The organism is Bacillus sp. EB V-12 (assembly GCF_056158125.1).
Genome location: NZ_JBUXJL010000001.1, coordinates 457,750 through 573,092 on the forward strand (window position 1 = coordinate 457,750; position 115,343 = coordinate 573,092).

The following is a 115,343-nucleotide window of genomic DNA, read 5'->3' on the forward strand; positions in this document are numbered from 1 at the left end:
AAAAGCTTCAGCAACAGAAAAGAATAAAGCGAAAGAAAATTTTGATGCCATTACGACAATGGAAACGAAGCAAGAATTACTTGAGACAGTAATTAAATCTCAAGGAGGATATCCAGATGCTCTTGTAAGAGCTGATGGCACTGATATTAGAGTAACGGTTAAAGCGGCAAAACATTCACAGAAAGAAGCAAATAAAATTATTCAACTTGTAAGAAGTGAAGGCGGATCAAAAGATGTAGGTGTGAAATTTGATCCACCAGCGAAATAAGTGAAACTTTAATCCGTAGGGATTTCCCTGCGGATTATTATCTTTTACTAAGCAAAGGGTATGCAAATAGTAAAATAGAGTATGTAAGTAAATGTGTGAATAGAAAAAAGCTATCATTTTCGATAGCTTTTTTCTATGTCGTCTTTGTAATTATTTTTACTATGTTCAACTCGGAATGGAGAAACACGTTGTGAGTAAAAGATTAATGGTTCATGGTACTGATGATTACTTTTTCCGGATTTGACGTGGATGAAAAGAACGCATGCCCAAACGATTACGGCAGGTAAAAAGAGAATGAGCCATATCATATTTCCACACCTCAACACAATATATTTTCTACACTTTGAACATACTATTCTTATATGAAGGAATGATGAACGGCGTGTAAACAAAAAAATAATATTTGGTAAAAATATGTTATTGACTATAGGTGTGGTGAAGAGTGAGGAGGGAATGGCATGTTTGCTTTGTAACGTTTTGCAAAAGTAGTGAATGTTTTTTAAGAAGTGGTCTTGCCAATTTCATGTGAAACTTGGTATTATTACTAGGTATTAAATTTTTATTGGAATAATATTTTTACAGGAATTTCGATTTATTATAAAGAAATATAAATTGGAATGTTTAAAAAATTTATCGTAAGATGGAAATAGTAAATATTTCTATTAGTTAATGAAATATATTTTCTAATAGAGTACATCGTATTTTTACAGTCAATCTAGTTTTCGTGACGAGAATCTGTAAAAACGGGACAAACAAGAGTATGGGAGTGGATTTTACATGTTTAAAATTCAAGAAGTTCGTGAATTAATTAAATTAATTGATAGCTCTAATATTGATGAATTTGAATACAAAAAAGACGGTACAACAATCAAAATGAAAAAGCGTGGTAATGAAGTTGTTGCTGTGCAAGCACCTGCAGCAAAACAAGCTATGCAACCAGTAGCGCCTGTTGAAGTTGAAACGACAGTAGCAGCAGCGCAAGCAGAAGTGCCAAAACAAGAAGAGAAGAAGGTTGTTCAAAATGAAAACCTACATAAAATCACATCACCGATGGTAGGTACATTCTATTCTTCTTCTTCGCCTGATACACCTCCATATGTAAGTGTTGGGGATAGAGTATCGAAAGATTCTATCGTATGTATTGTCGAGGCTATGAAGTTATTTAACGAAATTGATGCTGATGTAGAGGGCGAAATTGTTGAAATTCTTGTTAATAACGGACAGCTTGTTGAATATGGACAACCGCTATTTCTTGTAAAAGCGTAATAAGGGAGTCTTTGTGATGATAAAAAAAGTATTAATAGCCAATCGTGGGGAAATTGCTGTACGAATTATTCGTGCTTGTAAAGAAATGGATATTGAAACAGTTGCAATTTATTCAGAAGCAGATAAAGAGTCACTTCACGTACAGATTGCAGACGAGGCGTATTGTGTAGGACCAACGATTTCGAAAGAAAGCTATTTAAATTTGACAAACATTATTAGCGTTGCGAAGTTAACAGGCTGCGATGCTATTCATCCGGGATACGGATTTTTAGCAGAGAATGCAGATTTCGCAGAGTTATGCCGTGAATGTAACTTGATTTTTATCGGTCCAAGTCCAGAAGCTATTTCAAAGATGGGCACAAAAGACGTTGCTCGTGATACAATGAAAGAAGCAGGGGTTCCGATTGTACCAGGTTCACAAGGGATTATTAAAAATACCGAAGAAGCGATTGAGCTTGCTAATCAAATTGGATATCCAGTTATTATTAAAGCGACTGCAGGTGGCGGTGGAAAAGGTATTCGTGTTGCACGCCATGAAGAAGAGCTTATAAAAGGAATTCAAATTACACAGCAAGAAGCTAGTACCGCTTTTGGGAACCCTGGTGTATACTTAGAAAAGTACGTTGAAGATTTCCGCCATGTTGAGATTCAAATAATGGCAGATACACACGGAAATGCCATTCATTTAGGAGAGCGTGATTGTACAATTCAGCGCCGTTTGCAAAAACTATTAGAAGAAAGTCCATCACCTGCACTTGATGAAGAGATTCGCAAGCAGATGGGTGAAGCGGCAGTTAAAGCGGCGGTAGCGGTTGATTATACAGGTGCTGGTACGGTTGAGTTTATTTATGAATATAAAACGAAAACCTTTTACTTCATGGAGATGAATACGAGAATTCAGGTTGAGCATCCGGTTACTGAAATGGTAACAGGAATGGACTTAATTAAAGAACAAATTCTTGTTGCTTCAGGAGAAAAGTTATCGTTACAGCAAGAAGAAGTACAATTTAATGGTTGGGCAATTGAATGTCGAATTAATGCGGAAAACCCTGCCAAAAAATTTATGCCATCTCCAGGTAAAGTAGAAATGTACTTACCACCAGGAGGATTTGGTATTCGCGTCGATTCAGCTGTATATCCGGGATATTCAATCCCACCTTTCTATGATTCGATGGTTGCTAAATTAATTGTTCACGGAAAAACACGTGAAGAGGCAATTGCAAAAATGAAGCGCGCACTTAGTGAATTTGTCATTGAAGGCGTACATACAACAATCCCGTTCCATTTGCAATTGCTAGATCATCCTGATTTTGTAAAAGGTGAGTTTAATACGAAATTTTTGGAAGAGCATGAACTTGTGACGCAGTGATACATTAAAGGAGGTTTTTTTCATGGCTGAACATATGTTAGATATGGGTCAAGATACAACTCTTGGTAAAGTAGAAATTGCACCAGAAGTAATTGAAGTAATTGCAGGTATTGCAGCTGCTGAAGTAGAAGGTGTAGCGGCAATGCGCGGTAATTTTGCTACAGATGTTGTTGAGAAGTTAGGTAAGAAAAATCATGGTAAAGGTGTAAAGGTTGAATTAGCAAACGAAGATATTATCGTTGACCTTTATGTTGTAATGTATTTTGGTGTAGCAATTCCAGTTGTTGCACAAAAGATTCAAGACAATATTCGCCAAGCACTCTTTACAATGACAGGACTTGAGCCAAAAGAAGTGAATGTTCACATCGTTGGCGTAACATTCGAAACACAAAAAACAGAAATCGAACCAGTGTAAGAATGAAAAGGTGCCTAGTAACATAGGCATCTTTTTTATCGTTTCATTTCTTCACAAATTACAACCCTCTAATTATTATACTATTTCAAAAAATAAGAAATAAACAAGAAAATGTGTCGTTTTTCCAAAAAACGTACATTGTGATAAGATATGGAACTTGAAGTTAATCTTTTTATTATTTTTCAGCCTTGTAACCCGTGTGTGAAACGATAAATTGTGTTATTATCATTGTATTATAAGGTTGGAAAATCAATGAAAACTGTAAGAGTAAGTGAATTGACGGCTTATAAATTATAATAATATAACAAAGTATAAGGAAAGACTTGAAGCATAAAGGAGAGTTACAATGAAACGTAGGACGGCTAGAGAAAGAGCAATGCAAGCATTATACCAAATGGATATTACAGGTGAATTAGAACCGAAAGTAGCAGTGGAAAACACGCTAGATGAAGGCGAAGAAACAAATGAGTTTCTAGAGTCACTTGTAGTAGGTTTTGTAGAAAATAAAGAAGCAATCGATGAAGCGATTCGTCAAAATTTAAAAAAGTGGAAGCTTGAGCGTATTAGTATTGTTGATCGCAGTATTTTACGTGTAGCTGTGTATGAAATGAAATACATGGAAGAAATTCCACACAACGTAACAATTAACGAAGCAATTGAAATTGCTAAAACATTTGGGGATGAGGAATCTCGTCGTTTTATTAACGGCGTTTTATCTAATATAAAAGATACACTGTAAATTCTTTAAGGGGGAATCTTAAAATGGTAGCAGTAATCATCAAAGGAAATGAAGTTGCGGAGAAAAAACGAGCACAATTAACAGAAGAAGTTGTGAAGTTGAAAGAGCAAGGTATTGTACCAGGATTAGCAGTTATTTTAGTTGGAGAAGATCCAGCATCTCGTTCTTATGTGAAAGGAAAAGAAAAAGGCTGTGAACAAGTAGGGATTTACTCAGAGCTAATTGAACTTCCTGAAACAATTACTGAGGAACGTTTGCTTGCTGAAATCGATCGCTTAAATGGCGATGACCGTATTAATGGCATATTAGTGCAATTACCTTTACCAAAACATATTGAAGAAAAAGCTATCATTGAAAGAATTTCACCAGAAAAGGATGTAGACGGATTTCACCCAATCAGCGTGGGACGTATGATGACGGGACAAGATACATTCCTTCCATGTACACCGCATGGTATTGTAGAATTAGTAAAAGAAACAAATCTTGATATTTCTGGAAAACATGTAGTAGTAATTGGAAGAAGTAATATTGTCGGTAAACCAGTGGGGCAATTGTTTTTAAATGAAAATGCTACTGTCACATATTGTCATTCTAAGACGCAAAATATGAAAGAGTTATCGAAGTTAGCTGATATTTTAATCGTAGCTGTTGGACGACCTAAAATGATAACAGCGGATTATATTAAAGAAGGGGCGGTTGTAATTGACGTTGGTGTTAACCGTTTAGAAACAGGAAAACTTTGTGGTGATGTTGACTTTGACAACGTGTTAGATGTTGCGGGTTACATTACACCTGTGCCAAAGGGTGTTGGTCCAATGACAATCACAATGCTTCTTCATAATACTGTTGAATCTGCCAAACGTGCAGGTGTCGTTTGTAAATAATTTGAGTCGGCTATGAGGAGAGAGAAATGGAGAAGCAATATTTAACCGTTACAGCGTTAACACGCTATATAAAAACAAAAATAGAATATGATCCGCATTTGCAGTCTGTTTGGTTAAAAGGTGAAATTTCCAACTTTAAAAATCATAGCCGTGGCCACATGTATTTTACATTGAAAGATGAAAATGCAAGAATCGCAGCGGTTATGTTTGCGGGCCATAATCGTAATATTAAATTCAAACCTGAAAATGGGATGAAGGTACTCGTGAAAGGAAAAATCTCTGTTTACGAGGCGAGTGGTTCTTATCAAATTTATATTCAAGACATGCAGCCTGACGGAGTCGGAAATTTACATTTAGCGTACGAACAGTTAAAAGTTCGTTTAGAAGAGGAAGGACTTTTTTCTCAAGTTTATAAAAAAGCGATTCCTCCTTACGCTAAAACAATAGGTGTGATTACGTCGCCAACAGGAGCAGCGATTCGTGATATTATAACAACGATTAAACGTCGTTATCCAATTGGGAATGTTATTGTATTTCCGGTACTTGTACAAGGGGAGTCAGCGGCTCCCTCGATTGTACAAGCGATTCGTACAGCGAATGAAATGGGAGAGATAGATGTACTAATCGTTGGTCGTGGTGGAGGTTCTATTGAGGAATTATGGGCTTTCAATGAGGAAATGGTTGCAAGAGCAATCTTTAAGAGTGAAATTCCTATTATTTCGGCAGTAGGCCATGAAACAGATTTTACAATTGCAGATTTTGTTGCAGATTTACGCGCGCCAACACCGACCGCAGCAGCTGAGCTGGCAGCACCTAATATTATAGAGTTACAAGAAAAGGTATTACAAAGAACTCTGAGATTGCAAAGAGCGATGAGAGAGTTAGTACATAAAAAAGAAGAAAAACTACAAGTGTTGCAAAAATCGTATGCGTTCCGTTATCCAAGACAAGTATATGAGCAAAAGGAAGAGCAATTAGATAGAGCGCTAGAACAGCTTGTTTTAGCGAAAGAGCGCTATATTGATAAAAAGGTGAATCAGTTAAAGCAACTTTCATTTTATTTAGAGAAGCACCACCCATCTCAAAAAATTATGCAAACGAAGGTAGCTGTGGAAACGTTGCAAAAGCAATTACAACGTGAAATGCAAACGTTACTTCAAACGAAAGAATTTGCCTTTGTAAGAGCTGCTCAAAAACTTGAAGCATTAAGTCCGCTTAAAGTAATGATGAGAGGGTACGGGCTTGTATATGATGAAGAGAAGCAAGTGTTAAAAAGTGTGAAAGATGTAAGCCTTGGAGATGCTGTTTCAGTTCAATTACAAGATGGAATACTAGATTGTAGCGTATCAGGCATAGAGGAGCGTGAATTGAATAATGGAAAATAAATTAAGCTTTGAAGAGGCAATTTCGCAACTTGAGCATCTTGTTTCTAAGCTAGAACAAGGTGACGTACCTTTAGAAGAAGCGATTTCTTATTTTAAAGAAGGTATGGAATTATCTAAGCTTTGTGATGAGAAGCTGAAGAATGTACAAGAACAAATGGCAGTTATTCTTGGGGAAGATGGAGAGCTTGAACCGTTTACTGCTTTAGGAGATGAAGCATAGTGACGATTGCTTTTGATACTTTTTTGAAAGAAAGTAAAACTTTCGTAGAAGAAAAACTTGTAAGCTATGCAAATGGATTACAATGTCCAAATGTACTTCGTGAAGCGATGGCATATTCTTTGGAAGCGGGTGGAAAACGTCTCCGCCCGTTACTTTTGTTTGCAACATTACAAGCGTTTGGGAAAGAAAGAAATCTTGGAGTAGGTGCAGCTTGTGCTCTTGAAATGATTCATACATATTCGTTAGTTCATGATGATTTACCTTGTATGGATGATGATGATTTAAGAAGAGGAAAGCCCACAAATCACAAAGTATTTGGTGAAGCGATGGCAGTTTTAGCAGGAGATGGCTTATTGACATATGCTTTTCAAGTTATTATGGCATATGAGCAAAAAGAAATTTCTGCTGAAAAAAAAGTAAGACTTGTACTTGAACTCGCAAAAGCAGCAGGACCAGAAGGAATGGTTGGCGGACAAGTGGCAGATATGGAAGCGGAAGGGAAACGCCTTACGATTGATGAATTGGAGTACATCCATAAACATAAGACCGGAAAACTACTTGAATTTGCTGTACTTGCGGGTGCGATACTTTCTGATGCGACAGAAGAGCAAGAAGAAAAGTTGCTTACGTTTGCCAAATATATCGGTCTAGCTTTCCAAATTCGAGATGATATTTTAGATGTGGAAGGAACTGAAGAAGAGATTGGAAAACCGATTGGTAGCGATCTTTCTAATGAAAAGAGCACATATACGACGTTGTTTACTGTAGATAGAGCAAAGGATATTTTAGAAGAAACAATTGCAGAAGCAAAAGGTGCGATTAGCTCCTTGCAATTACAAGATGAATATTTACTATCTATTTGCGATTTGATTGCAAAACGTAATAACTAATATAACAGCGTTTTCATTTGTTGAGTCATTCATCATTTTATGATATAAATGTAGGAAAAGGTTTTTCTTTTCTTGTTATTGGCAAAAATATATGTAGATTACATTGCCGTTATCACTTTGTGTTAGCGGCTATTTTTTTCATCGCCTGAAGAAATATGGTTTATAATAGGATTAAGGCGCAATAGACTGGTTAATAGCGGGACAAGACGAAAAATAGAAAAGAGAATTTCTTGTTTTGTGTAAATGTTTTTTATAATATTTGACATGTTGACAGATTATGAAATGAAAGTGAGTGATCCATGTGGATCTAACGCAAATTCAAAACCCTAGTTTTTTGAAAGATATGTCTATCAGTGAACTAGAGGGATTGAGTGAGGATATTCGTAAGTTTTTAATTGAAGAGCTCTCTCAAACAGGTGGACATATTGCACCTAATTTAGGTGTAGTAGAACTCACAATTGCTCTGCACAAATTATTTGATAGCCCGCAAGATAAATTTTTATGGGATGTAGGACATCAATCCTATGTACATAAAATTTTAACTGGACGCGCGAAAGAGTTTGGTACATTAAGGCAATATCAAGGTCTATGTGGTTTCCCGAAACGTTGTGAGAGTGAGCACGATGTATGGGAAACTGGTCATAGCTCGACTTCGTTATCGGCTGCAATGGGAATGGCTCTGGCACGTGATTTAAAGAAAACGAAAGAATATGTTATACCAATTATTGGAGATGGTGCTTTAACAGGCGGAATGGCTTTAGAAGCATTGAACCATATTGGACATGAAAAAACAGACATGATTGTTATTTTGAATGATAATGAAATGTCAATTGCACCAAACGTTGGTGCGCTTCATAATGTGCTCGGTCGTTTACGTACCGCAGGAAAATATCACTGGGTAAAAGATGAATTAGAGTATATATTAAAGAAAATCCCAGCAGTTGGCGGGAAAGTGGCTGCGACAGCAGAGAAAATAAAAGATAGTCTTAAATATTTACTAGTATCTGGTGTATTTTTCGAAGAGTTAGGCTTTACATATTTAGGTCCAGTCGATGGACATGATTATGAAAAGTTATTCGAAACGTTGCAATATGCAAAGAAAACAAAAGGCCCAGTACTCGTTCACGTTATTACGAAAAAAGGAAAAGGTTATAAACCGGCTGAGAGTGACGTTATTGGAACTTGGCATGGAACAGGACCTTATAAAATTGAATCAGGTGACTTCGTTAAGCCGAAAGAAGTTGCACCAGCATGGAGTGCTGTTGTTAGTGAAACAGTACTTAAGCTAGCGAGAGCAGATGAGCGTATCGTAGCAATTACACCTGCAATGCCTGTTGGATCAAAACTTGAGAAATTCCAAAAAGAATTCCCAGATCGTATGATTGATGTAGGTATTGCAGAACAGCATGCTACAACAATGGCAGCAGGTATGGCAACGCAAGGAATGAAGCCATTCTTAGCGATTTATTCAACATTTTTACAAAGAGCATATGACCAAGTTGTTCATGATATATGCCGCCAAAATTTAAATGTTTTCATCGGAATAGATCGTTCGGGATTAGTAGGAGCAGATGGTGAAACGCATCAAGGCGTATTTGATATCTCATTCTTACGTCACTTGCCGAATATGGTGCTTATGATGCCGAAAGATGAAAATGAAGGGCAACATTTAGTTTATACGGCGATGCAATATGAAGATGGACCAATCGCATTGCGTTATGCGCGCGGTAATGGACTTGGCGTTCATATGGATGAAGAATTAAAGGCGATTCCAATCGGTACGTGGGAGACGTTAAAAGAGGGTACACAAGCAGCTATTTTAACGTTTGGTACGACAATACCAATGGCAATGGAAGCAGCTGAGCGTCTTGAAAAAGCTGGGGTTTCAGTGAAAGTAGTGAATGCTCGCTTTATTAAACCAATGGATGAAGCATATTTACATGATCTTCTAGGAAAGAATATACCGATTTTAACGATTGAAGAAGCTTGTTTAATCGGTGGTTTTGGAACAGGAGTAGTTGAATTTGCATCTGAAAATGGTTACCATAGTGCATTAGTTGAACGAATGGGTATTCCAGATCGCTTCATAGAGCACGGGAGTGTAACAAAATTATTAGAAGAAATTGGTTTAACGACAGATGCTGTTGTAGACCGTATTCATACAATGATTCCATCAAAACAAAAAAGGGCGTAACAAATGAGCGTAAAAAAAGAAAGAGTAGATGTACTATTAGTAGAGCGAGGACTTATAGAAACGCGTGAGAAAGCAAAGCGCGCCATTATGGCCGGACTCGTATATGCGAATGAGATGAGACTTGATAAGCCAGGAGAGAAAATCTCGCAAGATACTGAGATTACGGTGAAGGGACAAGTTATGCCGTATGTAAGTCGTGGTGGTTATAAACTTGAAAAGGCATTAGAGACATTTCATCTTGATTTACAAGATAAAGTTATGATAGATATTGGTTCATCAACTGGTGGCTTTACAGATTGCGCGCTTCAAAATGGAGCGAAATTATCTTATGCATTAGATGTAGGATACAATCAACTAGCGTGGAAATTACGTCAAGATGAGCGTGTTGTTGTAATGGAACGAACAAACTTCCGTTACGTGACACCAGCAGACTTAGAACGTGGTTTACCTCAATTTGCAAGTATTGATGTTTCATTTATATCATTAAAGCTTATACTGCCAGTTTTAAAAACAATGCTTATGCCTAACGGAGATGTAGCAGCGTTAATTAAACCGCAGTTTGAAGCTGGAAGAGAGCAAGTTGGGAAAAAAGGTATCGTTCGCGATAGAAAAGTACATGAAGCTGTTGTAGAAATGATTGTCGAGTTTGCTTTAAAAGAAGGCTATGATGTGGAAGGTTTAACATTCTCACCAATTACGGGTGGGGATGGTAATATTGAATTTTTAATTCATCTGAAATGGCATGGTGAACGTGAGAATGGCGAAAATCATTCTCCGATTTCTATAGAGCAAGTTGTTACAGAAGCGCATGAAGTTCTAAAACAAAAAGGGAAAGGGGAATAACATATGTTGTTCCTCTTTTTGCTGTAATTGTATAATGATTGTAAAAACAATTGTGTACAAGAAACGAATTATAAGTTAACATAAATAAGTGAAGTATACCAATGTTTAAACTATGGTAAGAGATAGTGTGAGGTGCAAATGTATGAATAAAGGTCAGCGCCATATTAAAATCAGGGAAATTATTGCAAACAAAGAAATTGAAACACAAGATGAATTAGTTGATATTTTACGTAATGAGGGATTTAATGTAACGCAAGCAACAGTATCGCGCGATATTAAAGAACTGCACTTAGTGAAGGTGCCATTACATGATGGGCGCTATAAATATAGCTTGCCAGCAGATCAACGATTTAACCCGTTACAAAAATTAAAACGAAATCTAGTGGATTCATTTGTAAAATTAGACACGGCAGGACATATGCTTGTGCTAAAAACATTGCCTGGTAACGCTCATTCACTTGGAGCACTTATTGATCATTTAGAGTGGGATGAGATCATCGGAACCATCTGTGGTGATGATACTTGCTTAATTATTTGCCGTACACCTGACGATACAGGTGTTGTCTCTGATCGTTTCTTAAATATGTTGTAACAAAAAATCTTGTTTGCTTTCCATCGTAAAGTGGAAAGTGAACAAGATATTTTTATTGGTTAAAAATATGAATTTTCAATTGTAATATAATATTTTGTTTGCATAAAGTTAGAAAATAGATGGATTGACCCGTAAAACAAATGTTTGGTACAATGAAGCGGGTTAGAAGAGTATATACATACAAATATATAGCATGATTATTTGAATGAAGAACTGAGAAAATCCTTTAGTAAGGGATTATTTTATAACGAGGTGAATGGGGCATTGTTATCGGAATTATCGATTAGAAACTTTGCTATTATTGAAGCATTAAATATTTCTTTTCAAAAAGGTTTAACGGTTTTAAGCGGTGAAACAGGGGCCGGAAAATCGATTATTATTGATGCAATTAGTTTACTTGTAGGTGGCCGTGGGTCAGCAGAATTTGTTCGATATGGAACAGAAAAGGCTGAGATTGAAGGGCTATTTTATGTTGAAGATGAGAAGCATCCATGTATTGAAAAGGCAGAAGAGTTAGATATAGAAATAGAAGATGGCATGATTATTTTAAAGCGTGATATTGCTGCGAACGGGAAGAGTGTATGTCGTGTAAATGGGAAGCTTGTTACACTTAGCATATTAAAAGAAATTGGGAAAACACTTGTTGATATTCATGGACAGCACGAAACGCAAGATTTAATGAATGAAGAACGACATCTGTTTATGCTTGATCACTTTGATGGGGATCGAATCGTTAAACAATTAGACATATATCAAAACGTATACGCTGACTATGAAAAATTAAAAAAACAATTGAAATCGTTAAGTGAAAATGAGCAACAAATGGCACATCGCTTAGATTTAATTCAATTTCAGCATGAAGAAATTCGCAAGGCGGATTTAAAGATGGATGAAGAAAATGAATTAACTGAGGAACGATTGCAAATTTCTAATTTTGAAAAGATTTATAAAGCGTTAGGTGATGCATATCGTTCGTTAAGTGCCGACGGACAAGGGTTAGATAATGTAAGAAGTGCAATGGGGCAAATGGAAAGTATTACACATTTAGATGAAGTGTATCAGGAAAATCATGATTCAATTGCAAATAGCTATTACTTATTAGAAGAGGTTGCCTATCAACTGAGAGAAAAGCTCGATATGATGGAATATGATCCAAATCGTTTAGATGAAATCGAAACACGTTTGAATGAAATTCGTATGCTAAAGAGAAAATATGGAAATACTGTAGAAGAGATTTTAGCGTATGCTGATAAAATTGAACAGGAAATTTTTACGATTGAAAATAAAGACGTTCATATTGAAACGACGAAGAAACAGTTGAAGGAATTAGAAAGTGTTATTCTGAAAGAAGCAACGTTGTTAAGTAATATGCGTCATGAACTTGCAGAACACCTTACAAATGCAATTCATCAGGAATTAAAAGAATTATATATGGAAAAAACGAAATTTGAAGTGAGAATTATGAAGAGAGAAGGAAATGCAGAAGAGCCCCTTGTGGAAGGTGCGCCGGTAAGACTTACGGCGGATGGTTACGATCATGTGGAATTTTATATTTCAACGAACCCAGGAGAGCCGCTAAAACCACTTTCAAAGGTTGCTTCTGGCGGAGAGTTATCTCGTATCATTTTAGCTTTAAAAAGCATTTTTTCTAAGCATCAAGGAGTTGCATCTGTTATTTTTGATGAAGTGGATACGGGTGTAAGTGGCCGGGTCGCGCAGGCTATTGCGGAAAAAATTTATCGAGTATCAGTAAACTCGCAAGTACTTTGTATTACGCACTTACCTCAAGTAGCTTCAATGGCAGATTCACATTTATTTATTCGAAAACAAGTAGCGAATGATCGGACAATTACATCAGTTACTGTTTTAACTATGGAGGATAAAGTAACAGAAATAGCTCGAATGATTTCTGGTGTGGAAATCACAGATTTAACGACGGAGCATGCGAAAGAATTACTTACGCAAGCACATCATTTTAAACAGACAGCAGAGGCTATCCAGTAATGGATAGCTTTTTTTCTCAAATGACGATTTCTTAATTCTTCCGGTTATAAATAAAGCACTGCAAGGAGAGATTAAAAAGTGAAGCCAAGAGGCTGAATGTGGGGTAGGAGCGAGGAGAGTGAACAAGTTGAAATTAGAAAAATTTCGAAAAATAATAGGTCTTTGTCTCCTTGTTTCTTTAGTTTTTATTGGATGTTTTAAACCGCTTCGAACGTTTATTTCATCACCGAAACAACTTGTTGTTTTTGAGGGACAACAATCAGAAATATCATCATTACCAGTTTTCAAAGCTTCATCCACAAATCGTCATGTATTTACAGTGAGTTCGAATGAACAAAAACAAGGACTTATGGTAAATTCTCATCAAAATGGTGAAGCTGATATGGTATTTCAGCTTGCTGGTTTTCCAGTGAAAAAAGTAAATGTGAAAGTGTTAAAAGATTTTAAAGTGATTCCAGGTGGACAATCAATTGGTGTGAAATTAAATACAAAAGGTGTACTTGTTGTAGGCCATCATTTAATTCAAACTGAAAAAGGTAAAATATCTCCTGGTGAAATAGCAGGTGTACAAATTGGAGATATGATTACTGAAATTAATGGTAAAACAATTGAAAGAATGAGTGATGTAGCACCGTTTATTCATAATAGTGGAGAAACAGGTGAACCGCTTAATCTTGTATTGTTAAGAGATGGAAAATATATTCGTACGAAGCTAACTCCACAAAAAGACAACGGTGAATCGTCTTATCGAATTGGCTTGTATATCCGTGATTCGGCAGCTGGAATTGGAACGATGACATTTGTTCATCCAGATTCTATGAAATATGGGGCACTTGGTCATGTTATTTCTGATAATGATACGAAAAAGCCGATTCAAGTCGAAGATGGACAAATTATGCGCTCGACAGTTACATCAATTGAAAGAGGTAGTCATGGGAATCCAGGGGAGAAATTAGCAAGATTCTCACCAGACCGTGAAGTGATTGGCAATATTACAATTAATAGTCCATATGGTATTTTTGGAAAATTAAATACGAATATGAAAAACGGTATAATGGATAAAGCGATGCCTATCGCATTATCTCATCAAGTAAAAGAAGGACCGGCAAAAATATTAACAGTTATTGATCAAGATAAAGTAGAAGCGTTTGATATTGAAGTTGTTAGTACAGTGCAACAAAAATTCCCAGCCACAAAGGGTATGGTAATAAAAGTAACAGATAAACGTCTATTAGCGAAAACGGGCGGTATCGTACAGGGAATGAGTGGAAGTCCAATTGTACAAAATGGAAAAGTAATTGGTGCTGTTACACACGTATTTGTAAATGATCCAACATCAGGATATGGTGTTCATATTGAATGGATGTTACATCAAGCTGGAATTAATATTTATGATCAAGAGAAAAAAGCGAGCTAATATATATTATTAGCTCGCTTTTTCTGTTGAAAAATTCGTTGAAATTTTGTAAAAGCTCCGCAAGAGGTGTTTTTTGTTGTAAAATAAAAGGAAAGGGTTGAACGTTTCGTTGTATTTCTATGATGGAATGTGTTGCGAAAGGGAATAAATGAACGATAAACATATTTTTTTGTGATTTTATCGGAAAGTAAGAAACTTTAAAAGGGAATTTTCACACAATTGTCGAACAATTCATGTAGCCTAGAAGGATACACATGTCGGAGAATCGATTCGGTAAGGGAGGAAAAGCTGTGGAGAAAATTAAAGTATGTCTTGTGGATGATAATAAAGAATTAGTATCAATGTTAGAGAGCTATGTAGCCGCTCAAGATGATATGGAAGTAATCGGTACTGCTTATAATGGTCAAGAGTGTTTAAACTTATTAACAGATAAGCAACCTGATGTACTCGTTTTAGACATTATTATGCCACACTTAGATGGTTTAGCTGTATTGGAAAAAATGCGACATATTGAAAGGTTAAAACAGCCTAGCGTAATTATGTTGACAGCATTCGGGCAAGAAGATGTGACGAAAAAAGCAGTTGACTTAGGTGCCTCATATTTCATATTAAAACCATTTGATATGGAGAATTTAACGAGTCATATTCGTCAAGTGAGTGGTAAAGCAAACGCTATGATTAAGCGTCCACTACCATCATTCCGATCAGCAACAACAGTAGATGGAAAACCGAAAAACTTAGATGCGAGTATTACGAGTATCATTCATGAAATTGGTGTACCCGCTCATATTAAAGGATATATGTATTTACGAGAAGCAATCTCCATGGTATACAATGATATCGAATTATTAGGATCGATTACGAAAGTATTGTATCCAGATATCGCAAAGAAATATAATACCACAGCAAGCCGTGTGGAGCGCGCAATTCGTCACGCAATTGAAGTAGCTTGGAGCCGTGGGAATATTGATTCTATTTCGTCCTTATTCGGTTATACAGTATCCATGTCAAAAGCAAAACCTACGAACTCTGAGTTTATCGCAATGGTTGCGGATAAGCTGAGACTTGAACATAAAGCTAGTTGAGAGTAAAAGTAGTAAGGGATTTAAGCTTTAGTAAAGCTTAATAATTCTTGAAATTGATACTCGATATCAAATTTAAAGCCAATAAACTTTTTAATGAAAGACCAATGAATGTTATAATTCGTTGGTCTTTTTATTTTGTTGAGAAAAAGAGATTATTTGATAGTGTGGAAAATAAAACCTATTTTCAGTAATATTACATGTAAGTGAGTTTTTTATAAGGCAATAAAATAGATATAGATAGGGAGAAGGGGAATGGAAAATAAAATTTCAACTTGGCTAGGAATAGTAGCAGCTATGGGAGTTCTTGCTATTGCAGTTACATTTGGAATGTTAGAACTTGCAGATAATCCAGTAGATAAAGAAGTGAGCGCTCAAATAGATAAAAAAGAAGACCAAACAATAGTAGGTAGAGAGGTGGATGGGGTCTTTGTTGATGTGTATGTTACTGAAAATTCTACTGAAAGCGAAGTCATTACAGCGATGCATCGCATGACTCATCAAAAAGTGGTGGCAGAACGAAAATCGGGCTCTATCCCAATGATTCAAAGTAATGCTAAAAAATTAAAAGAAATTATAAATAAGAGTAGCTTTACGAAGAAAAATGAACTTTTAGCAATTGCTGATAGATGGGAGAAAAAAGATTTTAGTAAAATTGTAGAAGATCACAATTATTTCTCGGATGCTCAAGAAGATAGCGTTTGTAAAGTAACTAGAGCAATGGATGCGTTAGAAGAGCAACATTATATTTTAACTACATTCGGGGAGGGAAAAGCGAAAGAACTATACGAATCAGGGGATGCTCCGCACGTTCAATAAAAAATAATATAAAGGGCTTCTAGTTTTTTTATGATCGTGTTTTTAGAACGCAATGGGGACTTATAAATAAATAGTCTGCTTTCTTTATGACGTGTAACAAAAAAAGAAAAGATGTGATTCATTATTAAATGATGAAGGACCGGCTAAATCACATCGTAGTACATCTGTTAAAGGATTTTAGTAGGAAAGGCATCCGTGATATAATAGAAAATAATAAAAAGTCCTGCAAAACAGGACTGTATTATTCTTCGTCTTTATTTTGTTTTTCTAATTCAACTAGCTTTTGAATTAAAATGTGCTGCGGCATATGCATGAGTTGTTCAAGTGGAACACCTAGTGCTTTTGATAAGCGGACTGCAGTATCTGGAGAGATTTGTAATGGTCTCATAGAAGTACCTCCTTTTTCGTATAGTATAGCATAAGATTGGGGGAGTGAGGATGACTCTTATATTTGCACATCGTGGTGCGGCTGGAACGTACCCAGAAAATACAATGATTTCATTTGAAGCGGCTGAGTCTTTTAGAGCGGATGGAATTGAACTTGATGTTCAATTAACGAAAGATGGAAAAGTTGTCGTCATTCATGATGAAACGGTGGACCGGACAACAAATGGAAAAGGCGCGGTTCGGAATTATGTATATGAGGACTTATGCAAGTTAGATGCAAGTTATAAATTTGGTGATAAAGTAGGTTTTTGTAAAATACCACTTTTAGAAGAGGTATTAGAATGGCTTGAACAAACGAGTTTGCTACTTAATATTGAACTTAAAAATAATAAAATTCCATACAGAGGTTTAGAGGAAGAAGTTATAACGCTTGTGCGGAAATTTAGTCTAGAGGATCGTGTTATATTTTCTTCGTTTAATCACTACAGTATGAAACGGTGCCATATGATGGCTCCTGATATTCAAACAGCAATTTTATATCGCGAAGGTTTGCATAGTCCGTGGGCATACGCGAAAAAAATGGGGGCTACAGCAGTACATCCGAATTATCGTTACCTTCAAGATGCTATTGCCGAACTAACGATGGAAAGTGGTGTAGAGGTTCGCCCTTATACAATTAATGAAGAAACGCTTATGCGTAAATATTTTGATATGAATATATCGGCGATTATTACTGATTACCCTGAAACGGCAAGAACGTTAATGCCAATAAAAAAATGAGACCGCGTGTAACGGTCTCATTTTTTTATTTATAAATAGTGGGGCATTCCTATCTTCTAAAGCGAGCTTGTACTTTATTTCGTTTACGGTCTCGGTGCAAGACGAAGCCACCGAAGATATAAAACCCGAGCCCGAAGCAGAGAGCGCCGATTAAAAATTGTAACCACAGTATAGAGATTGGTGGAAATAGAATCCCGAATACAGTATCTCTCATTAACTTTATACCAAACACAGCTAATGAAATAGGGATGAGTGCTAATAGTAGAGCAACGTAACGCTGCATACATAACGCTCCTTTTCAGATTATTTCGTATATTTTAATGATGTTATAGGGAAAGGGGGTTTGTCAAGAGGGTGCTGAACGAGTAAGATAAAAGTGTGAAAAAATTTGCAGAGTTACTTCGAGAGGAAGTGGGATATATGAAACAAAAAGTATTAATTGTTGGTGCAGGTGAAGGCGGGAGCGCACTGCTGAATCTGTTACAAAGTTCGAATATATTTCAAATTATAGGGATTATTGATATAAATCCGTTGGCAAAAGGACTACAAATTGCTAAGGAATACGGGATTGCAATTGGAGAAAGTGTAACTCCATTTCTTTCTATGCATATCGATGTAATATTTGATATGACAGGTGAAGATGATGTGCATAAGGTTTTATTGGAAAAAAAGAAAAAAGACACTCTTCTTATACCAGGTGATATCGCAAAAATTGTTACAGGATTAGCGCATGAGAAGGAAGGGCTAATTGGGCGATTAGAGGAACAAACGCAACAAGGAGAATTAATTTTAAATTCTACACATGATGGCATGATCGTAATTGATCGAGAGGGACAAGTTCGTCTTTTTAATAAAAGTGCAGAGCGTATTATCGGATATAAAAAAGAAGAGGCGATAGGAAAATATATTTTAGAAGTCATTCCAACTAGTAAATTACTTCGCATTATACGTACGAAACAAATAGAAGTAAATTATGAACTAACATTAGAGAATGGAAAGAAAATTATTACAACGCGTATACCGATATTAAAAGAGGGCGGAGAGGTACAAGGGGCATTTGCAATTTTTAAAGATATAACAGAAGTTGTAGATTTAGCGGAAGAAGTTACAGATTTAAAGGAAATTCAAACACTATTAGAGGCAATTATTAACTCATCTGAAGAAGCAATTTCGGTTGTGGATGAAAAAGGAAGAGGTTTAGTCATTAACCCGGCATATACGAAATTAACGGGTTTAACAGAAGAAGATATTATTGGGAAGCCTGCTACAACTGATATTGTAGAAGGCGAAAGTATGCATATGAAAGTACTTCGAACGCGTCGTGCGGTGCGCGGAATACATATGAAGATTGGGCAAAAAAAGCGCGATGTAATTGTAAACGTGGCACCAGTCATTGTGGATGGAATATTGAAAGGAAGCGTCGGCGTTATCCGTGACGTGTCGGAAATTCAAAAGTTAACAAATGAATTGAATAGAGCAAGGCAAATTATTCGCACATTAGAAGCGAAATATTCATTTGATGATATTGTCGGGAATTCAGATGAAACAACGGCAGCTATCGAACAGGCGAAGCTAGGAGCAAATACACCAGCAACAGTACTGTTACGCGGTGAATCTGGGACTGGTAAAGAATTGTTTGCACATGCAATCCATAATGGAAGTAATCGAAAATACAATAAGTTCGTCCGTGTAAACTGTGCGGCCATTTCGGAGACGTTGTTAGAAAGTGAATTATTTGGTTATGAGGAAGGGGCGTTTTCTGGAGCGAAAAGAGGCGGGAAACGTGGGTTCTTTGAGGAAGCAAATAACGGTAGTATTTTTTTAGATGAAATAGGGGAGTTATCTGCAAATACACAAGCGAAACTCCTTCGTGTACTGCAGGAAAAAGAAATTGTAAAAGTTGGTGGAACGAAAGCGATACCTATTAATGTTCGAGTAATTGCAGCGACGCATGTGAATTTAGAAAAGGCTATTCTAGAAGGGAAGTTTAGGGAGGATTTATATTATCGATTAAATAAAATCCCAATTCAAATTCCATCTCTTCGTCAACGTAAAGGAGATATACCGACAATTGCGGACAGATTGATTCAAAAAATTAATCAAGATTACGGTCGTAATGTAGAAGGGCTCACTGATTCAGCCATTTTATATTTACAATCATACGAATGGCCAGGGAATGTGAGGGAACTTGAAAATATTCTGGGAAGAGCTATTATCTTTATGAATTATAACGAGACCTATATTGATGTACACCATTTACCGCCATTACATAACGAAGAGCAGGTGGAGTCAAAGCAATCTCATTTATTACCTGAATTAGAAGAAAAGCCACTTGAACATTTAGTGACAGAGTTTGAAGGGAATATTATTCATGAATATTTGGAGAGATTTGATGGGAATAAAACGCAAACTGCAAAAGCGTTAGGAATTTCCGTTCGAAATTTATATTACAAGCTAGAAAAGTATAACCATGCAAAAAATAGCATGCAATAAATTGCGTACCGTGCAATTTATTGCATGGTATACAAAAAGCGACAAAATAAGACAGAATCTTTTGTTATTTTCCAAAGTATTGATTTTACTGCATTTTGAATGCGTTTTCATTATTGGTAAGACCACTTTTAAAAGTTGGCACGGTATTTGCTTTATAAATAGACGAGGGACGACGGAAAGGGTTGATTACAAAATATGAAGTTAGAATACTTAATTGATCAAGCAGCAGGGCAGCCTAAAAAAACTGTAGCTGTAGCAGTAGCTGAAGATCATGAAGTAATTGAAGCTGTAGCGAAAGCAATTAAATTACAGTTAGCTCAATTTCGTCTATATGGAAATCAAGAAAAAATAATGGGGATGCTACAAGAACATGGTTTACAAACTTCAGAACATGTTGAAGTGATTGCAGCAATGTCTAGTGCAGAGGCTGCAGAACTTTCTGTTAAAGCTGTGAGAAATGGTGAAGCAGACGTGCTTATGAAGGGGAACATCCCAACAGCGAATATTTTGAAGGCTGTGTTAAACAAAGAGTGGGGCCTACGTAAAGGTAGCGTACTTTCACATGTAGCAGCATTTGAAGTTCCAAATTACGATCGTCTTATTTTCGTTACAGATGCAGCGATGAACATCGCACCTGATGTAACACAAAAAGCTGCTATTATACAAAATACTGTAGAAGTTGCCCGGGCAATAGGAATCGACTTGCCAAAAGTGGCACCAATTGCAGCAGTAGAAGTTGTGAATCCAGCGATGCAGGCGACAATTGATGCAGCGATGTTAACACAAATGAATCGCCGCGGACAAATTAAAGATTGTATCGTTGATGGACCACTTGCTTTAGATAATGCAGTATCACAAATTGCAGCAGAGCATAAAGGCATAGTAAGTGATGTAGCAGGTAAGGCAGATATTTTACTCGTCCCAACGATTGAAGCTGGAAATGTGCTATATAAATCACTCGTATACTTTGCGGATGCAAAAGTAGGAGCAATGATTGCTGGCGCAAAAGCACCGATTGTTTTAACATCTCGTGCTGATTCAGCAGAAACAAAAGTATATTCATTAGCATTGGCAGTTGCGACTGCTTCAAAATAAACCAAAAAGGGTAAAACATTAGGGGGAAACGACAATGACATTAGAAATCTTCGAATACTTAGAAAAATATGATTATGAGCAAGTAGTATTTTGTCAAGATAAAGAATCTGGTTTAAAAGCAATTATTGCAATTCATGATACAACACTTGGACCGGCTCTTGGTGGAACAAGAATGTGGACATATGATTCTGAAGAAGCGGCGATTGAAGATGCATTGCGTCTTGCAAAAGGGATGACATACAAAAACGCAGCAGCTGGTTTAAACTTAGGTGGTGCGAAAACAGTAATTATCGGTGATCCTCGTAAAGATAAGAGCGAAGCAATGTTCCGTGCACTAGGACGTTATATCCAAGGACTAAACGGACGTTACATTACAGCTGAAGATGTTGGTACAACAGTAGATGATATGGATATTATCCATGAAGAAACTGACTTTGTAACAGGTATCTCACCATCATTCGGTTCTTCTGGTAACCCATCTCCGGTAACGGCATACGGTGTTTACCGTGGTATGAAAGCAGCTGCAAAAGAAGCTTTCGGTACTGACAATTTAGAAGGAAAAGTAATTGCTGTTCAAGGCGTTGGTAACGTAGCATATCACCTATGCAAACATTTACACGCTGAAGGAGCAAAATTAATTGTTACAGATATTAATAAAGAAGCTGTACAACGTGCTGTAGAAGAATTCGGTGCATCAGCAGTTGAACCAAATGAAATTTACGGTGTTGAATGCGATATTTACGCACCATGTGCACTAGGCGCAACAGTTAATGATGAAACTATTCCACAACTTAAAGCAAAAGTAATCGCAGGTTCTGCAAATAACCAATTAAAAGAAGATCGTCATGGTGACATCATTCATGAAATGGGTATTGTATACGCACCAGATTATGTAATTAATGCAGGTGGCGTAATTAACGTAGCAGACGAATTATATGGATACAATAGAGAACGTGCACTAAAACGTGTTGAGTCTATTTATGACACGATTGCAAAAGTAATCGAAATTTCAAAACGCGATGGCATAGCAACTTATGTAGCGGCAGATCGTCTAGCTGAAGAGCGCATTGCAAGCTTGAAGAATTCTCGTAGCACTTACTTACGCAACGGTCACGATATTATTAGCCGTCGCTAATCATTCATATATAACTTTTACAAAAGGTGTGGTTACCTCTTATGAGGTTTCCACTTCCTTTTGAATTTATTAGTGGAGGTAGCAACATTGTCTGTAAATCGAATTCTTGTTATTAACCCAGGTAGTACATCCACAAAAATTGGTGTTTTTGATAATGAAAGACCCGTTCTAGAAGAAACGATTCGTCATGACGTAGAACAGATTGGAAAATATAAGAGAATTATCGACCAATATGAGTTTCGAAAAGAAACGATTTTAGAAGTTCTACATTCTCATGGTATTAACATTTCAAAATTAAACGCTGTTTGTGGGCGTGGTGGATTACTTCGTCCAATCGAAGGCGGTACGTATACAGTAAACGATGCGATGTTAGAAGATTTGAAAAATGGCTTTAGCGGTCATCACGCTTCAAACCTTGGAGGCATTTTAGCATATGAAATTGCTTCTGGATTAAACATTCCTGCATTCATTGTAGATCCTGTCGTTGTAGATGAGATGGAGCCGGTTGCTCGTATAAGTGGCATTGCTGGTATGGAACGCAAAAGTATCTTCCATGCATTAAATCAAAAAGCAGTTGCTCGTAAAGTAGCTGAACAGTTAAATCACAAATACGAGGATTTAAATTTATTAGTTACACATATGGGTGGCGGTATTACAGTTGGTGCTCATAAAAAAGGAAGAGTAATCGATGTGAATAACGGTTTAAACGGAGAAGGACCATTTAGTCCAGAGCGCGCTGGTACAGTACCAGTAGGGCAACTAGTAGAAATGTGTTTCTCTGGTGAGTATTACCGTGATGAAATGATTAAAAAACTTGTCGGACAAGGTGGACTTGTAAGTTTAATCGGTACAAATGATGCGATTAAAGTAGAGCAAATGGTTGAAAAAGGTGATCCTGAAGCAACTCTTATTTATAAAGCAATGGCATATCAAGTTGCAAAAGAGATTGGCGGAGCTAGCGCTGTACTTCACGGGAAAATCGATGCAATCGTATTAACTGGTGGACTGGCATACAGTAAAATTCTTGTCGATGAAATAAAAGAGCGAGTGGACTGGATTGCAGATGTTATCGTACATCCAGGCGAAGATGAGTTAGAAGCGTTAGCAGAAGGAGCACTTCGTGTATTACGTGAAGAAGAAGCTCCAAAAGAATACGTTGTACGTGAAAAAGAAACGGTAGCTAGGGGTTGAGATAATGGCAAAAGAATATGATTTAGTCATCGTTGGCGGCGGTACTGGTGGATATGTTGCTGCAATTCGTGCATCACAACTAGGGTTAAAAACTGCACTAGTCGAAAAAGAAAATCTTGGTGGTACTTGTTTACACAAAGGATGTATTCCTAGTAAAGCTCTTTTACGTAGTGCGGAAGTATATGCAACTGCTAAAAAAAGCGAAGAGTTCGGAGTTATTGCAAGCAATGTAGAACTAAACTTTGCGAAAGTACAAGAGCGTAAAGAGAAGATAGTAACGCAGCTTCATAAAGGCGTTCAACATTTAATGAAACAAGGTAAAATTGATGTGTTTGAAGGTATTGGCCGTATTCTTGGCCCATCTATTTTCTCTCCGATGCCAGGGACAATTTCAGTTGAACTTGCAAGTGGAGAAGAGAATGAAATGTTAATTCCAAAAAATGTACTTATTGCAACAGGTTCTCGTCCAAATTCATTACCAGGTTTAGAATTAGACGGAGAGTACGTAATGTCTTCAGATCATGCTCTAAAAATGGAAACGCTTCCTAGTTCGATTATTATCGTTGGTGGCGGTGTAATCGGTATTGAGTGGGCATCTATGCTTGCTGACTTCGGTGTAGAAGTTACAGTATTAGAGTATGCGAAAACGATATTACCACTAGAAGATCAAGACGTTTCAAAAGAAATGCAACGTCTATTCAAGAAAAAAGGTATTAAAGTGGTAACTGGTGCAAAAGTATTACCAGAAACATTGGTAAAAGATAATGGAGTAACAATCCAAGCTGAACACAACGGTGAAAATAAAGAATTTAAAGCAGAAAAAATGCTTGTATCTGTAGGAAGACAAGCGAATACGCAAAATATTGGCTTAGAGAACACAGATATCGTTGTGGAAAAAGGATACATTCAAACAAATGAGTTTTATCAAACGAAAGAATCGCATATTTACGCAATTGGAGATGTAATCGGTGGCCTGCAACTCGCTCACGTTGCTTCTCACGAAGGAATTGCTGCAGTAGAACATATTGCAGGGAAAGAAGTTACACCAATCGATTACTCTATGGTATCAAAATGCGTATATAGCAGTCCGGAAGTTGCTTCTGTCGGTTTAACAGAACAAGAAGCGAAAGAAAAAGGCTATAAGTTAAAAGTAGGTAAGTTCTCATTCCGCGCAATCGGAAAAGCACTTGTATACGGAGAATCAGATGGTTTCGTAAAACTTGTAGTTGATGAAGAGACAAATGACATTCTTGGTGTTCATATGATTGGACCGCATGTAACAGATATGATTTCTGAAGCGGGTCTTGCAAGAGTACTTGATGCAACACCTTGGGAAGTAGCACATACAATTCATCCGCATCCATCATTATCTGAGGCGATTGGTGAAGCAGCACTTGCTGTAGATGGAAGAGCGTTACACGCATAAAAATGTGGATTTAGGAGGTTATGAAAAATGGCAGAAGTAAAAGAAAAGCGCCATGAAGAGCTTGGCTTAAGTGATGAGCAAGTATTAGAAATGTTCCGTACGATGTTACTTGCACGTAAAATAGACGAACGTATGTGGTTATTAAACCGTGCTGGTAAAATTCCATTCGTAATTTCTTGTCAAGGACAAGAGGCTGCACAAGTTGGAGCGGCGTTCGCTCTTGATAGAGAGAAAGATTATGCATTACCATACTACCGTGATATGGGTGTTGTACTAGCATTTGGTATGACAGCTAAAGAGCTTATGTTGTCTGCTTTCGCGAAAGCTGGAGATCCAAACTCTGGTGGTCGTCAAATGCCTGGTCACTTCGGTCAAAAGAAAAATCGTATTGTTACAGGTTCATCTCCAGTAACAACGCAAGTACCACATGCAGTTGGTATTGCATTAGCTGGAAAAATGGAGAAGAAAGATTTAGTAACGTTCGTTACATTTGGAGAAGGTTCTTCAAACCAAGGTGACTTCCATGAAGGGGCAAACTTTGCTGGTGTACACAAACTACCTGTTATTTTTATGTGTGAAAATAACAAATATGCAATCTCTATTCCAGTTGAAAAACAATTAGCATGTAAAAACGTATCAGATCGTGCGATTGGTTACGGTATGCCTGGATATACAATAGACGGAAACGATCCGCTTGCAGTATATAAAGCTGTAAAAGAAGCAGCAGATCGCGGTCGTCGTGGTGAAGGCCCAACTTTAATTGAAACAGTATCATATCGTTTAACAGCACATTCTAGTGACGATGATGATCGTGTTTATCGTGATAAAGAAGAAGTAGAAGAAGCAAAGAAAAAAGATTCAATTATAACATTCGCGGCTTATTTAAAAGAAGCTGGTGTATTAACTGAGGAATCGGAAAAACAAATGTTAGACGAAATTATGCATATCGTAAATGAAGCAACAGAATATGCAGAAAATGCTCCGTATGCAGCACCTGAAGATGCATTGAAGCACGTATACGCAGAATAGGGGGGAACGTTTCATGGCTGTAATGTCTTATATTGATGCTATTACATTAGCAATGCGCGAAGAAATGGAACGCGATGAGAAAGTATTCGTTTTAGGAGAAGATGTTGGTAAAAAAGGTGGCGTGTTTAAAGCGACACACGGTTTGTATGATCAATTTGGTGAAGATCGTGCGCTTGATGCACCGCTTGCAGAATCTGCAATTGCTGGGGTAGCAATTGGTGCGGCAATGTATGGTATGCGTCCAATCGCTGAAATGCAGTTTGCTGATTTCATCATGCCAGCAGTAAACCAAATTGTTTCTGAGGCAGCAAAAATTCGTTATCGTTCTAATAATGATTGGACTTGTCCAGTTACAATTCGTGCACCATTTGGCGGGGGTGTTCACGGTGCATTGTATCATTCACAATCTGTAGAAGCGATGTTTGCAAACCAACCAGGTTTAAAAATCGTTATCCCTTCTACACCATATGATGCAAAAGGCTTATTAAAAGCAGCCATTCGTGATGAAGATCCAGTATTATTCTTCGAACATAAACGTGCATATCGTTTAATTAAAGGTGAAGTGCCGGAGGATGACTACGTATTACCAATCGGAAAAGCAGATGTAAAACGTGAAGGTGATGATATTACAGTTATCACGTACGGATTATGTGTTCATTTTGCTCTTCAAGCGGCTGAAAAGTTAGCACAAGATGGCATCTCTGCACACATTCTTGATTTACGTACTGTATATCCATTAGATAAAGAAGCAATCATTGAAGCAGCTTCTAAAACAGGTAAAGTTCTTCTTGTAACAGAAGACAATAAAGAAGGAAGCATTATGAGTGAAGTGGCAGCAATTATTGCTGAAAACTGTCTATTTGATTTAGATGCGCCAATCGCACGTCTTGCAGGTCCAGACGTTCCAGCAATGCCATATGCACCAACAATGGAAAAATTCTTTATGGTAAATCCAGATAAAGTTGAAAAAGCAATGCGTGAACTTGCGGAATTTTAATCGGGGGGACTATACATGGCTGTAGAAAATATTACAATGCCTCAGCTCGGGGAGAGCGTTACAGAGGGCACAATTAGTAAATGGCTCGTTAATGTTGGCGATCACGTAAACAAGTATGATCCGCTTGCAGAAGTAATGACTGATAAAGTAAATGCTGAAGTACCATCTTCTTTCACGGGGATTGTAAAAGAGTTAATCGCTGGTGAAGGTGATACGTTAGCTGTAGGTGAAGTAGTTTGTGTGATTCAAGTAGAAGGCGCAGATGAAGTAGCAGCAACAGCTGTTGAAGAAAAAACGAAAGAAGAACCAAAGGCAGAAGTAGCTACGTCTGAAAAAGCACCGAAAGTAAAACAACCAACTGATGGAAAACCACGTTTTTCACCAGCTGTGTTAAAACTTGCGGGTGAGCATAACGTTGATTTAGATCTAGTAGAAGGTACGGGAGCAAACGGCCGTATCACTCGTAAAGATATTTTAAAGCTAGTGGAATCTGGAAATATTCCGCAAGCAGGTGCAGCGAAGAAAGAGGAAGCTGTAGCGGCAGTAGTAGAAGCTCGCCCAGAAGCACCAAAAGCAGCACCAGTAGCGCAAAAAGTAGAAGCTGCGAAACCAGTTTCTGTACCTACAATGCCTGGAGATATCGAAATTCCAGTAACAGGTGTGCGTAAAGCAATCGCAGCAAACATGTTACGTAGTAAACATGAAGCACCACATGCTTGGATGATGATTGAAGTAGATGTGACAAACCTTGTGTCATACCGTAACTCAATTAAAGGTGACTTTAAGAAGCGTGAAGGCTTTAACTTAACGTTCTTTGCTTTCTTCGTAAAAGCAGTAGCACAAGCGTTAAAAGAGTATCCTCAAATTAATTCAATGTGGGCTGGCGATAAAATTGTTCAGAAGAAAGATATTAACCTTTCTATCGCTGTTGCAACAGAGGAAGAACTATTTGTACCAGTAATTAAGCAAGCGGACGAGAAAACAATTAAAGGTATCGCTCGTGAAATTACAGAACTTGCAGGAAAAGTACGTACGAAATCGTTAAAAGCAGACGAAATGCAAGGTGGAACATTTACAATTAATAACACAGGATCATTCGGTTCTGTTCAATCTATGGGTATTATTAATTACCCACAAGCGGCTATTCTACAAGTTGAATCAATTGTAAAACGCCCAGTAATTATGGATAACGGTATGTTCGGTGCTCGTGATATGGTTAACTTATGTTTATCACTTGATCACCGAGTACTTGATGGTTTAATTTGTGGTAAGTTCTTAGGACGTGTTAAAGAAATTTTAGAAAACATGTCAGAAAACAATACATCTGTATATTAATAAAAAGCTCGCTTATGCGAGCTTTTTATTATCTTATTTCTTCATCTACATCCTACTATATGTATAAATACCTTTCCCAGTAATCTTACAATAAACGATTATGTATTAGGAATTTACGAAAATACATTGCTGATATATGGTATATGGATATAAAATAAGAAAAGAATAATTTTTTTGGCAAATCTTACTGATGAAACTGTAGTATAATATATTGTATTGTATGAAAAAGAGAGTTATTCTATATAAGTGTTTTATAGATAATGTGTAATCAGTCGTCAAAACATGAAGAATGTTGACTCCTGGTTTTTTATTTTTGCCGTAACAATGTTTCAGGAGGATGTCATGAAAAGAAGTACCGAGTTTCTAAAAAGTTTAGATGTAAAATTAATTTTAATTTTGTGTGCACTATGTGTGACGAGTATAGCTGCTATATATAGCAGTCAGCAAACGGGACAGTATGGAGCTGCAAACTTTGCTATGAAACAAGGTGTTAACTACATAATTGGGGTTGTATTGTTACTTCTTGTTGCAAGCATCGACTTAGATCAATTGCAAAAATTGTCTTGGCCACTTTATATTGCCGGGTTTGCTTCACTTATTCTTTTGAAAGTATTACCACCATCAGGTTTTACACCTGAAAAATTAGGTGCAAAAAGATGGTTTGTTTTCCCAGTATTTGGACAAATTCAGCCGTCTGAGTTTTTCAAAATTGCATTGCTACTTGTAGTAGCGAGTATAGCAGTAAAACATAATGCACAGTATATGGCAAGGACATTCCAAACAGATTTAAAGCTAGTAGGTAAAATTATGCTAGTGTCACTTCCACCTATGGCGGTTGTATATAGTCAACCTGATACAGGTATGGTGTTCTTATATGCTGCTGCTATTGCATGTATTTTATTTATGTCAGGTATTCAAAAGAAATTGATAGCATTATGTACAGTTATTCCGTTGACCATATTATCTGCTTTAATATTTATTTTCTTTAAGTATCAAGATTTTTTCTATAATAATTTAGTTACTTTACTAAAACCTCACCAACAGTCGCGTATTGTAGGTTGGTTAAATCCATTTGAAAATGCAGATCAAGGTTATCAAACGCAACAATCGATTTTAGCTGTAGGTAGTGGAGGAATGGAAGGTAAAGGGTTTGGGGGAGGAAGCGTCTATATCCCAGAGAAGCATACTGACTTTATTTTCGCTACAATTGCCGAAGAAGGTGGATTTATCGTAGCAGCCTTAGTTGTCTTCTTGTTCCTATTACTACTATATCGAACAATTATTATTGGTTATTCCGCTGATAATTTATTTGGTACATTATTATGCGCTGGATCGATCGGTATATTAACAGTTCAAATATTCCAAAACATCGGTATGATCGTTGGATTAATGCCTGTAAAAGGTATTGCATTACCTTTCTTATCGTATGGGGGAAGTTCCTTATTCTCGAATATGATTATGATGGGGCTCATACTATCGGTACGGAAAACGTATAAAAAATATATGTTTTCAGTTAAGTAAAAAAAGCTGGTTCGTTTTTAAACGAACCAGCTTTTTTACATATATGCTCATAAACGTTGCAAACTAAAACAGGATAGCAGTTTGAGACGGGTAAGGAGTGCAAAGTGATGCATATGCATATTTTTGAAGGAGCACGGCATCTTTCTAATAGTGAATGGGTTATTCGGGCTATTATAGCATACATATTTTTAATATTAGTTGCGAAAGCGATGGGGCAAAGGTCTATCGCACAACTTCGTTTTTTAGATGTTGTATTAGTGTTATTGCTTGGTGGGAATATTTCTAACGCATTGTCTGATGAAAAAGTAGGGTTACTGGGCTCGATGATTACAACGTTCATACTCGTTGTACTTCATATTATAAGCTCAGTTTTAATGCTGAAATGGGATAGATGGAGACGTTTTTTAGAGCCAGCACCTATCATTCTTATACATAATGGTTCCATTGATTTTAGCAATTTGAAAAAGGCGAGAATTACCGTGGAATATTTGTTTTCGGAACTTCGTATGCGAAATGTGAGCGATATTCAAACGATTAAATTAGCATTATGGGAAGCGAACGGTGTCGTTTCTATATTTCGGTATCCAGAATATGAAGCAGTTTCACGGCTTGATCTTAAAGTGGCGGGAAAAAAATCTCCAGTTTCTTTTGTATTAGTAAAGGATGGGAGGATACAGAAAGATGTTCTTGCATTATTAGGAAAAACAGAAGCGTGGGCGAGAAAATTTCTAGAGGAGAGTACAGAAGTCGAATCCATTATGTTAGCTACAGTAGATGAATCACATAAAATAAATATTTTGTTAAAAAAATGAAAAATATACGCATTTTGTCGTTTCGTACATATGATACAATAGTGTGGACAACGAAAAAGGAGGCGATACGGTGGGATATGTAGAAGAATTACGAAAAATAGTTGGTCATCGCCCTTTAATTTTAGTTGGTGCTGTTGTACTCGTTATAAATGAAAATGGATATGTTTTATTGCAGCAGCGGACAGAGCCGTACGGAAAATGGGGACTACCTGGTGGGCTAATGGAGCTTAGTGAATCACCAGAAGAAACAGCTTATCGTGAAGTATATGAAGAGACAGGAATAAAAGTGAAGAACTTGCAACTAATCAATGTATTTTCTGGAGCGAACTACTTTACAAAATTAGCAAACGGTGATGAATTTCAATCTGTAACAACCGCCTATTATACAGATGAATACGAAGGGGATTTTGTTATGAATAAAGAAGAAGCAGTTCAGCTTAAATTCTTTTCAGTAACAGAACTACCTGACTATATTGTAGGATCGCATAAAAAAATGATTGCTGAATATATGAAGATTATGGAAAAAAAGATATAATCATAGTGAAAGAAATACAAAAACACAGTTCTGGTTGGTAGTCCAGACGCATGATTTCATGTCAGTAACCTTCCCCTCCGGGATGTCCCGTATTTCTAATCTTTTAAAGGAGGGGCTGTCAATGGATTTGACAGTATATCACGATGGCCAATTTTTTGTTGGAATCATTACATGCAAAGAAAAAGGGAAATTGTATGGAGCGAGGTATATTTTTGGGGCGGAACCGTCAGATGAAGAAGTGCTTATGTTTGTGAATAGTTCACTTTTAGAGCATTTTCAGCACTTTGCAAAATGTGGTGTAGAAATTAAAGAAAAACAGCGTCCTAAAAACATAAAGCGTACCATACGACAAGCAGCAAAAGAAATAAATATTAAACGTTTTACTAAGGCGCAAGAGGCGATTAGTTTATCTTATGAATTGCATAAACAAGAAAAGAAAGTGCAGTCTAAAGAGAAGCGAGAAGCTGAAAAAGAAAGAAGACGTTTAATGAAAGTACAAAAAGCAAAGCAAAAACATCGTGGTCATTAAAGAAAAGGTGTTAGAGCAAGAGCTCTAACACCTTTTCTATACTTAAATACAAGTAAACTTACTTGTATTTCATAAACATTAACTGGTAAGATACAAATAGGTAGTTTTAGAGGAGGGAAAAGAGTGATTAATTTTAACTTTTTTATGAATGATGTTGTCCGCCAAGCGCGTGAAGAGATTGTCTCTGCTGGATATACAGAATTGACGACGCCAGAAGCGGTAGAAGAAGCGTTTAAAAGAAATGGAACAACACTTGTAATGGTAAACTCTGTATGTGGTTGTGCAGGTGGTATTGCTCGTCCTGCTGCTGCGCATTCCGTACATTATGATAAACGTCCTAACCACCTTGTAACGGTGTTTGCAGGGCAAGATAAAGAAGCGACAGCAAGAGCGCGTGAATATTTCGAAGGGTACCCACCTTCTTCTCCATCATTTGCTTTATTAAAAGATGGAAAAATTGTAACGATGGTAGAGCGTCATGAAATTGAAGGTCATGAACCGATGCAAGTTATTGCCAAACTACAATCATATTTCGAAGAGAATTGTGAAGAACTATAAAAAATAAGAGAAAAGGCGGCACGTCCACAATCAAGTGGATGTGCCGCCTTTTTTATTTATTATTAAAATTTCTGAGATATGCATAGTTGTGTTATTTTATGCATTTTTTTATACATAAAAAACAGCGTTTATATTGTTTGTTTATTTATTTTTATTTTATATATTGCATAAAAATAAAAGTGCTGATACAATACAAACATCGAATAAATATTCTATTAAACTTTTAAATATACATTATTAGGGGGAAGAAAGATGAAGAAGTTAGTATCAATATCGTTTGCACTTATTTTAATTTTAAGTATGTTCAGCGCTTGTAGTAATGGGGAATCGAAAGAAACAAAAGGAAATAAGAAAGTACTCGTAATGGGAACTTCAGCAGATTATAAACCATATGAATACGTAGAAGCTTCAAAAAGTGATGAAATTATCGGCTTTGATGTTGATGTTGCTAAATATATCGGAAAAGAACTTGGGTATGAAGTGAAAGTGAAAGATATGGATTTTGGTGGTTTATTAGCATCTCTTAGTTCAGGAAAAGTTGATTTCGTAATGGCAGGCATGACGCCAACTGCAGAGCGTAAAAATAATGTTGATTTTACAGATATTTATTTTGTTGCGAAAAATATGGTCGTTTCTAAAAAGGATTCTAACATTCAATCTGTAGAGGGTTTAAAAGGGAAAAAAGTAGGGGTACAAACAGGGTCTATTCAAGAAGAGAAAGCAGCAGAATTTAAAAAACAAGTAGATTTCCAAGTTGAGGGACGTGACCGTATACCAGAAATCGTACAAGAAATTAAAGCTGGTCGTTTTGACGCTGCAATTATAGAAGACACAGTTGCTAAAAATTATTTAGAGAAAATGAAAGATTTACAAGGAATTGAAATTAAAGAAGCACCAGAAGAAGTTGGAGCAGCAATTGCCCTTCCGAAAAACAGTGATAAAACAGCAGAATTTAATAAAGTAATTAAAAAAATGCAAGAAAATGGAGAAATGGATAAATTAGTGAAGAAATGGTTTGGCAGCGGAAAATAAGCTGCCTTTCACTTTTCTGTGAGGGGAATGAAAAGAATGAACTTAGATTTTTCGGCGATTACGCCTTCGATACCATATATACTAAAAGGTTTAGAAGTTACTTTGAAAATTGTAGCAGTATCAGCTTTAGCAGGATTTATTTTAGGAACGCTATTAGCACTTTGTAAAATTGCTAGAATACGAGCATTAAATATAGCAGCAGATTTTTATACATCAATTTTTCGTGGTACACCCCTTGTATTGCAATTAATGATTATTTATTTTGGTGTCCCGCAAATAATTGGTTATGAAATACCAGCATTCTTAGCTGCTGTACTTGCATTTAGCTTGAATTCAGGTGCATACATGTCAGAAGTAATTCGTGCTGGTATTCAAGCGGTGGATAAAGGACAAACAGAAGCAGCAATGGCTTTAGGGGTACCATACGGAAAAATGATGAGAAATATTATTTTCCCTCAAGCATTAAAAAATATATTACCAGCGCTTGTGAACGAATTTGCGACACTTACGAAAGAATCGGCTGTAGTAACAGTAATAGGCGCGACTGATTTAATGCGTCGTGCTTACATCGTAGGCGGTGAGACATTTAAATATCTTGAACCATTACTTTTTGTTGGACTGATTTATTATATGTTAGTCATTATTCTTACATTAGTCGGGAAGGCAATTGAAGGGAGAATGAAGAAAAGTGATTAAAATTGAAAACCTTCATAAATCATTTGGTAAAAACGAAGTATTAAAAGGAATTACAACAACGATTGAAAAAGGGGAAGTAGTTGCAATTATAGGACCTTCTGGATCAGGAAAATCAACATTTTTACGTTGTATGAATATGTTAGAAGCACCAACGGATGGTCACATTTGGATTGGAACGGAAGAAGTAACGAATCCGAAAACGAATGTTATGCATGTTCGTGAAAATGTCGGTATGGTATTTCAACATTTTCACTTATTTCCTCATATGACTGTATTAGAAAATATTACGTATGCTCCTACCAATGTAAAAGGGGTAACGAAGCAAGAAGCTGAAAAGAAAGCTGAGAAACTTTTAGAAAAGGTTGGACTAGTAGATAAAAAAGATACGTATCCAAATCGTCTTTCGGGAGGACAAAAGCAACGTGTAGCAATTGCAAGAGCGTTAGCAATGGAACCCGAAGTTATGTTATTTGATGAACCGACATCGGCGCTAGATCCAGAGATGGTGAAAGAAGTGTTAGAAGTTATGAAATCGTTAGTTACGACAGGAATGACGATGGCTATCGTTACACATGAAATGGGCTTTGCAAAAGAAGTGGCAGATCGTGTTCTTTTCTTGGACGGAGGAAAGCTTGTAGAAGATAGTGCGCCAGAAGAATTTTTTGCAGCACCGAAAAGTGAACGTGCGCAACAATTTTTACAAAAAATATTGTAATATGAAAAGGTTATGTGAATAATAAGTAGAAAAGGATGACATTGTGTCATCCTTTTTTTATACTAGCTGTAAATACGTTTATACATATAGGAGTAATGATATGTTTAAAATTGGATACCGTACAGTAAAAACAGCAATAGGGACAGGCGCGGCAGTTTTTATTGCTCAGTTATTAGGGTTGGAATTTTATAGTTCAGCAGGTATTTTAGTTATTTTATGTGTACAAAATACGAAGCGCAAATCGCTTCAAGTGTCGTTACATCGTTTTCTAGCTTGTGTATTATCAATGGTATTCGCGTTTTGTATTTTTGAAACGATCGGCTATACACCACTTGCAATTAGCATATTGTTACTTACATTTATTCCGACTGCAGTAATGCTTAAAATTCAAGAAGGCATTGTCACGAGTTCAGTTATTGTTATGCATCTATATTCATTGAAGCAAATTACATGGCTTATAGTTGGAAATGAAATTGCTATATTAACGATAGGGATTAGCGTGGCGTTATTAGTAAATATGTATATGCCGAGTAGTGAAAATAAGCTAAAAGAGTATCAGGATAAAATAGAGAGCAATTTTAAAACGATTTTGTTTGAAATGGTTGTGTATTTACGAAATCGAGAAAGTAGTTGGAGTGGGGCAGAACTCATTGAAACCGAGAATATGTTAAATGAAGCAAGAGATTTATCGTTTAAAAAACTTGAGAATGCATTTATGCGAGAAGATGATTATTACTATCGTTATTTTAATATGCGTATGCAACAATTCGAAATTTTAGAGCGAATGATACCACTAGCAGCTTCTTTATCATGGACATATGAACAAGCTGATATGATTGCAGATGTTGTTGAAAACATTGGTAATGCTATTAGCCCTGAGAGTACTGGCGTTATTTCCTTAAGGCAGCTTCAAGAAATGAGGGGATTATTTAGAGACATGCCATTACCAGCTACACGCGAAGAATTTGAGATACGTGCGAAACTTGTTCAACTTGTGTATGAAATGGAACAATATTTACTCATTAAAAGTCGCTTTAAGGGAAAGGATAATATAAAAGAACTTATATAGAAGGTAGGAATTATCTATGCCGTATCTTCTCTCTATCATATTATGTCTTTCTTTATCGCCGATTTGGCCTCTTGGGGATAATCCACGTGCCGGAGATCCTTTTATTATTGTAAATAAAGCAACGAATAAATTAGCTTACATTGACGATGGAAAGATTCAAAAGGTTTTTCCAGTAGCGACAGGGAAAACGAATGAATTAACTCCAGAAGGAACTTTTGATGTTGTAATGAAAGCGAAGGATCCGTATTATATTGCGAAGGATATTCCAGGTGGGTCGCCAAAAAATCCACTTGGGTCAAGGTGGATTGGATTTAATGCAAGAGGAACTGATGGAAGTAAATATGGAATACATGGAACAAACCAACCGAGTTCAATTGGAAAGTATATTTCACAAGGGTGTATAAGAATGAAGAAAAACGATGTGGAATATTTGTTTGATCGCATTCCAATTGGAACGAAAGTATGGATTGTGAAATCGAAAAAATCATTTCAGCAATTGGCAAAAGAAAAAGGAGCCGTTGCATATGAAAAAGCCAACGAAAAGGTTGGCTTTTTCTATTATAATAAGTTGTCTTGACATGTGTACATAACCGTGCGTTAATGAGAATATAGAAAGATAAAATTAGATAAAGGGGTTGCTCATATGTACTTGAATCCAAAACTTTCGTATATGCAGTTTTTTATGGGATTTCTATTTGTTATTACATTCATATTGGCAACTTTTAATATATGTTCTTATCTGGTAGCGATTGTATGTATGGCATTACTTAATCTAACTTTTGTTATTGGAGCATTTCAGCAGAAACAATATACAAGTTTTGTAATAGCACTTGTAATGTCATTTTCCTTTAGTATTGTAGCGATTGTGTTTTATATAAAATAAACCATCTCGATGTCGAGATGGTTTATTTTGTCATGTGTAAAAAGTAAAAAAAGGACGAACACATCGCCCTTTTTACCAAAACATACTCGCGCCAGCAAGTAATGTTGTTACAAGCATAGAAATCAGCATCACATAAACCATAACTTTTTGAGCTTTTTTATGCATCGTTATACCTCCTTGCAAATCAGTACAATTTCATTGTAACGAGAAATGAAATTATGGACAAGGGGAGAGTGAGGACAAAATTCGGGAGGGGATTGCAAAATATAACAGGAAATTTGAGTGTGTATAGAGAATATAGTAAAAGGGTATATTGTTAATTTTTAGTTGGGCAAGCTGAAGAATGGAGATACGATGATGAAAATATACGAAACAGATCGTTTATACTTAAGGGAAATTGATGAGTCGTATGCTGAAACAGTTCTTCAATATTACGACAGAAATCGTGAATTTTTAAAAGCTTGGGAAGAGTATAGACCGGATGATTTTTTTACGCTAGATTATCAAAAGAAAAAGTTGCAAAAGGATAGAAAAGAGTTCGAAGAAGGGAAAATCATCAGACTATGGATTTTTAAAAAGGGTGATGATACGAAAATAATTGGGTGTATTTCATTTAATTTAATCGTTCGTGGCATTTATCAATCTTGTGTACTCAGTTATAAATTAGATAAAGCAGAGTTAAACAAAGGGTATACGACAGAAGCGCTTAGAAAAGCAATTCAAGTTGCTTTTGGGGAATTTCAGTTACATCGTATAGAAGCTCCGATTATGCCTCGTAATTTAGCATCTATACAAGTAGTAACGAAGATAGGTTTTCAATATGAAGGCGTGTCTAGGAAGATGTTAATGGTAAATGGCGTGTGGGAAGATCATATGCGCTGGGTATTGTTAAATGAGTAATAGAAAGCAGATGGTTATCTAGACATGTAAACCATCTGTTTTTTGTCTTGTATTTCGAAACTTTTGCGAAATTCTGTTATAATTAATAGTGTTACATACATAATGGTAGTGCAGGAGGCGCAGTCTTATGATTAATCAAGAACGTTTAGTAAATGAATTTATGGAATTAGTACAAGTAGATTCTGAAACGAAATTTGAAGCAGAAATCTGCAAAGTATTAACGAAGAAATTTACAGATTTAGGTGTAGAAGTATTTGAAGATGACACAATGGCTGTAACTGGTCATGGTGCAGGTAACTTAATTTGTACTTTACCAGCAACAAAAGATGGTGTTGATACAATTTACTTTACTTCTCATATGGATACAGTAGTTCCTGGTAATGGAATTAAGCCTTCTATTAAAGATGGATATATCGTATCAGATGGTACAACAATTTTAGGTGCGGATGATAAAGCTGGATTAGCATCAATGTTCGAAGCAATCCGTGTTTTAAAAGAGAAAAATATCCCTCATGGTAAAATAGAATTTATTATTACAGTCGGAGAAGAATCAGGTCTTGTTGGTGCAAAAGCATTAGACCGTGAGCGTATTACAGCGAAATATGGCTACGCATTAGATAGCGATGGAAAAGTTGGTGAAATCGTTGTTGCAGCTCCAACACAAGCGAAAGTGAACGCAATTATTCGCGGGAAAACAGCTCACGCTGGTGTAGCGCCGGAGAAAGGTGTATCTGCAATTACTATCGCAGCGAAAGCAATTGCGAAGATGCCACTTGGTCGCATTGACTCTGAAACGACTGCAAATATTGGACGTTTTGAAGGTGGTACACAAACGAATATCGTTTGCGATCATGTACAAATCTTTGCAGAAGCTCGTTCTTTAATTAATGAGAAAATGGAAGCACAAGTTGCGAAAATGAAAGAAGCATTTGAAACAACTGCAAAAGAAATGGGCGGTCATGCAGACGTTGAAGTAAACGTTATGTACCCAGGATTTAAATTTGCTGATGGCGATCACGTTGTAGAAGTTGCAAAACGTGCAGCTGAAAAAATTGGTCGTACACCTTCTCTTCACCAAAGTGGTGGCGGAAGTGATGCAAACGTAATTGCAGGACATGGTATCCCAACAGTTAACTTAGCGGTTGGTTATGAAGAAATTCATACAACAAACGAGAAGATTCCTGTTGAAGAATTAGCAAAAACAGCAGAATTAGTTGTTGCAATTATTGAAGAAGTAGCGAAGTAATGGAATAGAAAAAGCGTGTAAATCAATTATGATTTACACGCTTTTTATTTTGATTCGATTGCTTTGACAAGACGTATAAGCGAATATAAGAAAAACTATGGAAGTATATACGTTGTTGCTACATGTACTAGACGAGGGAATAACCCTAACGTATTCATATTGAAAATCGGAAGTAGTAAATAATTAATTGCAATGATTAATATAACTACAAGGAATGTATAGTTGAGTTTATCCCGCTATTTGCCGGACAGTAAGACCCCCACCTCAAAATTCAGCGAAAGTAAAGAAGTTAGGTGGGGGCCCTGCTGCCCGTAAAAGTCCGATTAGTGAGAGTTGATTAAAGTTTCGATTTATATCGATTATAAAAAAGAACAAGTAATTATTATAACTATTGTGCAAAATTTGATATAATAAAAGAACGAACGTTCTGATTAGGGAGTGAGTACTATGCGAGAAATGTATCCGAAAAATGGTCGTGTTATTTTACATGTAGATATGAATTGCTTTTTCGCATCTGTTGAAATTGCTCATGATCCATCATTACAAGGAAAGCCATTAGCGGTTGCTGGAAATGAAAAAGAGAGAAAAGGAATTATTATAACATGTAGTTATGAGGCGAGGGAATACGGAATACGTACGACGATGCCCCTTTGGGAAGCGAAAAGGTTATGCCCGCAATTAGTTGTAAGGCGTCCTAATTTCACATTATATCGCGAAGCTTCATTTCAAATGTTTCAAGTCCTTTCTCGTTTTACAGAAAAGATACAACCAGTCTCAATAGATGAAGGATATTTAGATATTACAGATTGCTACGCACTTGGTTCGCCTCTTGAAATAGCAAAGATGATTCAACAAGCACTATTAACAGAGTTGCAGCTTCCGTGTAGTATCGGAATCGCTCCAAATCTTTTCCTAGCAAAAACAGCTTCTGATATGAAAAAACCTCTCGGTATTACCGTACTTCGAAAACGTGATATTCCAGAAATGATTTGGCCACTTTCAGTTGAAGCAATGCATGGGATTGGAGAAAAAACAGCTGAAAAATTAAATGAAATTCATATACATACAATTGAACAGTTAGCGAAGGGAGACGAGCATATCATTCGCGCTAAAATTGGCAAGCACGGTATTGATTTACAAAAGCGTGCAAAAGGTACGGATGATAGGGAAGTGGATCCGAGTCAAATGGGCCAACATAAAAGTGTCGGTAACTCGATGACTTTTTCAAAGGATATGGATGAAGAGAAAGAATTACTTGATATGTTAGAACGGTTATCAAAATCAGTGAGTAAAAGATTACAAAAGCGAACCCTTGTCAGCTATAATATTCAAATTATGATTAAATACCATGATAGGCGAACAGTAACACGGAGTAAGCAATTGAAAAATGCAATTTGGGAAGAACGCGATATTTTTCAAGCAGCATCCCGTTTATGGAAGCAACATTGGGATGGTGATTCCGTTCGTTTACTAGGTGTTACAGCTACTGAAATAGAGTGGAAGACAGAATCGGTGAAACAATTAGATTTATTTTCATTTGAAGAGGATGCGAAAAAAGAACCACTACTTGCTGTCATTGATCAAATTAACGATAAGTATGGAACACCGATTTTACAACGAGGTAGTCAACTACTACGTAAGCAAGAGAAGTCGTTTCAACAAAAGTTAGAAAATAAGTTTATGTAGAAGGTGTCATGAAGTAGTAAAATCATGACACCTTTCCTATTATACAGGCACCAAGTGATACGAGAGCATTTGTCCGTAACCCAGCCATTCGGTGTCTCCATTGTCTTTCCATTCCAATGCAAGCTCCTACAATAATTGCTATAACTAACCTGAATACAATGTCGTACCATACCATCATGGTCACCTCCATATATAATATGTGTTATGTTTTTTAGAATGAGCGGGGGATACCCACTCATTCTTATTTTTACAACCAGCTATGAAACTTTTTAATATAAAGCTTTTTCAGGAATTGTGTTAAAAAAGCGTAGCCTAATAGTATTCCTACTAACCAAGGGAAATAGTTAAGTGGCAATGCTTGTAAACCAACGGCTGCACCAAGTGGTGAGAATGGAATATAAATCCCGATTGCCATAATAAGAGCGGTTAATAAAACGACTGGTGTTGATGCAGTGCTTTGAATAAATGGAATCTTTTGTGTTCTTATCATGTGAACAATTAAAGTTTGTGTTAACAACCCAACGACAAACCAACCGGACTGGAATAATGATTGCTCGCTCGGTGTATTTGCACCAAATACATTCCACATGACTACGTATGTGATAATATCAAATATAGAACTAATTGGGCCGATACAAATAATGAAGTTTCGTAAGTTTGCAGTATCCCATTTTCGTGGTTTTTCTAGAAACTCTTTATCCATTTTGTCCCATGGAATAGAAAGTTGTGAAATATCATAAAGTAAGTTTTGAATTAAAAGATGAATGGCAAGCATCGGTAAAAAAGGAATGAAAGCACTTGCTACTAACACGCTAAACACATTACCGAAGTTAGAGCTAGCTGTCATCTTAATATATTTTAAAATATTTCCGAATGTAGTACGTCCTTCTAAAATCCCTGCTTCTAATATAGTTAAACTTTTTTCGAGTAGAATAATATCGGAAGCTTCTTTCGCAATATCAGTAGCAGTATCAACAGATATTCCGACATCAGCTTCACGTAATGCTACAGCATCGTTAATGCCGTCTCCCATGTAACCTACAGTGTCTCCATTTCCTTGTAATGCGTGTATAATACGAGATTTTTGCATGGGATTAAGCTTCGCAAATACAGTCGTTTCTTCGGCAAGTTTTGCTAATGCTTTATCTGGTAAAGAATCAATCTCGTAACCGAGGATTGGTTCGCAGATATCTAATCCAACTTCTATACAAACCTTTCTTGTAACAATTTCGTTATCGCCAGTTAAAATTTTCACTTGTACACCATGTTTTTGTAATGCTTGAATTGCAGCTGCTGCAGATGGTTTCGGTGGATCTAAAAAGCCGATATATCCAGCGAGAATCATATCAGTTTCGTCTTTTACTGCGTACTCTGTATCATTTATTCTTCTATCTTTTTTATAAGCAACAGCAATAACCCGCATACCTTCACTATTTAGTGTCTCACTTAGTTTTTTGACATTTGAACGTATTTCCTCGGTGAGTGGAACGATTTTTTCATCCACTTCAGTGTAGTTACAAATTGATAAAATTTCTTCTACGGCACCTTTACAAACCATTGTATGTTCACCTGAAATATCCTTTACGATGACTGACATACGCCGGCGGGCGAAATCGAATGGAATTTCATCTAGCTTTTGAAAAGCTGATGGATTAAATGTATTGTTTTCCTCTGTATGCTTAATAACAGCTTTATCTATTAAATTTTTCAATCCAGTTTGATAGAAACTATTTAAATAGGCAAATTGCAAGACGCGATTGCATTCATTTCCCTTGGGATCTAAGTGACGAACAAGGACAACTTTATCTTCTGTTAAAGTTCCGGTTTTATCTGTACAAAGAATGTTCATAGCACCTAAGTTTTGAATAGAATTTAGCTGTTTTACAATTACTTTTTGTTTAGACATGTTAACGGCACCTTTAGCTAAATTAGCAGTTACAATCATCGGTAACATTTCAGGTGTAAGGCCGACAGCGACGGCAATAGCGAAGAAGAAAGCTTCTTGCCAATCACCTTTTGTGAATCCATTAATGAGAAGGACAATAGGTGCCATAATAAGCATGAATGTAATTAAGAGCCAGCTTACTTTGTTTACACCTTTATCAAAGCTTGTTTCTACACGCTTTCCAATTACCTTATTGGCTAAAGAGCCGAAATACGTATCGGTACTTGTTGAGATGACAACAGCTTTTGCGCTACCACTTACAATATTTGTTCCCATGAAACAAAGGTTTTCCATATCGAGTGGATTGTAATTTTTTTTCATGTTTGTCGGTAAGATATGCTTATTTTCTGTATGGTAGCAGTGTTCGTATTTTTCTACAGGAAGTGCTTCCCCTGTTAAAGAAGATTGATTAACAAATAAATCTTTAGCGGATACAATACGCACATCAGCTGGAACGATATCACCGGCTGAAAGGGAAATGATATCGCCAGGTACAAGTTCCTCAATTGGAATTTCTGTTGTGTAATTTCGATTTAAATTCGTTACATTTTTTGTTTCATGTACAAATCCATTTATTCTAAATACGCTCGCAGTTGTTCGAACCATAGCCTTTAACTTATCGGCAGCTTTTTGAGAACGAAATTCTTGGGAAAACCGAATTGTTGCACTAAGTAGTACCATTGCAGATACGACAATTGTTCCTTGCATATCATCCGTGAAAAAGGAGAGTGCTCCAAGAGCTAATAAAACGAAAATAAATGGATTTTTAAATGCCGACAGAAATTGAATGTACCACGGTGCCATTTTATTATGAGCTATTTCGTTCGGACCATATAAAGAAAGTCTACGAGACGCTTCTTGTTTAGATAATCCATCTTGTGTTGTTTCTAAAAGTTTTAACGCAGAGCTTACATCTTGTGTTGCAACCTCCACTAATAATTCGTTATTTGTTTTCATGCTATCTTGCTCATAAGCATGCTTTGTTTCTTGTCTTTGTAAATTAAACATCGGTAGTTCCTCCTCTGTCATGAAGGAGGAAACAATCTGTTACCTAACTATTTGAAATGGTGAGGAACAGTTTCTTTCCTACCTACATGATGAAATATGAATGTAAAACGTATGGGTATCTGGGCCGAATCATCAATTGCCAACTGTTCCTCACCTCCGTACAATTTAGTAGTTTCTGAATATGCTATGTTTGTTTCATAGTAAGGTGCATATAGACGTAAAAAGACCTTTACTCAAAACGAGTAAAGGTCTGAATTCGCAGTTAAAAGAGTCCACAACAAAGACTGTTAGTAGACATAAATAAAAACAGTTTTTGTGTATGACAAAATACATGCACCTCTCCCTCGTTGAGTTTTAGCACTGTATAGCATAGGTACTGAAACCAGCTACATTAAAAAAGGCCTTCATTCCGACCTTTCCTGTTGACCCATTGGCGTCTCTCGACATTTTTGGGCAGCAGCGTTTCTCTATACAGGAGCCTCACCTAACAGAGAACATATTCAATTACATGTTGAATGTTAGCACTGTAAAATTGTAGTGTCAATATCTTTTTTATCTGTGTTTTTAAAATATTAAACGGATTTATAATAGATATGTGGGATGAAATGTATGATATTGATTATAAATAATATGAAAAATAAATATTTTTATAAAAGGGGAATTTGTAATGGTACCACAAAATTTTATTATAAATATTGAGAATCAAAAGTGGTTGTTTAATGAGCAGGAAGATTTATGTTCTCACGGGGAAATTTATTTAAATGTGGATGGAACGATTATTACACAAACAGGTATGGATGAGGAATGGGGAATAAGTGAATCAGCTTTAGCTCTGTTACGAACTTTAGATAAAGAATATATTTGTGATATTGAAAATGAAGAGGGGCTTATTTTGCACGGATGTGGCACTATGCTCATGTTAGGATGCCCAATTTCAATTCATTGGACTATAAACCATATAGGTGAAAATGTGGTTTTAAAGGATTTTGTCAAAGTTATTTCTACTGATCAAAAGGCTATATACTATGAAGGGCTTCATATAGAAGTAAATGAAAATGAATATAGAAAACAAATTGTTTCTTTTGCGCTACAGGCAAAAGAATTATTCAATAAATCAAGTGAAAAGATAATTTTAAATGAGTTTGAGCGAAGTATGTATACCGACTTTTGGATGGAATATGATCATTTGTTAAATAAGTATAAATAAAAAAGCACTGTAACCAGTGCTTTTTTATTATAGATTACGAGATTGTAGGGTTTTCAAAAATAACAATCTCTGAACTGTTTGTAGTTGAAACGCGTTGGGCGTAATATGTTAAAGCTGAAGAAATATATGCTGGTAACGTATCATTTGTATGTGATGTTGTATATTCATGGATTAATTCCTTTAAAGTTGTCCATTCTAATTGTGCTGGGTGATCAGACACGAAAGAACTTACCCAGCGATCAAATGAAGATGAAAAATCAGTTTGTAAACGAAATACTTCTTTCATAATAAAACGCTCCCTTAAAATGTAGTATAATTATTTTAACACAAAACACGAACGATAGCTAAATTTTTTGAGTATAACGTTCGTGTTATATAGTTGTCTAGATGTTTGGTTATGTAAATTCAATTTGCCATTTGAAATAACATTCCGTAAGATGAGAGATAGAGTATATTTAGAGCTGGAGGAAAGAAAGTGGAATTTGTATTTTTAGGAACTGGTGCAGGTGTTCCTTCAAAAGGAAGGAACGTTTCAGCAATTGCTTTACAATTGTTAGAAGAACGAGGACAAACTTGGTTATTTGATTGTGGTGAGGCCACGCAACATCAAATATTACATACATCTGTACGTCCGCGCCGCATTGAAAAAATATTTATTACGCATTTACATGGCGATCATATTTTTGGATTGCCTGGTTTATTAGGTAGCCGTTCATTTCAAGGAGGAACTACGCCTTTAACGGTGTATGGACCGAAAGGAATTAAACAATTTATTGAAGTGGCATTATCGGTAAGTACGACACATGTGAAATATCCACTTGAAGTTGTGGAGATAACAGAAGAAGGTACCGTATTTGAAGATAATGAATTTTATGTAGAAACGAAAAGATTGTCACACGGTATAGAATGCTTTGGATATCGTATTGTAGAGAAAGATATACAAGGTGCTCTTTTAGTTGATAAGTTGCTTGAGATGGGTGTGAAACCAGGTCCAATCTTTAAACGTTTAAAAGATGGTGAAGTAGTTGAATTAGAGGATGGCACGATATTAAATGGAAATGAGTTTATCGGCCCACCTCAAAAAGGAAGAATTATTACTATCTTAGGTGATACGCGATATTGCGAAGCGAGTAGGGAGCTTGCGCAAGATGCAGATGTACTTGTCCATGAAGCGACTTTCGCAGCAGAAGATGAGCAACAAGCGTATGATTATTTTCATTCTACATCTAAGCAAGCTGCGAGCATTGCACTTCAGGCAAATGCGAAGCGACTAATATTAACTCACATTAGTTCTCGCTATCAAGGAGATACATATAAGGAATTATTGAAAGAGGCTAGAGAGTTGTTTTCTAATACAGAAATAGCGACAGATTTGAAATCATTCCCAGTAGAAAAATAATTATTTTGTAAAAAATGGTAACAGCGGGTTACCATTTTTTTATGTCTAAAAAAATTTAAAAATAAAACTGTTATTATTTTATACTTATACTTGGATGATACAGAAAATTAGGATGGTTTGAATATATAGGATAAAAATACGAAATAATGATTATTTAGAAAAACTGTTATATAAGTCAGATGACATACAAGTGATACAAATAGCAGAAATGGACTTTTATTCAGAACTTTTAAAATTCAACAAAAGTAAGCGTTTTATAAAAAACAAGCTATAATGAGGGCAGATTATAATTTATGATAAGTCGCATGTATTTTAGTCATTATCGTAACAAGTGAAGTTGACTAAATCATGAGAGAGTAACACGAGAATTATAATAGGAAAGATATTACTATTATTTGTCATAAGTCTTTTTCACTTTTTAGCTAAACGATATGATTAGCAAGTGTAGCTATTGCGAGTTCCTTAGTAGAAGCTTTTTATTAATAAGGTGGTGGAGATTTAATTGGTACACCACTCTTTAAAAGAGTTCAGAACATCAGCAGGTAGTCTAGGCGGAATAGCGGGTGCAAATTTAGTTGCATTAGCAATGGTTATATCACTTGTTTATGCTATGCTTGCAATGGCTTCTGTGTTAAACTTTGGATTGCTACCAGACTTTATTCTGGATTATCTTGTATCATTTTTAAATGAAAATAATGCTAAGATTCTTATGTATTATGATAACTGGTATTATTTCAGGTTATATTGGATTACTTTTATTCAAAAACTATCCAATTCGTACAGCAGAACAAATTCGTGGTACAACTGGAAAAGCGACAGATGTAGCAGCTTAATAGAATAGTAGAATAAATTTTTTCATAGAGGTTTAGGGGGAGTTATGATGAAGTATCGCTCAGTATTTGATATTATCGGTCCAGTTATGATTGGACCATCAAGTTCACATACAGCAGGCGCAGCAAGAATGGGGCAAGTTGCTCGCCAGCTGTTTCGTCATGAACCAGAAAGAGTAAGCATTTCGTTATATGGATCATTTGCAAAGACGTATCGAGGGCATGGTACGGATGTAGCACTAATCGGTGGAATATTAGGATTTGAAACAGATGACTTACGTATTCCAGAGGCGCTAGAAATAGCAAAAGAGCGCGAAATTGAAGTGGAATTCATTGAAGAAGATGCCAATGCACCTCACCCAAATACAGCGAGAATTCGTTTGTATAAAGGTGAAGATGAAATTGAAGTTGTTGCTTGCTCAATTGGTGGCGGTAAAATTGAAGTTGTAGAATTAAACGGATTCGATCTTCAATTATCAGGCACGAGCCCAGCACTACTTATTGTAAATAACGATCGCTTCGGTGCTATTGCAGCGGTAGCTTCAATCCTTGCGAAACATGAGATTAACATTAGCACAATGAGTGTTTCTCGTAAAGAAAAAGGAAGAAGAGCGCTTATGGTCATTGAAACAGATGAATTATTAGCAGATGAAGTAATTGAAGAAATAAAAGCGCAACAAAATATTTGTCAAGTAACTATTATGGAATAATTGCAGGGGGGACACACCATGTTTCGGAACGCAGCGGAACTAGTGGCGCAAGCTAAAGAACAAAATGTAAAAATCGCAGAAATTATGATTCAATGTGAAATGGAAACAAGAAGTATTTCACGTGAAGAAGTAATTGCTGGTATGGAAAAGAACTTAGTCGTGATGGAGCAAGCAGTAGAACGTGGTATTCGCGGCGTGAAATCACCAACTGGTTTAACTGGTGGAGATGCTGTAAAAGTTCAAGCGTATATGAAGAGCGGAAAAGGCTTATCTGGAGATACGATTTTGGATGCAGTAAGCAAAGCTGTTGCAACAAATGAAGTAAACGCAGCGATGGGAATTATTTGTGCAACACCAACAGCAGGTTCTGCTGGAACAGTGCCAGGTGTACTATTTGCACTAAGAGAAAAATTGCAGCCTACACGTGAAGAAATGATTGAATTCTTATTTACAGCAGGAGCTTTCGGTATGGTTGTTGCGAATAACGCTTGTATTTCTGGTGCAGCGGGAGGATGCCAAGCTGAAGTTGGTTCAGCAAGTGGAATGGCGGCTGCAGCTGCAGTTGAGATGGCTGGTGGAACACAAGATCAAGCAGCTACAGCGATGGCAATTTCATTAAAGAACATGCTTGGTTTAGTGTGTGATCCTGTTGCAGGACTTGTAGAAGTACCTTGTGTAAAACGTAATGCAGCAGGAGCTGCGAATGCGATGATTTCAGCAGATTTAGCATTAGCTGGTGTAACGAGTACAATTCCATGTGATGAAGTAATTGAGGCAATGTTTAGAATCGGACAAACGATGCCAGTAGCACTTCGTGAAACAGCAGAAGGTGGACTTGCAGCAACGCCGACTGGTCGTCGCCTGCAAGAAGAGATTTTTGGGAAGAACAATAACTAAGTGTAATTATAGAAAAAGGAGCTCAAATAAACTTGAGCTCCTTTTTCTATTTTTCTTTTGTTAGTTGTTCTAATGTTTTTCCAAGATTATGTGATCGTTTCGTTGCCTGTGTAATACAAGAAATAAGTGCTTGTTGAAATTTATGTTCTTGTAATACTTCAATACCTGCTTCGGTAGTTCCACCAGGAGAAGTAATTTCCTTTCTCAAAATAGAAGGGTGTTTGTCACTTGCTTTTAGCATTTCAGCAGCACCAATCATCGTTTGAAGAATAAGTGATTTTGCAACATCTTCTTTTAAACCAATTTTTTTTGCAGCTTCTTCCATAGCTTCCACTACGTAATAAATATAAGCAGGTCCACTTCCGGATAATGCAGTGACAGCATGCATATCTTCTTCCTCTACAACAGAGACGAGACCAATCGTTTCAAATAAAGATGTTGCAGTGCGAATATGCTCCGCTGTTGCATGTTTTGAAGGGGAGATAGCGGTAGCTGATTTTAAAATGGCTGCGGAGGTATTTGGCATTGCACGAATAATTGGAACGTCTTTTTGAAGTAGTTTTCTAATTGAGTCAGTAGAAACACCTGCTAGTAATGAAATAATAAGCACGTTATTATTTATGTATTCTTTAAAAGGGGTAAGCGCCTCTGCAACATCCTTTGGTTTCATTGCTAGAAAAAGAATATTTGCATCAGTAAGTAATTCTTTTTTATTATGAGTACCTTTGACACCGTATTTTTTATGTAGCTCTTGTAATCTTGTCTCGTTAGAACGATTACTTACAGTAATTTGTTCACCTTTAACGACATTTGCATGTAACAAGCCACCAATAATAGCTTCGGCAATAGAGCCTGCACCGAGAAAGGAAATGTTTTGAATAGACATGATGTTCCTCCTTTAATTTTGGTTAGAAATTCTTATAAATGTACATACATTCGTTTTTTTATAGGAAACACCTCTTTTTATCTGAAAATAATGACAAATATATATAGAAGTTGTAAACTGAAGAAGTATTCATTTTTGAACCGGAAAGAGACAGGGGGGCTAAGCATGACGGCGATTCACCGAATGGAGATTCCTGTACCATTTGCAGTGGAAACTGTGAATGTGTTTTTAGTTGAGGGGGAGACATTAACATTAATTGATACAGGGACGAATACAGAAGAGGCAAGGAATGCGTTAGAAAGTCAATTAGGTGCATTAGGACATACGATAGAAGATATTGAAACAGTAGTCATTACGCATCATCATGCAGATCATTGTGGACTTTTAAATATATTTTCTGAGAAGACGAATATTATTGGACATCCTTGGAATGAGCCTTGGATTACACAAAATCCAGAATTTTTAAAGCGGTATCATGAATTTTTTAGAGAGACGGCCTTACAGTTTGGTGTGCCAGCAGCATTTTTGAAAGACGAGTCGTTATTGACGACGAGGACACTTAAATATTCTTGTAATAGATCGTTAACGCATACTGTGAGAGAAGGAGATCGTATTGATTCTTTGCCTGGATTTACAGTACTTGAAACACCAGGTCATGCTTCTACTCATATTTCTTTATATAGAGAATCTGATGGAATATTAATTGGTGGAGATGCTCTCATTAGTCATATTTCTTCGAATCCAATACTAGAACCGCCATATGAAGGGCAAACAGAGCGGGCACGCCCATTACTACAATATAATCAAACATTACAGCGTTTAAGCGAAATGAATATTTCACGCATTTTATCAGGGCATGGGGAAGATGTTCTAAATGTGAAACAACTTATTGAAACGAGATTACAAAAGCAAGAAACACGTGCTTTTAAAGTGCTTGAGTTATTAAAGGAAAAACCAATGACAGCATTTGAAGTATGTGTAAAACTATTTCCGGTATTATATAAAGAACAATTACCACTTACTATTTCAGAAACGGTTGGACAATTGGACTATTTAGCATATAATCAACAAGTGATGATTGATGAGTCATCGCAACAATTGATTTATTATGCAAAGTAGGTGACAGCAATGACAGGACGTTTACAAAATAAAGTAATCGTCATTACAGGTGCTTCTAGTGGGATTGGTGAGCAAGTTGCAATGCAAGTTGCAGCACAGGGAGCGACTCCAGTATTAATGGCTCGAACAGAAGAGAAACTACAAGCGTTAGTAGACAAAATTAAAGAAACTTATAATACGCCTTGCTATTATTATGTATTAGATGTAAGTGAAGAGATGGAAGTACAGTCTGTTTTTTCAAAGGTATTACAAGAAGTGGGACGTATTGATATATTAGTAAACAATGCGGGATTTGGTATTTTTAAAACGTTTGAAGATGCGTCAATGGGTGAAGTAAAAGATATGTTCCAAGTAAATGTATTTGGATTAGTAGCATGTACGAAAGCGGTACTACCTTATATGGTAAACAAGAACGAAGGACATATTATTAATATTGCTTCACTTGCCGGAAAAATTGCAACTCCGAAATCAAGTGCGTATGCAGCAACGAAACATGCTGTATTAGGATTTACGAATAGTTTACGCATGGAATTAGCGAATACAGATATTTATGTTACAGCAATTAATCCAGGTCCGATAGATACAAACTTTTTTGAAATAGCGGATCAATCTGGTACATATGTAAAGAATATGGGACGTTACATGTTAAAACCAACATACGTAGCAGAACAAATCGTAAAGTCGATGCACACGAAAAAACGTGAAGTAAACTTACCGAAGTGGATGGGAATTGGTCCAAAACTTTATGCTTTATTCCCAGGTTTATTTGAACGTGTAGCAGGTAAATCATTAAGTAAAAAATAGGAGATTTCCACATGGAAATCTCCTATTTTTTATTGTTTTCCAGTCACATAATCATAAACAATATCCTCAATCTCCTCGTATAAATCAATTTCAATATTTGAATGAGTCACCGTTTGAATATGTTTCACTAGCATTTCCTGATCTTCTTTTGATATTGGACTGCATTGATATTGCTGAAAACTTTTTATAATCATTTTCTCAATTAATTTTTCGTTCATATTTTTTCCCGCCTGTATGTACGTATGTATTGTTTTATTGTACTTGAAGTGAAATAAAAAAACTACTATGCACTATTTTTGTATAAAAATTCGGTTGAGTATATTATTTTTCTAATAAAATTAAGTTTTTTTAGATTTTAAAATTTATAAATATTTAATTGACTCTATAAATATACAATATTATAATCATACTTAATTTAAAGAATCGATTTGAGGAGGAACTTATGAAAGTCGCAATTATTGGAGCCACTGGATATGGGGGCATTGAATTAATTCGTTTATTAGAACAACATCCATATTTTTCGATAGCATCTCTTCATTCTTTTTCGCAAGTTGGTGAGTGTATAACAAATGTATATCCGCATCTTCGAAATGTTCTCGTTCATACGTTACAAGAAATTGATGTGAAGACAATAGGGAAAGAAGCAGAAATCGTATTTCTAGCAACACCAGCAGGAGTATCGGCGGAGTTAACTCCCAAGTTAGTAGCAGAAGGTTTAAAAGTAATTGACCTATCTGGAGACTTTCGTATGATAGATCCTTCGTCATATGAACTGTGGTATAAAAGGCCAGCAGCGAAAGAAGAAATTCTTAGAAAAGCAGTGTATGGGTTAAGTGAATGGAAAAGGACTGAGATTCAAAAGGCAAATTTAATTGCAAACCCAGGATGTTTTGCTACAGCCACATTGCTAGCGATAGCGCCGTTAATACGTAGTAGCATGATTGAAGAAGATTCGATTATTATTGATGCGAAATCAGGGGTATCAGGAGCAGGAAAAACACCAACAACAATGACTCATTTTCCTGAGCTATACGATAACTTACATATCTATAAAGTAAACCAGCATCAGCACGTTCCGGAGATTGAGCAAATGCTTACAGAATGGAATAGTGAATCACAGCCAATTACATTTAGCACACATTTAATACCGATATCACGAGGAATTATGATTACACTTTATGCAAAAGTAAAACAAAAGATGGAAATAAAGCAACTTCAAAAATTGTATGAAGAAACGTATGAACAATCGCCTTTCATCCGAATTTGTACGCAAGGGAAATTTCCAAGTCCAAAAGAAGTGAGAGGCTCAAATTATTGTGATATTGGCATAGCTTACGATGAAAGAACTGAAAGAGTTACGGTCGTTTCTGTTATAGACAATATGATGAAAGGCGCGGCTGGGCAAGCGATTCAAAATGCAAACATAATAGCGGGACTAGAAGAGACAACAGGTTTACAACATATGCCGCTTTATCTATAAGGGGGACATGATGATTAAAGTAGCGTCTATTACAAAATTAGAAAATGGTTCAATTGTAACGCCGAAAGGCTTTTCGGCAATTGGTACTGTAAATGGTCTGAAAAAGGAGAAAAAGGATTTAGGGGCAATCGTTTGTGACGTACCAGCATCATGTGCCGCTGTGTATACAACGAATCAAATACAAGCAGCCCCTTTGCAAGTAACGAAGGATAGTATAACGGCAGAAGGGAAGTTACAAGCAATTATCGTTAATAGTGGAAATGCAAATGCTTGTACTGGAATGCAAGGATTACAAGACGCATACGAGATGCGCGTGTTAGGGGCGGAACATTTTGGGATGAAAGAAAATTACGTTGCAGTAGCTTCAACAGGTGTAATTGGTGTTCCACTGCCGATGGATATAATCCGAAAGGGGGTTGCAACTCTTATACCGACGAAGGAAGAAAGTGAAGCATATTCTTTTTCTGAAGCAATTTTAACGACGGATCTTATCACGAAAGAAACTTGCTATGAAATGATTATTGATGGGAAGAAAGTGGTGATTGCGGGTGTTGCAAAAGGTTCAGGGATGATTCATCCGAATATGGCAACGATGCTTAGTTTTATTACGACAGATGCTCATATAGAGCATAACGTATTGCAAACAGCGTTATCACAAATAACGAATCATACATTTAATCAAATTACGGTGGATGGAGATACTTCTACGAATGATATGGTCATCGTTATGGCAAGTGGATTATCAGAAACAAGGCCGATAAATATGGAACATACAGATTGGGAAACTTTCGTAGGTGTTTTACAGAAGGTATGTGAAGATTTAGCGAAAAAAATTGCGCAAGATGGTGAAGGCGCTACGAAGTTAATAGAAGTAAATGTGCTAGGAGCTCAAACGAATGAAGAGGCAAAAAAAATTGCAAAGCAAATAGTCGGTTCGAGTCTTGTGAAAACAGCAATACATGGTGAAGACCCAAACTGGGGGCGAATTATTAGCAGTATTGGACAAAGTGAAGTAGCTATTAATCCGAACACAATTGACATTACTCTTCAATCTATATCGGTATTAAAAAATAGTGAGCCTCAAACATTTTCTGAAGAAAAAATGAAAGAGAGGTTACAAGAAGATGAAATAGTCATTAATGTGTACTTACACTTAGGTGAAGAGACAGGATCAGCTTGGGGCTGTGACTTAAGCTATGAATATGTGAAAATAAATGCTTGTTATCGTACATAAGGAGAGAGAAGATGAGCGATTATATTGTAGTGAAATGCGGCGGTAGTATGTTGAATCAATTAAATGATGTGTTTTTTGAATGTATAAAGAAATTGCAACAGAAGTATAAAGTAGTGATTGTTCATGGTGGTGGACCAGAAATTGATGCCAAATTAAAAGATTGTAACATCAACGTAGAAAAAAGAGATGGATTACGGATAACACCAAAAGAAGTTATGGATGTTGTTCAAATGGTGCTATGCGGAAGTACGAATAAAAAACTCGTAATGAATTTACAAAAGCATAATTTACTTGCGGTAGGTTGTTCAGGGTGTGACGGCAATTTACTTCAAATTCAACCTGTCAGCGAAGAGATAGGATATGTAGGGGAAGTAAGTTATGTAGAAACAGCTTTATTAAAAGGATTAATAAATATGGAGTATATTCCTGTTATTGCTCCAATCGGGGTAAATGGTAATGAAATTTATAACATAAATGCGGACAATGCTGCGGCTGGGATTGCGGCCGCGTTAGGAGCAAAAGAGCTTGTTTTTATTACGGATGTAGATGGAATATTACATGAAGGGAATTTGGTAAAGGAAACGGATGAATCTGAAATTGCAACTTTTATAGAAACAGGTGTTATTACAGGTGGGATGATTCCAAAAGTACAGGCGGCACTAGCATCATTAAAAATGGGAGTGCAAAAGATAAGTATTGTGAATGGTACAAAAGATTTTACTGAGGTTACGGGAGAGTGTATTGGAACGACGGTAACGAAAGGTGTGAGTATTGCATGACGAGTCATCTTTTTCAAACGTATGGCAGAAGAACTATTGAGTTTGTAAAGGGAACTGGAACGAAAGTTATTGATAATAAAGGTAAGGAATATTTAGATTTTACATCAGGAATTGGCGTATGTAATTTAGGACATTGTCACCCTACTGTTCTCAAAGGTGTACAAGAGCAACTTGATGATATATGGCATATATCTAACCTGTTTACAAACAGCTTACAAGAAGAAGTTGCGTCATTATTAACAGAAAATAGAGCATTAGATTATGTGTTTTTCTGTAATAGTGGGGCAGAGGCAAATGAAGCGGCTTTAAAGTTAGCACGTAAGCATACTGGAAAATCTCTCGTCGTAACATGCCAGCAGTCTTTTCACGGTAGAACATTTGGAACGATGAGTGCAACAGGCCAAGATAAGGTAAAAGAAGGATTTGGTCCATTACTTCCATCTTTTTTACATATCCCTTTTAACGATATTAAAGCATTAGAGGAAGTAATGAATGAAGAAGTTGCGGCGGTAATGGTAGAAGTAGTTCAAGGAGAGGGAGGAGTAATACCTGTTGATCTATCTTTTTTGAAAGAGATTGAAACATTATGTAATAAGTTCGGTTCCTTATTTATTATAGACGAAGTACAAACGGGGATAGGAAGAACTGGAACACTATTCGCTTATGAACAAGTGGGAATAGAGCCTGATATCGTTACCGTTGCAAAGGCACTTGGGAATGGGATTCCTGTCGGAGCGATGATTGGCGGGAAAGAGCTCGGAACGTCGTTTACTGCAGGATCACACGGTTCAACTTTTGGCGGGAATTACATCGCGATGGCTGCAGCGAAAGAAGTATTGCAAGTGAGTAAAAAACCATCGTTTTTAAAAGAAGTACAAGAAAAAGGCGAGTACGTATTAGAGAAGTTGCAAGAGGAATTACAGCATGTCGAATGTATTCAAAATATACGTGGTAAAGGGCTTATGATTGGGATTGAGTGTAAGCATGAAGTTGCAAGTTTTATAGAACAACTAGAAAACGAAGGACTTCTCGTATTACAAGCAGGCCCTAATGTTATAAGACTATTACCGCCACTCATTGTCACGAATGAAGAGTTAGAACAGGCAGTATATATAATAAAAAAAGTAGTTTGTACAAAAAACGTATCAATCATATAAGGGGGAAGTTTCATGTCAACTGTACAAGTACCGAAATTAAATACGAAAGATCTTTTAACACTAGAAGAATTAACGAAAGAAGAAATTATTTCTTTAATTGAGTTCGCTATATATTTAAAAAAGAATAAGCAAGAGCCTTTATTACAAGGCAAAATATTAGGGCTTATTTTTGATAAGCATTCAACTCGTACTCGTGTATCTTTTGAAGCGGGAATGGTACAACTCGGGGGACATGGTATGTTTTTAAGTGGAAAAGAGATGCAAATGGGAAGAGGAGAAACTGTTTCAGATACTGCGAAAGTATTATCGCAGTATATTGACGGGATTATGATACGTACATTCTCGCACGCGGATGTAGAAGAGCTTGCAAAAGAATCGAGTATTCCTGTTATTAACGGTTTAACGGATGATCATCATCCTTGTCAAGCATTGGCAGACCTCATGACAATATATGAAGAAGCAAATACATTTAAAGGAATAAAATTGGCTTACGTAGGTGACGGAAATAATGTATGTCATTCATTGTTGCTAGCGAGTGCAAAAGTCGGAATGCATATGACTGTTGCAACGCCTGTAGGATATGAACCGAATGAAGAGATTGTAAAAAAAGCGTTAGCGATTGCCAAGGAAACAGGAGCTGAAATTGAAGTTTTGCATAATCCTGAATTAGCGGTGAATGAAGCAGATTTCATTTATACTGACGTTTGGATGAGCATGGGGCAAGAGGGCGAAGAAGAGAAATATTCTTTATTTCAACCTTACCAAATCAATAACGAACTTGTTAAGCATGCGAAGCAAACATATCGTTTCTTACACTGTTTACCTGCCCATCGTGAAGAAGAAGTAACAGGAAAAATTATAGATGGACCGCAGTCTATCGTCTTTGAGCAAGCTGGTAATCGATTGCATGCTCAAAAAGCGTTATTAGTGAGTTTATTTAAAAATGTAGAAGAGCCTTCCTAAAAGGGAGGTTTTTTTATATTAAAATGTCATATGTATATTTAGTTAACCATTTCGATATCATTTATAATAAAAGAGAAAACTAAATTTGTTTTTCAGAGTGTGTAAGGACAAACTACATATAAAAATATAGTTAAAGAGATGATGAGGGTGAAAACAACTAAGAAAACATATTCGTTTTTTCAGCGGATGTGGAGAATATTAAAGTTTCAATATTATAAGTTGCTTCGATCGCCAGAAGGCGCAAAGAAAGTATCGTTAGGGTTTGCTATAGGATTCGGCTTAGAAATGTTAGTCATTTATACGGCATCGCTCGTATATGTAATATTTTATCCAATCGTCAGGTTAGCAAAGGGATCTTTTCCTGCGGCAGTTATTGGCAATATTATTGGGAAAATATCGTTTCTCCCAGTATTTTTATTTCCGCTTGCGTATGCGCTAGGAAAAATGATTTATCCATTTCATGTACAGAAAATTCATCATGAACCATTTACGATATCGGACTTGTTTTCAAGTCACATTTTTACGATATTAAAGAGCTTATTACAAAGTGAAGTGTATGTATTAATTGGAATGACGATTTTAGGAGTTGTGTTTGGTCTCATTTCGTATTTCGTTGTGCATTATTTATACGAAAAGAACCGTAAGTTACGCTTGAAGAAAAGGAAGAAACGAGTGAGAGAACCACTTGTACAATTATAAACAATGTCACATCCATTTTCTCCTTTGAATATGTTTAAGAAAAAGGAGGAGAGGATAATGTATTATTATTACGTACCTCAAGTATATCCATATGTAAATTATTATCCGGTTTATGATACGAGTAGACAATACGAATTATATCGGCAACAACAATTACAGCAATTATCACAAATACCACAATTACCACAACAACAGCCTACACAGGAAAAAAAACCATATTTAACAACATGGCCATATTCCAATGTGTACTATGGTAATTATTACGAATCATAAAGCTGCTTCTATTTAGAAGCAGCTTTATACGTTTGTTTTCAAAATTAAATTTTGAATGGTTTGAAGAGAATGAATGAGCTTTTCGCGCTCTTCCTCAGATAATGTTTGGAAATTTTCTTTTAGTTTGTCTAAAATGAATTGCTGATACTGATTTACTAATAATTTCCCTTCAGCTGTTAGAGAAATTAAAATGACCCGTCGATCTTTTTCGCTATAATGACGCTCTATTAGTTCTTCTTGAATAAGTTTGTTTAATAGAGGTGTCATGTTAGGCCGTGAAATCGCTAGCCGCTTGCCGATTTCGGAAACTGCTAATGTGCCGTTTTCATGCAAAAGCAGTAATACTTGTGTATGTGATGGCGGCATATGTCTTTGAGAAGAAAATTCTCCAGGAAGCATAAATTTGCGATAAAAAAGAGGCACTAGCGAAAGAAGATGATCAACAATACGTTCCCACTCGCGTGATTCCATATAAAGGCCCCCTTCCACTATCATTGTAACAAAAAAGACATGTTATAAAAATAGAATTGTTTCATGGTCGCTTTAATATTTGTAGGATAACACTTGCTTTGTAAATGTATTGGCAATAATTGCATAGCCGTTATCATTTGGGTGTACTTGGTCAAATAATAACTCTTTTTTATCATTCGATATTAATTTGCGAATTGGTAAAACGATAGATGGTTGATTTGTTTTGGAAATGGAATAAACAGATTCATTCCAGCCATCTAAAAACATATCTGCATAACTTGCGATGGAGTCATCGAGTTGTAACGGGTTATAGAGTTCTGAGAGAATGAGTAAAGCATCCGGATTTTGATCTCGAACTGTCTTTACAATACTTTTTATATCCGCTTCAAAATGAGCTTTTTCTTTATTTAACATTTTTATACCATCTATAACACCAACATCACGATTTAAACGAAATAAATTATTTCCTCCAATATTAATTGTAATTATATTTGCTGCTCTAATTTTTTCCTTTACATCTTCTGATTGAACTTTTTTAGCGAGACGATCTGTTGTAAGACCGTTTACCCCAAGGTTTTCTACTGTAATTGGTTTATGAATTTGTGCTTCTATTTGCTTAGAAGCTAATTCAGCAAATCCACCTTGTGTCGATCCGTATCCTTTAGCGAGTGAATCACCTAATACAAGATGATAAAAAGATTCGTTTGTTTGCTTATCAATCCAATTTGGGGCAGATGTTTTTTCTGTTTTTTCTTCAGATTCATTTTGTTTTGTCTCGTCGTTCTTTTCAAAATAAGAATAAGAAATGATCAGAAGGAGGAGACAAACAATTGTTAAGATGACTTTTTTCATAAATTCATCCTCCTTGTAATTGGTAATTGTATCATATTCAGCAGTATTAGCAATGTAAGGGCATATTATATGTTTATGAAAAGTTTATAATAACTTTACAGAAAATTTGTTGAAGTTTGTCAAAAAATATTGACGATAGGAAAGAACTTTATATATGATAATGTCAGATAAGGTGAAACTTTAACTAGTGGGAGCTTTATTTCCTTTTAATTAATAGTCTTCATCAATCGGGCGTTTAAGGGGACTACTCGTTAGCGCAGGGTGAAATGAAAATTGTGTCTCTAATAGAAGAAAAAAGGTATGTGGTTAGAGACAGATAGGGATTCATTTCATTATTTCTGGTAATTGTATAAGGGGGATTTTTTGTGAAAAAGTCAAAAAAAATGCTAGCTGGAGCAACTCTTGCGATTGGTGTAATGGCACCGCAAGTAATGCCAGCAACAGCTCATGCAGATGAGAACGCTGGGGAGAGTACAGTTAACTTACGAATTCTAGAAACATCAGATATTCACGTTAACTTAATGAATTACGATTATTATCAAACGAAAACAGATAATAAAGTAGGTCTTGTACAAACGGCAACACTCGTTAATAAAGCACGTGAAGAAGTGAAAAACTCTGTCCTATTTGATGATGGGGATGCATTACAAGGGACACCGCTTGGGGATTACGTAGCGAATAAAATAAAAGATCCGAAGAATCGTGTGGATCCTAGTTATACACATCCATTATATCGTGTAATGAATTTAATGAAGTATGACGTCATCTCTCTTGGGAATCATGAATTTAACTACGGTTTAGATTATTTAAAGGAAGTGACTAGTAAAGCAAAAATTCCGGTTATTAACTCGAATGTCTACAGAGATGACCATGATGGTAATGATGAGAATGACGAGCATTACTTTGATAGACCATATCATATTTTAGAGAAAGAAGTAGTGGATGAAGCAGGCCAAAAACAAATAGTGAAAATTGGTGTAATGGGATTTGTTCCACCACAAATTATGAATTGGGATAAAGCGAATTTAGAAGGACAAGTAAAAGCAAAAGATATTGTGCAAACAGCGAAAAAATTAGTTCCGGAAATGAAGGCGCAAGGTGCGGATATTATAGTTGCACTAGCGCATTCAGGTGTTGATAAGAGTGGATACAACGAAGGAATGGAAAATTCATCGTTTTATTTAGCGACAGAAGTTCCTGGCGTAAATGCAGTATTAATGGGACATTCACATACTGAAGTGAAGGATGTATTTAATGGTGTTCCAGTTGTAATGCCGGGTGTTTTTGGTAGTAACTTAGGTATTATTGATATGCAATTGAAAAAGGTAAACGGAAAATGGGAAGTGCAAAAAGATCAGTCTAAGCCGCAACTTCGTCCGATTGCTGATAGTAAAGGTAATCCATTAGTAGCATCTGATCAAAAATTAGTTAATGAAATTAAAGATGAACATGAAAAGACAATCGAATATGTAAATACACATGTAGGTAAAACGAAAGCACCAATTAATAGTTATTTTTCATTAGTACAAGATGATCCTTCCGTACAAATTGTGACAAATGCGCAAAAATGGTATGTAGAACAAGAACTTAAAAAACCAGAATACGAAAAGATTAAAGATATTCCAGTTTTATCTGCAGGAGCACCATTTAAAGCAGGTGGCCGAAACGGTGCGACATATTATACTGATATTCCAGCTGGAACGTTAGCAATTAAAAACGTTGCAGATTTATACGTGTATCCAAATACGTTATATGCTGTAAAAGTAAATGGGGCACAAGTGAAAGAATGGCTTGAAATGTCTGCAGGTCAGTTTAATCAAATTGATCCAAAGAAAACAGAAGAACAGCCGTTAGTAAATATAGGATATCCTACATATAACTTCGATATTTTAGATGGCTTAAAATACGAAATTGATGTAACACAACCGGCGAAATACGATAAAGATGGAAAAGTTGTAAATGCAAATGCTAATCGTATTGTAAATATGACATATGAAGGTAAGCCAGTAGCTGACAATCAAGAGTTCATCGTCGCTACAAATAACTATCGTGGAAGTAGCCAAACGTTCCCAGGTGTAAGTAAAGGGGAAGTTGTATACCAATCACAAGATGAAACACGTCAAATCATTGTGAAGTATATGCAAAAAATAAAAGATATTGATCCAGCAGCTGATCAAAATTGGACATTTAAACCGATTGTTGCAGATAAATTAAATACAACATTTGATTCTTCACCAAATGCACAAAAGTATATAAAGAAAGATGGGAACATATCATATGTTGGACCATCTGAAAATGAATTTGCTAAATATGCAATTGATATAACGAAGAAAAATGATGATAAAGAAACTGGTGGAGAAAATCCGACGACACCACCGAAAGGTGATGGAGAGAACCCGACGACACCGCCAACAGGTGGTGGAGAAAACCCAACGACACCGCCAACAGGTAATGGAGAAAACCCAACACCACCAACAGAAGAAGGTAATAATGGTAATGAACCAAAACAAGATGGAAACAATACTGGATCTGGACAAACTACAACAGCTGATCAAAATAAAAAAGAAACAACAACAACTGTAAGTGAAAATAAAGAAGCTGAAAAAGATGAACGTGATTTACCGAAAACAGGTGCAAGTATTGCTTCTACAATTGGAGCGGGTCTTGCGTTTGTTGGAGCGGGATTACTTATGTTATTTAGAAGAAAGAAAGCGAATAGATAGTCGAGAAATATAAAAAGGATTACCGATTTGGTAATCCTTTTTATTATATTATGAAACTGGTACTGCTTTTTCTTTTTTCCATGAAAGACCGAATCCAGTAAAGCCGACGATAATGGTTACGACTGGACATGCTAAACAGAAGATTGCGTATGGCAGGTAATCGAATGTTGGAACGCTAAGAACGTTTGTTAAGAATACGCCACTTACACCCCATGGTACGAGTGGATTAATTACTGTACCAGCATCTTCTAATACTCGTGATAAATTACGACGTTCTAAACCGACTTCATCGTATTTATTAGCGAATGCTTGTCCTGTTAAAACGATAGATAAGTATTGCTCACCAAGTAAGAAGTTTACACCAATTGCAGTTGAAGCAGTAGAAATAATTAAGCGTGTACTAGTTTTTACGAAGCTAGAGATAATATTCATCAGCTGCGCTATAATACCCATTCCTTGTAATAATCCTCCCATACAAAGAGCTAGGAAAATAAGAGCAATTGACATCATCATACTTTGCAGGCCACCGCGAGATAATAAGCTGTCAATGTCTTTGATACCAGTTTTAGAAACGTAACCGTCTTGCATAATTTTTATTAAATCAGCTAAAGAAGTGCTAGGTTTAAAAATAAAGAGAATAATAATCCCTACCACAATTCCTGCAAGTAATGTTGGAACTGCGGGTACCTTTTTAAATGCGAATAGGAACAGTAATAAAATAGGAATCAGTGTAACGATAGAAATCGTTGCATTTTTTTCTAGTGTGTTAATAAATGCTGAGAAATCAACGTTTCCACCAGATCCGCTTCCTAAAATGAAAAATGCGATAAAAGCAATAATGAAAGCTGGCACTGTTGTCCAAAGCATGTTACGAATATGTTCAAATAAATCTACACCTGTTACAGCAGGCGCTAAGTTTGTTGTATCAGATAAAGGAGACATTTTATCTCCGAAGAATGCACCAGAAATAATTGCACCAGCAATAAGAGCTGGATCGTATCCAAGGGCAGTACCCATTCCCATAAAGGCAAGTCCTACAGTTGCAGCAGTTGTAAATGCACTACCGATACTCGTTCCAACAATTGCACAAACAACAAAAACAGTTGGAACGAAAATTTTTGGAGATACAAGTTGGAAGCCGTATACCATTAAAGTTGGAATAGTTCCAGCTGCGATCCAAATGCTAATTAATACGCCTACAAGTAAGAAAATAAATATAGATGGAATACCAGCTGAAATACTACTTATCATTCCTTTTTCCATAGTAGACCAATCAATTTTTTTCATAAATCCAAACGCTAATAAAAGAACGATGCCAAATAAAATCGGGATGTGTGGTGAAACTTCTAATTTGATAACACTAAAGCCAATGCAGAAAAAGATAAAAATTGTTAAAAGAACAGACTCAATTTTTGAAACCATTGTTTTCCCCTCCTAAGTAATGTGAAATAGCTCTTTTTTATATAAAATTCGCCAATATTGTATATTTCCTTCTAAAATTTAGAATTTTGTGACAAATTACCGGTAATTGTTAGTTCTTCTATATGATGCGGAAATGATTGGATAAAAAAACGTCCCTGCATATAATTATGCAGGGACGAAGAAATCGCGGTACCACCCTAGCTTGTGAAATGAATGTATCACAAAATAAAGGGTCATATGATATGCGCTTATAAAATAAAAAACGCCCCTGCAATATATGCAGGGACGAAAAATTCGCGGTACCACCCTAAATTGTGAAACAGTGTCGTTTCACCACTCTTTAGACATAACGGTCTATAACCGTCTTTCACTACTCCTCACGTTTCGTAAAAGAAGCTCCAGGGGGTAATTCATAATTCGCTCTGTACTGGTTCGCACCGACCACCAGCTCTCTGAAATCAGAAATCGAAATACTACTAAATCCTATCAACGCCGATTCATATGATGTTAGTTAAATTTTTATCATATTTTCATCTTACATGTCAATAAAAATATTAAATGTTTTTTTAGGGAAATAAAGGATAATTGTTTTTAACGCTGTAAAAATGTACGTTATAATGAATTTGAAAGGGGGAGGAAAGAGTGAAGAAAAAAATAATTCTTTTTACCACTTTATTAGTTATTGGAGGAAGTGCTGGAATTTACACAGCTTTTGCGGCTGAATCAGAGCAGTTGAAACAAAAGCAAATACAACAGTCAGAAGTGAAGAAAGTAAAAGAAATAGAAGAGAAGAAATCAATGGAAAAAGCAGCAGAGAAACTAGGAGTTTCTACTGAGGGGAAAACAAAAGAAGAGGTTACGAAAGAAGTAAATACCGCTAGGTTTGAGAAGCGTCATGATTTATTAATTGAGCACGCTAAGCAACTTGGAATTGATACAGAGGGGAAAAAAGATGAAGAAATTATTTTAGAAATTGGAAAGATACAGCATGGAAAGTAGAACAACTTATCGTATGATAAGTTGTTCTTTTTTAAGAACTATTTGATTTTAAAATAATTGACAGTCATTCAGATTTAATGTTAACTATATTTATAAACGAGTTAACATTAGGGGTGACAATTGTGACAATAAATAGTAAAACGATTGAAAAATCATCTTATACATATGAAGAATTAGCAGAGAAAAATAAAGCTTACGTATGGCACCCATTTACACAAATGAAAGATTATTTAGAAGAAGATCCTGTCATTATTGAACGTGGAGAGGGAAGAAAGCTATACGATGTAAATGGTAATGAATATTGGGATGGTGTTTCATCTATATGGTTAAATGTTCACGGACATCAAGTACCGGAATTAGATGAAGCAATTCGTGAGCAATTAAATAAAATTGCTCATTCTACTATGTTAGGACTTGCTAACGTTCCATCTATTTTATTAGCAGAAAAAATTATTGAGGTTGTACCAGATGGATTGAAGAAGGTATTCTATTCTGATTCAGGTTCTACCGCTGTTGAAATTGCAATTAAGATGGCTTTCCAATATTGGCAGCATAAAGGGAAACGAAAGAAACAAAGATTCGTTACATTAAAAGAAGCATATCACGGTGATACAATTGGAGCTGTTTCGGTAGGAGCAATAGACTTGTTTCACCAAGTGTATAGTTCGCTCTTATTTGATGCGATTAAAATGCCGTATCCATATACGTATCGTTCTCCTTACGGAAATAATAAGGAGGAAATTGTAAAAAGCCATTTAGAAGAAATGGAAGAATTGTTGAAAGAAAAGCATGAAGAAGTAGCTGCCATCATTGTAGAGCCATTAATGCAAGGTGCTGGCGGGATGATTACAATGCCAAAAGGATATTTAAAAGGACTGCGCGATTTATGTACTAAGTACAATGTATTATTTATTACAGATGAGGTAGCGACTGGATTTGGGCGTACAGGGAAAATGTTTGCTTGTGAACATGAAAATGTGACGCCAGACATTTTAACTGCCGGGAAAGGTTTAACAGGTGGATATTTACCAATTGCAGTTACGGTAACGACAGATGAAATATATAATGCCTTCTTAGGAGAATATGAAGAACAAAAAACATTTTTCCATGGACATAGCTACACAGGCAATCCGTTAGGGTGTGCCGTAGCAATCGCGAATCTAGAACTATATGAAAAAACAAATTTAATAGAAGAAGTGGCACGTAAAACGGATTATGTGGCAGCGCAATTAGAAAAGCTCTTTGCGTATAAACATGTAGGTGATATTCGTCAGTGCGGATTAATGGTTGGTATTGAGCTTGTGAAGAATAAGGAAACGAAAGAAGCGTTTGACTGGACAGAGAGAGTCGGTGTTCAAGTATGTAAACGCTCAAGAGAGCTGGGTATGATTTTACGACCGCTAGGTAACACGATTGTATTTATGCCACCACTTGCTTCTACTTTTGAAGAGATTGATGATATGTTACGCATTTTATATAAGGCAATCTCGGATGTTACGGAGGGAGAATAATGAGTGGTTTTTTCATAACAGCAACTGATACTGAAGTTGGAAAAACAGTAGTTGCAGGTGCTATAGCAGGTGTATTTAGAGAATTAGGATATAACGTAGGGGTGTATAAACCGTTACAAAGTGGGCATGTTGCATCAAACCCTGAGGGAGATGCGGCAAGGTTAAAAGTATTATCAGGTGTACCGACACAAGAAAATGAAATTTGCCCTTATTCTATTGAAGAACCACTTGCTCCGAGACTTGCCATGAAAAGAGCTGGAAGAGTAGTAAAGTTAAAAGAAATTACTGATTACTATAATGAACTATTAAAAGAGTTTAATAGCTTATTTGTAGAAGGAGCAGGTGGGCTTGCTGTTCCATATACAGAAGATGCTTTAGTAATTGATTTTGCAAAAGAATTACAGTTGCCTCTTATTGTAGTAGCTCGTCCTACATTAGGAACAGTAAATCATACAGTGTTAACGATTGCTTACGCAAAGGCGCATGGTTTAACCGTAGCGGGTGTCATTTTATCAGGTTGCAAAGAATGTGAAATGGAAAGAGTGAAAGAAAATAAAGAGATGATTGAAGAGCTGAGCGGGGTACCAGTTTTAGGATTATTGCCATTCTTTGAAGGTGAGTTTACGAAAGAAGAAGTATTAGAATCTGCAAAAGAACATATTATGATTTCAAAATTAGAGGAGTTTATCCAAAATGAATCAAACGTGGCGGGCGCACCTTCAATGTAAATTACAACAATTACATGAGCAAGGGCAGTATCGTGATTTGCATGTAACAGAGAAGGCAGAAGAGACTTGGCTTATTCGAGATAAAAAAAGGATGTTAAATTTAGCGTCAAATAATTATTTAGGGTTAGCTGGAGATGAAAGGTTAAAAGAAGCTGCTATTGCCTGTACAAAAAGATATGGAACTGGAGCGACTGCCTCTCGTCTCGTTGTAGGAAATCATCTATTATATGAAGAGGTTGAGAGAAGCATATGTGACTGGAAAGGTACTGAAAGAGCTTTAATTGTAAATAGTGGGTATACGGCAAATATAGGTGCCATATCTTCTTTAGCCTCTCGGCACGATATTGTTTTTAGTGATAAGTTAAATCACGCAAGTATTGTTGATGGAATCATATTAAGCGGGGCAGAGCATAAAAGGTATCGTCATAATGATTTGGATCATTTAGAGAAGTTGTTGAAAATGGCTTCGCCTGAAAAAAGGAAATTAATCGTAACAGATACCGTTTTTAGTATGGACGGTGATACTGCGTATTTGAGAGATTTAGTACAGCTGAAAGAGAAATACGGGGCAATCATTATAGTCGATGAAGCACATGCGAGTGGAATATATGGAATCGGCGGAGCTGGGTTATCTCATATAGAAAAAAATCTTTCTCAAAAAATTGATATACATATGGGGACGTTTAGCAAGGCTTTAGGGTGTTATGGTGCGTATTTGACAGGTGATGAAATTTATATAGAGTATTTACAAAATATGATGAGAAGCTTTATTTTTACTACAGCTTTACCACCAAGTACGTTAGGAGCGGTGCAAAAAGCAATTGAAATTGTAAAAGAAGATAACGAAAGAAGAGAGAACCTTATAGCAAACGGAGAATACTTCAGAACTAAATTAAGGGATGCTGGTTTTGATATTGGGAATAGTTCAACTCATATTGTACCGATTGTAGTCGGTTCAAATGAACATGCTTTACGGTTTAGTAAAAGGTTGCAAGGGGCAGGGATTGCGGCTATTGCAATTCGTCCGCCAACTGTGCCGGTTCATAGTTCTCGAATTCGCTTTGCAGTTACATCGCAACATACAATAGCTGATTTAAAATGGGCTATTGACCGAATTATCCACATTGCGAAAGAAGAGGAGCTTTTCGTATGAATGAGCTAAAGATTATTTTTATCCCCGGATGGGGAATGGAAGAGAATATTTGGGATTTAGTACTTCCGTATTTTAAAGGATATTCTGTTCAATGCATAGATTGGCGTAATGTGAAAGAACGAAGTGAATTTGCGGAACGAATTATAGATGTAGCGCATAATGACAACGTAATATTGGTTGGATGGTCACTAGGAGCGTTAGCAGCAGTTGAAGCTTATAAAAAGATTCAGGCAAAAGGCATCGTATTAATTGGTGGTACTGCTAAATTTACAAATACGAGCGATTACAGTAACGGATGGAATGCTTTGCATGTAGAACGGCTGAAAAGGAATTTGGCGAGAAGGAAAGAAGATACGCTCAAGCGGTTTTATGAAAATATGTTTACGAAAGATGAGCTAAAAGAGAATAAAAACTTTGAAGACATTGTAGACCGTTTTAAAGGTGATTCTATTCAGTCTTTACAACTAGGTTTAGATTATTTAATAGAAACAGATATGAGAGAAGAACTAAAAGAAATTAAAGTACCTATACTACTTATTCACGGAGAACAGGATGTAATATGCCCATTGTCTGCGGCACGTAGTATGACGGAAAATAGCAGCAGCGAGCTGAAAGTAGTAAGTGAAGCAGGGCATGCATTATGTGTGACGAATTTTGAATATTGCGCAAATGAAATAATTCAATTTGTAGAGGGGATACGACATGATCAACAAAACGTTACTACAAAAACGGTTTAATGGGGCAGCCGTATCTTACGATCGATATGCAAATGTACAAAAAAAGATGGCACATTCATTACTTTCAATCTTAAAGGAACGATATAGTGAAACGGCATCAATACGTATTTTAGAACTAGGATGCGGGACGGGGTATGTAACAGAGCAATTATCAAAGTTATTTCCGAAATCACATATTACAGCAGTTGATTTTGCTGAAAGTATGATTGCGATTGCGCAAACTAGACAAAATGTAAAAAATGTAACGTTTCACTGTGAAGATATTGAGCGATTACGATTAGAAGAATCATATGATGTCATTATTTCAAATGCTACATTTCAATGGTTAAATAATTTACAACAAGTGTTAAGAAATTTATTTCAACATTTGTCTATAGATGGGATATTACTCTTTTCAACGTTTGGACATGAAACATTTCAAGAATTGCATGCTTCGTTCCAACGTGCGAAAGAAGAAAGAAATATAAAAAATGAAACATCGATTGGTCAACGTTTTTATTCAAAAGATCAGTTGCTTCATATATGTAAGATAGAAACAGGAGATGTGCATGTTTCTGAAACATGTTACATAGAGAGTTTTACAGAAGTTAAGGAGTTTCTGCATTCTATTCGAAAAGTAGGAGCAACTAATAGCAATGAAGGATCATATTGTCAAAGTCCCTCACTCTTTCGTGCGATGCTACGCATATACGAAAGAGACTTCACGGGAAATGAAGGGATAATGGCAACGTATCATGCTTTATTTATACATATAACAAAAGAGGGGAAGAGATGAAATGAAACAAGTACAAACAAAAAGGGATTGGAAAAAACTTGCATACGACGTAGTGGAAGAGAAGATGATTACAAAAGAAGATGCAATAGCGATATTAGAAGCTGATGATACAGAAGTTTTAGAAATTATGAATGCGGCTTACATTATTCGCCATCATCACTTTGGTAAGAAAGTAAAATTGAATATGATTATTAATACGAAATCTGGATTATGTCCTGAAGATTGTGGATATTGCTCACAGTCTATTATTTCAGAAGCACCGATTGATAAATATGCATGGTTAACGCAGGAGAAGATTGTAGAAGGGGCACATGAAGCAATACGCCGTAAAGCAGGTACATATTGTATTGTAGCGTCTGGTCGTCGTCCGACGGATAAAGAGGTAAATCACGTAATTGGAGCAGTTAAGGAAATTCGTGAAACGACAGACTTGAAGATTTGTTGTTGTTTAGGTTTCTTAAATGAAGATCAAGCAGGACGTTTAGCGGAAGCAGGCGTGCACCGTTATAACCACAACTTAAATACACATGCAAATAATTACGATAGTATTTGTTCAACTCATACGTATGATGATCGTGTTGATACAGTTCAAAAAGCAAAACAAGCGGGCATTTCCCCATGCTCTGGAGCGATTTTTGGCATGGGAGAAACAATTGAAGAGCGTGCTGAAATTGCATTTGAATTACAACGTATAGATGCAGATTCTATCCCTTGTAATTTCCTTGTTGCTGTAAAGGGGACACCTCTTGAAGGGCAAAAAGAGTTAACGCCAGTAGAATGTTTAAAAGTACTGGCAATGATGCGTTTTGTAAACCCGACAAAAGAAATTCGTATTTCAGGAGGACGTGAAATCAATTTACGTTCTGTACAGCCAATCGGTTTATTTGCAGCGAATTCTATTTTTGTTGGGGACTACTTAACGACAGCTGGACAAGAGCCGACTGCAGACTGGGGTATGATTGCAGATTTAGGATTTGAGATTGAAGAGTGTGCATTATAAGATAGATGAAAAAGCAAACTTGTAAAAGGGTTTGCTTTTTTTGTAAATAAAATGTAATAAATAGTTGTGAACGCCTGTTACTATTGGTTTTTGAACGAAAAAAAGAATTTTTGTGGACGAATTTTCCAAGCCCTAGTTGTACATAGTAAATATGTAATTTATATTGGGTTGGAGGATTTTACATGTACAAATACATATTAGCGATTATGACTTGTTTAATTTTAATAAAAGCAATAAGTTCTGATCCAGTTAAGGCTGCTGAAAATCCTGAACAAAAAGAGATGCAACAAAGAATCGAACAACACTTTCGAACGAAAGCTGAACATTTTGGATTGAAAACGGAAGGAAAAGATTTAAAGGAAGTTAGAAAAGAAATTACTATTATAGAAGAAGCGAAAAAAAGAGAGAATGTATGGAGAACAGCACAAGCTCTTCATATAAAAACAGAAGGAAAAACGATGAATGAATTAATAAAAGATGTACAAAAAAAGGTGAAAAAATAAAAAGAGGCCGCAGCCTCTTTTTTTATGCCCATTGTTTTGATAAGTGAGCCATTTCAATTGCAGCAACAGCTGATTCATATCCTTTATTACCAGCTTTCGTACCTGCGCGTTCAATCGCTTGTTCAATTGTTTCTGTCGTTAATACGCCGAAAATAACTGGGATGTCCATTTGTAGTGATAAAGACGCAACACCTTTTGCTACTTCATTACAAACGTAATCGTAGTGAGTTGTAGCACCTCGGATTACAGTACCTAATGTAATAACAGCATCATACTTTCCGCTACTAGCCATCTTTTTAGCAATTAAAGGAATTTCAAATGCACCAGGAACCCAAGCAACATCAATATCATTTTCTTCTACACCGTGACGCTTTAATCCGTCTAAAGCGCCGCCAAGTAACTTACTTGTAATAAATTCGTTAAAACGTCCAACAACAACTCCAACTTTTAATCCTGTACCAACTAAATGACCTTCGAATACCATAATAAATCTCTCCTTTAATTATAAGTTTAGTAAGTGTCCTAATTTGTTTACTTTCGTTTGTAAATACGATTTATTCTCTTCTTTTGCTGGCATTTGCAACGGTACACGCTCGACTACTTCTAAATCGTAACCTTGTAAGCCAGCAATTTTTCTTGGGTTATTCGTTAATAATCGTAAACTTTGTAAACCTAAATCTTTTAATATTTGTGCTCCGATACCGTAATCACGAAGATCAGCAGGGAAGCCGAGTTTTTCATTTGCTTCTACAGTATCGAATCCTTCTTCTTGTAATTTATAAGCACGAAGCTTATTAAGAAGCCCAATGCCTCTTCCTTCTTGTCTCATATAAAGAAGAACACCTTTTCCTTCACGCTCAATTTGAGCAAGTGCTGCATGGAGTTGTGGTCCGCAATCGCAGCGATGTGAACCGAATACATCTCCTGTTAAGCATTCAGAATGAACACGCACAAGTACCGGTTCACCTATTGAAATATCACCTTTTACAAGTGCGATATGTTCTTTCGTATCTAATGAGTTAGAATAGCCAATTGCGTGGAAAGTACCGAAATCTGTAGGTAATGTAATTTCCACTTCTCTCGTCACAAGTGTTTCATGATGGCGGCGGTAAGCAATTAAATCTTCTATTGTAATCATTTTTATATCAAATTGTTTTGCGCATTCTATTAAATCAGGTACACGTGCCATCGTGCCGTCCTCATTTATAATCTCGCAAATAACTCCAGCTGGTTCGGCACCGCATAGCTTTGCTAAATCAACAGCAGCTTCTGTATGACCTGCACGACGCAGGACACCGCCTTCTTTCGCAATTAATGGAAAGATATGTCCAGGTCGATTGAAATCAGCGCCTTTTGATGCGGGGTTTAACAATTCTTGTATCGTAGTTGCACGTTCGTGAGCGCTAATCCCTGTTGTTGTAGAGACATGGTCAATGCTCACTGTAAACGCAGTATGATGTGAATCTGTATTATGAGATACCATTGGTTCTAATTGTAGACGTTCTGCGTACCCTTCCGTAATCGGTACACAAACGAGACCACGGCCATGTGTAATCATAAAATTAATTGTTTCTGGTGTAATGTACTCTGCTAAAGCAATAAAATCGCCTTCATTTTCTCGGTTTTCATCATCACATACGATAACGACTTTACCTTTTTTTAAATCTTCTAGAGCTTCTTCAATACGATGAAACATTGTGCTTCCCCCTTATAGAAATCCGTTTTCTTGTAAAAAGCTTTCGGTCATTGAACCTACTCGTTTTGTAGGTTTAGTAATAAAGCGTTCGATATATTTACCAATCATGTCACACTCAATGTTTACGATATCTCCGGCATTTTTTTCTCCAATGACAGATTCGCTTACTGTGTGCGGGATGAGTGAAATCGTTATGGAAGATTCGTCTATATCAAATATCGTTAAACTCGTTCCATCAACAGCAATGGACCCTTTCTGCAAACAATAGCGCAGCAGGTCATCAGAAATTGCTATTTTGTAATAGACGGCATTGTAATGTTGTTTTTTATTTAAAATCGTTCCGATTCCATCAATATGTCCTGAAACGAAATGTCCACCGAATCGTCCGTTTGCAGCCATTGCTCGCTCTAAATTTACTTTAGAGTGCGGTTTAAGCATGCGAAGTGATGTCGACTGCATCGTTTCAGGCATTGCATCAACTGTAAATGAAGTAGTTGTAAAGTTTGTTACAGTTAAGCAAATACCGTTAACCGCGATACTATCACCTAAGTGAACATCTGATAAAATTTTCTTTGCATGAATCGTTAATTTCATCGCTTCTCCGCTTTGTTGCATGTTTGCTATCGTTCCTAATTCTTCTACAATTCCTGTAAACATTTCGTCACCTCGTTTCGGGCATTCGCAACGATTTTTATATCATCACCAATTTGTTTCATCTCTTGAATTTTCAAGGAAAGCGCATCTTGTAATTTTGAAAAACCATTTCCTCCAAATAAAGTAGGAGCATCTTTCCCACCAATTAATTTCGGGCTTATATAGGTTACAATTTCATTAAAATTGTTTGTTTTTAAGAAACTTGCATGAATCGATTGGCCACCTTCAACGAATAGAGAAAGAATTTGTTTCTCTCCAAGAAAGGAAAGAAGGTCCTCGATTTCTATATGCTTCGTTTCCATTTGGAATATAGCTATATTTTTAGATTCATAAGAAGATATCTTCTCTTTCTTTACATCCTTACCGACAATAATCCATGTCGGTGCTAAACCATCTGTTATAACATGAGAAGATGGTGGCGTTCGTAAATGGGTATCTAAAACAACGCGAATAGGATGTTTCCCACCATTTGGAATTCTTGTTGTTAAATGAGGATTATCAGCTATAACTGTATTCACTCCAACAAGAATTGCATCATGTGTATGGCGATATTGGTGAACATCAGCACGTGCTTCTTCACCTGTAATCCACTTACTTTCACCAGTTACAGTTGCTGTTTTTCCATCTAAGCTCATCGCTGTTTTGATTGTTACAAAAGGGCGCTTCGTTTTCATGTAGTGAAAAAAGTAGCGATTTAATAAAACTGCTTCTGCTTCAAGAACACCGGTAGTTACTTCAATTCTAGCTTCCTCTAATCTTCTTTTTCCGTTACCAGAAACGAGCGGATTACAATCGAGAGTAGCAATTACAACACGCTTAACTCCTTTTTCGATGAGCAATTCACAACAAGGTGGTGTTTTTCCAAAGTGGCTACACGGTTCCAGTGTTACATAAACGGTAGCGTCTTTGGCGTTCTGACCAGCCATTTGAAGGGCATGAACTTCTGCGTGTTCTTCACCAGCTCGTAAATGAGCCCCCATACCAACGATGTTTCCATCTTTTACAACAACAGCACCAACCATAGGATTTGGACTTGTTTGTCCTGATGTCCCTTCTGCTAACTGCAGGGCAATCCTCATATATTCTTGATCTGTCATTTTCTTCACCTCTCCTAAAAAAATCAAAAAACCCCAAGGATTTAATATCCTTGGGGTTTGGGAGACGTGATTTCTAGAAATATAGTTTGAATACGAAAGCATAGGAAAGAAACCTAACGATAATTGATATTTCTGCATAAGGAAAAAACCTAGCAAAATATCGAATTTTTAAACGCTAGTTGTCTCTTTTTATTTCAGTATAAAAAATAAGTATAGAAAATTAAACATATATAAAGAATCAAAATGAATCTTTAAAAATATGCATACTGAAATAAAAGTGTATTCACTATATAAAAAACTAGAAACATATCCTTCTCCCATCCAGACTATACTGTCGGCCCTAGAGTTTCACTAGATCCACCGTTTTCGAGTTGAAAACGGGTCACGGACTTAGAAGTTTTCACTTCATCACCGCCGGTTGGGAATTTCACCCGACCCCGAAGGATGCTGTTTGCTCAAATTATAGCACAAAAAAAATAAAAGGCTAGTAAAAAATATTCGAATGTGAAGAATTGTGTGAAAATATATGCAGGCTGGAATGGAAATAAAAGTATTAGAAATGTTGTAAGGAGAAGGGATATAACGGAGTTGCTAAAAAGAAAAAACATGCACAAAAAAATGTGCATGTCACATGTAAAATTATTCTGCCTCTGGTGCTCTAACAACAGACTCGAATTTACCTTTATGCGAAGCGTCGCAATAAGGCATATTTTTTGATAAACCACAACGGCATAAAGAAAATGCCGGTTTTGCTGGGAATACATTCCCTTGTGAGTCGACTAATTCCACGTCCCCTGTAACGCGAAAAGAGCCATTATCATTTACTTTAATTTGTACTTTTGCCAACGTTATCCCTCCTTCCCAAACGCTTAATTTCATCATATAATCAAGGGAAGTGCTTGACAATATAAAAAGAGCACTTTGTTTGAGAAAGAAGAGAGTGTTATAATAGTTTTCATAACTGACTAGAGTAAGGTGACGAGAGATGGATAAACAATTACATACATTACGAAACATTGCAAATGAGCGCACGTGGGCATCATTTTTGAATGATAATCATCCATATAGTTTGTTACATTGGTCCATTGCAGGTGTAGGGCAAGAGGCAAAGGATGTTTGGTTACTTCAAGATGAAGTAACATTTCAAACGACAGAATTCCCAACGTTAGATGATGCAATGCAATGGATTTCTGAAAATATGGAACAAGTTACAGACGTTTTAGCGCAATAAAAAACAGGCTTATGCAAGCCTGTTTTTTGTTTCTTTCACATATGTGTTTAAAAATTGATCGACGGCTGCTTCGTACTCTTCTTTATTTTCGTTATAAGAGCAAGCGTGTGCACCGTGTTCTGCAATATAAAGCTGCTTATTATTTTCTTTCGCTTCATATAACGCTTTTGTCATATCAGCTAAAATATAGTCGTCATCTTTACTATGAATAAAGAGAACGGGATTGTTAATGTTTTTTATACAGTCGATTGGTGAAACTTCACGAATTGTATAACCGTCACGAACTTTTAAAAATGCGTTTGCTAAAGGTAATAAAGGCCATTTTGGTAGATGGAATTCAACCTTTAAACGGTGCTGTAATTGTCCGTGAAAATCAGAGAAAGGACAATCTGCAATATAGAAATCAGCACCATCTTCTACAAGTCCTGCGTATTGAAGAAGTGTTGCAGCTCCCATAGATTCACCATGAATACCAAGTGTAATATTGGTGCCAAAACGGTTTTTTAGCCAGTCAACTACGGATTTTAAATCATGTTTTTCATAGTATCCATAGCTTGTTGTTTTTCCGCCAGTTTTACCATGACGACGATGATCGTAAATGAGGACGTTATATCCCCTTTTTAAGAATAAGTTTGCATATTTTACAGAGTTTATTTTATTTACAGTTACACCGTGGCAAAAAACCATAAACTTATTGGTGGAATGACCAGCAGGAATGTAATATCCGTGAAGGTCGTATCCGAATTGTGAAGGGATATGAATTTCTTCTTTATGAAGAGCATCAAAATCCTCTATACGAAAATGTTTTTTCGTTTCTCTTTCGAGTACTTCTTCCTCTGTTTTTTTCTTTAAGTACATCACTTTATTTGTAAAGAAAATCCCAAGGGCAGTTATTGCACCTAGTATAGTAAACAATGCTGCAAAAAAACGTTTCATACTTTACCTCATCCTCCAAATACCGTTACATGTGATACACTTATATTGTATCACAATGATATAAAAGGGGAGAAATAGGAAATGCTGCATATACAAAAAATTACGCCAGCGATGAAAGAAACAATCCGAATGTTCATGTATGAGAACTGGGGAAGTTCATTGATGGTTTCACGTGGTAAGGGACATCAGTTAGAAGAGTTGCCAGGATTTGTTGCGCTCTCAGATGACAGAATAATCGGAATTATAACGTATGAAGTGACCGGAAATATATGCGAAATTGTATCGCTAGATAGCTTTGAAGAAAGAAAAGGAATAGGGACGAAACTTGTGGATTGTGTATTACAAGTTGCAGAAGAAGAACGGTGCAGACAGGTTTGGCTTATTACAACAAATGATAATATGAATGCGTTACGATTTTACCAAAAGCGTAATTTTGTAATGACTAATTTATATGTGAATGCGGTAGAGGAGGCACGAAAAATAAAGAAAGAAATTCCACGTATGGGATATGATAATATCCCAATTTTACATGAAATTCAGTTGGAGTATCGTTTAGTGAAATGATGTAACAATTTTCAGAAAAGTGAGTTATTAATCTTGACGGATAGTGTAATTTAGGTTACCGTAAAATTGTAATCTATTACCATATTAAGGGGTGACGATGTGGCAACTATACGTGATGTTGCAAAATTGGCAGGTGTTTCAGTCGCAACCGTTTCACGAGTTATTAATGAAAAAGGATACGTTCATGAGGACACAGTAAAACAAGTAAAGGAAGCAATTGAAGAATTACGTTATAGGCCAAACAGTGCAGCGAAGCCACTATTTAAAGAGAATTCAACGATAATTGCATTACTTGTAGATAATTTATGTAACCAATCAAACATCACTTTGCTACATTGTATTGAGGAAATAGCATATAAAGAAGGCTATCAAATCATTATTTGTAATATAGAGAATAAAGATAGATACATACATATGCTGAAGCAAAATAACATTGCAGGTGTTATTTTGACGAGAGCAGTTTTTAAAAGTGTAGGAGAAATTCCATTTCCGTTTGTTGTGATCGATGAGCAACAATCACATGGAAATTATTATGAAAGTGGACAGAGAGCTGTTTCTTTATTAAAAGAGAAAGGGTGTCATTTTCTTGCATATTTCGGTGAGGGAGAAGAAAGTGAAGAAATGGAAGATCATATAGCAGGGTTTTTAGACGCTGTTTGGGATGAAGGAATCTCTTATCGAGAAGAATGTGTACAAGGGTATACAAATAAACAATTTATTACATTATTGCAAAACAATCCGTATATAGATGGAATTGTAGCCTCAAGTGATCAGATTGCTATTGAGTTAATTCGGTCAGCGAGATTTCTAAATATACATATACCAGATAAATTAAAAATTGTTGGACCGAATGGGAGTATAGAGTGTGAATGGATAGGTTCATCACTACCGACAATTGAAAGCTATGTCAAAGATAACGGAAAAGTAGCTTTTCAACAATTAAAAGGAAAAATAAAAAAGTAAAAGGTGCGTTTTATACGCACCTTTTTATAATGTAATTGCGGCAATAAAGCCAAATATAAGTAACGGTATATTGTAATGTAGAAAAGTGGGTACACATGTATCCCATATATGATGGTGCTGACCATCAGCATTTAAACCGGATGTTGGTCCAAGGGTACTATCCGATGCTGGAGATCCTGCGTCACCTAGTGCTCCGGCTGTACCGATAATTGCAATTGTGGCCATTGGACTAAATCCAAGCTGAATGCAAAGAGGTACAAAAATGGTTGTTAAGATAGGGATGGTTGAAAAGGATGAACCAATTCCCATCGTAACGAGAAGTCCAATAACGAGCATAAGAAATGCAGCGAGTGGTTTGTTATTTCCAATTATATGTGCACTCGTTTGCACCAGAGATTCAACATGTCCTGTTTTTCGAAGAACAGCGCCGAATCCAGCGGCAGCAATCATAACAAAGCCAATAAAGGACATCATACGCATTCCGCTTGTTAATATCGCATCTGCTTCTTTAAGTGGTAGACTGCCACTAACTGATAAGACGATAATACCTGCTAAAGCACCGAAAATCATTGATTCTGTTGTTAATTGAACAGTTAATGTAGCAATGATAGATAATAACCCGAAAGTAATGCTACGTTTTGTATAGGGAACGATTTCATTTTCGGTAGTATGAATTTGTTCTGTTTCATACGTACGAGGTTTTCGGTACGTAATGAATACCGCTACACATAATCCAATAATCATACCAATTGCTGGAATAGTCATTGCTTTTGGAATAAGTGTGACATCAAATGTAAGGCCGCTTTGCGCAGCGTTGGTTTGTAATACGTCATGATAAATTTTTCCGAATCCTGCAGGGATCCACATATAAGGAGTAATCAATCCAAATGTAATAATACATGTGACAAGTCTGCGATCCACTTTCAGCTCATTTAATACTTTTAAAAGTGCTGGAATTAAGATGGGGATGAAAGCAATGTGAACAGGAATCACATTTTGTGAGAAACAAGCCATCGTTAAAATAATGAATAAAATAAGTATTTTAGAATAAACTTGTTTTTTCGTGTCTTGTTCATTGCCAATCCATTTTAATGCAGTTTGAATCATAGCATCTGGAAGTCCTGTTTTGGAAAGGGAAATAGCGAAACCACCAAGCATTGCATAACTTAAAGCGATTGGAGCACTGTTTCCAAGACCAGTTGTAAAAGTGTTAATCGTTTCTGAAATACCGAGTCCGCCGATAAGTCCGCCTGTTAAAGCTCCAACAATGATGGCGACAATGACCTGGACACGTAACAAACTAAGCAATAGCATAATTGCTACTGCGACGAGTACAGCGTTCATAATAAATGTAATCTCCCTAAATTTTTATTCTGTTAAGACAAGTAAATATGAAACATTTTGCTATGTTTATACATGCTTGCGACATATTATTATAAAATGTTTTCTATGAAATGTAAAAGAGCCTTTTGTTACTAATGCTGAAAAGCTAGCTCTTGTTTAATTGATTGTAAAGAATTAGCGAATAATTCTGGTTCTTCTAAATCAGGAGAATGTGCTGAATTTGGGAACCAAATCATCTTTTTTATAGGCGCTTCAATAATATCGCAATATTCCTGAACGAGTGCATAAGGAGTTTGATAATCATAGCGACCAGAACAAAAATAAACTGGAATAGATAAACTTGAAATAGAAGAAAAGAAATCGATTGTCAGCATTTCTTCCCATAAAACACCAGATTTTAAATTTCCTGCGAGAAACTTGAACCAATCTAATAGCGTATATTCAGGAGAAAAGAAACCTTTTCGTATGAAAGAAAAGGAAGATCCGTTTTGGATTGCGCCTCCAAATGTGCCAAGCCACTTTCTTTGAATAATGAGACGTCTCGTATCTAAAAATGGTGGTTTGCCTAATTTTAAAAGGGAAGCTAATGCTTTTTTATGATCATGTTTTTTTGCAGAATGAATTAAATGTTGATATAGCAATTCTTCATTTTGTTTCATATGTACAATTTGCCCAATACCGATGTAAGCCTCGATATACTTTGGATATTGATGTGCTATGTTAAGCCCAATAATACTTCCCCAAGAATGACCAGCGAGAAATAGTTTTTGTTTGTTGAACTTTTTAAGTACATATTGAATCACTTCTTTTGCATCGGAAACGAATTGTTCGATTGTGAAATTTGCTCCGAAATCTTTCATTGAAAAGGATTTACCAGCCCCGCGCTGATCCCAATTAATAACAATAAATTGCTTCTCTAATTCTTTTTGAAAATGGCGAATAAATCCGATTTGTGCCATCCCAGGTCCGCCGTGACAGCATAATAAAATAGGTTGCTCTACGTTTTGTCCACGCATAAGGAGAGTTTGTTTTCGATTATTAATCATAACGCTTTCTATCGTAGCGATACTATTAGGAATGAGTTGTTTGTTTTCGTTATAGAACTGAGGGGTGTAGCTACGAAAAAGCATATTGAAAACCTCCTTTTGTGAAATCGTATGAATCGCACAGGCTATTCATTTTGCATATACTGTTAGAAAATCATTGTAACATACCATACTAGTGTCATTTCAACACGGGAGGAGGGAAATTGTGACGATTGGAGAAATTATAGATGGTTTAAATAGACGTGAATCCATCGCTATTATAGCAAAACGTCTTGAAATAAGCCCGTATACATTATCGAAGAAATTAAGATTGATTGGATACGAATATGATGGAGAGCAGAAGAAACGTATTTTTGTAGGAGATGGAGAAGAACCACGTCACTTACAACTCCAAGAAGCGACCGCCCTTCAATATGAGAAAACAGATTATCAATTATTAATTTATGAGCAATTACAAAGCATTTATGAGTTATTAAGAAAAAGAGAAGAAGTAATTGCACCAATTGTGAGTAAAAGTACAGAGAAAAAGAGACGGACCTTTTCTATTAATACAGAAATATTAGCAAGATTGGACCTTATATCAGAATCGAAAGGAATTCAAAAATCTAAACTTGTAGAAGAGGCGTTGCAACAATTTTTACAGCAATATGAAGTTGACAAAACATCACATTTTGATAACTAAAGAAAAGGATACTGTGTTCATTAGAAGAACGAGTATCCTTTTTATGATGTATATTACGTATAAAATAGAGGATCAGTACAAATCCTTTATGCGTGAAAAATGAAATTTATTATTAGAGAAACACTTAATTTAATTTTTGAATTCTTCCATCAATAACTGGCTGAATTGGTTCTTTTAATTGTTTTACGTAATTGACTAACGCTTCAAAGTCGTTTGGCCCAGTTTCTGCATTTTTACCATTTTTAAATGATACGAATCCATCACCGCCAGAAGCTAAGAAGGCATTTGCAACTACGCTATACGTTGTAGATGGAGATAATTCTTCTCCGTTTGTTAAACGTATATTTGTAACTTTTTCACCGTTTGGTTTATTTGCATCCCACGTATATTGAATACCTGAAATTTGAAGCATTCTTGTTGTTCCCTTTTGCCATTGCTGATTTAAAATATCGCGAATGTCTTGACCTGTTAAATTTACTTTAATCAATTGATTTCCAAAAGGTTGAATGCCGTATAACTCACCCCACGTAATATCACCAGCATCTAAGTCATTACGAATGCCACCAGGATTCATGAGGGAGATTTGAGTTTGCATCGTTTGACGCTGAGCATCGGCAACTAAATTTCCAAGAGTGGACTCACCAGCATCATTTTGTTTACGGTCGATAGGTGCTGTAGATTTTCCGACCACTTCATTTACAAGTGGTGCGATTTTTTCTTTATATTGATCTAGTTTTTTCTTTACTTGTTTATCAGGTTCTACACCTTCATGATACGTTGTAACAACTTCAGCTTTTTTCTTTACAATATCCTTTGTTTTACGATCAATTGTTACATCGACGTCTGAGAAAGCCATTCCATATGAATTTGCTTGGACAATTAGTTTATTATTTACTGTACCATTTACATACGTATGACTATGTCCACCGAAGATAACATCAACTTCTGGGTCTGTTTCATTTGCAATTCGAGTAAGGTCGCCATTTGTTACCCCAGACTCATCGGTTGTTCCACCGACATGAGCAAGAACGACGATAGATTTAACGCCGAGGCGTTTTAATTGTTGTGTTGATTTATTAATTGCTTCTACTTCATCAGTAATTTGTACATTGTTAAGCATCGTAGGCATAACAACATTTGGTGTATCAGTTGTAACAACCCCAATGAATCCTACAGGAACACCATCTACCATTTTTACAGTAAATGGTGGTAAAAATAAGCGGCCAGTTGATTTGTTATAGAAATTAGCAGCTACATAGGGGAAGTTAGCCCCTTTGAAATTTCCTGTTTTTTCATGATATCCACCGTAAATGAGGCGTTTCATTTCATCAATGCCTTCATCAAATTCATGGTTCCCGATTGTACCGACATCAAATTTTAAGTCATTTAAAAATTCAATCGTCGGTTCATCTTGTAATAATGCTGAAACTGGTGGACTAGCTCCGACGATATCACCAGCATGTACGAGAAGTGTATTAGGGTTTTGTTTTTTATGTTCTTTTAAATAAGTAGCTAAGTAATCAGCGCCACCAGCTTCTTTATTATTGATTTTTTTAACAGTATCTAGTTGTCCATGGAGATCATTAATACCAAGCATTTGTACGTCTATGTAGCGGTTTTGTTCAGCTGGATTCTGAGATGGGGGAGCGGCAAATACGCTTGAAAAAGTAATGGTGCTTAAAACAGCAACGGCAGGAATAATTTTTTTCCACATAATATAATTCTCCTTTTTTATAATCTGACATCATACGACATAATTTTAATAGATTCATAGGATTATAGCTACATAAAAATTTAGTCTTTTCGAAAAATTAACATATTTACAAAAAGTGAATAATAGAGTAAAGACCCTTTTTTATTGTCGATTTCATTGTGTATCTACTATAATGGAGAAAAAAGTAAAAGGTGAGTAGCATGAAGAAAAAGAAACAAAGACAAATGCAAAGACAATCACAAGTGAATCAACCAAAGAAAGAAACACTTACATTAGGCGATCAATTAAATGATTCACTCATGCAACAATTAAAGAGTAAGAAGAAAGAGTTGCAAGTGAGGGAAGAGGAAAAAGAGGCAGCTGAACTGGAAAGAAAGCGCCAAGAACAAAAAGAACGTGAAAAGAATAAATCATTTGAAGAACTGCTAAGTGAAAGTAACCTTACTTGGAAAGACTTTAAATAATAAAAAAATGATCAGTGAAATACCACTGATCATTTTTTGACGAGCTTGTAAGAAAAGGGGAGTTAGAATGAGAAAAATTGTCGTTGTTCCACATGAAAACCATTGGAGTGAAAAATTTCAAATGGAGGCTAAAAGATTAAAATCAGCGATGCCAGAAACGGTAAAAATTCATCATATTGGAAGTACGTCAGTTCCCGGACTGGCAGCTAAACCTATTATTGATATGATCATGGAAGTAGAAAATATCGAAAGAGTAGATGGGTGGAATGAACGATTTATAGAGCTTGGTTACATCGTAAAAGGGGAAAATGGTATTTCAAGACGCCGATATTTTATTCATGGAACTGAAGAAAAACGCTCGTATCATTTACACGTGTTTGAAAAAGGAAATCCAGAGATAGTAAGGCATTTAGCATTTCGTGATTATATGATGGCTCATTGTGAAGAAGCAGAGGCATATGCAACCTTAAAGAAAGAATTAGCCGAAAAGTATACATATGATGGCGCGTTATATACGGAAGGAAAAAATGAGTTTGTGCGCAATGTGGATGAAAAAGCGAAAGAATGGAGAAAAAATAACGTGAATGAATGAGTTCACGCTATTTTTTAGCTATATAAAAGTGTTATGTAAACTGTACGTATGTTTTGACTTTTGGGATGAATCTTGTTGAAATAAAATTGTGGCTTATAAAAAATGTAACAATGAAAGGGAGACGACTGTGCATATTCCAACAACTACACTTCATAATGGCGTGAAAATGCCGATGATTGGTCTAGGCGTATATAAAGCGAAAGAAGGAGACGAAGTAAAGCAAGCAGTAAAAACAGCGTTAGAAGTTGGATACCGTTCGATTGATACAGCAACTGTATATGAAAATGAAAGCGGTGTCGGAGAGGCGATACGTGAATCAGGAATTCCAAGAGAAGATATATTTATTACAACAAAAGTATGGAACGACGATCAAGGATATGAGGAGACACTCGAGGCGTTTGAAAAGAGTTTGAAAAAATTACAAATGGACTATGTAGATTTATATTTAATACATTGGCCGGTAAGAGGGAAGTATGTTGATACGTACCGAGCTTTAGAGAAATTGTATGAAGAAGGTAAAGTGCGTGCGATTGGTGTTTCTAATTTTCATAAACATCATTTAGAACTATTATTACCAAATTGCAAAGTGAAGCCGATGGTAAACCAAGTGGAACTTCATCCGATGTTGACGCAATTTGAGTTGCGAAATTATTGTCAAGATGAGCAAATTCAAATGGAAGCATGGAGTCCGTTAATGAGGGGCGGAGAAGTATTCCAGCATCCAATCATTCAGGCTATTGCTAACAAATATGAAAAAACACCTGCACAAGTTATATTAAGGTGGGATATTCAAAGCGGGATTGTTACAATTCCTAAATCTGTTACACCATCTCGTATTAAAGAAAACTTTACTATTTTTGATTTTGCACTAACTGAAGAAGAGATACGTCAAATTAACACGTTGAATCGTGATTTACATGTAGGAACGAATCCTGATAAATATGATACGTTATAAAAAAGACTGTCTCCTAATACTGGAGACAGTCTTCTGTTTTATCGGTAATTCGATATTTTTAACGATGCAAAGCATATGTGTCATATTTAACAATCTTTTGAAGTTGTATATATTCTTCTTTCGTTAAAGGTAACTGTTGACTAGCTCGTATATTTTCCTGTAATTGTTGAAGAGAGCTTGCACCAGGTATAATAGCTGCAACAGTCTTATTATGTAAGCAATATTGAATAGCTGTTCCTGTTAAAGAGCGTTCTCCAATTATTTCTTTTACACTTGCTAGAGTTGCATGTAATTCATCGTAAGAATAAGAGAGATAATCCTTTTCCTTTACTCTTTCTATCTTTCTTGCATTATTGTCAGTTAAAATTCCTTTTGCAAGTGGCCCGCGGGCAATGACGCTAATTTGGTGTTCATTTAGAAGGGGGAACCATTCTTCTGGACGACGATTTAAAAGGTTATATTCCATTAGTACACTAACGATGTTTGAGCGTTTTGCATATTCACGAACGACATTTGGGCGTATAGAAGAAATACCGTAATGGCGAATAATACCTTCCTTTTTCAATTCTTCAAAAGCTTCAATTGTTTCATCTATTGGATCTTCAATTGTTCCGCCATGAAGTTGGTAAAGGTCAATATAATCAGTTTGAAGTCTACGTAAACTTTCCTTTACTTCAGTCTTTATGTAAGCTTTAGAAGGATCCCAAGACCAGCCATTTTTTTCTTCTGTCCAACGATTTCCAACCTTCGTTGTAAGTACAATTTGGTCTCTTCTTCCCTTCAAGGCTTTTCCAACAAATTCTTCATTTAATCCGTAATCATATAAATCTGCTGTATCAAAAAAATTAATTCCTAAATCGATCGCTTCATCGATAATATGCATAGCTTCTGTTTCAGATGTACCGAGAGACATACAGCCAAGGCCCATTTCTGTAACAAACAAATCTGAGTTTCCTAATTGACGTTTTTTCATAGGTCAACCTCCTTACCTTTATTGTACGAGAGGGAAAAGAGGTTGACAAACGTTTACTTTCCGCTTCGCATTAACTGCCCGTAAAAGCATGATTAATGTTTCACTTTATTTGCTGTAATCCACTCTTGTACAGTTGTATACTCTTTGCTATATTGCTTTAGCTTATGGCGAATTTGCCATGCTTTTCCGACTAAAGTGACGCGATTTGGTAAAATATAAACTTTCATTTCTATCACGCTCCTTTCAATGTGGTAAAATGTATGAGGAAAGAATAGGAAATAGAACAGGGAGATGAAGTAGTATGAGTAATCTTGCAGAGAGAACAGTAAAAACTGAGCCAATTTTTGATGGTAGAGTTATAAAAGTTCGTGTTGATGATGTAGTATTACCAAATGGAGCAATGAGTAAACGTGAAATTGTAAATCACCCTGGTGCAGTTGCTATTATTGCTATTACTGATGAGGGGAAAATTCTGCTTGTTGAGCAGTATCGTAAAGCACTTGAAAAGGCGATTATAGAAATTCCGGCTGGCAAGTTAGAACCTGGTGAAAAACCTGAGGTAACAGCAGTTCGTGAATTAGAAGAGGAAACAGGATATGTATGTGAAAATATGGAGCTCATTACTTCTTTCTATACATCTCCAGGATTCGCAGATGAAATTTTATATGTATATAAAGCGACAGGTTTGACAAGAAAAGAAAATAAAGCTGAGTTAGATGAAGATGAGTTTGTGGAATTAATGGAAGTATCGTTAGAGGAAGCGATTACTCTTATGAAAGATCTTCGTATTCATGATGCGAAGACGATGTTTGCAGTACAATATTTACAACTACAAAAATAAACACTCGCCAAAGGCGAGTGTTTTTTAATTGATTTTTGCATATACACGTGCATCACGTAAGCTACCATCTGGTGCTAGGAAATCATTTTCCATTGTCCCTTCTAGAATGAATTCTAGACGTTCTGCTAAGCTACATGCATTTATATTTGTTGCATCAGTACGAATTTCAATTCTTCTAGCGCCTAGTTTATCAAAGGCGAACTGAATTGCACCTTTAACAGCTTCGGTCATATAGCCTTGTTTTGTATAGGCACTATGTAGCCAGAAGTGAAGTGAAAACTTTGGAATATCCCAGTTTTCAGGCTTTAGTGTAATTGCTCCGATGAATGTACCAGATACTTTATCGTATAAGTGAAAATCAAGTGTTTCACGAAGTAAAAACTGTCCGTGAGCTTCGCGAACAATTTCTTCAGCACTCTCTTCTGTTTCAGCGTTAATTGGTATCCACGGTACTAAGTCTTCTAGAGAAGCTTGGATTGCTTCATATACTTCTGCACCATCACCTGGAAATGGTTTACGAACTTGCAAGCGTTCAGTTTGAAATAATGTTGGAAAATCTAATAATAATGGTTTCAAGAGAAATCCCTCCTATTCTCTACTTTTTAGTTTAGCAAAGTAGAGCGGAATTTCAATGTTAATTCGTCATACTTTTTTCTTTCTTTCATACATTTTTAATAAGAGTGTGAACGGAGGGAAGAAAAATGTGGCGAAAAAATTGGCAAGACCGTGTAATGTCTCACATACAGGAAAACTCTTCATTATATATATTTAACGCTGTTTTATTATTGATGGGAGTAATATTCGGAGCCATTCTCGTGAATAGTTTACAAATCAATCAAAAACAAGATTTATCATTTTATTTACAACGTTTTTTTGGACAAGTCTCTAAAGGAGAATTTGCCATTGCGGGCGAAATGTTTCGAGAAAGTTACTTTTCGCAATTAAAATACATCGGATTTATTTGGATTTTAGGAATTTCAATTATTGGATTACCACTTATTTTTATTTTATTATTTGTAAAAGGAGTTGTCGTTGGATTTACAGTTGGTTTTTTAGTAAGTCAGCATGGATGGAATGGACTATTATTAGCATTTGTATCTGTTTTGCCACAAAATTTAATTATCATTCCAGTCTTTCTCGTTATGACAACCATTGCTGCAAGTTTTTCTTTACGGATGATTAGGCATCAATTTATTAGAAAAATAACCGAGCCACTATTACCATTATTAATCCGTTATACATGCTTCTTTCTCGTAATTGGAGTGGTGTTAGCACTTGCTTCTAGTGTGGAGGCTTACGCATCACCAGTTTTAATGAAAGAAGTCGTTGAGGCTATTAATAAAAAATAAATACTTTTTGAGAATAATTATCAATTTGTTTTTATTGTTTTTTCTTTTGACAGAAGCCCTTCTTCTGATATAATGGTGTAAGAGTGGCGAGGAGGGAGTAGTACCGAATGGAAGAAAGAATTGAACGAATTAAGAAGCAATTACATGCAGCGAGCTACAAATTAACACCGCAACGTGAAGCAACAGTTCGTGTGCTGCTAGAAAATGAAGAAGATCATTTAAGCGCAGAAGATGTTTACCTCCTTGTAAAAGAAAAGTCGCCAGAGATCGGATTAGCAACCGTCTATCGAACTTTAGAACTATTATCTGAGTTAAAAGTTGTCGATAAGATTAACTTCGGAGACGGTGTTTCACGCTATGACTTACGCCAAGAAGGTGCGCAGCGTTTCCACCATCATTTGATTTGTACACAATGTGGTGCTGTACAAGAAATACAAGAAGATTTACTTGGTGAAGTGGAAAGGAAAGTAGAACGAGACTGGAGCTTTAAGGTGAAAGATCATCGTTTAACATTCCATGGGATTTGTAAAAATTGTCAAGAAAATGAAACGGATGAAAAATAACCTTTTCCTATTTATCTAGGAAGAGGTTTTTTATTTGAATAAGGTATAAATTGGTGAAAGCTTGGCATATGTTGTAATAACTTATATTTTGGAGGAATTTACAATGCGCCGAGCTTTAAAATTAACTTTTGATGGAATAAAAGTATTTTTATTATTTACAAGTTGTACGATTTTGTTTTATTTCGCTATACTATGGATAAATGAAGAATATGAAAGCTATCATCGTTATGAAAAACCTAAAGAAGAGACTGTAGAAAAAGTATCAGGGAATGAAGAACCGGCAAAGGATGCTTTCGTAAATAGAATGATGTTTTTCTATGAAAATGGGGAGTAGTGTAGAGTGGAAGATCAATTAAAAGATTTTATTCATTATATGGTTGTCGAAAAAGGATTAGCAAAGAATACAGTAGTATCGTATGAACGGGATTTAAAAAGCTACGTAAAGTATTTGCAAAATGTGGAACAGACGAAAACTTTTCATGAAGTGACCCGTTTACACATTGTTAACTTTTTGCAGTATTTAAAAGAGAACGGAAAATCTTCGAAAACATTGGCGCGTCATATCGCATCAATTCGTTCGTTCCACCAATTTTTACTTCGTGAACGAGCGGTAGAACACGACCCATCCGTACATATTGAAACGCCACAAGGGGAACGGAAATTACCAAAAGTATTATCAGTTGATGAAGTAGAGGCGTTACTTCAAACACCAAAAATGACAAGTGCTTTTGGTATTCGTGATAAGGCGATGCTAGAGTTACTGTATGCGACAGGACTTCGTGTTTCAGAATTGATTGCACTCAATTTAGAAGATGTACATTTAACGATGGGATTTGTTCGTTGCATAGGGAAAGGGAATAAAGAAAGAATTATTCCACTAGGAAGTTTAGCAACGGAAGCGATTCAAAAGTATATTGAAAAAGGAAGAAGAGAATTAATGGGGAAAAAAGTAGTAGATGCACTCTTTTTAAACCATCATGGTAATCGATTATCAAGACAAGGATTTTGGAAAATATTAAAACGATTAGCGAAAGAAGCAAACATTGAAAAAGAGCTTACACCTCATACGTTGCGTCATTCGTTTGCTACGCACTTATTAGAAAATGGAGCAGATTTACGTGCTGTACAAGAAATGCTTGGACATGCAGATATTTCAACGACGCAAATCTATACGCACGTTTCAAAAACTAGATTAAAAGATGTATATAAACAGTTTCATCCGAGAGCATAGTTACTATGCTCTTTTTTTCATAGATTAAGAGGGAAAGACAGTTTCACAGAAACTTCACAAACATTTCGTATATTGTTTTCAGCAGAAGACTGGAATATTACAATGTATTTCCTCTATACTAAATAAAGTATAAAGGAGGAAATGATGATGAAAAAACTGATTATAACTTTATTTATCGCGATGCTAGCGTTGGCTGGCTGTAATACAAACAAAGAAGAACCGAAAAAAGAACAGAAACTTGAAGCTGTAAAAGTAGCAGTCCAAACAAATCCGAAAGAAATTAAACCAGGTGAAAAAACAGAAGTACAAGCACTTGTTACACAAGGGAAAGAAAAAGTAACGGATGCCGATGATGTAAAGTTTGAAATTTGGAAAGATGGCGACGAAAAGCACGAGATGTTAGATGGTAAGCATAAAGGAAAAGGTGTTTATGCAGTAGAGAAAACATTCGAAACGGATGGAGTATACCATATTATCGCTCACACAAATGCACGTGAAATGCACGTTATGCCAGAAGTGAAAGTTGCTGTAGGAAATGCGAAAGTAGAAGATGCGAAAAAAGAAAATAGTGATCACAGTGCAGGACATGGAGATCATAAAAGTGACACAATGATCCATCTTATGGCTGGAGACATAAAGGCAAATGCTGAATCTACAATGAAAGTTCATTTAAAACAAAAAGAAGAAGCCCTAACTGGTGCTGAAGTACAACTAGAGATTTGGAAAGATGGTGTTGAAAAACACGAATTTATTCCAGCGAAAGAAGGGAATAAAGGAGAGTATGAAACGAAACATACTTTCAAAGAGAACGGTGCTTACAAAGTGAAAGTACATGTAAGAAAAGGCGAATTGCATGAACATAAAGAGGAAACAATAGAAGTAAAATAAAAAGTAGCTCTTTAGAGCTACTTTTTATTTTTAATATGAAGAAATAAATCATAAAAAAATTAGCACTTCGTTGCAGAATGGATTACAATAGAAGTGTGAAGAAAATGAGAAATTCTACGAAAATGTATTAAAAAGAAAGCGTAAACATGTTATGATATCAGTATCAGATGTCTGACATCTGACTTAGAAAAAACTAGAAATGTTTTTGAATCGTTTCAAGTAAACGAAATAGGTTAGAAAATGATTTAAAGAAGTACTGTTTGACAATGAGAATTCTTTTGGATAACAGTTTCACTTTATAGCGTTTTGAACATACTACAAGAAGTAGAACTGAACTTATAGGAGGTCGCAGTTATGAATAAATATAAACGTATATTCCTAGTCGTAATGGACTCTGTGGGAATCGGTGAAGCACCAGATGCTGAGCAATTTGGTGATTTAGGATCTGACACAATTGGTCACATTGCTGAACATATGAATGGGTTACAAATGCCTAACATGGTGAAATTAGGTCTTGGTAACATTCGAGAAATGAAAGGTATCTCTAAAGTAGAGAAACCACTTGGATATTACACAAAAATGCAAGAGAAATCTACTGGTAAAGATACAATGACAGGTCACTGGGAAATCATGGGCCTTTACATTGATACACCATTCCAAGTGTTCCCGGAAGGATTCCCGAAAGAATTACTTGATGAATTAGAAGAAAAAACAGGCCGTAAAATTATCGGTAATAAGCCAGCTTCTGGAACTGAGATTCTTGATGAACTTGGTCAAGAGCAAATGGAAACAGGTTCTTTAATCGTTTATACTTCTGCTGATAGCGTATTGCAAATTGCAGCACACGAAGAAGTAGTGCCACTTGATGAGTTATATAAAATCTGTAAAATTGCACGTGAATTAACATTAGATGAGAAATACATGGTAGGTCGTGTTATTGCTCGTCCATTCGTTGGTGAACCTGGAAACTTTACACGTACACCAAATCGTCATGACTATGCATTAAAACCATTCGGCCGTACAGTAATGAACGAATTAAAAGATAGTGACTACGATGTAATTGCTATCGGTAAAATCTCTGATATTTATGATGGCGAAGGGGTAACGGAATCACTTCGTACGAAGTCTAACATGGATGGAATGGATAAGCTTGTAGATACATTAAATATGGACTTTACAGGTCTTAGCTTCTTAAACTTAGTTGACTTTGATGCATTATTCGGCCACCGCCGTGATCCACAAGGATACGGAGAAGCTCTGCAAGAATATGATGCACGTCTTCCAGAAGTATTCGCAAAACTAAAAGAAGATGATCTATTATTAATTACAGCAGACCACGGTAATGATCCAATTCACCCTGGTACTGACCATACACGTGAATATGTACCATTATTAGCATATAGCCCAAGCATGAAAGAAGGCGGACAAGAGTTACCACTTCGTCAAACATTTGCTGATATTGGTGCAACAGTAGCAGAAAACTTCGGTGTGAAAATGCCAGAATACGGAACAAGCTTCTTAAATGAGCTAAAGAAATAGGGGGATAAACAAATGAATCGTGAACTTATTACAAAATCAGCTTCATACTTAAAAGAGAAATTTCAAGAGACACCACAAGTAGGACTAATCCTTGGATCAGGACTAGGTGTATTAGCAGACGAAATTGAGAACGCAGTAACAGTACCGTACAGTGAAATCCCTGAATTCCCAGTATCAACTGTAGAAGGCCATGCAGGTCAACTAGTATTTGGTACACTTCAAGGTGTAACAGTAGTAGCAATGCAAGGACGTTTCCACTTCTATGAAGGATACGACATGCAAAAAGTAACATTCCCAGTTCGTGTTATGAAAGAACTAGGTGTAGAAACAGTAGTTGTAACAAACGCAGCTGGTGGTGTAAATACATCATTTGAGCCAGGCGATCTTATGTTAATTTCAGACCACATTAACTTCATGGGTACGAATCCATTAATCGGACCGAATGATTCTGAAATGGGCGTACGTTTCCCTGATATGTCTACATCATATACAGTAGAACTTCGCGAAATGGCGAAACAAGTTGCAGCAGACTTAAATATTAAAGTACAAGAAGGTGTATACGTGGGAATGACAGGTCCTGTATATGAAACACCTGCTGAAATTCGTATGCTTCGTACACTTGGCGGAGATGCAGTTGGTATGTCAACAGTACCTGAAGTAATTGTAGCGCGTCATGCTGGTATGAAAGTATTAGGTATTTCTTGTATTTCAAATATGGCAGCTGGTATTTTAGATCAACCACTTCATCACGATGAAGTAATTGAAACGACAGAACGTGTTAAAGCTAACTTCTTAGCATTAGTAAAAGCAATCGTAAAACAAATGAAAGGGTGACTTCACAATGAGAATGGTGGACCTAATTGCAAAAAAACGTGACGGACATGCATTAACGACAGAAGAAATTAACTTTATTGTTGAAGGATATACGAATGGTGATATTCCTGATTATCAAGTAAGTTCACTTGCAATGGCAATTTTCTTCCAAGATATGAACGATCAAGAGCGTGCTGATTTAACGATGGCAATGGTAAATAGCGGTGATACAATCGACTTATCGGCTATTGAAGGTGTAAAAGTAGATAAGCATTCAACAGGTGGTGTTGGTGATACAACGACACTTGTATTAGGTCCATTAGTAGCTGCTTTAGATGTACCAGTAGCGAAAATGTCTGGACGCGGTTTAGGACATACTGGTGGTACAATTGATAAATTAGAAGCAGTTCCAGGATTCCATGTGGAAATTGAAAACGATGAATTCATGCGTCTTGTAAATGAAAACAAAATCGCTGTTATCGGCCAAAGTGGTAACTTAACACCTGCTGATAAAAAGCTATATGCACTTCGTGATGTAACAGCAACAGTAAACTCAATTCCGCTTATTGCAAGTTCGATTATGAGTAAAAAAATTGCTGCTGGTGCAGATGCAATTGTTCTTGATGTAAAAACTGGAGCAGGTGCATTTATGAAAACGGATGAAGATGCAAAACGTTTAGCAGAAGCAATGGTACGTATCGGTAATAACGTTGGTCGTAATACGATGGCAGTTATTTCTGATATGAGTCAACCACTCGGTGAAGCTATCGGTAACGCATTAGAAGTTCAAGAAGCAATTGATACATTACAAGGTAAAGGGCCGAAAGATTTAGAAGAGCTATGTTTAACACTTGGAAGTCAAATGGTGTACCTTGCTGGACAAGCTTCATCTTTAGAAGATGCACGTGAAAAGCTAATTGAAGTAATGAACAACGGAAAAGCGCTAGAATCATTTAAAACGTTCTTATCAGCGCAAGGCGGTGACGCATCTGTTGTTGATGACCCTTCTAAATTGCCACAAGCACAATTTAAAATTGAAGTGGAAGCGAAAGAAGACGGATATGTATCAGAAATCGTTGCAGACGAAATCGGAACAGCAGCAATGCTTTTAGGAGCAGGACGTGCAACGAAAGAGTCTGAAATTGATTTAGCAGTTGGTCTAATGCTGCGCAAAAAAGTAGGCGATAGCGTGAAGCAAGGTGAATCTCTCGTTACAATTTACGCAAACCGCGAAAATGTTGAAGATGTAAAAGCGAAAATTTATGAGAACATGAAGATCTCTAAAGAACACGTAGATGCACCAACTTTAGTACACGGTATCGTAACGAAGTAATAAAAAAAGCTGAGGAGGTTTCTCCTTGGCTTTTTTTACTATTTTTTGTTTATAATAATAATGGGTGAAATTATGATTAGAATTTGTGCAGTAACAAAAACAGATGAAGTATTATATGATGTTTCTCTAGAAGAAACAAAGAAAGACCATATTGTATGGTATTGGCTAGATTTATATAAGCCAACGAAAGAAGAGTATACATATATTCTGCAGGACCATTTTAAGTTCCATCCCCTTGCAATTGAAGACTGTATAGAATACGTACAGAGGCCAAAAGTTGATTTTTATGATGGATATAACTTTTTAGTTCTTCATGCATTTGGGGAAGATGGACTAGAACCGCACGAAATCGATTTATTTATTAGTGATCGTTATATTGTTTCTTTCCACTTTTCTCATAACAATGCAATCGAAAGAGTATGGAAAACACTTGGAGAAAAGAAGCGTATTAAAAATAGTCCTTTACACGTAGCTCATACAATTATTGACCAAATTGTAGATGACTATTTTGCGCCTGTATATTACATTGAGGATCATTTAAATGCAATTGATGATAATTTAACCGGGGAGACAGCAGGAAGCGTATTAGAAGAGGTATTTGATATACGTGCAGATTTATCAAAGCTAAGGCGTACAATCATTCCAATGCGTGATTTATTATATCGTATTTTAAATTCGACTCGTTTTTATGGTATAAGCGATCATGAAATTTACTTTAAAGATATACATGATCATTTGCTTAAACTAACAGAAATGATTGAGGCAAGTCGAGAGTTAACAGCAGATATTCGGGATAGTTATTTTTCATTAAACTCACATCATATGAATAACATTATGAAAACATTAACTGTATTCTCGACTATTTTCATGCCATTAACATTTATTGCGGGAGTATATGGAATGAACTTTACGCATATGCCAGAGCTTGGTGGACAATATAGTTATTTTATTTGTCTACTTATCATGGCACTAATTGGCGGCGGAATGATGGCCTGGTTTTATAAAAAAGGATGGTTTAAGTAAAAAAACACCGAGGATTTCCTCGGTGTTTTTTTAACCAATAGCATGTAATACAAACATAGCTAAGAATAAGCATGTAATGATATACATAGATGGTGCGACTTCTTTACGCTTTCCAAGAGCAACTTTTAAGATAGGGTAAGCGATAAATCCGAACGCAATGCCATCAGCGATACTATATGTGAGCGGGATCATAACGATAATTAAGAATGCTGGAAATCCTTCTGAAAAGTCATTCAGAGGAATTTGTTGGATGCTTGTAATCATCAGCCCGCCAATAATAATTAAGATTGGTGCAATGGCACTATCAGGAATTAATTTGACAAATGGAAGAGCAAACAGTGATGCAAAGAATAGCAACCCAGTAACGATAGACGTCAGACCTGTCTTTCCGCCTGCAGTAATACCTGCGGCACTTTCTACTGTTGATACGGTAGGGCTTGTGCCAAATAGACCACATGTCATTGCTGAAATTGCATTGGCTTGGTAAGCACGTGGGAATTTACGGTCATCTTCTAATAAACCGTGCAGAAGTCCCATGTTCTCAAAAATAAGCACCATGCTTAAGGAGAATGTTGCAATCCAAAACGGTAAGGAAGAAAGTTTCCCAAATGACATAGCTCCAAACACATCACCGTAATTAGCGAATGAGAATGAACTATTTCCCACTTGACTCGTATCCACAAGACCAAATAACCATGCGATACCAGTTCCTATTGCAATCGTCCATAAAAAGTTTCCACGTACGTTACGAATAAATAATACAAGTGCAATGATAAGAGTAAGTAATGTCGCAAGAACGACAGGATTACTTAATTTCCCCATTGCCACAGCAGTATTTGGGTTCGAAACGACTAAACCACCTTTTTGCAATCCGATAAACGCTAAAAATAATCCGATGCCGACAGTAATCGCTTCCTTTAATGACTTTGGAATTGATATTGATAGCACGCGAGCGATTGGTGTAAAAGCGGCAATTGCAAAAATAATACCAGAGATAAAGACAGCAGCCAATGCTTCTTGCCAAGTTAGTCCAAGTGTATGCACAGCTGTGTACGTGAAGAATGCATTTACACCCATACCCGGGACAAGAATAGCAGGTGCATTTGCCCAAAATGCCATGAGTAGACATCCGACAAATGAACTAAAAACAGTTGCTAAAATTCCAGCTTCAAGAGGAATGCCAGCATCTGATAAGATTGACGCATTTACAATCATAATATATACGATTGTGAAAAATGACGTAACTCCAGCTAAAACTTCTTGTTTTGGTGATGTTTCGTGTAAACCTAATTTAAATGTTCTTTCAAGTATTCCTTTCATGTTAAACCTTCTTTTTCATATCCCTCTCCCACCCGTGATATCTCTTTTGTAAGAGCTCACCGTTCTTTATTATATCAGAACATCATGTTTTTACAACAAGTAAAATGATAACGTTTACTTGTAAAGAGAATTCGTTATAAATACGTAAAAATAGCCCGTATGGATGAAATGATTTCTAATTCACCCGATTGAATAGGCGGGGCTGCTTGTGCATGTAAAGTAGCATAAGACGTAACCTCCCTTGGTAATTGGGCAGATTCTTCAACGAATGAGAGGGGAACAGGATTAATATTTAAATTATATGTACTCGCAATAGCACGAGCTTTTTCTACTGCTTGGTGCAGAGCTTGAATGAGAGCTTGCTCATAATATTTATTTGGATGAGATACTCGGAAACGTAAACCTTTTGCTACATTTGCACCATTTGAAACGGCTATATCATATACTTCCCCAGCTTTTTGTACATTTAAAACGGTAATTTCATACAAATGCTCCACGCGGTATCCTTGTAGCAATGCTTTATCATTTACATATTCGTATTGAGGAGTGATCGTATAAGAAATCGTTTCTATATCTTTATCGGCAATACCAAGCTGTTTAAGTGCATCCAGCAATTGTTTGGATTGCACTGCATTTTCTTCTTGAGCCTGTTTTACATTTTTATCATCTGTTCGAATGCCAAGCGTTAATATAACAACATTCGGTTTTGCTTTAACGACGCCTTCCCCTTGTACAGTAATAGTAGCTTCTTTACCAGTATTAGCTGTGCGTACGTTGTGTAAATAAGGATTCATTCCACCCTGCATTTTCCATCACCATCCTTTTTATATGTATATGTGTGAACAAAAAAGAAATTTATATGAAAAAAGTTACATAAATGAGAATGTTGAGGAAAGAAAGCATATACAACATAGGTATTTATAGATTATAATATGTGTAAATATGATAAAAAAGGGACGAGGCTATTGAACGAAAAAAGAGAAACACTGATTTTAGATTTATCTGCATCATTTCGAAAAATGATACGTTTATTACAAAATGATATTAATACACGTTTTGCAGAACATATGCCATATAATGAATTTTCTGTATTACGTGCGTTATTTTTAAAGAGTCCACAGATGGCTTCGCAAATTGCGAGTGAAGTAAACGTAACCTCCAGTCATATTACAGCTGTTACAGATCGTCTCGTACGAAAAGGATTAGTAGAAAGAAAACGTTCTAATTCAGATCGTCGAATCGTGTACTTAGAAATTACAGAGCACGGAAGAGAAGTAACTGAAAAACTTGAAGCTGTGCGTAAAGAATATTATAAAGAGAGATTTAAAGGTTGGAGCGACCAAGAAATAGAAATGGTCTTAGAACTATTTGGCCGCGTATTATAATAAATGAGGATAGGAAGCGAAAGCATTCCTATCCTTTTTCTTTTGAATAAAAATATTTTGAAACTCCGATACTTTAATTAAAAGATCGGAGGAAAGATTATGAAATATATTGCTGCACTTACCATTTTATTTGGTGGTTTTTTCTGTTTTCAAACATTCACGTACGCAGATACGCCTATCCAAGTAGTGCGAAAAGAAGTGAAGTACATTGAAAATGATAATACAGTCTTATATTCGAAATTATGGGTTCGTTCTATGCAAAACGCAGTATTATTCCACCATAGCGATAATATTCGTAATCGGGACACATTACGTAATGTAACAAGTTCATCGCTTGTTAAAGCGAAGCAACTATCTTTTCAGAAAGCAGCACTTTATATACCGAGACTATCGCAATACGTATCAAAAATAGGGAAAGAAAACATTCAAGTGTACTACATTGCGATTCACTATAATGTGAAAAAAGAAAATGCATATCAATTAGATGGCATGAACTATTTTCTACAAGTATTCGTAAAAGAGCGTGGGGAATGGAAAATTGCTGAAAGTGTAGTTGCCCCGACAGAGCAAATTGTGCAAAATGGTGATGGATTTGGGATGAAAGAAGAGATGGTGTATGGGGATAGGAGAGAGAATGTGAAATAACCTTCTTTAAAAGGAGGTTATTTCACACGCCAAGAAAATTTGAATTTTAATAAGCGAGATAATAGTAGGTAGACTATCGTACTGGTCCCTATAAAACCAATATAATAATTTACGATAGAATGACTTCCTCCCGCTGCCATTCCTCCAAACATTCCAATAAAGATTACACAACATATCATACATAGTGTTTTGAGTTTTGGATATAATAGGAAGTTTCCGTTTTGTTCATTAGGTGATCTTGTATATAAGTACATTCCTAAAGGTAATAAAATAAGTATATTTGCGATTGGACCAATAAGTTTTGTTGCTGAAGGAATGTACGTAAAATTAGGTTCATTATGACGTACGCCTTGTTGATCAGTATAAGCACGTTGAGGATCGTAATTAAAATTAATATTGAATCCGCGAACAGGCGCTAAAATACTCACTTTTTCTATTACTGAACCGTAACGATCTACATTTTCCTCCGTATAGACGGGATGATTGGAAATAAGTCCAACCGTATGAATAGAAATAGCCCCGGCAATTAGAGTCGGCAAAATAAAAGGGAATCCAAGTATAGCAACACTGAAAAATCCTTGTGAAATCATATTACCAGCAATTGTTCCTATGCATAATGCAAGTGTATATATAGCAATTAAGATAATAACCATGTATAAGAAGTAAGTATGAAATGGTGAAAATATTTGATACTTATTATGAAAGGTTGTCTTTTTCATAATAGCAAAAAGTCCCCAATTTAGTATAACGATAGCTACAATATTACACACACCAAAAAGCCATTTCGTTATGAAGAGATGTGTTCGTTTAAATGGCATAGACCATAAAATGTCACTTGATTGATTTTGACGTTCCCATCCAATAAGAATACAGGCTAATATAATAAGGAGTCCTCCTTGAACCATAATAGCATCGGGAAGTGAAAGTTGATAATTATATCGGTATATATATTTCCATTCATTATGTTTATGAAAATATTTTAATTGCTCGGCAGCTGCTAAATAGTATTTATATGATAGTACATAAAAACTTACTAACCAAAATAGCCAAACAATATATTTACTTTGTTTGTAGGTATGCACCCATAATGCTTTTTGAAACATAGGATCTCTCCTTTAAAAAACTTTATAGTTTGTAAGACGTGATAATATAAAATAAGTGACGATTCCAAATAAAAAGAATCCAACATAGTAACTAAATAATAAATCAAAACGTTTTAACATTTGCCCACCTATTAATGCAAAATAAAAGGTAGTACCCCACATCCAGAGTGAGTTGTATTTTGGAAAAAGGAAAATTTTCTTATTATGTTCATTAGGTGATCGTGCATAAAGAAACATACCAATTAGTAAGCTGGAAATAGTATAGAAGATAGGAACAAGTATTACTTTTGCAGAGTAGTAACTATGAAAAGTGGGTCCCCTTTGTATTACTTTTCCATGATCTTCATCTGATTGGACAGTAGGGTGGTAATTATAACTAATTGAAAAGTCTAATATAGCGCTTGAAATGTTGGTCTTTTTATTGAATTTATAAATGTTTTCGAAATTCGTATAACTTTTATTCCCCTGTATTGCCTCAGCGTGAGCTGTAAAGAAAAGGAGTAAGAGTGAAAAGATTCCCATTCCCATTATGCAAAAAGTAATGCTGAAGATGCTTTGTGAAATAATACTGCCAGTAAATGTACCTATACATAAAGAGACAGTATAGATAGCGATATATGTGAAAATTGCGTACAGGAAATATCGATGAAATGGTTCGAAAGATTGATATTCAAAGTGAATCGTAGATTTATAAATAAAATACATAAGACCCCAATTGATTAGAAATGATAGTACAATGAAAAATCCACCGAAAACCCATTTCGATAAGAACATATCACGTCTTTTAAATGGAAATGTCATAAGTGAATCTCCATTTTGATTACTTCGCTCCCAGCCAATTAATATACAGGATAGGATAATTGTAATAATACCTAACCAAAAGCTATTAGAAGAATAAAAAGAATAATGATAGTAGAACTTTTCTTCACCTATTTTTTCTGGATGGAGAAAGAGAGACTGTTGAGTTTCTGCTGCTTGATAGTATTCGAAAGATAAAAAATAAAGTGAACTGAAGAGAAAAAGTAACACAGCATATTTCCCACGCTTCCAATTCCACATCCACAACGCCTTATGAAACATACCCATCCTCCTCCAGTGTCGTAACGAAGACATCTTCAAGTGACATTGTTAATTCTTCAATGAGTATAGGTTGTTCTTTATAAAACTTCTCTAGTGTTGTAGCCACATTTCCCTCAATTAAGATGGTATATACTTTTCCTGTTTGATTTAATATTTTAATATTGCTTAAGTTTTCTAGTTTTTGAGGTAATGAACGCTCGTAAGCTACTTGTATTTTTGCAAATTGTGATTTTGCATCGTCTAGTGACGTAATAGATGCTACAGTATGTCCTTTTAACATAATGATTGTATCTGCAATTTGTTCCACTTCATCTAAATGATGGGTAGAGATGAAAATGGTAATTTCTTTTTCTGCAACTTCTCCAACGAGAAACTGTAAAATCTGTCTTTTAACGATAGGATCAAGTCCGTTTGTTGGTTCATCTAAAATAATATATTCTGCTTTTGCAGCAACAGCTAAAATGATGGCAAGCAGTGCTTTCATTCCTTTTGAATAACTACGAATTCGTTTATTTGGTAAGTTGAAATGTTCTAGTAGTTCATAGAAATATGGTTCATCAAAAGCTGTATAAACTGCTTTATAAAACTTCACGATTTCTTTTACTGTATAACCGTTCAGTATGTTAGTAGAATCCGGAACATATACGATTTTTTGTTTCGTTTCAGGATTCTTATGAATGTCGATATCCTCATATGTAACAGTTCCCTCGTCTGGGTCTAAAATGCCGACCATCGTTCGTAATAAAGTTGTTTTTCCCGCGCCGTTTCTTCCAAGTAACCCGATGATACTACCTTTTTGTAATGTGAAAGAAACATCGTCTAAAATTGTTTGAGTATCAATTGTTTTCTTCAAGCTTGTCACTTTCAGCATCCGTATTTCCTCCAATCTCTTTATAGTATGAATCTATCCAATCATGAATTTTATCTTTCGTAACACCAAGATAAGAGGCTTCTAATAGTAATTGATGAAATTGCTTTTCAACCATAGCGATTTTCCTTTCGTCTAATGTTGGGGTAATCGATTGGGATACAAATGTTCCTTTTCCTCGTAACGTTTCAATAATTCCTTGTCGCTCTAACTCTTGATACGCTTTACTCACTGTATTTGGATTTATAACGAGTAAAGAAGCGAGTTCGCGTACAGAAGGAAGTTTATCACTTGGAGCCAACATGCTTTTCAATACGAGTTCTTTTATATTTTGAACAATTTGTTCCCATATCGGAGTGTTGCTTCTTGGGTCAAGTTGAATATGCAAGAGCAATGTCTCCTTCCTCATATGTATTAAGTGTACTACTATATGTAATACACTTAATACAATATAGGGGACGAATGTATTTGTCAACTGAAAATAATAGAAAAAATTGGTATTAAAAAAAGGAGAATTGGAAAAAATAGGTCTGATATAGAATGGAGGGTTAGTCATGAAGCGAGTTTTTGGAATACTTGTTTGTTTCATGTTATTGCTTTCTGGAACTTCAGTGAGTTTTGCGCAATCTAAAAAAACGAAGCAGGAGAAAACAGAAGAAACAACGCCGAAGTTAGCGGAACAAGCGTCGTCAGCAATCGTAATTGAGCAAGATACAGGTAAAGTTTTATTTGATAAAAACCCAAATGAAAAATTACCACCTGCTAGTATGACAAAGATTATGACAATGCTTTTAATTATGGAACAAGTTGAAAAAGGAAAACTAAAACTGACCGATAAAGTTAGAGCGAGTGAACATGCAGCTTCAATGGGTGGATCGCAAATCTTTTTAGAACCTGGGGAAGAGATGACTGTAAATGAGATGTTAAAGGGTATTGCAATTGCATCTGGAAATGACGCATCTGTTGCAGTAGCCGAGCACATCGCAGGTTCAGAAGAAGGATTTGTAAATATGATGAACAAAAAGGCGAAAGATTTAGGGCTGAAAAATACACATTTTCAAAATCCAACAGGTCTTCCGGCCAAAGACCATTATTCGACAGCAAATGATATGGCTATAATGGCGAGAGAATTGATGAAGTATCCACTTATTCGTAAATACACAGGTAAGTACGAAGATTATTTACGTGAAGATACGGATAAAAAGTTTTGGCTCGTTAATACGAATAAACTAGTACGTTTTTATCCTGGCGTAGATGGAGTAAAAACAGGTTTTACGACAGAAGCGAAATATTGTTTAACAGCATCGGCTGAAAAAAATGGCATGCGTGTCATTTCAGTTGTCATGGGAGCACCAACATCAAAAGAACGGAACAACCAAGTGACGAAGCTTCTTGACTATGCATTTGGACAATATATGACAAAGAAATTGTATACGCGCGGCGAAAAAATTAAGACAGTTCAAGTAGGAAAAGGGAAAAAAGAAAAAGTAGATTTAGTTGCGTCAGATAATGTTTCTCTTCTTATGAAGAAGGGCGAGAATATGGACAAGGTAAAACAAGAAGTAATTGCTGAAAAGAAAGTAAAAGCACCGATTAAAAAAGGTGACGCGCTTGGTACACTTGTTATTAAAAAAGATAAAGATGTTTTATTAAAACAAACAATTGTAGCAAAAGAAGATGTTGCTGCAGCGAGCTGGTGGGAGTTATTTAAAAGAAGTTTTGGGATGTTTTCAACATCAAAATAGCGGCAAATATTTTGCCGCTTTTCTATTCGTATGTAAGTGAATAATGCTGAAAGGTTTCACTTTATGACGAAATAGTTCTTCTTTTGTCAGCAGGAAGGATTCTTATTTTGTATCACGAAAATCTTTATGTATGTGAATAAGTAAAGTTTGAGCATAAGGAGGAAATCGTGTGAGTCTTTCCATGCAATTAGAAGTAAAACGTGACGTCCTATGTGTGAGACTAGAGGGTGAATTAGATCATCATACGGCTGAAGAGTTGCGAACGAAAGTAACAGATATGATTGAGACACATGGTGTTCATCATATTGTTTTGAGCCTAGAGAACTTATCGTTTATGGATAGTTCTGGTCTAGGTGTTATATTAGGCCGATATAAACACGTAAAGGGATTAGGTGGAGAAATGGTTGTTTGTGCAATTTCACCGCCTGTTAAGCGTTTATTTGAAATGTCGGGCTTATTCAAAATCGTTCGCTTAGAAGAAAGTGAAGCGCACGCGCTCGCGACGTTGGGGGTGGCATAGATGAGAAATGAAATGAACCTTCAATTTTCAGCATTAAGTCAAAATGAATCATTCGCTCGCGTTACAGTGGCGGCTTTCATTGCACAACTAGATCCAACGATGGAAGAATTAACGGAGATTAAAACAGTTGTGTCAGAAGCGGTTACAAATGCAATTATTCATGGATACGAAGGGAATGCAGAAGGTATTGTTTATATTTCTGTAATTTTGGAAGAAGCAATGGTGAAACTCACGATTCGAGATGAAGGGATTGGAATCTTTAACTTAGATGAAGCGAGACAACCCCTTTTTACAACTAAACCTGAATTAGAGCGTTCCGGAATGGGATTTACTATCATGGAAAATTTTATGGATGAAGTAGAAGTTATTTCAAACGAATCTTTCGGGACAACAATCCATTTGACAAAATACTTATCAAATAGTAACGCTCTATGCAATTAAGGAGAATAGCCTATGGACATAGAGGTCAAAAATGAGAAGAAGAAACCTCAGTTAAAGGACCACGAGCTAAAAGCGTTAATTCAAAAAAGTCAAGATGGAGATCAACAAGCGAGAGATACAATCGTTCAAAGTAATATGCGCCTCGTTTGGTCGGTTGTACAGCGGTTTCTTAATCGAGGATACGAACCAGACGACCTATTTCAAATTGGATGTATTGGGCTCTTGAAATCGGTAGATAAATTTGATTTATCTTTCGACGTGAAATTTTCAACATATGCAGTTCCAATGATTATTGGTGAAATACAACGTTTCTTACGCGATGATGGATCAGTGAAAGTTAGTAGGTCTTTAAAAGAAACAGGAAACAAAATTCGAAAGATGAGAGATGAGCTTTCGAAAGAATTCGGAAGGGCTCCAACGATTAATGAAGTGGCAGAGGCACTAGAACTAACGCCAGAGGAAGTTGTTCTAGCACAAGAAGCGAGCCGGGCCCCTTCATCTATACATGAAACTGTATATGAAAACGATGGAGATCCAATCACTATTTTAGATCAAATTGCAGATCAATCTGAAACGAAATGGTTCGATAAAATTGCTTTAAAAGAAGCGATTAGAGAACTAGATGAACGAGAGCGCTTAATTGTATACTTGCGTTACTATAAAGATCAAACACAGTCAGAAGTAGCAGAGCGCATAGGCATTTCGCAAGTACAAGTTTCAAGACTTGAAAAGAAAATATTAAAACAGATGAAAGATCGAATAGACGAATAATTGTCTATTCGATTTTTTTATGCCGTTAATAGGAGAGAGATGTTAATTTTCGCAAAAATTAACAGAATTTATTGATAATTTAGTCAATTTAAAATATAATCCAAGTATGAACTTGTCATAAAGGGGGAAGGAAACATGGAAACGAGGCAACAATGGGGAACGAGAGCTGGATTTATTTTCGCAGCGGTCGGATCTGCCGTTGGATTAGGAAACATATGGCGTTTTCCTTATACAGCGTATGAAAATGGAGGAGGAGCATTCTTTTTACCGTATTTATTTGCATTATTAACGACTGGTATTTCATTGTTAGCGTTTGAGTTTGCCCTTGGTCATCGTCATCGTGGCTCAGCACCACTTACATTTTTCCGTATTAGCCCGCGTGCAGAATTTATTGGATGGTGGCAAATGTGCGTAACATTTATTGTTTCAACATATTATGCAGTGATTATTGCTTGGTCTATATCGTATACATACTTTGCAATTACTGGAGCATGGGGAAAAGACACGCAATCATTTTTATTTAAAGAGTACTTACATGTTGCAGATAAGCCAGGACAATTTGGAGGACTTGTACCAGAAGTATTAATTCCGTTAGCTCTCGTTTGGATTATTGTGCTTGGCGTTGCATTTAAAGGAGTTAAAAAAGGAATCGAAGTTGTTAACCGTATATTTATTCCTTTATTAGTTGTTATGTTCCTTATTATCGTTGTTCGTGCAGTGACGATGGAAGGTGCTATGCAAGGACTAGATGCATTCTTTAAACCAGATTGGAGTCGTATTTTTGATGGGAAAGTATGGCTTGCTGCTTACGGTCAAATATTCTTTAGTTTATCTTTAGCATTTGGAATTATGATTACGTATTCTAGTTATTTACCGAAAAACTCGGATACAACAAATAATGCCTTTATTACTGGATTTGCAAACTCAGGATTTGAATTATTAGCAGGTATTGGGGTCTTTGCAGCTCTTGGATTTATGGCAAATAATATGGGAGTACCGGTTGATAAAGTAGCAAGTGCTGGCGTTGGGCTTGCGTTCGTAGTATTTCCCCAAATTATTAATGAATTGCCGATGTCACCGTTGTTTGGTGTTTTATTTTTCTTATCGTTAACGGTTGCTGGAATTACATCACTTATTTCACTCGCGGAAGTATGCTTTGCCGCTGTATCTGAAAAATTCAGTTTAAGTCGGGAAAAAACTATTGGAATTATGGGAACCCTTCTCGTGTTAGTTTCTCTTGTTTTTGCAACACGTGGTGGACTTATGTTCTTAGATGTTGTCGACTATTTCGCTAATAATTTCGGATTAATTACAATTGCACTTGCGGAAGTAGTTACGATAGGGCTCATTTTACGCCGTTTACCAGTTTATCAAAATCATGCAAACTTTGTATCTGATATTAAATTAGGAACGTTTTGGAGAGTGAGTTTACTCGTTATTACTCCGCTTATGTTAGGGTATATGCTAATTGATGGTACAATCCAAAATATTAAAAAGAACTACGGAGATTATCCGACTGAGTTTGTTGTAACGTATGGTTGGTCGATAGCAGCAGCATTCCTCATAGTTGCAATAATCATTGGCCTGAAAAAATGGGATGCACAAATTCATTCGGATTCTGCCAAGCTTGAAAAAGAATGGAAAGATCGAGGTGTTTCATAATGAGTGGATCAGCGATTATGATGATGGTTATTGGAATAGTAGTCATTTGGGGAGGGCTTGCATTAAGTATTGTAAACTTATTTAAGAAAAAGGCATAAGTAAAAAACATCTGTACCGAAATGGTGCAGATGTTTTTTTATGAAAAAATTGTATTAGAAAAAAATTCAATAACCATACTACAACTACGAGGAAGAGTGAAGGGGTGAATGAAAGTTGGAACAAACGATTTATATTAAAATGCGCAATCGTTTAAAAGTTTCTCCTACTTATGAAGTAAAGCTGGGCGATGTTGCTCAACTTGCCGGAGATTCTTCCGTAGTTGAGTTGTTACAAAATGAGACAGTTTACAAAATAACAGCGCATGATAAGACGCATGTTGTAATTGATGTTATGAAAGTAATTGAGATTATTCAACAGAAAGCATCTCATGTACAAATTAATTTACTCGGTTCTGGACAAACTCTTGTTGAAATTATATACGAAAAAAAGAAGACACACCCAATTTTTTTCGGGCTTGTATGGCTGTTACTGTTCATTGGAGCGGCCCTTGCGATCATTTATTTCCATGAAGATGTAAGTATGCAACAAGTACATCAACGGTTATATTACATGATTACTGGAGAATTTAATGCGCAACCACTTTTATTTCAAATCCCTTATTCTTTAGGTCTTGGCTTAGGGATGGTTTTATTTTTTAATCATGTATTTCAAAAGCGAATTAATGAAGAGCCGAGTCCGTTAGAAGTTGAGATGTTTCAATACCAACAGTCACTTGATCAGTATGTAATCGTTAATGAAAACAAGGATAATATGAAACAACTTGCCGATGATTGAGTCTGGATTTGTTATTTTAATTGGTTTAGCTGGAGGGATTGCGGTAGGTAGCGGATATGTCGCATTTTTAGCTGTACTTGGTATAATCCCCCGTTTAGCCCAATTAACGAGAAGTGGAAAGCATATTCAATATTTTGAGTGGGCAGTCATTGCAGGTACTTTAACAGGGGCTTGGTGCAGTTTGAAAAACATTACATTTCAAACGTCGCAGTATTGGCTCGTTATATTAGGGATATTTTGTGGCACATTCATCGGAATGCTTGCTGCGGCATTAACAGAGGTGTTAAATGTTCTGCCTATTTTAGCGAAACGAGTAGGGGTAGAGGGGAAGATTATTATTTTACTCGTTGCTCTTGTACTTGGGAAAGTAATAGGATCGTTGTTTCACTGGATTTATTTCGTAAAGTAGGAGGCAGTATATAAATGACAAGTCAGAAATTGAAGGATGATTACATAAATAAAGTGAAGGAGTATCATCCAAAGCCAAACTATTTACTAAATTGTATCAAAGCATTTCTTGTAGGTGGACTCATTTGCACAGTTGGAGAAGTATTGATGAAATTTTATATACATTATTTTCACTTCAGTGAACAAGAGGCAGGAAACCCAACTGTTGCAACCCTTGTTTTATTATCCGCGATTTTAACAGGGTGTGGTGTATATGATAAAATCGGTCAATTTGCTGGAGCAGGATCAGCGGTACCGGTAACAGGATTTGCAAATTCTATGGCGAGCGCTGCCTTAGAACATAAGAGCGAAGGGGTTGTTCTAGGGATTGCTACAAATATGTTTAAACTGGCAGGAAGTGTGATTGTATTTGGGGTTGTTGGTGCATATATCATTGGGTTAATAAGGTATACCTTTAAAATTTTTATGTCTTAAAGGAGGGCTAGTATGAGGTTGACCGGAAAACAAACGTGGGTATTTCAAAATGATATATATGTGAATGCAACGGGTACTGCTGTCGGTCCGAAAGAAGCTGAGGGCCCTCTCGGGAAAAAATTTGATATTTCATATGGTGACTTGCATTGTGGAGAAGAAAATTGGGAGCTTGCCGAACGAAGATTAATGTCAGACTCAATTCAACAAGCAGTGCAAAAAGGGAATATAAAAACATCGCAAATTGATTTCTTTTTAGCGGGAGATTTATTAAATCAAACAGTGACAGCAAATTATGTTGCGCGTAAGTGGGGCATTCCTTTTTTAGGAATGTTTAGCGCTTGTGCGACGTCTATGGAGACTTTAGCAGTTGGCTCAGCTTTTATAGACGGTGGATTTGCAAATCGTGTCTTAGCGACAGTAAGTAGTCATAATGCAACGGCTGAAAGACAATTTCGCTATCCAACAGAGTACGGTGGACAAAAGCCAGGGACAGCAAATTCAACTGTGACTGGTGCAGGATCTATATTAATTAGCAATGAAAAAAGTGCAATTAAAATTACGTCAGCTACAATTGGAAAAGTGCAAGATTTAGGAATTACAAATCCTTTGGATATGGGGGCAGCGATGGCTCCAGCAGCAGCTCATACAATTCAACAACATTTTGAAGATTTAAGAAGAAGTGCCGATGATTATGATTTGATTGTTACGGGTGATTTATCAGCTGTTGGGACGCCGATTGCGAAACAACTTTTACTTGAGGAAGGTTATGATCTTGGGCATATATACAATGATTGTGGATTGATGATTTATGAATCAAGTCAAGAAGAAGTGTTTGCAGGTGGTAGTGGTTGCGCTTGTTCAGCAGTTGTCACATATGGTCATTTATTACACGAGATGCAAAAAGGGAATTTACAACGAATTTTTGTCGTTGCGACTGGTGCATTATTAAGCCCGATGATGATGCAACAGAAGGAAACGATTCCAACAATTGCACATGGTGTCGTATTTGAGAGAGTTAAAGGAGAGTGAATTGTGGATTTTATATATGCATTTCTTGTAGGTGGAGTTATTTGTTTAATTGGGCAACTATTGTTAGATTTCGTAAAGTTAACACCAGCTCATTTAATGGCAACTTTTGTAGTCATCGGAGCAATTTTAGATGGATTTGGATTGTACGATAAACTAATAAAGTTTGCAGGTGCTGGAGCAACAGTCCCTATTACAAGTTTTGGACATTCACTATTGCACGGAGCAATGCATGCAGCAGAAAAACATGGATATTTAGGAATTGGTATTGGCATGTTTAGTTTAACGTCTGCGGGCATTTCCGCAGCGATATTGTTTTCGTTTTTTATAGCACTTATATGTAAACCGAAAGGATAAATCAAATGAGACGAAGGGTTGTTTTGGTCACAGATGGAGATGAATATGCAAAGCGGACAATTGAGCTTTTAACGAAGGAATTTGGGGGAAGGTGTATTTCAGCATCACAAAGTAATCCAACCAAATTGACAGGGAAAAAAGTTGTTGAGCTTATTATGCAAACGCCATATGACCCTGTATTTGTCATGTTTGATGACAGTGGATTTATTGGAGAAGGATCTGGTGAAAAGGCTTTAAAATATGTGGCTACCCATAAACAAATTGATGTGCTCGGTATTTTAGCGGTAGCGTCTAATACGCATCATTGGGAATGGGCACGTGTAGATGTAAGTGTAGATCGGAACGGGAATTTAACCGAATACGGTGTTGATAAATTTGGACTTCCAGATGGTGAAATTGGCAGAATTAGCGGAGATACAATTTATTGTTTAGATGACTTGAATGTTCCTGTCATCGTTGGAGTCGGTGACATTGGTAAGATGTGTGGAAATGATGAATGGGAGAGGGGATCACCTATTACGAAGAAAGCAATTCAATTAATTTTGGAAAGGAGTGGTTTTTATGACGAAACCTAAAAAAGTGGATATCCCTATATCAACTTTCATAAGTGACAATGAAAATTATTTAAAGCAGACAGTTGGACTAGGCGTTACATACGATGTTGGTATTCGTAAATTTCAAATTTTGAATAAAGAAATTGGTGTGTTATTTGTAAACGGACTTTGTGATACAAATTATATTATCCCTATTTTAGAAGAAGCGGTGGATACAAATGAGATAAGGGATGTAGAAGAAGATACAGTGAAGCTTTTAGAGAATCGCTTAATCCATCAACAAGTAAGTAAAGTGAAAACGATGGATGAGGTAATGCTCCAAGTATTATCAGGACTCATCGTGATATTTGTGGAAGGTGAAACGGAAGCGTTCGCAATCGATGTTCGTAGTTATCCAGGGCGAACGCCGACAGAACCAGATACCGAAAAGGTAGTACGCGGTGCAAGGGATGGATTTGTTGAAAATATCGTTGTAAATACAGCATTAATCCGTAGAAGAATTCGAGATCCACGTCTTCGAAATGAAATGGTTCGAGTAGGAGATAGATCACAAACGGATATTTGTATTACATACGTTCAAGATGTTGCAAATCCAGATTTAGTAAAGATTATAAAACAAGAATTAAATAACATCGATGTAGATGGAATTACGATGGCGGATAAAACAGTAGAAGAATTTGTTGTAAAGCAAAGCTATAACCCATTCCCACTTATTCGATATACAGAAAGGCCAGATGTAGCAGCAAATCATCTACTAGAAGGACATGTGTTAGTACTTGTTGACACATCGCCAAGTGCTATGATTACACCGACAACATATTTTCATCATTTACAGCACGCGGAAGAGTTTAGACAAAATCCAGCTGTCGGTACATTTTTACGCTGGGTGCGCTTTTTAGGTGTTATATTCTCGTTATTTTTATTACCATTTTGGTTAGTGTTTGTATTTGATCCAACTCTTTTGCCAGCAAATCTTGCTTTTATTGGACCGACTAAGATGACGCATTTACCAATTTTATTACAGGTGTTAATGGCAGAGGTCGGACTTGAGTTTTTAAGGATGGCAGCCATTCATACTCCAACGCCGTTATCGTCTGCAGCAGGGTTGATTTCCGCTATATTAATTGGTCAAATTGCAATTGATGTAGGTTTGTTTGTGCCAGAAGTAATTTTGTATGTAGCAGTTTCGATGATTGGTGCATATGCAACACCGAGTTATGAATTAGGATTAGGGAATAAGGTTGGGAAATTGTTTGTTATTATTTTAACAGGCCTCTTCCATGAGATGGGATTTGTAATTGGTATGACGATATTAATTTTATTTTTAACGTCTATAAAAAGTTTACAAACACCTTATTTATGGCCGTTTTTACCATTTGATTGGGGCGCATTAACAAAAATTTTACTCCGTCCAACGATGTCTAGTTTAAAAGTACGACCAAGTATTGTAAGACCTCAAAATGTAAAAAGACAAAAATAAACGGGATTATACACCCGTTTATTTTTTTTAGCAAAAATTTATTATTTTTTAACAAAAATCAAACATTTTTTGTGTACACTTAGAGTAGATATTGTGTATGGAAGGGGAAGAGGACATGATTAAATTATTTGTAAGTGATTTAGATGACACGCTCGTTTACGATGTGAATCATATGCAAAAAGAAGATGAACGTGCGCTGTGTTGGTTAGCTGAGAAAGGGACAAATATTTGTTTTGCCTCTGGCCGCTTTACACACAGAATTGATGAAGTTGTAAAAAGGTTTTCATTCCCATATTACACAACTGGCTTAAATGGAGCGACAATGTTGCTTCCGGATGGAAATTTATTTCATGAATCGAGTTTTGAAAATGTGGTTGCCCAGGAAATATATCGATATATACATAAAAAAGGACTAGCGGATATTGTTTGTGCAAATGAGCAGCGATATACAAAAAGGAAGAATGAACATCACCATAATTTTGAAGCGTATATGGGCGTGCATATCGCTGAAATTGAAGCGTTAGAAGAAGAGTTTGGTAAGACTGTACACCCTGCAAAATTGTTTGTTTTTGGAGAAGAAGAGAAAATTGTGACGTTAGATCAAGAGCTACGAGATATGTTTCAAGGCGAAGCGGAAGTTTTTATATCAGGTAAACGCTATGTTGATATTATGCCAAGAGGCGTGAGTAAGGGGAGTGCTCTAAAGCGACTAATGGACCATTTGCAAATTGAAGCAAATGAAGTTGCTTGTATTGGAGATTCTTTCAATGATATTTCTATGTTTGAAGTAACCCCGCATTCATTTACTCTTCATCATGCCCATCCATATGTAAAGGAGAAAGCAAATCATATAGTGCGTTCGGTTGAAGAGGCTGTTATGAAATTACCGTTACTTGTATAAAAAAAGAAGCCCGTCACTGGCGGGCTTCTTTTTTACTTGAATAAAGATTTAACAAAATCAATGATACTTGAGAAGAAATCTTTCACTTTATCTAGAAAACTTTGTCCTTCTTCAGAACCTAAGAAGGCAGAAACGTGTTCTTTTGCTTTGTTTAATTGACTACCAACTTGATTCCAATCGATATTAAGATTTTTCATTTTATCAAATAACGATACTAAGTTATCTAACTGTTCATCTGTCAATGTAATGCCGAGTTGATCAGCAATTTTTTTAATTAATGAACGTAAATCTTCTGTTGTTTTTGGCTGTTCTTTTGCAATTTCTTCTTTAATTTTTGCAACAAGTTGAACTGCTTTTTCTTCACCAATTTTATCACCAAGCTGGGCTGTTTGTACCATTTCTTCATTCGCTACTTTTTTAACTTCTTCAGGAATTTGTTTATTGGACGCAGTTTCGTATGCTTTCATTAATCCAGTTAAAGCTGCAGTTCCTGAAACTTTAAAAGGTGCAGTAATTTGAATTTCTGCATCTTTTACACCTGCTGTAATCAAAGCGTTAGTGTACATTGCATCTGTTACCCAGTTAATGTTCTTTGATCGTACAATAAGACCAGATCCTGGTTTTGTGTATGTAATCATAGAAGAAGAAATTGCTCTCGTACCAATTTGTGCTTTTGGAACAATGCCTTCTAGAAATTTATGTTCTTCCGCATTAGATACAGTAATAATTGTAGCATCTTTCGGTGCTTTCATTTCTTTTAACAGATCTTGTTTTTGTTGTTCAGATAAGTTCTCTCCTAATGTAACAATTGATTCTCCCTCGATGATGTCTGCAAACGAAGCTGTTGGCATCATAAATACCGTTACAGCTAATAGCAGAGCTAGTAATTTCGTTTTCACGAAAAATCGCTCCCTTTCTCTTTCTAAAATTTTCGGGCAACAAAGTTATTATAGTATATATTTCTTATTTGTCACCTAGCTTTTTCCACATTTCAAAAAAGAAGTATCTAGATTGTCGGATTCTTTTTGTTTCTAGTCATGAATGTGGTAATATAGTGCTGAGATACTTGAAAGGAGACATATACGTATGAAAACTTTAGGATACATATTAATGGAAAACGGTGAAAAAATCGACTTGGAATTTTTCCCAGAAGAAGCACCGAAAACAGTAGAAAACTTTAAAAAATTAGCAGAGCAAGGATTTTATGACGGTGTTACATTCCACCGTGTTATTCCTGGCTTCGTAAGCCAAGGTGGAGACCCAACAGGTACAGGTGCAGGTGGCCCAGGATACTCTATTCCATGTGAAACTGATGGAAACCCTCATAGACATCTTGTAGGATCACTTTCTATGGCTCACGCTGGCCGTAACACAGGCGGTAGCCAATTCTTTATCGTTCATGAGCCACAGCCGCATTTAGATGGTGTTCATACTGTATTCGGTAAAGCAACAAGCGGTATTGAAACAGTATTAAAAATGCGTCAAGGCGATGTAATGAAAGAAGTTAAAGTTTGGGAAGAATAAGGTAAGGAAAAAGAGAGCTTTTGCTCTCTTTTTTATTTTTAATGAGATTGAGTACTACTTCTACAGCTCATCATACAAGTAGTATTGTTGCTAAAATATATTGCTTGTGAGAACAAACCTTTAACCAATTACATAGAATACATTACATTATATGTTTCAATAAATATTTTTTGTTATATTAATTTTGCTAGAATTGTGCTGCTTTAGAGTAACTATAAATGAAGTGCTGTTGAATGATATGTTTCTTTCCATTCCATATAAAATTTTCTTTTTTTAACTCTATTTATTAAAGGAATAGTGCTGAAACATAGATTTGACTTTCTTCTTTTCGCTTTGTATGATTATCAAGTTGTTTTAGACTCTTCTCACTCTGTTGAAAATATTGTAAAATGAATGTGATATGAAAAGAGTGATTGAGGGGATTACTAGTTTGTAACTTTTGTAAGAAGGGATAAGGGTTATGTTAATTCGTTTTAAAAAAAGTTATGAAAAAATTGCAATGGGGCTTCTTTCGTTTATGCCAACTGAAAAAGATGTGAAAACATTACAATTGACAATGAAAGAATATGAAGCAAAAGATGATTGGCAATTGTATTTGTGGAAAGAAAATGAAGATTTTGTTGGAATAATGGGGATTGTAAAAAAAGAGAATCAAGTATTAGAAATTCAGCATTTGAGTGTGAACCCGTCTCACCGTCATGTGGGGATTGGGACGAAGATGGTTCAAGAGTTAAAGAGTAAATTTCTTGAGTTTACAATTTGCGGAAATGAGCAAACAGCAAGTTTTTGCGAAAAATGTAAAGGGCTAGAACAAAATATACATTCGTGAAAGCAGAGATAAGTAGTTTATTATCTCTGCTTTCTTTTTTGTAATTGTTCGTTTCGTTCAGTAATGACCTCTGTGCGATCACGCAAAGTGTGCTTGTTTATAATATATTCACCTGGGATAGCATTCAAGTCTTTCCAAGGGAGGTTTTGTTTTTGACATAACTCTATGCACTGCTTCTCTAACGATGAATCTGATAAGGGTAAAAATAAAGGTACAAAACGTTC

The 115,343-nt window shown here is 36.1% G+C and carries 127 protein-coding genes, 1 pseudogene, 2 riboswitches and 1 other annotated feature (2 of these 131 only partly in view); of the genes and pseudogenes, 96 read left to right on the forward strand and 32 right to left on the reverse strand.

The window, feature by feature from the left end; translation table 11 throughout:
- On the forward strand, positions 1-268 hold the end of the coding sequence (locus ACZDYH_RS02465; RefSeq protein ID WP_000914710.1) for a SpoIIIAH-like family protein. The gene continues 377 nt to the left of window position 1, outside the view; only the last 268 of its 645 coding nucleotides appear in the window; the start codon falls outside the window, past its left edge; its stop codon occupies positions 266-268.
- A gap of 113 nt (positions 269-381) precedes the next feature.
- Here the strand turns inward: ACZDYH_RS02465 and ACZDYH_RS02470 are convergent, their stop codons facing one another.
- Entirely contained in the window at positions 382-576 is a 195-nt protein-coding gene (locus tag ACZDYH_RS02470) for a hypothetical protein (RefSeq protein ID WP_002179810.1), read from the reverse strand.
- A gap of 469 nt (positions 577-1,045) precedes the next feature.
- Here ACZDYH_RS02470 and accB point away from each other — a divergent pair, with 469 nt between their 5' ends.
- From accB to ACZDYH_RS02545, 15 genes are all read left to right on the forward strand, one after another.
- On the forward strand, positions 1,046-1,534 hold the full coding sequence (gene accB, locus ACZDYH_RS02475) for an acetyl-CoA carboxylase biotin carboxyl carrier protein (protein ID WP_000472866.1): 489 nt from the start codon (positions 1,046-1,048) through the stop codon (positions 1,532-1,534).
- Positions 1,535-1,550: 16 nt separating this feature from the next.
- Positions 1,551-2,903: an acetyl-CoA carboxylase biotin carboxylase subunit gene (gene accC / locus ACZDYH_RS02480; RefSeq protein ID WP_000592871.1), complete on the forward strand. Its 1,353-nt coding sequence runs from the start codon at positions 1,551-1,553 to the stop codon at positions 2,901-2,903.
- Between the two features lie 22 nt (positions 2,904-2,925).
- On the forward strand, positions 2,926-3,318 hold the full coding sequence (locus tag ACZDYH_RS02485) for an Asp23/Gls24 family envelope stress response protein (RefSeq protein ID WP_000807630.1): 393 nt from the start codon (positions 2,926-2,928) through the stop codon (positions 3,316-3,318).
- A gap of 346 nt (positions 3,319-3,664) precedes the next feature.
- Complete coding sequence (gene nusB, locus ACZDYH_RS02490; protein ID WP_000830247.1) at positions 3,665-4,057, forward strand: N utilization substance protein NusB; 393 nt, start codon at positions 3,665-3,667, stop codon at positions 4,055-4,057.
- 23 nt (positions 4,058-4,080) lie between these two features.
- Positions 4,081-4,941, forward strand: a complete 861-nt coding sequence (gene folD / locus ACZDYH_RS02495; RefSeq protein ID WP_000226732.1) for a bifunctional methylenetetrahydrofolate dehydrogenase/methenyltetrahydrofolate cyclohydrolase FolD — start codon at positions 4,081-4,083, stop codon at positions 4,939-4,941.
- A gap of 26 nt (positions 4,942-4,967) precedes the next feature.
- Positions 4,968-6,326, forward strand: coding sequence for an exodeoxyribonuclease VII large subunit (gene xseA, locus ACZDYH_RS02500; protein ID WP_000415249.1), 1,359 nt, complete (start codon positions 4,968-4,970; stop codon positions 6,324-6,326).
- A complete protein-coding gene (gene xseB, locus ACZDYH_RS02505; protein WP_000428423.1) occupies positions 6,316-6,546 on the forward strand; it encodes an exodeoxyribonuclease VII small subunit in 231 nt (76 codons plus the stop codon). Before xseA ends, xseB begins: the two co-directional genes overlap by 11 nt.
- Complete coding sequence (ispA, locus tag ACZDYH_RS02510; RefSeq protein ID WP_000150380.1) at positions 6,546-7,436, forward strand: (2E,6E)-farnesyl diphosphate synthase; 891 nt, start codon at positions 6,546-6,548, stop codon at positions 7,434-7,436. The genes xseB and ispA overlap by 1 nt, the downstream gene beginning before the upstream one ends.
- Positions 7,437-7,737: 301 nt before the next feature.
- Positions 7,738-9,630 (forward strand): 1-deoxy-D-xylulose-5-phosphate synthase, encoded by a 1,893-nt coding sequence (gene dxs, locus ACZDYH_RS02515; protein ID WP_000366452.1) that lies wholly within the window; start codon positions 7,738-7,740, stop codon positions 9,628-9,630.
- A 3-nt stretch (positions 9,631-9,633) separates the two neighbouring features.
- Positions 9,634-10,473: a TlyA family rRNA (cytidine-2'-O)-methyltransferase gene (locus ACZDYH_RS02520; RefSeq protein WP_000111875.1), complete on the forward strand. Its 840-nt coding sequence runs from the start codon at positions 9,634-9,636 to the stop codon at positions 10,471-10,473.
- 142 nt (positions 10,474-10,615) lie between these two features.
- Positions 10,616-11,065: an arginine repressor ArgR gene (gene argR, locus ACZDYH_RS02525; RefSeq protein WP_001032580.1), complete on the forward strand. Its 450-nt coding sequence runs from the start codon at positions 10,616-10,618 to the stop codon at positions 11,063-11,065.
- 264 nt (positions 11,066-11,329) lie between these two features.
- On the forward strand, positions 11,330-13,069 hold the full coding sequence (gene recN / locus ACZDYH_RS02530) for a DNA repair protein RecN (RefSeq protein WP_000947767.1): 1,740 nt from the start codon (positions 11,330-11,332) through the stop codon (positions 13,067-13,069).
- 118 nt (positions 13,070-13,187) lie between these two features.
- Entirely contained in the window at positions 13,188-14,486 is a 1,299-nt protein-coding gene (spoIVB, locus tag ACZDYH_RS02535) for a SpoIVB peptidase (RefSeq protein WP_002024767.1), read from the forward strand.
- 290 nt (positions 14,487-14,776) lie between these two features.
- Positions 14,777-15,571, forward strand: coding sequence for a sporulation transcription factor Spo0A (gene spo0A / locus ACZDYH_RS02540; RefSeq protein WP_011110369.1), 795 nt, complete (start codon positions 14,777-14,779; stop codon positions 15,569-15,571).
- A gap of 252 nt (positions 15,572-15,823) precedes the next feature.
- A complete protein-coding gene (locus tag ACZDYH_RS02545) occupies positions 15,824-16,387 on the forward strand; it encodes a PRK06770 family protein (protein WP_474885625.1) in 564 nt (187 codons plus the stop codon).
- A 241-nt stretch (positions 16,388-16,628) separates the two neighbouring features.
- Here ACZDYH_RS02545 and ACZDYH_RS02550 read toward each other — a convergent pair whose 3' ends face one another.
- Positions 16,629-16,775, reverse strand: a complete 147-nt coding sequence (locus ACZDYH_RS02550) for a YycC family protein (protein ID WP_001247671.1) — start codon at positions 16,773-16,775, stop codon at positions 16,629-16,631.
- Between the two features lie 50 nt (positions 16,776-16,825).
- Here ACZDYH_RS02550 and ACZDYH_RS02555 point away from each other — a divergent pair, with 50 nt between their 5' ends.
- The gene (locus ACZDYH_RS02555; RefSeq protein ID WP_000172583.1) at positions 16,826-17,554 is read left to right on the forward strand and encodes a glycerophosphodiester phosphodiesterase; all 729 of its coding nucleotides are present in this window, start codon (positions 16,826-16,828) and stop codon (positions 17,552-17,554) included.
- A 49-nt stretch (positions 17,555-17,603) separates the two neighbouring features.
- Here the strand turns inward: ACZDYH_RS02555 and ACZDYH_RS02560 are convergent, their stop codons facing one another.
- The gene (locus tag ACZDYH_RS02560) at positions 17,604-17,837 is read right to left on the reverse strand and encodes a DUF2627 domain-containing protein (protein ID WP_001190211.1); all 234 of its coding nucleotides are present in this window, start codon (positions 17,835-17,837) and stop codon (positions 17,604-17,606) included.
- A 137-nt stretch (positions 17,838-17,974) separates the two neighbouring features.
- On the opposite strand from ACZDYH_RS02560, the gene ACZDYH_RS02565 reads away from it, so the two are divergent.
- The 19 genes from ACZDYH_RS02565 (at position 17,975) to ACZDYH_RS02655 (ending at position 36,605) form a co-directional block, all read left to right on the forward strand.
- Positions 17,975-20,047, forward strand: a complete 2,073-nt coding sequence (locus ACZDYH_RS02565) for a sigma 54-interacting transcriptional regulator (protein WP_474885626.1) — start codon at positions 17,975-17,977, stop codon at positions 20,045-20,047.
- Between the two features lie 195 nt (positions 20,048-20,242).
- A complete protein-coding gene (gene yqiS, locus ACZDYH_RS02570) occupies positions 20,243-21,142 on the forward strand; it encodes a phosphate butyryltransferase (RefSeq protein WP_000764677.1) in 900 nt (299 codons plus the stop codon).
- 34 nt (positions 21,143-21,176) lie between these two features.
- Positions 21,177-22,277: a leucine dehydrogenase gene (locus tag ACZDYH_RS02575; RefSeq protein ID WP_000171355.1), complete on the forward strand. Its 1,101-nt coding sequence runs from the start codon at positions 21,177-21,179 to the stop codon at positions 22,275-22,277.
- 87 nt (positions 22,278-22,364) lie between these two features.
- Positions 22,365-23,468, forward strand: coding sequence for a butyrate kinase (gene buk, locus ACZDYH_RS02580; RefSeq protein ID WP_000115781.1), 1,104 nt, complete (start codon positions 22,365-22,367; stop codon positions 23,466-23,468).
- 4 nt (positions 23,469-23,472) lie between these two features.
- Positions 23,473-24,894 carry a dihydrolipoyl dehydrogenase gene (gene lpdA / locus ACZDYH_RS02585; protein WP_001051289.1) on the forward strand — a complete coding sequence of 474 codons (1,422 nt, stop codon included), beginning with the start codon at positions 23,473-23,475 and terminating at the stop codon, positions 24,892-24,894.
- Between the two features lie 27 nt (positions 24,895-24,921).
- On the forward strand, positions 24,922-25,923 hold the full coding sequence (gene bfmBAA, locus ACZDYH_RS02590; protein ID WP_000852551.1) for a 3-methyl-2-oxobutanoate dehydrogenase subunit alpha: 1,002 nt from the start codon (positions 24,922-24,924) through the stop codon (positions 25,921-25,923).
- 13 nt (positions 25,924-25,936) lie between these two features.
- Complete coding sequence (gene bfmBAB, locus ACZDYH_RS02595) at positions 25,937-26,920, forward strand: 3-methyl-2-oxobutanoate dehydrogenase subunit beta (protein ID WP_000290071.1); 984 nt, start codon at positions 25,937-25,939, stop codon at positions 26,918-26,920.
- 15 nt (positions 26,921-26,935) lie between these two features.
- A complete protein-coding gene (locus ACZDYH_RS02600) occupies positions 26,936-28,255 on the forward strand; it encodes a dihydrolipoamide acetyltransferase family protein (RefSeq protein ID WP_000257660.1) in 1,320 nt (439 codons plus the stop codon).
- A gap of 342 nt (positions 28,256-28,597) precedes the next feature.
- Positions 28,598-29,776 carry an FtsW/RodA/SpoVE family cell cycle protein gene (locus tag ACZDYH_RS02605; RefSeq protein ID WP_000831181.1) on the forward strand — a complete coding sequence of 393 codons (1,179 nt, stop codon included), beginning with the start codon at positions 28,598-28,600 and terminating at the stop codon, positions 29,774-29,776.
- A gap of 107 nt (positions 29,777-29,883) precedes the next feature.
- The gene (locus ACZDYH_RS02610; RefSeq protein ID WP_000550961.1) at positions 29,884-30,588 is read left to right on the forward strand and encodes a DUF421 domain-containing protein; all 705 of its coding nucleotides are present in this window, start codon (positions 29,884-29,886) and stop codon (positions 30,586-30,588) included.
- A 70-nt stretch (positions 30,589-30,658) separates the two neighbouring features.
- Positions 30,659-31,123, forward strand: a complete 465-nt coding sequence (locus ACZDYH_RS02615) for an NUDIX hydrolase (protein WP_000542549.1) — start codon at positions 30,659-30,661, stop codon at positions 31,121-31,123.
- Between the two features lie 121 nt (positions 31,124-31,244).
- A complete protein-coding gene (locus tag ACZDYH_RS02620) occupies positions 31,245-31,652 on the forward strand; it encodes a YjdF family protein (RefSeq protein ID WP_000366588.1) in 408 nt (135 codons plus the stop codon).
- A gap of 144 nt (positions 31,653-31,796) precedes the next feature.
- A complete protein-coding gene (locus tag ACZDYH_RS02625; RefSeq protein ID WP_001979317.1) occupies positions 31,797-32,210 on the forward strand; it encodes a BrxA/BrxB family bacilliredoxin in 414 nt (137 codons plus the stop codon).
- A 252-nt stretch (positions 32,211-32,462) separates the two neighbouring features.
- Entirely contained in the window at positions 32,463-33,242 is a 780-nt protein-coding gene (locus ACZDYH_RS02630; RefSeq protein ID WP_000737663.1) for a transporter substrate-binding domain-containing protein, read from the forward strand.
- A 36-nt stretch (positions 33,243-33,278) separates the two neighbouring features.
- Positions 33,279-33,938, forward strand: coding sequence for an amino acid ABC transporter permease (locus ACZDYH_RS02635; protein ID WP_001046916.1), 660 nt, complete (start codon positions 33,279-33,281; stop codon positions 33,936-33,938).
- Positions 33,931-34,653: an amino acid ABC transporter ATP-binding protein gene (locus ACZDYH_RS02640; protein WP_000590206.1), complete on the forward strand. Its 723-nt coding sequence runs from the start codon at positions 33,931-33,933 to the stop codon at positions 34,651-34,653. The genes ACZDYH_RS02635 and ACZDYH_RS02640 overlap by 8 nt, the downstream gene beginning before the upstream one ends.
- 100 nt (positions 34,654-34,753) lie before the next feature.
- Positions 34,754-35,722 carry an aromatic acid exporter family protein gene (locus tag ACZDYH_RS02645; RefSeq protein ID WP_000472673.1) on the forward strand — a complete coding sequence of 323 codons (969 nt, stop codon included), beginning with the start codon at positions 34,754-34,756 and terminating at the stop codon, positions 35,720-35,722.
- A 16-nt stretch (positions 35,723-35,738) separates the two neighbouring features.
- Positions 35,739-36,299, forward strand: a complete 561-nt coding sequence (locus ACZDYH_RS02650) for a L,D-transpeptidase (RefSeq protein WP_001146566.1) — start codon at positions 35,739-35,741, stop codon at positions 36,297-36,299.
- 66 nt (positions 36,300-36,365) lie between these two features.
- On the forward strand, positions 36,366-36,605 hold the full coding sequence (locus ACZDYH_RS02655; protein ID WP_000281167.1) for a DUF3894 domain-containing protein: 240 nt from the start codon (positions 36,366-36,368) through the stop codon (positions 36,603-36,605).
- A 72-nt stretch (positions 36,606-36,677) separates the two neighbouring features.
- Here the strand turns inward: ACZDYH_RS02655 and prli42 are convergent, their stop codons facing one another.
- Entirely contained in the window at positions 36,678-36,770 is a 93-nt protein-coding gene (gene prli42, locus ACZDYH_RS02660) for a stressosome-associated protein Prli42 (RefSeq protein WP_000549040.1), read from the reverse strand.
- Positions 36,771-36,959: 189 nt separating this feature from the next.
- Between prli42 and ACZDYH_RS02665 the strand changes: the two genes are divergently transcribed.
- The 3 genes from ACZDYH_RS02665 (at position 36,960) to ACZDYH_RS02675 (ending at position 40,437) form a co-directional block, all read left to right on the forward strand.
- Positions 36,960-37,505 carry a GNAT family N-acetyltransferase gene (locus tag ACZDYH_RS02665; RefSeq protein WP_001987197.1) on the forward strand — a complete coding sequence of 182 codons (546 nt, stop codon included), beginning with the start codon at positions 36,960-36,962 and terminating at the stop codon, positions 37,503-37,505.
- Positions 37,506-37,632: 127 nt separating this feature from the next.
- Complete coding sequence (locus ACZDYH_RS02670) at positions 37,633-38,751, forward strand: tripeptidase T (protein ID WP_000609803.1); 1,119 nt, start codon at positions 37,633-37,635, stop codon at positions 38,749-38,751.
- Between the two features lie 447 nt (positions 38,752-39,198).
- Positions 39,199-40,437, forward strand: coding sequence for a DNA polymerase IV (locus tag ACZDYH_RS02675; RefSeq protein WP_001208858.1), 1,239 nt, complete (start codon positions 39,199-39,201; stop codon positions 40,435-40,437).
- A gap of 40 nt (positions 40,438-40,477) precedes the next feature.
- Here the strand turns inward: ACZDYH_RS02675 and ACZDYH_RS02680 are convergent.
- Positions 40,478-40,612, reverse strand: a pseudogene (locus ACZDYH_RS02680) (MgtC/SapB family protein); the annotation flags it as partial.
- 72 nt (positions 40,613-40,684) lie between these two features.
- Positions 40,685-43,390: a magnesium-translocating P-type ATPase gene (gene mgtA, locus ACZDYH_RS02685; protein WP_142384832.1), complete on the reverse strand. Its 2,706-nt coding sequence runs from the start codon at positions 43,388-43,390 to the stop codon at positions 40,685-40,687.
- Between the two features lie 333 nt (positions 43,391-43,723).
- A riboswitch (M-box (ykoK) riboswitch) is annotated at positions 43,724-43,889 on the reverse strand.
- 168 nt (positions 43,890-44,057) lie between these two features.
- Here mgtA and ACZDYH_RS02690 point away from each other — a divergent pair.
- Positions 44,058-44,597 (forward strand): hypothetical protein, encoded by a 540-nt coding sequence (locus ACZDYH_RS02690; RefSeq protein ID WP_000249063.1) that lies wholly within the window; start codon positions 44,058-44,060, stop codon positions 44,595-44,597.
- Positions 44,598-44,631: 34 nt separating this feature from the next.
- Here ACZDYH_RS02690 and ACZDYH_RS02695 read toward each other — a convergent pair whose 3' ends face one another.
- The gene (locus ACZDYH_RS02695; protein WP_000665709.1) at positions 44,632-44,883 is read right to left on the reverse strand and encodes a DUF3932 family protein; all 252 of its coding nucleotides are present in this window, start codon (positions 44,881-44,883) and stop codon (positions 44,632-44,634) included.
- 189 nt (positions 44,884-45,072) lie between these two features.
- Between ACZDYH_RS02695 and rnz the strand changes: the two genes are divergently transcribed.
- The 3 genes from rnz (at position 45,073) to sdaAA (ending at position 48,433) form a co-directional block, all read left to right on the forward strand.
- Positions 45,073-45,996, forward strand: coding sequence for a ribonuclease Z (gene rnz / locus ACZDYH_RS02700; protein WP_000397455.1), 924 nt, complete (start codon positions 45,073-45,075; stop codon positions 45,994-45,996).
- A gap of 880 nt (positions 45,997-46,876) precedes the next feature.
- Positions 46,877-47,536, forward strand: coding sequence for an L-serine ammonia-lyase, iron-sulfur-dependent subunit beta (gene sdaAB, locus ACZDYH_RS02705; RefSeq protein ID WP_000877445.1), 660 nt, complete (start codon positions 46,877-46,879; stop codon positions 47,534-47,536).
- Positions 47,537-47,554: 18 nt separating this feature from the next.
- Complete coding sequence (sdaAA, locus tag ACZDYH_RS02710) at positions 47,555-48,433, forward strand: L-serine ammonia-lyase, iron-sulfur-dependent, subunit alpha (protein ID WP_000489461.1); 879 nt, start codon at positions 47,555-47,557, stop codon at positions 48,431-48,433.
- Positions 48,434-48,479: 46 nt separating this feature from the next.
- Here sdaAA and proI read toward each other — a convergent pair whose 3' ends face one another.
- Complete coding sequence (gene proI, locus ACZDYH_RS02715; RefSeq protein WP_000027249.1) at positions 48,480-49,319, reverse strand: pyrroline-5-carboxylate reductase ProI; 840 nt, start codon at positions 49,317-49,319, stop codon at positions 48,480-48,482.
- Positions 49,320-49,484: 165 nt separating this feature from the next.
- On the opposite strand from proI, the gene ACZDYH_RS02720 reads away from it, so the two are divergent.
- Entirely contained in the window at positions 49,485-50,438 is a 954-nt protein-coding gene (locus ACZDYH_RS02720; RefSeq protein ID WP_000125119.1) for an MBL fold metallo-hydrolase, read from the forward strand.
- 9 nt (positions 50,439-50,447) lie between these two features.
- Complete coding sequence (locus ACZDYH_RS02725) at positions 50,448-51,242, forward strand: SDR family NAD(P)-dependent oxidoreductase (protein WP_000147794.1); 795 nt, start codon at positions 50,448-50,450, stop codon at positions 51,240-51,242.
- A gap of 29 nt (positions 51,243-51,271) precedes the next feature.
- Here the strand turns inward: ACZDYH_RS02725 and ACZDYH_RS02730 are convergent, their stop codons facing one another.
- The gene (locus ACZDYH_RS02730; protein ID WP_001003222.1) at positions 51,272-51,460 is read right to left on the reverse strand and encodes a YqzH family protein; all 189 of its coding nucleotides are present in this window, start codon (positions 51,458-51,460) and stop codon (positions 51,272-51,274) included.
- Positions 51,461-51,684: 224 nt separating this feature from the next.
- On the opposite strand from ACZDYH_RS02730, the gene argC reads away from it, so the two are divergent.
- From argC to ACZDYH_RS02765, 7 genes are all read left to right on the forward strand, one after another.
- Positions 51,685-52,722 carry an N-acetyl-gamma-glutamyl-phosphate reductase gene (argC, locus tag ACZDYH_RS02735; RefSeq protein WP_000861258.1) on the forward strand — a complete coding sequence of 346 codons (1,038 nt, stop codon included), beginning with the start codon at positions 51,685-51,687 and terminating at the stop codon, positions 52,720-52,722.
- 10 nt (positions 52,723-52,732) lie between these two features.
- Positions 52,733-53,956, forward strand: coding sequence for a bifunctional glutamate N-acetyltransferase/amino-acid acetyltransferase ArgJ (gene argJ / locus ACZDYH_RS02740; protein ID WP_140421509.1), 1,224 nt, complete (start codon positions 52,733-52,735; stop codon positions 53,954-53,956).
- A gap of 11 nt (positions 53,957-53,967) precedes the next feature.
- Positions 53,968-54,735, forward strand: coding sequence for an acetylglutamate kinase (gene argB / locus ACZDYH_RS02745; protein ID WP_001286797.1), 768 nt, complete (start codon positions 53,968-53,970; stop codon positions 54,733-54,735).
- Positions 54,732-55,892: an acetylornithine transaminase gene (locus ACZDYH_RS02750; RefSeq protein WP_000200540.1), complete on the forward strand. Its 1,161-nt coding sequence runs from the start codon at positions 54,732-54,734 to the stop codon at positions 55,890-55,892. Before argB ends, ACZDYH_RS02750 begins: the two co-directional genes overlap by 4 nt.
- Before the next feature lie 12 nt (positions 55,893-55,904).
- Complete coding sequence (gene argF / locus ACZDYH_RS02755) at positions 55,905-56,855, forward strand: ornithine carbamoyltransferase (protein ID WP_102955928.1); 951 nt, start codon at positions 55,905-55,907, stop codon at positions 56,853-56,855.
- A gap of 138 nt (positions 56,856-56,993) precedes the next feature.
- Positions 56,994-57,554, forward strand: coding sequence for a DUF2062 domain-containing protein (locus ACZDYH_RS02760; protein ID WP_002005691.1), 561 nt, complete (start codon positions 56,994-56,996; stop codon positions 57,552-57,554).
- 57 nt (positions 57,555-57,611) lie between these two features.
- Complete coding sequence (locus ACZDYH_RS02765) at positions 57,612-57,827, forward strand: hypothetical protein (RefSeq protein WP_000291956.1); 216 nt, start codon at positions 57,612-57,614, stop codon at positions 57,825-57,827.
- 24 nt (positions 57,828-57,851) lie between these two features.
- On the opposite strand, the gene ACZDYH_RS02770 is transcribed toward ACZDYH_RS02765, so the two are convergent.
- Entirely contained in the window at positions 57,852-58,298 is a 447-nt protein-coding gene (locus ACZDYH_RS02770; RefSeq protein WP_000445819.1) for a MarR family winged helix-turn-helix transcriptional regulator, read from the reverse strand.
- A gap of 72 nt (positions 58,299-58,370) precedes the next feature.
- A complete protein-coding gene (locus ACZDYH_RS02775; protein ID WP_000755851.1) occupies positions 58,371-59,150 on the reverse strand; it encodes a GDSL-type esterase/lipase family protein in 780 nt (259 codons plus the stop codon).
- Between the two features lie 365 nt (positions 59,151-59,515).
- On the opposite strand from ACZDYH_RS02775, the gene cpdB reads away from it, so the two are divergent.
- Positions 59,516-61,873 carry a bifunctional 2',3'-cyclic-nucleotide 2'-phosphodiesterase/3'-nucleotidase gene (gene cpdB, locus ACZDYH_RS02780; RefSeq protein WP_088361860.1) on the forward strand — a complete coding sequence of 786 codons (2,358 nt, stop codon included), beginning with the start codon at positions 59,516-59,518 and terminating at the stop codon, positions 61,871-61,873.
- A gap of 48 nt (positions 61,874-61,921) precedes the next feature.
- On the opposite strand, the gene nhaC is transcribed toward cpdB, so the two are convergent.
- A complete protein-coding gene (gene nhaC, locus ACZDYH_RS02785) occupies positions 61,922-63,295 on the reverse strand; it encodes a Na+/H+ antiporter NhaC (protein WP_000253716.1) in 1,374 nt (457 codons plus the stop codon).
- A 278-nt stretch (positions 63,296-63,573) separates the two neighbouring features.
- Positions 63,574-63,794 (reverse strand) — a binding site (T-box leader).
- Between the two features lie 143 nt (positions 63,795-63,937).
- Here nhaC and ACZDYH_RS02790 point away from each other — a divergent pair.
- The 8 genes from ACZDYH_RS02790 to ACZDYH_RS02825 all read left to right on the forward strand — a co-directional run bounded on the left by ACZDYH_RS02790 (position 63,938) and on the right by ACZDYH_RS02825 (position 70,701).
- Positions 63,938-64,294, forward strand: coding sequence for a hypothetical protein (locus ACZDYH_RS02790; RefSeq protein ID WP_000726902.1), 357 nt, complete (start codon positions 63,938-63,940; stop codon positions 64,292-64,294).
- A 77-nt stretch (positions 64,295-64,371) separates the two neighbouring features.
- Positions 64,372-65,805: an adenosylmethionine--8-amino-7-oxononanoate transaminase gene (gene bioA / locus ACZDYH_RS02795; RefSeq protein ID WP_142384833.1), complete on the forward strand. Its 1,434-nt coding sequence runs from the start codon at positions 64,372-64,374 to the stop codon at positions 65,803-65,805.
- Positions 65,805-66,533, forward strand: coding sequence for a dethiobiotin synthase (bioD, locus tag ACZDYH_RS02800; protein WP_088361861.1), 729 nt, complete (start codon positions 65,805-65,807; stop codon positions 66,531-66,533). Before bioA ends, bioD begins: the two co-directional genes overlap by 1 nt.
- Positions 66,499-67,686 (forward strand): 8-amino-7-oxononanoate synthase, encoded by a 1,188-nt coding sequence (bioF, locus tag ACZDYH_RS02805; protein ID WP_001077286.1) that lies wholly within the window; start codon positions 66,499-66,501, stop codon positions 67,684-67,686. Before bioD ends, bioF begins: the two co-directional genes overlap by 35 nt.
- Complete coding sequence (locus tag ACZDYH_RS02810) at positions 67,683-68,423, forward strand: alpha/beta fold hydrolase (protein ID WP_001004172.1); 741 nt, start codon at positions 67,683-67,685, stop codon at positions 68,421-68,423. The genes bioF and ACZDYH_RS02810 overlap by 4 nt, the downstream gene beginning before the upstream one ends.
- Positions 68,389-69,198, forward strand: coding sequence for a malonyl-ACP O-methyltransferase BioC (bioC, locus tag ACZDYH_RS02815; RefSeq protein ID WP_000608914.1), 810 nt, complete (start codon positions 68,389-68,391; stop codon positions 69,196-69,198). Before ACZDYH_RS02810 ends, bioC begins: the two co-directional genes overlap by 35 nt.
- Position 69,199: 1 nt before the next feature.
- A complete protein-coding gene (gene bioB / locus ACZDYH_RS02820; protein WP_000815856.1) occupies positions 69,200-70,198 on the forward strand; it encodes a biotin synthase in 999 nt (332 codons plus the stop codon).
- Positions 70,199-70,380: 182 nt separating this feature from the next.
- Positions 70,381-70,701, forward strand: a complete 321-nt coding sequence (locus tag ACZDYH_RS02825; protein WP_000280032.1) for a hypothetical protein — start codon at positions 70,381-70,383, stop codon at positions 70,699-70,701.
- A 22-nt stretch (positions 70,702-70,723) separates the two neighbouring features.
- On the opposite strand, the gene ribH is transcribed toward ACZDYH_RS02825, so the two are convergent.
- The 5 genes from ribH to ACZDYH_RS02850 all read right to left on the reverse strand — a co-directional run bounded on the left by ribH (position 70,724) and on the right by ACZDYH_RS02850 (position 74,994).
- Positions 70,724-71,185, reverse strand: coding sequence for a 6,7-dimethyl-8-ribityllumazine synthase (ribH, locus tag ACZDYH_RS02830; protein WP_000230895.1), 462 nt, complete (start codon positions 71,183-71,185; stop codon positions 70,724-70,726).
- An 18-nt stretch (positions 71,186-71,203) separates the two neighbouring features.
- Entirely contained in the window at positions 71,204-72,397 is a 1,194-nt protein-coding gene (gene ribBA / locus ACZDYH_RS02835; RefSeq protein ID WP_006921466.1) for a bifunctional 3,4-dihydroxy-2-butanone 4-phosphate synthase/GTP cyclohydrolase II, read from the reverse strand.
- A gap of 12 nt (positions 72,398-72,409) precedes the next feature.
- Complete coding sequence (gene ribE, locus ACZDYH_RS02840; RefSeq protein ID WP_000493900.1) at positions 72,410-73,054, reverse strand: riboflavin synthase subunit alpha; 645 nt, start codon at positions 73,052-73,054, stop codon at positions 72,410-72,412.
- On the reverse strand, positions 73,036-74,148 hold the full coding sequence (ribD, locus tag ACZDYH_RS02845) for a bifunctional diaminohydroxyphosphoribosylaminopyrimidine deaminase/5-amino-6-(5-phosphoribosylamino)uracil reductase RibD (RefSeq protein ID WP_000131988.1): 1,113 nt from the start codon (positions 74,146-74,148) through the stop codon (positions 73,036-73,038). The genes ribE and ribD overlap by 19 nt, the downstream gene beginning before the upstream one ends.
- 305 nt (positions 74,149-74,453) lie before the next feature.
- Positions 74,454-74,597: riboswitch (FMN riboswitch) on the reverse strand.
- A gap of 190 nt (positions 74,598-74,787) precedes the next feature.
- Positions 74,788-74,994, reverse strand: a complete 207-nt coding sequence (locus ACZDYH_RS02850) for a CDGSH iron-sulfur domain-containing protein (protein ID WP_001151582.1) — start codon at positions 74,992-74,994, stop codon at positions 74,788-74,790.
- 139 nt (positions 74,995-75,133) lie between these two features.
- Between ACZDYH_RS02850 and ACZDYH_RS02855 the strand changes: the two genes are divergently transcribed.
- Positions 75,134-75,379 (forward strand): DUF2552 family protein, encoded by a 246-nt coding sequence (locus ACZDYH_RS02855; protein ID WP_000360793.1) that lies wholly within the window; start codon positions 75,134-75,136, stop codon positions 75,377-75,379.
- A 9-nt stretch (positions 75,380-75,388) separates the two neighbouring features.
- Here the strand turns inward: ACZDYH_RS02855 and ACZDYH_RS02860 are convergent, their stop codons facing one another.
- Complete coding sequence (locus tag ACZDYH_RS02860; protein WP_000819234.1) at positions 75,389-76,315, reverse strand: alpha/beta hydrolase; 927 nt, start codon at positions 76,313-76,315, stop codon at positions 75,389-75,391.
- An 81-nt stretch (positions 76,316-76,396) separates the two neighbouring features.
- Here ACZDYH_RS02860 and ACZDYH_RS02865 point away from each other — a divergent pair, with 81 nt between their 5' ends.
- Both ACZDYH_RS02865 and ACZDYH_RS02870 read left to right on the forward strand, forming a co-directional pair.
- On the forward strand, positions 76,397-76,879 hold the full coding sequence (locus ACZDYH_RS02865) for a GNAT family N-acetyltransferase (protein WP_088361862.1): 483 nt from the start codon (positions 76,397-76,399) through the stop codon (positions 76,877-76,879).
- A 99-nt stretch (positions 76,880-76,978) separates the two neighbouring features.
- Entirely contained in the window at positions 76,979-77,842 is an 864-nt protein-coding gene (locus tag ACZDYH_RS02870; protein WP_000201346.1) for a LacI family DNA-binding transcriptional regulator, read from the forward strand.
- 24 nt (positions 77,843-77,866) lie between these two features.
- On the opposite strand, the gene ACZDYH_RS02875 is transcribed toward ACZDYH_RS02870, so the two are convergent.
- Both ACZDYH_RS02875 and ACZDYH_RS02880 read right to left on the reverse strand, forming a co-directional pair.
- The gene (locus ACZDYH_RS02875) at positions 77,867-79,186 is read right to left on the reverse strand and encodes a Na+/H+ antiporter family protein (RefSeq protein ID WP_000994816.1); all 1,320 of its coding nucleotides are present in this window, start codon (positions 79,184-79,186) and stop codon (positions 77,867-77,869) included.
- Between the two features lie 131 nt (positions 79,187-79,317).
- Positions 79,318-80,316, reverse strand: coding sequence for an alpha/beta fold hydrolase (locus tag ACZDYH_RS02880; RefSeq protein WP_000898970.1), 999 nt, complete (start codon positions 80,314-80,316; stop codon positions 79,318-79,320).
- 121 nt (positions 80,317-80,437) lie between these two features.
- Here ACZDYH_RS02880 and ACZDYH_RS02885 point away from each other — a divergent pair, with 121 nt between their 5' ends.
- On the forward strand, positions 80,438-80,914 hold the full coding sequence (locus ACZDYH_RS02885) for a ribbon-helix-helix domain-containing protein (RefSeq protein ID WP_000151931.1): 477 nt from the start codon (positions 80,438-80,440) through the stop codon (positions 80,912-80,914).
- 124 nt (positions 80,915-81,038) lie between these two features.
- Here ACZDYH_RS02885 and ACZDYH_RS02890 read toward each other — a convergent pair whose 3' ends face one another.
- A complete protein-coding gene (locus tag ACZDYH_RS02890; RefSeq protein ID WP_102955929.1) occupies positions 81,039-82,628 on the reverse strand; it encodes a bifunctional metallophosphatase/5'-nucleotidase in 1,590 nt (529 codons plus the stop codon).
- A gap of 200 nt (positions 82,629-82,828) precedes the next feature.
- On the opposite strand from ACZDYH_RS02890, the gene ACZDYH_RS02895 reads away from it, so the two are divergent.
- The 3 genes from ACZDYH_RS02895 (at position 82,829) to ACZDYH_RS02905 (ending at position 84,639) form a co-directional block, all read left to right on the forward strand.
- Positions 82,829-83,092 (forward strand): YqkE family protein, encoded by a 264-nt coding sequence (locus ACZDYH_RS02895; RefSeq protein WP_000727561.1) that lies wholly within the window; start codon positions 82,829-82,831, stop codon positions 83,090-83,092.
- Between the two features lie 67 nt (positions 83,093-83,159).
- Positions 83,160-83,684, forward strand: a complete 525-nt coding sequence (locus ACZDYH_RS02900; RefSeq protein ID WP_001227186.1) for a GrpB family protein — start codon at positions 83,160-83,162, stop codon at positions 83,682-83,684.
- A 127-nt stretch (positions 83,685-83,811) separates the two neighbouring features.
- Positions 83,812-84,639, forward strand: coding sequence for an aldo/keto reductase (locus ACZDYH_RS02905; protein WP_000547992.1), 828 nt, complete (start codon positions 83,812-83,814; stop codon positions 84,637-84,639).
- 58 nt (positions 84,640-84,697) lie between these two features.
- On the opposite strand, the gene ACZDYH_RS02910 is transcribed toward ACZDYH_RS02905, so the two are convergent.
- Together ACZDYH_RS02910 and mciZ are read right to left on the reverse strand one after the other, a co-directional pair.
- A complete protein-coding gene (locus ACZDYH_RS02910) occupies positions 84,698-85,612 on the reverse strand; it encodes an aldo/keto reductase (protein WP_044307304.1) in 915 nt (304 codons plus the stop codon).
- Positions 85,613-85,704: 92 nt separating this feature from the next.
- The gene (mciZ, locus tag ACZDYH_RS02915; protein ID WP_000870302.1) at positions 85,705-85,839 is read right to left on the reverse strand and encodes a Z-ring formation inhibitor MciZ; all 135 of its coding nucleotides are present in this window, start codon (positions 85,837-85,839) and stop codon (positions 85,705-85,707) included.
- Between the two features lie 74 nt (positions 85,840-85,913).
- Between mciZ and ACZDYH_RS02920 the strand changes: the two genes are divergently transcribed.
- On the forward strand, positions 85,914-86,453 hold the full coding sequence (locus ACZDYH_RS02920; protein ID WP_088361864.1) for an NUDIX hydrolase: 540 nt from the start codon (positions 85,914-85,916) through the stop codon (positions 86,451-86,453).
- Between the two features lie 24 nt (positions 86,454-86,477).
- On the opposite strand, the gene ACZDYH_RS02925 is transcribed toward ACZDYH_RS02920, so the two are convergent.
- Positions 86,478-87,029, reverse strand: coding sequence for a GNAT family N-acetyltransferase (locus ACZDYH_RS02925; RefSeq protein ID WP_000803479.1), 552 nt, complete (start codon positions 87,027-87,029; stop codon positions 86,478-86,480).
- Positions 87,030-87,184: 155 nt separating this feature from the next.
- Here ACZDYH_RS02925 and spoIIM point away from each other — a divergent pair, with 155 nt between their 5' ends.
- The 9 genes from spoIIM (at position 87,185) to corA (ending at position 95,192) form a co-directional block, all read left to right on the forward strand.
- On the forward strand, positions 87,185-87,802 hold the full coding sequence (gene spoIIM / locus ACZDYH_RS02930; RefSeq protein WP_013142149.1) for a stage II sporulation protein M: 618 nt from the start codon (positions 87,185-87,187) through the stop codon (positions 87,800-87,802).
- Between the two features lie 107 nt (positions 87,803-87,909).
- On the forward strand, positions 87,910-88,365 hold the full coding sequence (gene fur / locus ACZDYH_RS02935; protein WP_000392657.1) for a ferric iron uptake transcriptional regulator: 456 nt from the start codon (positions 87,910-87,912) through the stop codon (positions 88,363-88,365).
- 103 nt (positions 88,366-88,468) lie between these two features.
- The gene (locus tag ACZDYH_RS02940; protein ID WP_001250432.1) at positions 88,469-88,699 is read left to right on the forward strand and encodes a YqzK family protein; all 231 of its coding nucleotides are present in this window, start codon (positions 88,469-88,471) and stop codon (positions 88,697-88,699) included.
- 6 nt (positions 88,700-88,705) lie between these two features.
- Positions 88,706-89,596, forward strand: a complete 891-nt coding sequence (gene xerD, locus ACZDYH_RS02945; RefSeq protein ID WP_000390088.1) for a site-specific tyrosine recombinase XerD — start codon at positions 88,706-88,708, stop codon at positions 89,594-89,596.
- 147 nt (positions 89,597-89,743) lie between these two features.
- Positions 89,744-90,484 carry a FixH family protein gene (locus ACZDYH_RS02950; RefSeq protein WP_000733456.1) on the forward strand — a complete coding sequence of 247 codons (741 nt, stop codon included), beginning with the start codon at positions 89,744-89,746 and terminating at the stop codon, positions 90,482-90,484.
- A gap of 354 nt (positions 90,485-90,838) precedes the next feature.
- Entirely contained in the window at positions 90,839-92,023 is a 1,185-nt protein-coding gene (gene deoB / locus ACZDYH_RS02955; protein WP_001046079.1) for a phosphopentomutase, read from the forward strand.
- Between the two features lie 12 nt (positions 92,024-92,035).
- Entirely contained in the window at positions 92,036-92,857 is an 822-nt protein-coding gene (locus tag ACZDYH_RS02960; RefSeq protein WP_001078446.1) for a purine-nucleoside phosphorylase, read from the forward strand.
- Positions 92,858-92,864: 7 nt separating this feature from the next.
- A complete protein-coding gene (locus ACZDYH_RS02965) occupies positions 92,865-94,169 on the forward strand; it encodes a pyrimidine-nucleoside phosphorylase (RefSeq protein ID WP_001243069.1) in 1,305 nt (434 codons plus the stop codon).
- 60 nt (positions 94,170-94,229) lie between these two features.
- The gene (gene corA / locus ACZDYH_RS02970; RefSeq protein ID WP_002000765.1) at positions 94,230-95,192 is read left to right on the forward strand and encodes a magnesium/cobalt transporter CorA; all 963 of its coding nucleotides are present in this window, start codon (positions 94,230-94,232) and stop codon (positions 95,190-95,192) included.
- A gap of 30 nt (positions 95,193-95,222) precedes the next feature.
- Here corA and ACZDYH_RS02975 read toward each other — a convergent pair whose 3' ends face one another.
- Entirely contained in the window at positions 95,223-96,512 is a 1,290-nt protein-coding gene (locus ACZDYH_RS02975) for an NCS2 family permease (RefSeq protein ID WP_000676238.1), read from the reverse strand.
- A gap of 134 nt (positions 96,513-96,646) precedes the next feature.
- A complete protein-coding gene (locus ACZDYH_RS02980; protein WP_001161448.1) occupies positions 96,647-97,318 on the reverse strand; it encodes an SIMPL domain-containing protein in 672 nt (223 codons plus the stop codon).
- 159 nt (positions 97,319-97,477) lie between these two features.
- Between ACZDYH_RS02980 and ACZDYH_RS02985 the strand changes: the two genes are divergently transcribed.
- A complete protein-coding gene (locus ACZDYH_RS02985) occupies positions 97,478-97,897 on the forward strand; it encodes a MarR family winged helix-turn-helix transcriptional regulator (protein WP_001003305.1) in 420 nt (139 codons plus the stop codon).
- Between the two features lie 99 nt (positions 97,898-97,996).
- Positions 97,997-98,542, forward strand: a complete 546-nt coding sequence (locus tag ACZDYH_RS02990; protein WP_000873774.1) for a hypothetical protein — start codon at positions 97,997-97,999, stop codon at positions 98,540-98,542.
- A 17-nt stretch (positions 98,543-98,559) separates the two neighbouring features.
- Here ACZDYH_RS02990 and ACZDYH_RS02995 read toward each other — a convergent pair whose 3' ends face one another.
- Genes ACZDYH_RS02995 through ACZDYH_RS03010 form a run of 4 tightly spaced genes read right to left on the reverse strand, consistent with a single transcriptional unit; the run spans position 98,560 to position 101,981 of the window.
- A complete protein-coding gene (locus ACZDYH_RS02995) occupies positions 98,560-99,645 on the reverse strand; it encodes an ABC-2 transporter permease (protein ID WP_088361865.1) in 1,086 nt (361 codons plus the stop codon).
- Positions 99,646-99,657: 12 nt separating this feature from the next.
- Positions 99,658-100,725: an ABC transporter permease gene (locus ACZDYH_RS03000; protein WP_434712724.1), complete on the reverse strand. Its 1,068-nt coding sequence runs from the start codon at positions 100,723-100,725 to the stop codon at positions 99,658-99,660.
- Positions 100,715-101,596: an ABC transporter ATP-binding protein gene (locus ACZDYH_RS03005; protein WP_000922163.1), complete on the reverse strand. Its 882-nt coding sequence runs from the start codon at positions 101,594-101,596 to the stop codon at positions 100,715-100,717. Before ACZDYH_RS03005 ends, ACZDYH_RS03000 begins: the two co-directional genes overlap by 11 nt.
- The gene (locus ACZDYH_RS03010; RefSeq protein ID WP_000548045.1) at positions 101,562-101,981 is read right to left on the reverse strand and encodes a GntR family transcriptional regulator; all 420 of its coding nucleotides are present in this window, start codon (positions 101,979-101,981) and stop codon (positions 101,562-101,564) included. Before ACZDYH_RS03010 ends, ACZDYH_RS03005 begins: the two co-directional genes overlap by 35 nt.
- Positions 101,982-102,147: 166 nt before the next feature.
- Here ACZDYH_RS03010 and dacF point away from each other — a divergent pair, with 166 nt between their 5' ends.
- The 14 genes from dacF to ACZDYH_RS03080 all read left to right on the forward strand — a co-directional run bounded on the left by dacF (position 102,148) and on the right by ACZDYH_RS03080 (position 112,766).
- Positions 102,148-103,338, forward strand: coding sequence for a serine-type D-Ala-D-Ala carboxypeptidase DacF (dacF, locus tag ACZDYH_RS03015; protein ID WP_474885657.1), 1,191 nt, complete (start codon positions 102,148-102,150; stop codon positions 103,336-103,338).
- 169 nt (positions 103,339-103,507) lie between these two features.
- Positions 103,508-103,858 (forward strand): anti-sigma F factor antagonist, encoded by a 351-nt coding sequence (gene spoIIAA / locus ACZDYH_RS03020; protein ID WP_000059135.1) that lies wholly within the window; start codon positions 103,508-103,510, stop codon positions 103,856-103,858.
- On the forward strand, positions 103,859-104,299 hold the full coding sequence (gene spoIIAB, locus ACZDYH_RS03025) for an anti-sigma F factor (RefSeq protein ID WP_001243398.1): 441 nt from the start codon (positions 103,859-103,861) through the stop codon (positions 104,297-104,299). It begins immediately after the preceding gene.
- A gap of 12 nt (positions 104,300-104,311) precedes the next feature.
- Complete coding sequence (sigF, locus tag ACZDYH_RS03030) at positions 104,312-105,070, forward strand: RNA polymerase sporulation sigma factor SigF (RefSeq protein ID WP_000350729.1); 759 nt, start codon at positions 104,312-104,314, stop codon at positions 105,068-105,070.
- 135 nt (positions 105,071-105,205) lie between these two features.
- The gene (locus ACZDYH_RS03035) at positions 105,206-106,732 is read left to right on the forward strand and encodes a sodium-dependent transporter (protein WP_000450088.1); all 1,527 of its coding nucleotides are present in this window, start codon (positions 105,206-105,208) and stop codon (positions 106,730-106,732) included.
- A complete protein-coding gene (locus ACZDYH_RS03040; protein ID WP_000016828.1) occupies positions 106,732-106,830 on the forward strand; it encodes a methionine/alanine import family NSS transporter small subunit in 99 nt (32 codons plus the stop codon). Before ACZDYH_RS03035 ends, ACZDYH_RS03040 begins: the two co-directional genes overlap by 1 nt.
- Positions 106,831-106,945: 115 nt before the next feature.
- The gene (locus tag ACZDYH_RS03045; RefSeq protein WP_474885659.1) at positions 106,946-107,566 is read left to right on the forward strand and encodes a stage V sporulation protein AA; all 621 of its coding nucleotides are present in this window, start codon (positions 106,946-106,948) and stop codon (positions 107,564-107,566) included.
- Positions 107,559-107,975, forward strand: coding sequence for a stage V sporulation protein SpoVAB (gene spoVAB / locus ACZDYH_RS03050; protein ID WP_474885939.1), 417 nt, complete (start codon positions 107,559-107,561; stop codon positions 107,973-107,975). The genes ACZDYH_RS03045 and spoVAB overlap by 8 nt, the downstream gene beginning before the upstream one ends.
- Positions 107,976-107,989: 14 nt before the next feature.
- The gene (gene spoVAC / locus ACZDYH_RS03055; RefSeq protein WP_000203810.1) at positions 107,990-108,448 is read left to right on the forward strand and encodes a stage V sporulation protein AC; all 459 of its coding nucleotides are present in this window, start codon (positions 107,990-107,992) and stop codon (positions 108,446-108,448) included.
- A gap of 12 nt (positions 108,449-108,460) precedes the next feature.
- Positions 108,461-109,477, forward strand: coding sequence for a stage V sporulation protein AD (gene spoVAD, locus ACZDYH_RS03060; RefSeq protein ID WP_001241166.1), 1,017 nt, complete (start codon positions 108,461-108,463; stop codon positions 109,475-109,477).
- Positions 109,478-109,480: 3 nt separating this feature from the next.
- Positions 109,481-109,831 (forward strand): stage V sporulation protein AE, encoded by a 351-nt coding sequence (gene spoVAE, locus ACZDYH_RS03065; protein WP_000345916.1) that lies wholly within the window; start codon positions 109,481-109,483, stop codon positions 109,829-109,831.
- A gap of 5 nt (positions 109,832-109,836) precedes the next feature.
- Positions 109,837-110,406, forward strand: coding sequence for a stage V sporulation protein SpoVABEA (spoVAEA, locus tag ACZDYH_RS03070; protein WP_088361869.1), 570 nt, complete (start codon positions 109,837-109,839; stop codon positions 110,404-110,406).
- The gene (gene spoVAF, locus ACZDYH_RS03075) at positions 110,393-111,865 is read left to right on the forward strand and encodes a spore germination protein SpoVAF (RefSeq protein WP_000165595.1); all 1,473 of its coding nucleotides are present in this window, start codon (positions 110,393-110,395) and stop codon (positions 111,863-111,865) included. The genes spoVAEA and spoVAF overlap by 14 nt, the downstream gene beginning before the upstream one ends.
- 97 nt (positions 111,866-111,962) lie before the next feature.
- Positions 111,963-112,766 carry a Cof-type HAD-IIB family hydrolase gene (locus ACZDYH_RS03080; RefSeq protein WP_002024734.1) on the forward strand — a complete coding sequence of 268 codons (804 nt, stop codon included), beginning with the start codon at positions 111,963-111,965 and terminating at the stop codon, positions 112,764-112,766.
- A gap of 32 nt (positions 112,767-112,798) precedes the next feature.
- On the opposite strand, the gene ACZDYH_RS03085 is transcribed toward ACZDYH_RS03080, so the two are convergent.
- The gene (locus ACZDYH_RS03085) at positions 112,799-113,665 is read right to left on the reverse strand and encodes a DUF1002 domain-containing protein (RefSeq protein ID WP_000850515.1); all 867 of its coding nucleotides are present in this window, start codon (positions 113,663-113,665) and stop codon (positions 112,799-112,801) included.
- A gap of 187 nt (positions 113,666-113,852) precedes the next feature.
- On the opposite strand from ACZDYH_RS03085, the gene ACZDYH_RS03090 reads away from it, so the two are divergent.
- Both ACZDYH_RS03090 and ribT read left to right on the forward strand, forming a co-directional pair.
- On the forward strand, positions 113,853-114,290 hold the full coding sequence (locus ACZDYH_RS03090) for a peptidylprolyl isomerase (protein WP_000853782.1): 438 nt from the start codon (positions 113,853-113,855) through the stop codon (positions 114,288-114,290).
- Between the two features lie 460 nt (positions 114,291-114,750).
- Positions 114,751-115,119, forward strand: a complete 369-nt coding sequence (gene ribT / locus ACZDYH_RS03095; RefSeq protein ID WP_000908401.1) for a GNAT family N-acetyltransferase RibT — start codon at positions 114,751-114,753, stop codon at positions 115,117-115,119.
- 20 nt (positions 115,120-115,139) lie between these two features.
- Here the strand turns inward: ribT and ACZDYH_RS03100 are convergent, their stop codons facing one another.
- Positions 115,140-115,343: the 3' end of a DUF309 domain-containing protein gene (locus ACZDYH_RS03100; RefSeq protein ID WP_000283596.1), read on the reverse strand. The gene runs 315 nt beyond the window's last position; the window shows 204 of its 519 coding nt (coding positions 316-519); the start codon falls outside the window, past its right edge; the stop codon is at positions 115,140-115,142.

Excerpts from the sequence above, each read along its gene's own strand:
- ACZDYH_RS02470 (WP_002179810.1), bottom strand. The coding sequence starts at position 576 with ATGATATGGCTCATTCTCTTTTTACCTGCCGTAATCGTTTGGGCATGC.
- accB (WP_000472866.1), top strand. The coding sequence starts at position 1,046 with ATGTTTAAAATTCAAGAAGTTCGTGAATTAATTAAATTAATTGATAGC.
- accC (WP_000592871.1), top strand. The coding sequence starts at position 1,551 with ATGATAAAAAAAGTATTAATAGCCAATCGTGGGGAAATTGCTGTACGA.
- ACZDYH_RS02485 (WP_000807630.1), top strand. The coding sequence starts at position 2,926 with ATGGCTGAACATATGTTAGATATGGGTCAAGATACAACTCTTGGTAAA.
- nusB (WP_000830247.1), top strand. The coding sequence starts at position 3,665 with ATGAAACGTAGGACGGCTAGAGAAAGAGCAATGCAAGCATTATACCAA.
- folD (WP_000226732.1), top strand. The coding sequence starts at position 4,081 with ATGGTAGCAGTAATCATCAAAGGAAATGAAGTTGCGGAGAAAAAACGA.
- xseA (WP_000415249.1), top strand. The coding sequence starts at position 4,968 with ATGGAGAAGCAATATTTAACCGTTACAGCGTTAACACGCTATATAAAA.
- xseB (WP_000428423.1), top strand. The coding sequence starts at position 6,316 with ATGGAAAATAAATTAAGCTTTGAAGAGGCAATTTCGCAACTTGAGCAT.
- ACZDYH_RS02520 (WP_000111875.1), top strand. The coding sequence starts at position 9,634 with ATGAGCGTAAAAAAAGAAAGAGTAGATGTACTATTAGTAGAGCGAGGA.
- argR (WP_001032580.1), top strand. The coding sequence starts at position 10,616 with ATGAATAAAGGTCAGCGCCATATTAAAATCAGGGAAATTATTGCAAAC.
- ACZDYH_RS02545 (WP_474885625.1), top strand. The coding sequence starts at position 15,824 with ATGGAAAATAAAATTTCAACTTGGCTAGGAATAGTAGCAGCTATGGGA.
- ACZDYH_RS02550 (WP_001247671.1), bottom strand. The coding sequence starts at position 16,775 with ATGAGACCATTACAAATCTCTCCAGATACTGCAGTCCGCTTATCAAAA.
- ACZDYH_RS02555 (WP_000172583.1), top strand. The coding sequence starts at position 16,826 with ATGACTCTTATATTTGCACATCGTGGTGCGGCTGGAACGTACCCAGAA.
- ACZDYH_RS02560 (WP_001190211.1), bottom strand. The coding sequence starts at position 17,837 with ATGCAGCGTTACGTTGCTCTACTATTAGCACTCATCCCTATTTCATTA.
- ACZDYH_RS02565 (WP_474885626.1), top strand. The coding sequence starts at position 17,975 with ATGAAACAAAAAGTATTAATTGTTGGTGCAGGTGAAGGCGGGAGCGCA.
- yqiS (WP_000764677.1), top strand. The coding sequence starts at position 20,243 with ATGAAGTTAGAATACTTAATTGATCAAGCAGCAGGGCAGCCTAAAAAA.
- ACZDYH_RS02575 (WP_000171355.1), top strand. The coding sequence starts at position 21,177 with ATGACATTAGAAATCTTCGAATACTTAGAAAAATATGATTATGAGCAA.
- lpdA (WP_001051289.1), top strand. The coding sequence starts at position 23,473 with ATGGCAAAAGAATATGATTTAGTCATCGTTGGCGGCGGTACTGGTGGA.
- bfmBAA (WP_000852551.1), top strand. The coding sequence starts at position 24,922 with ATGGCAGAAGTAAAAGAAAAGCGCCATGAAGAGCTTGGCTTAAGTGAT.
- bfmBAB (WP_000290071.1), top strand. The coding sequence starts at position 25,937 with ATGGCTGTAATGTCTTATATTGATGCTATTACATTAGCAATGCGCGAA.
- ACZDYH_RS02600 (WP_000257660.1), top strand. The coding sequence starts at position 26,936 with ATGGCTGTAGAAAATATTACAATGCCTCAGCTCGGGGAGAGCGTTACA.
- ACZDYH_RS02605 (WP_000831181.1), top strand. The coding sequence starts at position 28,598 with ATGAAAAGAAGTACCGAGTTTCTAAAAAGTTTAGATGTAAAATTAATT.
- ACZDYH_RS02610 (WP_000550961.1), top strand. The coding sequence starts at position 29,884 with ATGCATATGCATATTTTTGAAGGAGCACGGCATCTTTCTAATAGTGAA.
- ACZDYH_RS02620 (WP_000366588.1), top strand. The coding sequence starts at position 31,245 with ATGGATTTGACAGTATATCACGATGGCCAATTTTTTGTTGGAATCATT.
- ACZDYH_RS02625 (WP_001979317.1), top strand. The coding sequence starts at position 31,797 with ATGAATGATGTTGTCCGCCAAGCGCGTGAAGAGATTGTCTCTGCTGGA.
- ACZDYH_RS02630 (WP_000737663.1), top strand. The coding sequence starts at position 32,463 with ATGAAGAAGTTAGTATCAATATCGTTTGCACTTATTTTAATTTTAAGT.
- ACZDYH_RS02635 (WP_001046916.1), top strand. The coding sequence starts at position 33,279 with ATGAACTTAGATTTTTCGGCGATTACGCCTTCGATACCATATATACTA.
- ACZDYH_RS02645 (WP_000472673.1), top strand. The coding sequence starts at position 34,754 with ATGTTTAAAATTGGATACCGTACAGTAAAAACAGCAATAGGGACAGGC.
- ACZDYH_RS02650 (WP_001146566.1), top strand. The coding sequence starts at position 35,739 with ATGCCGTATCTTCTCTCTATCATATTATGTCTTTCTTTATCGCCGATT.
- ACZDYH_RS02655 (WP_000281167.1), top strand. The coding sequence starts at position 36,366 with ATGTACTTGAATCCAAAACTTTCGTATATGCAGTTTTTTATGGGATTT.
- prli42 (WP_000549040.1), bottom strand. The coding sequence starts at position 36,770 with ATGCATAAAAAAGCTCAAAAAGTTATGGTTTATGTGATGCTGATTTCT.
- ACZDYH_RS02665 (WP_001987197.1), top strand. The coding sequence starts at position 36,960 with ATGATGAAAATATACGAAACAGATCGTTTATACTTAAGGGAAATTGAT.
- ACZDYH_RS02670 (WP_000609803.1), top strand. The coding sequence starts at position 37,633 with ATGATTAATCAAGAACGTTTAGTAAATGAATTTATGGAATTAGTACAA.
- ACZDYH_RS02675 (WP_001208858.1), top strand. The coding sequence starts at position 39,199 with ATGCGAGAAATGTATCCGAAAAATGGTCGTGTTATTTTACATGTAGAT.
- mgtA (WP_142384832.1), bottom strand. The coding sequence starts at position 43,390 with ATGTTTAATTTACAAAGACAAGAAACAAAGCATGCTTATGAGCAAGAT.
- ACZDYH_RS02690 (WP_000249063.1), top strand. The coding sequence starts at position 44,058 with ATGGTACCACAAAATTTTATTATAAATATTGAGAATCAAAAGTGGTTG.
- ACZDYH_RS02695 (WP_000665709.1), bottom strand. The coding sequence starts at position 44,883 with ATGAAAGAAGTATTTCGTTTACAAACTGATTTTTCATCTTCATTTGAT.
- sdaAB (WP_000877445.1), top strand. The coding sequence starts at position 46,877 with ATGAAGTATCGCTCAGTATTTGATATTATCGGTCCAGTTATGATTGGA.
- sdaAA (WP_000489461.1), top strand. The coding sequence starts at position 47,555 with ATGTTTCGGAACGCAGCGGAACTAGTGGCGCAAGCTAAAGAACAAAAT.
- proI (WP_000027249.1), bottom strand. The coding sequence starts at position 49,319 with ATGTCTATTCAAAACATTTCCTTTCTCGGTGCAGGCTCTATTGCCGAA.
- ACZDYH_RS02720 (WP_000125119.1), top strand. The coding sequence starts at position 49,485 with ATGACGGCGATTCACCGAATGGAGATTCCTGTACCATTTGCAGTGGAA.
- ACZDYH_RS02725 (WP_000147794.1), top strand. The coding sequence starts at position 50,448 with ATGACAGGACGTTTACAAAATAAAGTAATCGTCATTACAGGTGCTTCT.
- ACZDYH_RS02730 (WP_001003222.1), bottom strand. The coding sequence starts at position 51,460 with ATGAACGAAAAATTAATTGAGAAAATGATTATAAAAAGTTTTCAGCAA.
- argC (WP_000861258.1), top strand. The coding sequence starts at position 51,685 with ATGAAAGTCGCAATTATTGGAGCCACTGGATATGGGGGCATTGAATTA.
- argJ (WP_140421509.1), top strand. The coding sequence starts at position 52,733 with ATGATTAAAGTAGCGTCTATTACAAAATTAGAAAATGGTTCAATTGTA.
- argB (WP_001286797.1), top strand. The coding sequence starts at position 53,968 with ATGAGCGATTATATTGTAGTGAAATGCGGCGGTAGTATGTTGAATCAA.
- ACZDYH_RS02750 (WP_000200540.1), top strand. The coding sequence starts at position 54,732 with ATGACGAGTCATCTTTTTCAAACGTATGGCAGAAGAACTATTGAGTTT.
- argF (WP_102955928.1), top strand. The coding sequence starts at position 55,905 with ATGTCAACTGTACAAGTACCGAAATTAAATACGAAAGATCTTTTAACA.
- ACZDYH_RS02760 (WP_002005691.1), top strand. The coding sequence starts at position 56,994 with ATGATGAGGGTGAAAACAACTAAGAAAACATATTCGTTTTTTCAGCGG.
- ACZDYH_RS02765 (WP_000291956.1), top strand. The coding sequence starts at position 57,612 with ATGTATTATTATTACGTACCTCAAGTATATCCATATGTAAATTATTAT.
- ACZDYH_RS02770 (WP_000445819.1), bottom strand. The coding sequence starts at position 58,298 with ATGGAATCACGCGAGTGGGAACGTATTGTTGATCATCTTCTTTCGCTA.
- ACZDYH_RS02775 (WP_000755851.1), bottom strand. The coding sequence starts at position 59,150 with ATGAAAAAAGTCATCTTAACAATTGTTTGTCTCCTCCTTCTGATCATT.
- nhaC (WP_000253716.1), bottom strand. The coding sequence starts at position 63,295 with ATGGTTTCAAAAATTGAGTCTGTTCTTTTAACAATTTTTATCTTTTTC.
- bioA (WP_142384833.1), top strand. The coding sequence starts at position 64,372 with ATGTTAACTATATTTATAAACGAGTTAACATTAGGGGTGACAATTGTG.
- bioD (WP_088361861.1), top strand. The coding sequence starts at position 65,805 with ATGAGTGGTTTTTTCATAACAGCAACTGATACTGAAGTTGGAAAAACA.
- bioF (WP_001077286.1), top strand. The coding sequence starts at position 66,499 with ATGAATCAAACGTGGCGGGCGCACCTTCAATGTAAATTACAACAATTA.
- ACZDYH_RS02810 (WP_001004172.1), top strand. The coding sequence starts at position 67,683 with ATGAATGAGCTAAAGATTATTTTTATCCCCGGATGGGGAATGGAAGAG.
- bioC (WP_000608914.1), top strand. The coding sequence starts at position 68,389 with ATGATCAACAAAACGTTACTACAAAAACGGTTTAATGGGGCAGCCGTA.
- bioB (WP_000815856.1), top strand. The coding sequence starts at position 69,200 with ATGAAACAAGTACAAACAAAAAGGGATTGGAAAAAACTTGCATACGAC.
- ACZDYH_RS02825 (WP_000280032.1), top strand. The coding sequence starts at position 70,381 with ATGTACAAATACATATTAGCGATTATGACTTGTTTAATTTTAATAAAA.
- ribH (WP_000230895.1), bottom strand. The coding sequence starts at position 71,185 with ATGGTATTCGAAGGTCATTTAGTTGGTACAGGATTAAAAGTTGGAGTT.
- ribBA (WP_006921466.1), bottom strand. The coding sequence starts at position 72,397 with ATGTTTCATCGTATTGAAGAAGCTCTAGAAGATTTAAAAAAAGGTAAA.
- ribE (WP_000493900.1), bottom strand. The coding sequence starts at position 73,054 with ATGTTTACAGGAATTGTAGAAGAATTAGGAACGATAGCAAACATGCAA.
- ribD (WP_000131988.1), bottom strand. The coding sequence starts at position 74,148 with ATGACAGATCAAGAATATATGAGGATTGCCCTGCAGTTAGCAGAAGGG.
- ACZDYH_RS02855 (WP_000360793.1), top strand. The coding sequence starts at position 75,134 with ATGGATAAACAATTACATACATTACGAAACATTGCAAATGAGCGCACG.
- ACZDYH_RS02860 (WP_000819234.1), bottom strand. The coding sequence starts at position 76,315 with ATGAAACGTTTTTTTGCAGCATTGTTTACTATACTAGGTGCAATAACT.
- ACZDYH_RS02865 (WP_088361862.1), top strand. The coding sequence starts at position 76,397 with ATGCTGCATATACAAAAAATTACGCCAGCGATGAAAGAAACAATCCGA.
- ACZDYH_RS02875 (WP_000994816.1), bottom strand. The coding sequence starts at position 79,186 with ATGAACGCTGTACTCGTCGCAGTAGCAATTATGCTATTGCTTAGTTTG.
- ACZDYH_RS02880 (WP_000898970.1), bottom strand. The coding sequence starts at position 80,316 with ATGCTTTTTCGTAGCTACACCCCTCAGTTCTATAACGAAAACAAACAA.
- ACZDYH_RS02890 (WP_102955929.1), bottom strand. The coding sequence starts at position 82,628 with ATGTGGAAAAAAATTATTCCTGCCGTTGCTGTTTTAAGCACCATTACT.
- ACZDYH_RS02895 (WP_000727561.1), top strand. The coding sequence starts at position 82,829 with ATGAAGAAAAAGAAACAAAGACAAATGCAAAGACAATCACAAGTGAAT.
- ACZDYH_RS02900 (WP_001227186.1), top strand. The coding sequence starts at position 83,160 with ATGAGAAAAATTGTCGTTGTTCCACATGAAAACCATTGGAGTGAAAAA.
- ACZDYH_RS02910 (WP_044307304.1), bottom strand. The coding sequence starts at position 85,612 with ATGAAAAAACGTCAATTAGGAAACTCAGATTTGTTTGTTACAGAAATG.
- mciZ (WP_000870302.1), bottom strand. The coding sequence starts at position 85,839 with ATGAAAGTTTATATTTTACCAAATCGCGTCACTTTAGTCGGAAAAGCA.
- ACZDYH_RS02920 (WP_088361864.1), top strand. The coding sequence starts at position 85,914 with ATGAGTAATCTTGCAGAGAGAACAGTAAAAACTGAGCCAATTTTTGAT.
- spoIIM (WP_013142149.1), top strand. The coding sequence starts at position 87,185 with ATGTCTCACATACAGGAAAACTCTTCATTATATATATTTAACGCTGTT.
- fur (WP_000392657.1), top strand. The coding sequence starts at position 87,910 with ATGGAAGAAAGAATTGAACGAATTAAGAAGCAATTACATGCAGCGAGC.
- ACZDYH_RS02940 (WP_001250432.1), top strand. The coding sequence starts at position 88,469 with ATGCGCCGAGCTTTAAAATTAACTTTTGATGGAATAAAAGTATTTTTA.
- ACZDYH_RS02950 (WP_000733456.1), top strand. The coding sequence starts at position 89,744 with ATGAAAAAACTGATTATAACTTTATTTATCGCGATGCTAGCGTTGGCT.
- deoB (WP_001046079.1), top strand. The coding sequence starts at position 90,839 with ATGAATAAATATAAACGTATATTCCTAGTCGTAATGGACTCTGTGGGA.
- ACZDYH_RS02960 (WP_001078446.1), top strand. The coding sequence starts at position 92,036 with ATGAATCGTGAACTTATTACAAAATCAGCTTCATACTTAAAAGAGAAA.
- ACZDYH_RS02965 (WP_001243069.1), top strand. The coding sequence starts at position 92,865 with ATGAGAATGGTGGACCTAATTGCAAAAAAACGTGACGGACATGCATTA.
- corA (WP_002000765.1), top strand. The coding sequence starts at position 94,230 with ATGGGTGAAATTATGATTAGAATTTGTGCAGTAACAAAAACAGATGAA.
- ACZDYH_RS02975 (WP_000676238.1), bottom strand. The coding sequence starts at position 96,512 with ATGAAAGGAATACTTGAAAGAACATTTAAATTAGGTTTACACGAAACA.
- ACZDYH_RS02980 (WP_001161448.1), bottom strand. The coding sequence starts at position 97,318 with ATGCAGGGTGGAATGAATCCTTATTTACACAACGTACGCACAGCTAAT.
- ACZDYH_RS02990 (WP_000873774.1), top strand. The coding sequence starts at position 97,997 with ATGAAATATATTGCTGCACTTACCATTTTATTTGGTGGTTTTTTCTGT.
- ACZDYH_RS02995 (WP_088361865.1), bottom strand. The coding sequence starts at position 99,645 with ATGTTTCAAAAAGCATTATGGGTGCATACCTACAAACAAAGTAAATAT.
- ACZDYH_RS03000 (WP_434712724.1), bottom strand. The coding sequence starts at position 100,725 with ATGTTTCATAAGGCGTTGTGGATGTGGAATTGGAAGCGTGGGAAATAT.
- ACZDYH_RS03005 (WP_000922163.1), bottom strand. The coding sequence starts at position 101,596 with ATGCTGAAAGTGACAAGCTTGAAGAAAACAATTGATACTCAAACAATT.
- dacF (WP_474885657.1), top strand. The coding sequence starts at position 102,148 with ATGAAGCGAGTTTTTGGAATACTTGTTTGTTTCATGTTATTGCTTTCT.
- spoIIAB (WP_001243398.1), top strand. The coding sequence starts at position 103,859 with ATGAGAAATGAAATGAACCTTCAATTTTCAGCATTAAGTCAAAATGAA.
- sigF (WP_000350729.1), top strand. The coding sequence starts at position 104,312 with ATGGACATAGAGGTCAAAAATGAGAAGAAGAAACCTCAGTTAAAGGAC.
- ACZDYH_RS03035 (WP_000450088.1), top strand. The coding sequence starts at position 105,206 with ATGGAAACGAGGCAACAATGGGGAACGAGAGCTGGATTTATTTTCGCA.
- ACZDYH_RS03040 (WP_000016828.1), top strand. The coding sequence starts at position 106,732 with ATGAGTGGATCAGCGATTATGATGATGGTTATTGGAATAGTAGTCATT.
- spoVAB (WP_474885939.1), top strand. The coding sequence starts at position 107,559 with ATGATTGAGTCTGGATTTGTTATTTTAATTGGTTTAGCTGGAGGGATT.
- spoVAC (WP_000203810.1), top strand. The coding sequence starts at position 107,990 with ATGACAAGTCAGAAATTGAAGGATGATTACATAAATAAAGTGAAGGAG.
- spoVAD (WP_001241166.1), top strand. The coding sequence starts at position 108,461 with ATGAGGTTGACCGGAAAACAAACGTGGGTATTTCAAAATGATATATAT.
- spoVAEA (WP_088361869.1), top strand. The coding sequence starts at position 109,837 with ATGAGACGAAGGGTTGTTTTGGTCACAGATGGAGATGAATATGCAAAG.
- spoVAF (WP_000165595.1), top strand. The coding sequence starts at position 110,393 with ATGACGAAACCTAAAAAAGTGGATATCCCTATATCAACTTTCATAAGT.
- ACZDYH_RS03080 (WP_002024734.1), top strand. The coding sequence starts at position 111,963 with ATGGAAGGGGAAGAGGACATGATTAAATTATTTGTAAGTGATTTAGAT.
- ACZDYH_RS03090 (WP_000853782.1), top strand. The coding sequence starts at position 113,853 with ATGAAAACTTTAGGATACATATTAATGGAAAACGGTGAAAAAATCGAC.
- ribT (WP_000908401.1), top strand. The coding sequence starts at position 114,751 with ATGTTAATTCGTTTTAAAAAAAGTTATGAAAAAATTGCAATGGGGCTT.